Below are 115,343 nucleotides of genomic sequence, written 5' to 3' on the forward strand. Positions count from 1 at the left end.
ATGCGAAAAAGATTAAATAAATTGACGCAAGCCGATCACGTCAGTTAGATTTTACGAAGGTCTACAATCGAATGAGATTGTGATCGCCATCGATGTTATAGAGCGATCGGCATCATGTTAATACGCACATCTTTCATTTCTTTGGTCATGGTCGCGACAAGTTCGAAACCCATCAAATTAAAGACGAGTGCAGGCAGAAAGGCGACCCCAGTATCTAGACTTGGCATCATGGCTGAAAGGCTAAATTCATTCGCAACACCATGTTTAGCGGCGTAAATAAAACCACCAAAACCCAGTACAGAAATAACCACTATTTTCAGTATTGCGCCAATATTTGTAACCCAAACACCAACATCGACCGATACATTACAAATCCAAATCGTTAACCATGTTAGTACGATACAAATAACGACTTGCCAGAGTAAAGATAATCCAGGGAAAAATAATTCAGCAAACATCCCCGCAAACATAATATAAACAGCAGGCATCCATAACCCGACATTTATCCAGTAAAACCATGTCGTTCTTACCGCCCATTTATAACCAAAGGCTTTTTTAACCCAATCATAAATCCCCCCTTCACCGGGGTAGGTTGTACTTAATTCAGAAGTAATTAATCCATAAGGAATAACAAAAACAACCAGAGTTAAAATCCACCAGCCTATCGAACTCACCCCTATCGATGCTGAAGCCGTTAATGTATCAACCACAATAACGGCACATAAACTAAAGAGAGCTAGACTTGTAACCCCCATCTTTCCTGTCGATGCTTGCGTATCCATAATCCATCTCCATGATTATTCAAACGTATGATATTTATTTTCATCTAAGATTTTTCATTTGTTGGTTATTATCTAAACAGAGCTAGCAGCATTGTTTCGTTATTAGAATCACTTATCGACGAGTTCACCTTTAATGATGATAAAGGCGTGACCTGAAATTCAGATATAGCTATTCAACCTCTCTTATTCGATAAAATTGATTCTGATCAAGTGAATAAGATGCCATTAAGGGATACTTTTTATGCCAACCAGTATTGTTAGATAAATCATTAAACAGGGAGAGCGGCATGGGAAATAACAAACCAATCATTGTTGTTGCTGTAGGCGGCAATGCTTTATTGCAACGTGGCGAGCTAATGAGCTACGACAATCAATTCAATAATATTGCCGTCGCAACACAAGCATTAGCGAAATTGAGTGAAGAATATCAAGTCGTTATCGTGCATGGGAACGGCCCTCAGGTTGGATTATTAGCCCTACAAAATTTAGCTTACTCTGATGCTCCTCCCTACCCGTTGGATGTGCTTGGGGCTGAAACACAAGGCATGATCGGTTACATGATGGCGCAAGGGCTGAAACGATCTGCACCCAACGGAAACTTCAGCACGCTATTAACGCAAGTCATTGTCGATGAGAATGACCCTGCTTTTGCAGAACCCAATAAATTTATCGGCCCAGTGTATGACCAACAAACAGCGGAAGATAAAGCGCAACAATTTGGTTGGACAATAAAGCCAGATGGGCAGTACTGGCGCCGCGTTGTACCATCCCCCAAACCGCAACATATACTTGAACTTGATAGCATTCGTACCTTATTAGCGGCAGATCATACCGTTATATGCTGTGGTGGCGGTGGTTGCCCAGTGATTGAAACAGCCTATGGTTACGATGGTATCGAAGCCGTTATCGACAAAGATCTCTCCGCTGCCATGCTGGCAAAAGAGCTCGGTGCACAGCACTTTTTGATCTTAACTGATGGTGACAATGTGTGTGTTGATTGGGGTACACCAACTGAAAAGCCCCTTCACCATGTAACCGTTAAAGAACTGAACCAATACACCTTTGCAGCTGGTTCTATGGCACCAAAGGTTGACGCTTGCTGTGAATTTGCCTTAGAAACGTTAGGTACAGGCCATATCGGCTCATTACATAAAGCATACGAAATAATGATGGATCAATCTGGCACACACATTCGAGCTTAATAGCCGTTACCTAAAAGAAGCGCAAGCACAATATAAGAATAATAGTGGCTCAAACAATCTGGATATATACAAAAATATAAGAGGGCGAGATGAAAAAGGAATCAACAGATCAAAGGCTTAAACGGATTCATACAGCTATCACTCATCTCGTCGCTCATCGTGACGTCAATTCAATCTCTATTTATGATGTTGCCAAAGAAGCCGCTATTGCAGCGTCTACCGTTTATCATCATTACCCTAATATTGAAGCGTTAATATACGAATTGATGGAAGATATTTTCGTTGATTTCACTAACGTCTTACAAGACTCTATCATCACTGAAAAAATCCATCATTGGAGTGACATCAACCGAATGATTGAACAAGGGTTTGTCACTTACTACAGTAATAACCCACTTGTTCAGCGCATTTTACTTGGGCAACACATATACGCTTCTATCCGCCATGCTGATGCACAAAATGACCTATTACTGGCCGAACATGTCGAAGCAATTTATCGTCAATATTTCGTATTGCCAGAGCTGCCCAGCAATGTGAATATTTTTGCCATAGCTTTGCAAGTTGCCGATAAAGTTTACTCAATGAACTATCGAGAAAATGGCAGTATTCCACCAGAAATGGCGCGTGAAGCAATCACGTTAACAGAAGCCTACTTAGGGACTTACCTACCTAAGAATTTACCCAAAAAGCCAATAGAAGCAATTACACACTAATTAGTGATATTTTAGTTTCAATACCGCTTATTTTCATTACAAAACGTTTATAACTGGAAAAGTTATAAGCGTTTTTCGGCTGTTTATAATCTGGCTACTGATAAAACCAGACTCTCATATATTCAGGTGTTCATCTGAGATTATTCAAACATTAGAATCAAATATCGACTATTCGCCTCCGAATAAATAGCCATTTGTGATTAATACCGTAAACATTTTCCGTTTATTTTAAAATAAATCGATTAGTGATTCTAGTTTAAGAATTAATAATTGCACCAGTACATAATAAAAACATAACGAATAGATAGAACACCTTATTAAACATCGAACGCATTACACACTTCGCTTATAACTATTATTTAGAAGGGAAAAATCATGAAAACGCCATCTTCAAGCGCTACTAATCTGAATAAAGAAGGTTTACGTCATTTCTTAAAAACTCAAGATTATTCTAAAAAAGAGTTAAACGATATTCTTGAATTAATGGCAATGCTAAAACAAGCACGTCATGACAATGCATTACCCCAGCTATTCAAAGGTAAATCTGTTGCTATGATTTTCGAGCAACCGTCAACTCGCACACGTGTCTCTTTTGAAACCGCTGCAACAATGCTTGGTGGGCATGCTTTATTCTTATCACCAAAAGATATTCATCTCGGTGGTAAAGAATCACTTGAAGACACGGCGCGAGTATTGTCTCGTATGGTTGATGTCATTATGGCGCGTGTTGATGATCACAGCACTGTTGCAGGCTTAGCTGAACAAGCAACTGTTCCCGTTATCAATGGTTTATGTGACTGGTTACACCCGACTCAAATTATGGCTGATTTGTTTACCATGCTTGAGCACCTACCTGAAGGTAAAACCCTTAGCGATTTAACGGTTGCCTTTGTGGGTGATGCTACCAACGTAGCTTCTTCGCTGATGTTTGCATGCACTAAGTTTGGCATGACCTTCAAACATATCTGCCCTGAACGCTTTAAAGCACCACAAAAGTGGATCGATATTGCTTTAGACAACTGTGAAACATCTAATGGTAAGCTCGTTATTACCGATAATACTGACGAAGTTGCTGGCTGTGACATTATTGTTGCCGATAGCTTCTACTGGTTTGGTCAGGAAGATGAAAAAGACATTCGTCTTTCGACGTTTATCCCTGATTACGTTGTGACTGAAAGCATGATGGAAAAAGCAGGACCCGATGCAATGTTCATGCACTGCTTACCAGCCAATGACCAACGCGAATGTACTCGAGAAGTGATGGAGTCACCACGTTCTGTTATTTTTGATGAAGCAGAAAACCGTCTAACAGCCCAAATGGCACTATTAGTTTATTTCACTCACAATCATATTAAACAACCAAGCCAAGAAACACTTGCTGAACACAAAATGAAAATTGAAGATTTCTTAAAAATATTATAAATGTTACCTACAAAATGAGTAAAAAAAAGAGCATGTCATCATTCGATTTCATGCTCTTTTAGATAGCGTTATTTTAAACAGAACGATACTTTCGTATTTAGTCTCTTACTTTTAATTACCAATGCTCAACTTCAACAATTTCAGCACTGATAAAGTAAACCGAATTTTTAGGTACCGAAAAAGTGATAGGATTACCTTTTTGCTGGGTTTTAGGTCTAAAATACGTGTCAGGAAGGCGTTTTATTGATGACCAAATTTTAGCTTCTTCACTGCCTAGTTGATTCCCTTTTTCATCACTTAAGGTAACCTTTACAATCACTGTAACGACCGATTGCAAACTCTGATTTGTCATCATTGTCGGAATAACAAGCACACCATCATCATACTCGGCTGCTGTAAGTAAAACGTCAATGCCACTATTACTCAGTTGTTGAATGTTTTTACTTGCGCCCAGCTCTATACGCGCGCCTTTAGGTGCCTGAGTAAGAGGAATCGCACTAACCACAGGAATAGCAGCAGCACTCTTCGTAATACTAGAGGTAGCAGGTGCCATTGGTACTGCGCTTGTTGTTTCGATTGGCGTCGATTTCACATCTACAGGTAAAACAGTGGTCTTTATTGCTTGGTATTCCCATGTAAAGTCATCATGTAATACAACTTGTCGACCATCTTCTAAAACCACCACTTTATCTGCAGCCCAAGCACTATTTGTTGCTGTTAGGGCTATCAATAACCCACACAGCTGGCTCATTATTTTCATTTTATATCCCTTACCAAAACTGTATTTCTTATTCTTATAAGAATAGTAACAGGTTTACTGTCCAAATAATGTTGTATACCCAACCTGCCTCAGATATAGGATTCAGCGTGTTTAATCTGCTTGAGCGTTTGATGTTACTAGCAACTTAGTTAACAACGGGGGCCAAAGTACAATAACGTTACAGCGGTTTATTGCTTTTGTAATATATAATTTTCAGCTAAATCGCCAGTGATTCGCTTCCCTTCACGGTCTAAACGGAATAAGCGCCTTTCTCCAACAAAGTACTGAATACTACTTCCATTATCGTTTAGCAACGTGACTGTATTACCAGCGGCATTCCATTCAAGTTGACCACTGCGTTCGACGTCGCCACCTTCTTTTCCTTGGTAGGTTTCAGTAAGCATGTAAGAGCCGTCTTGCTTAAGCATTAGCTGTGTTTCTATACCCGAGCAATCTGCACACGGTAAAATTCCATTGTATGTACCATTCCAATCCAGTGCATTACGTGCGTTATGTGCATCTGCAATGACTTCTGCTTGATCTTGAATTGCAGCGACGATAGCAGATTCAGCCTGTTCAGGTTGCACTGCTTCTGTTGAAGCCTTTTGATCGCAGCCAACCAATAATAATCCCATAACTGTTACAACAAGTAGATTTCGTTTCATCAGTACACCTATATACAACTGCCTATCGATAACTTTCAATTATAGCGATACATCTGTCTGCTAACGGTCAGTAAAGTGTTAACTGTTAGTCAGAATAAATATGCGGTATTTAGTGAGTATAATTCCTTGATTAAAAAAATATTAATACTGGTTTAATTAAACTCGAATAGACGCTGTGAAGGGAAAAGAGAATAGTAATTGCAAAACAACACGGCGACTTAATCCTATGTGCATTCTCGTAGAAAATACATTAAGGCGCTTATAACTACATCACAGAGATACGATAAGGTAATACTATGTCTTTTAATCTTCGCAACCGTAACTTTCTAAAATTACTTGATTTCACAGGCAAAGAAATCGAACACCTCATAGCATTGGCGCAAGACTTAAAACATGCCAAGTATGCGGGCACTGAACAACAGAAGCTGAAGGGTAAAAATATCGCTCTCATCTTTGAAAAAACGTCCACTCGTACCCGTTGTGCGTTTGAAGTAGCAGCCCATGATCAAGGTGCACATGTCACTTACATTGGCGGCGGCTCGCAAATGGGTCATAAAGAAAGTACTAAAGATACTGCGCGTGTTTTAGGTCGTTTCTATGATGGCATTGAATATCGTGGTTTTGGGCAAGATGTCGTTGAGATTTTAGGAGAACATGCTGGCGTACCAGTTTGGAATGGTTTAACCGATGAATGGCACCCAACTCAAATCATCGCAGATTGGATGACAATGCTAGAACACGGTAACGGCAAACGCCTAAATCAAATGAAACTCGCCTACATGGGCGATGCAAAAAATAATATGGGTAACTCACTAATGGTTGGCGCGGCAAAAGTGGGAATGGAAATCCGTCTTGTTGGCCCTAAAGCCTACTGGCCAGATCCGGCTCTTGTTGCTGAATGCAATGAGTTGTGCGAAATTTCAGGCGGTAAAATTGTCATTACCGATGATGTGCAAGAAGGCGTTAGCGACGTAGACTTTATTTACGGTGATGTATGGGTTTCGATGGGCGAACCAGAAGAACTGTGGGAAACACGCATAAACGACCTAACACCCTACCAAGTGAATATGTCGGTTATCACAGCAACGCATAACACAGCGGTTAAATACATGCACTGCCTACCTGCATTTCATAATAACGAAACACGAGTGGGTAAAAAGATAGAAGAAAAATTCAATATGAAAGGTCTTGAAGTGACAGAAGACGTTTTTGAATCTTCTTACACTATTTGTTTCGATGAAGCAGAAAATAGAATGCACTCAATTAAAGCAATCATGGTTGCAACCTTAGGCGATTAATAGTCAGCAATTCGCACCTAACTAAGAAATCCTATCTACCAAAGCCGTATTTTTGCGGCTTTTTATCGATCTATGCTACCGATAACCATATGCATCATAGTGTAACCCTGTCTATTGATCAGCTTGTGATATTGAAACGAAGTTCAAAAAAAATCCCCAGTTTTTAATCTGGGGATTTCTGTATAAGAGACAGGCCAATTGGCGGCCTTTTTCGTATCGGGGCGTTACAGGATCACGCTCGTTCGTACCGGTTTAACGTTAGAGACATTCTATCTAGAAATAAAGCAGGACACTTTAAAGTGGGATAAACCGGATTTTTGAGGCTAAAGTCAAAAATAACAATTAAAAACGCGCAACCTGGTCTGACCAGTGCTACTATCTGTATTTACAGACGTGTAACTTTATATAGGCTCATTTAAATATTTGAATGAGCTTTTTTTTGTTTATGTGTCCGAATTTTGAGCTACTAGACAGACGACAGAGCTTCTCGGATCATCGGTTCGACAATTCTCCCAATCCCTAAGCTTTTTGAAGCTGCATCAATCATTAAATCGGAATCATTGACGACCATACTCAGGGGCGGAGCCACCCGTACCTTGCCTGACGGAACTTGACTCAGATCCTGAACACTCTGTACAAAGCATCCATTGCAGGAGAAACCTGTCCCATAAGGCATTTCCCCACTTCGGTGAGTTCAATTGTTCGGGTTGTCTGGGTGAAAAGAGGCAGGCCGAGATGGCTCGTGGTGACGACCTTTAACGCACTTCGTCAATCTCAGGATAAGTGATATTTGTAGCTTTTAGCTACTCTAATGACAGTTCGGTATGACACGAATTTTGATAATGATCATAACCCACCACCACTGTTTGCAACGAAACTGCAAATAGCCAATTTATTTATTATTCAATTTGTGTAGATACCTATGCGCTTAACCACGACCAAAAAACAGTCACTACCTTTAACTATTCCACAATGAAACATGCCACATAGCATATTTCACTTCAAACACACGCAATAACTTACTGTTCTATTACAATGGTTACATTACGTTACATTGAAGTATTGAAATCTAGGCATTTTGAATGTGATTAAATTTTCAAGCCCTAAGCTTGACTCTTATTAACTATTCACAATGAAGTATAAACATCCAATAACAGAACGATAAGTCACTAATGTTAATGGCGAAATTCGACCTATATCACAAAAACAAAGAGCAAAACCCATCGATACAATTGGTTCTGTGATGTCTGATAGGTATATTATATAGTGTGCTTATAGCTGAGTATTAGCTCTAAAGGTATATCATGCTAGTATATTCGATTGTGCGATATTTAATAAAAATCAATCAGAGCAAAAATCATACAAAAACTCAATTCATTACACCCAAGCAATCAATATGAATTATTCATGTGGGCGTTAAAATAAAGCAATTTAAAATCGTAATTAAAATATAAAATCAATTTCATTCAGCCTCATCTTTTAATATAGGAAATAAAACCAAAAAATCACAAATAATAAAGAGCGCAGAAATGACTTGATTTATTTATAGCTCGCCGGCAATTAATAAATTAATACCATAAAATGTCAGCATAAGTAATTATAAATAACTTCATTACTTATTAAATGCGAACTAAAAATGATTAAATTAAATTATATTTAAACTCTACTTTATCTGTCATGGATTTTTGTAATGTAAAATTTAACCTGTATTTATCATTTATACCCACTGTTAACCAATGCCTACCCCTCACTTCTGCAAATACAATAAATACGTTTAAATACAATAAGTTATATGCAAGATAAACGATAAGATAAAAATAAAAACACAGAGAAAAGCTGATTGGTATAGTGCATATTTATATAAGCACTTAGATTAAAAAATAAACCCGTTGTGTTTTATTTAAAAAAGAGTACTTTAATATCACGGTGTCTGGAGCAATTTTTTACGCTTTTAGACATCACTGTCAACTTGTTAATTGTTAATTTCTGTTCCATTTTGAACAGTCATACATCCTCTTTTAACCTGCCTAAATGGCAGGTTTTTTTTTGCCTAATGGAAATGAATGAAATACAAACTTTTTATATTCCTGATGTTTTTTTAATTATAAATTGTATGTAATCCTTTTTTTTGCAAACGTTTGCTTGGGCCTTGCGTCACGATTTTTAAAAGCAAATATGCGCTTTTTGCAAAATAACTTGTGCGTCATATGGCAAATGATTAAGGTTTTCGCTGTAAAAAATACATAATATTCTAATAAGGTTTTTATAATGAAAAAAGCAATTATTGCAGTAGCATTAACTTCAATCATCACTGGTGCAGCTCAGGCGGCGACAGTCTACGAAGGTGACAATGGCGACAACGTTAAAGTCTACGGCGGTGCGGAAGTCGGTGGTACGTTTGTTTCTGATACTGACAAAACACCTTTCGGTTCTGACACCACTTTTGTTGATGACTCTTTTGCGACGATTGGCCTTAAAGGTCAGACTGGTGATTTCTACGCAAAGTTCGAGCTTGATGGCGAGCGTCAAGACTGGACTAAAGAAAACAACATGCGCATCATTATCGATAAAGCATACGTTGGCTACAATATTGCCAAAGGCCACTCAGTTGAATTCGGCCGCACCGATACTGCATACGACCACGTTGATGCATTCGGTGATGTAACTAACGAGCTAGGTCTTGGTATCTCTGAAGCCGGTGACCAAGACAGCACTCTCAAGTACCGCGGTACATTCAATAATATCAAAGTGGGTATCTCTCACTCTCTAGAAGGTTGGGATGGTACTACTGATGAGTTCGGCCACCCTGAAAAATACAGCTACGAAACAGATTCACTATATGGCCAGGTAACTAATGGTTACATCGGCTACTACGGTGAAACGTTCACTGTGATTGCTGGCGCCGAAGATGGTGACGAAACATCTATCTACTCTCTGCACGGTGAAGTTGAGCTAGGCAAAATCACTGTTGCCGGTCTTGTATTCGATGAAACTAAGAACTTCGACAAAGGTGCTGACACAACTGAAAAGGGTGTAAACCTGGGTGGTAAGTACGCAATGACAGAGAAACTAAACCTGCTTGCTAATGTTAACTACTCTGACTCAGATGCATTTTCTGAGGAAGCATACTTTGGTGTTGTGGGTGCTGAGTACCGCTATGCGCGTAACGTAAAACTGGCTGCTGAAGTAGCATTCGGTGACGTTCTTAAAGGTAGCAGAGATGCAAGTGGTAAGAAGACAACAGAATCAGGAGCTCTAGGCTACCTAATGGCTTACTACTGGTTCTAATGTAATTCGACACACCAAGAGAGCTGATCTTTCGTCCCTTGATTAGCTCTCTTATCTTATCTTCCCCCCCTCTTCCTTCTAATAAGGCTTCTCATGAAAAAAATCGTTTTAACGGCTCTCGCACTTGCGGTTACTGCTGGATGCACAGCCCAAAACTCTTCTGTCCTAGAGCCATCTCATGAATGGGTTCAAGATCAAGAATACAACCTAACCATTCTTCATACCAATGATAACCACGGCAACTTCTGGCAGAACAAATACGGCGAACGCGGTATGGCTGCTCGCGCCACATTGATTAATCAAATTCGAGCAGAAGTAAAAGCAGAAGGCGGTTCAGTGCTTCTACTTTCTGGTGGTGATATCAACACCGGTGTTCCTGAGTCAGATCTTCAAGATGCAGAGCCAGATTTCATTGGTATGAACATGCTAGGTTATGATGCGATGGCCGTCGGCAACCATGAATTTGATAACCCGCTTGACGTGTTGGCAAAACAAGAAGGATGGGCTGAATTCCCATTCCTTGCCGCTAATATCTACAAAGACGGCAAGCGTATGTTTGATGCCTACAAAGTTTTTGATAAACAAGGCATTAAAATCGCTGTGATTGGTCTGACTACTGAAGACACTGCGAAAATCGGTAACCCGGAATATGTCGGCGCTATTGAATTCAAAGATCCTAAAGAAGAAGCGAAGAAAGTCATCGCTGAACTTAAGAGCAAGTACAATCCAGATGTGATCATTGCAGCAACCCATATGGGCCACTACCAAGATGCTCAGTACGGTTCAAATGCTCCGGGTGATGTAAAACTAGCCCGCTACTTGAACGAAGGCGATCTGGACATGATCGTCGGCGGCCACTCGCAAGAGCCTGTCTGTATGGAAGGAGCAAACGAGTACGCTTCATTCAAAGCGGGTGATACCTGTAAGCCAGATGTACAAAATGGTACCACGATTGTTCAAGCACACGAGTGGGGCAAGTATGTGGGTCGTGCAGACTACACATTTAAAAATGGTGAGTTCACACTAGAGTCTTATAATTTAATCCCTGTTAACTTGAAGAAAAAAATCAAAGTTGACGGTAAAAAAGTGCGTGTATTCATCCAAGATGAAATCTCTCAAGACAAAACCGTCTTCAATGCGCTGAAACCTTTCCAAGACAAAGGCCAAGAAGCACTAAGCGTGAAGATTGGCTCTTCTAACGGCGATCTTGTCGGTGAACGTAAAATCGTACGTAATAACCAGACAAACCTTGGCCGTTTAATCGCAACAGCTCATATGGAACGTGCTAAAGCCGACTTCGCTGTAATGAACTCTGGCGGTGTTCGTGCCTCTATCGCAGGTGGTGATATCACCTATAAAGATGTTCTGAGTGTCCAGCCGTTCGGAAATATTGTGACTTACGTCGATATGACGGGTACTGAAATTCAAGATTACCTGAATGTTGTCGGTACGAAAACGAAAGATTCTGGTGCCTACGCTCAGTTCGCCGGTATTACTATGACAGTAAACGGCAGCACAGTTTCGGATGTAAAAATTGGCGGTAACGCACTGAACGAGAAAGAAACTTACCGTTTCACAATTCCTTCATTCAATGCTGCTGGCGGTGACGGCTACCCGAACATCACACAGTACCCGACATTTGTAAACACCGGCTATGTTGACGCTGAAGTGCTTAAAGATTTCATCGAATCTAAAGGCGCAATCGACGTGACTGCATTCCAGCCAAATGGCGAAATTGAATACAAATAAATATGGATTTTTGCCCTGTTAGGGATAGCAGGGCTTCTTTAAGGATAGAAATAATGAAAAAATCAATTCTCGCACTATCCATCGGTGCTGCTGTTTCGTTTGGTGCACAGGCGGACATTTTAATTACAGAATACGCTGAACCTAATGGCGGCAATAATAAACTTATCGAAATCGGTAACACAGGCTCAATTGAAGTTTTTCTAGATGGTTACACCCTACGTAAAGATTCAAATGGCGCGAATACGTTCGATAATGAAGTAAGCCTAGATGGTTTAGTTATCCAACCTAACAGCGTGGTTATTGTTGCCCATTCATCTCATGCCGACTTACCGTTTACACCTGCCAAAACAAGCGCCAGCCTGAACTTCAATGGTAATGATGCGGTGGGTCTTTTTGACACAACTGATACCATGATTGATGTGGTTGGTACTGTTGATGATTCAAAATTTGGTGAAAATGTCGTTCTTCGTCGCTCAGTGTTAACCCCAAGTGCAGTTTATGACGCAACTCAGTGGACTAAACTACACGAAGGTACAGGTAAAGATTACAGCGATTTTGGTAGTATCGGCGAAGGTGGCGGCGAGCCTGTTGAACCAACACCTCCATCAAATATTGTTAGCTCGACTGTTCAAGATATTCAAGGTCCTGGTTGGTCATCAACAATTGATGGTATTGATGTGCCGGGCGAAGTTTATGAATCAACTAATTACCACGAAGTAACTGGTGTAGTCACCGCTATTCAAAAAACAGCACTAGGAAGTGATCTTAAAGTCGGCTTCTTCATGCAGGCACCTAGTGATGGCAACGCACTGACTTCCGACGGTATCTTTGTTGAAACAAACAAAATCACAGATATCACTGTTGGTTCTGAAGTCACTGTTGTCGCTAAAGTAAAAGAAGACTGGGGCTGGACAAAACTCGTCAATGCTTACTCAGTAACAAAAACAGATTCAGCAGACTCTGTGCTGACAGCGACACCTCTACGCGTACTTGAGTCAGACGAAGATTTTGATTTTACGCTAGAACGTCATGAAGGCATGTTAGTTAAATTCGACAAAGAATCTGATATGCGTATTAGTCGTACTTTTGGTTTCGACTTCGGTCCAAAACGCAACAACATGGTTGTATCCAACGGTCAGGTGAATCTGCATCCCAACCAAAACAATGCCCCAGCTGTTCACGATTATGATCTTCGTGAAGGAATCCTTCCGGATACTGATGCAGAACGCCAGACAGATTGCAACCAAGATAAACGTATTGTCGTTGAATCTTTCGAAGCAGTGACAAAAGGGACCCATATCCCTTGGTATCCGGAATTTGGCTCTGATAGTGCAGTGCCAATACCTGATGGTACAACAACCACAGAGGATTACGTCCGTATTGGCGATGTACTTGACGGTTTTGAAGGTGTCGTTAGTTATTCTTGGGATGAATATCGCTTCTATGTCACCAACACAGTAACAAAAGATAACTTCGCCCGTGAAGATTCTGAGCGTACACAAGCACCAGTACTAAAAGAAGGCGGCGACCTTCGTGTAGCAACCTTCAACGTTCTTAACTACTTCAACTCACCGTTTGGCGGTGATAGTAACCCAACAGATAGTAACCGTGGGGCGAAAACAGACGCCGAGTTCCAGCTGCAAGGTGATAAAATTGCCCGAGCAATCATTGCTGTTAACGCTGACATCGTCGGTCTGATGGAAATCGAAAACAACGGCTTCGGTGAAGACTCAGCTGTTGCGCACTTAGTTGCCAAGATCAATAACCTCATTGACGATGAAACTGAGCACTACTCATACGTTGTCGGTAACGAAGGTGATAAGTACGTCGGTTCTGATGCCATTGCTAACCAGGTTATCTTCAAAGCTAGTAAGGTTTCACTAGATACCTACCGTCTGATCAAAATGCCTGAACAGCATGCACCTGAAGTAGCATATATAGATACTAAGGATAAAAACCAAACTGAAAGTGGCAATAATTATCAACGTGATACTCTTACACCTACCTTCAAGATTAATGGTACGGAAGAAAAAATCACCGTCGCTGTTAACCACTTGAAATCTAAAGGTTCAACTTGCTGGGAAGATGTTCAAACAGGTAAGCAACTTGATAGTGACAAACAAGGCTCTTGTGAAAACTTCCGCGTATCAGCGGCTTTCCACCTAGGTCAGGAACTAAGCAAGATTGATGGTTACAAACTGATCCTTGGTGACTTAAACTCTTACGGTAATGAAGATCCGATAATGGTTCTAACTAACCGTGACAAAGCACCTAAAGATCATGTTATCAAGGCTGCGCGTAATACCTCCATTGGTGGGGAAGACGGAACACCGCTACACGGTGATGATGGTGCTGTAATTGCTGATACATACGGCTACGTCAACGCTGTTCGACAGCTTCACCCTGATTCATATAGCTACTCATACAATGATGAAGTCGGCACACTTGACTACATTCTTGTTACGCCTGAGCTAATGAATAAAGTGGTAGATGCAACCGACTGGAACATCAATGCTGGCGAATCGACCTTATTCCAATATGCAGATTACAATAACTGCCTGGATGGTGAATGTTCAACTCGCTTCTCTGACCTATACCGCGCTTCAGATCATGATCCAGCAGTTATCGATCTGAAACTAGGCAGCAGTGTTAATCCTGAGCCACCTATTGTTATTCCAACACCAACAGCGCCTAAAAATCCACCAGCTGATCTTCCTGAAGTGCCTGAAGCACCAGTAGCTGGCGAACCGATTCAGGTTATGTTCGACTTGACCAACATAGATGGCACTCCACTTCATGCTGGTGACAAGGCGGTATTGAACATCGCTAAGATCAACAGATCCAAAGCTGCTTTTGCAGGTGCTGACACCAACTCAGTGACTCTAACTCAAGAAATCATTAAGCAAGGTTGGGTCGAGCTTGAAGGTGACGTTTCTGATGCTGGTGAATTCCAGATGACGAAACAAATCATCGATGGTCGAACAGGCCAATTGGTATATACCTCTCCGGCAGAAACTATCAAAGTTGCTGAAAAGGGCGATGACAAGACTAAGCCAGTCGATCCAAACCCAGGTCACGGTCACGGTGGCTCTACTGGTCTATTCGGTCTATTGTCACTTCTAGGTCTTGGTTTCTTCCGTCGCAAGATGAGCAAGTAACTCAAACCTAATTAATCAAGGGAGGCTTTCAATGCCTCCTTTTTTTCTGAGATAAAACTATGAAAAAAACACTTCTAGTAGTACTAACCCTTTCAAGTTTCGTCGTTAATGCAACCCCAAGTAGAACACACGATCCTCATGTGGTCGCACCCTTTTCTGTCACTTGTAAAGCCAAGGACGTGGTGCCCCCAGTTAATCCGGGAGACATTAACAACCCAAACGGTTATTACGATTTGGCCCTGAACAAAACTGGTGACGAGCTAAAAAGCGCACTGAATACTATTATCTCAACTGGTATAACCAAGCTTCCCTACTCCTCTTCTTCATTTGATGTATGGGATGCCTTAGATATTACCGACGAAGATCCTGCCAACACGAATAACGTTATTCTTATCTACACTGGACGTTCGCAGGAGAAAGGTCAGAAAACAGGACAAGGCAATCTCGGACGTGATAACTGGAACCGTGAGCACTCCTACCCTAAGTCCAATGGCGGCTTCAATGATAAAGGTACTTACGGATATACCGATATTCACCACCTTCGTCCATCCGACGAAAGCGTGAACTCGACGCGTGGCAACCTTGAATACGACTATAGCGATAACCCTGTCACCGAAGCACCTGAAAACCGCTACGATTCCAATTCGTTTGAACCGCGCGACGCAGTCAAAGGCGATGTTGCTCGTATGATGTTCTACATGGCGACCCGATATGAAGGTAAAGACAGCAAAACACCTGATTTGGAATTAGTACCAACTGTTAGCAATAATGGTACTGCACTAGGCAATGTCTGTTCCTTACTTCAGTGGAACCAGATTGATCCAGTAGATGATTTTGAGTCAAATAGAAATACTAAAATCCAAAATATTCAAGGTAATAGGAACCCATTCGTTGACAACCCACAGTGGGCTGACGAAATTTTTGCCAAAGATTGTAAGTAAAAATAAAGGTCAACGTAAGTTGACCTTTATTCCATCATGCTACGTCCAACGTAACTGGATACAAGATATTAGAAACGATCAGTATCTCTTAACATCTCTTTATCTCGATCTTGTCTATCAGCATACTCATCATCAACAGTCGGCTGATAAGAAAGTTCTTCAGTGGAGCTGCACCCTAGTAATGTTAAGCCTAGCAGTATAATTATTGTTTTCATCTTGCCTCTTCCTTTTTACCAATGGCAACCTAAGACTAGTACATTAGTCTGAGTTATCCACTAAACACCCAATATGTCTGGAGTAAATTTTCCTTTGGTGCCTTTGTTGGTACATTGAATATGACCCCATTAGCATTCATTGATATGTGTAATACGCCTTATGCTGTCTTTTTCATAAGTCATGCCTTCTTCACCGCATTGAGAAAAATTGGTTCTATGATTAATAAGGCTGGTGATGAATACATTTGCTAAGGAGATGTCATGTTACATCAATTGGTACTATTGCTTATGGCTCCGGTATTGTTACCGCAAGGGATTTTTATTCGTAAATCAACGCCTAGATTAAAAGAAGCCGCAGGCCCACGTTATGGAATTGAAGGACAAGGAAAGCCTCTTCGTCTACTTCTCATTGGTGATTCTGCCGCTGCGGGGGTTGGCGTTGAGCATCAATCACAGGCGTTATCAGGGCAGCTTATTAGCACGCTATGTGATCAATTTAGAATAGATTGGCAGTTAATCGCTAAAACAGGTGTTACTACAAAAGAAGTATGGCGAAAGCTTTCAGATCACCCCAAGCAAGACTATGACATCGTTATTGTTTCTTTAGGGGTGAACGATGTGACGACGCAGTTGAGTTCAAGCGAATGGATGAAACTACAAAAACGCCTTGTTACTCAGTTACGTGATTGCTTTTCTTGCCAACAAATTATTCTCACCAAGATCCCCCCGATGCATAAATTCCCTGCGCTTCCCAACCCGCTTCGTTGGTATTTAGGCAGTAAAGCCAAAGCCTTTAATCGAAAGCTTGAACGCTGGGTTTCCACTCAAAGTGATTGCGAAACAATTACCATTGAGCACCAATTAGATCCCGATCAAATGGCGAGTGATGGATTTCATCCTGGTCCTGAGATATATCAACACTGGGGAAATGCCGTTGCTCAAGTCATCAGGGCGCGCTGGTTATAACGGAATATTCCCCGATATTACGGCGTAGACAGTCAGCCTAAAACATTAAACACAGACAAGCATTCCTCATACGCGAATGCCATTGCCCGCTTGAAGAAAAAGGGGCGATTACGAGCTGATGTCGATGGATTAAAAATACTAAAACGTGCCTAGTCAACGCTTCAGGGATTTGAGTAATCAGAAGAGTAGAGATAAAGCTTGATTAAACAAGACAAGGTTTTGCTCGAACACTTTATAAAATTAACATTAATCGTCTGATTTTAATGACTTTTTATGTGAGGAAATACGTTCATGTAAGTTCTCGCTAAATACCACCGCTTGCTTTTCACTGCATCAATTCTCAAGAAAAATATCAGTGATGTGCATGAATATCATTGATATATAATGAATTCCTTACTATATATAAAACAGGTTGACTATTGCGTTGGTTCAATAGAATTTATTTCCTAGAGCGGGTATCGTTTTAACCCCTGAGTATCGGGATCAAAAAGAGAATAATGCGAAATGTCTAAAAAAATTGTTGTCGTCACTGGTATTTTGTTGGCCTTAATCATCGTCGGTTTTGCCTGGTGGCAGTCCGCTCCGAAAATGGAAGAAGGGCCGAAGACAACCGGCCTGCCGATGAAGGTTGCCCGTTATTACTGGCCAGGGGAATTTTGGATAGAGATCGCCGATCAGAAGGGCTGGTTTGAAAAAGCTGGCCTCAACGTTGAGCTTGTCGATTCTAACCCCAACTATTGGGGATCCTTACTGGATACGGTTGATGGAAAAATAGACACAAATACATTCATCCTGTTTGACCTCATACAGTTTAACGCCGCAGGAGCCGATCTGGCCCTGGTCACCAACTGCGACTACTCTGCCGGCATCGATGCCATTGTAGCTAAGCCTGGTATAGCAACCATAGCGGATTTGAAAGGGAAAACCATCGGCGTTGATACCGGGACCTATCTGGAATACATACTGGATGTGGTACTAAGACAGCATGGGTTAAAGCCCGGTGATGTAACTAAAGTAAAGATCGCTGGCGAGAAAGCGGCAGAGGAATTCGGGAAAGGCAAGCTAGATGCTATTGTCACATGGGAGCCTGTTGTATCTGAGGCGATAGCACAGAGTAATGGCCGAAAGCTCTTTGATACCTCAGAAATCCCCGGCTTATCTCCTGCTGTTAATGTTTTCCATCGCAGTTTTATTGAAGAAAGGCCCGGAGATGTTCAGGCCTATGTCAACGTGTGGCACAAAACGACATTGTTTATCAAGGAAAATCCGGATGAGGCGTTTGGCCTCATCGCCGAGATCTACGATGTCACTCCTGATGAGGCACAGGCGTTCGCGAGCTTATCCCGAATACTGGATCTCCGGGAAAACCTTACCTCCTTCTCTTACGGCGCGGGGTTTGAGTCGCTGCACGGCGCAGCTCGGCAGGTAAATAACTTCCTGATAGATCAAAGCACAATAAACAAGCCGCTGGACAGCACGGAATTTATTGATGCTAGCTTCATCCGAGCCCTCAACCATTCCTTGCAGCAGGAAGCGCTGTGAAATTTGCATCCAAGATCACGCTATCCATTGTAATGATGTCGCTTATTGCCGTGCCGATACTGGTATTTGGCACTTTTTATTCCGCCAGAATGGTACTTCAGAAAAACATTACCAATAATTATCAGAATATTGCTCAGCATCAAATGCTGAGCATTGACCGTGCCCTCTATATCGCCTACCGGGATATCCAGATGATCGCCGAAGACGAAATGTTGCAAGAGTTTCTGGCTCCTCGGAAAGAGGCAAAAGGAATAATCCCAGACTCGATCTTTAAAAAGTGGGACGAACGTACCTTCTTAACAGGTCCATGGGATCTGCTAACATTGATTGACGGAGAAGGATTAATCCTCATGTCGACAGATAAAGGGAGTGTTGGGAAATTTATAGAGGAATATCCGGCAAGCAACACCGCCTATCACAATGCCATCAAAGGCAAAACGCACTATTCCGACTTGGTTCGACCTGGGAAAACCAGCCGGCCCACGGTCATATTTGCTGCGCCGATTAGACACAATAGGGGGAAGAACTCTATTGAGGGTGTGGTTATCGGTCATTTTGCCTGGCCTGTGATCATGCAGACGTTGGATGAAATAGCCCCGCCGGCTATTGCGCATCTTTTCAGCAGCGAGGGGATGACCTTATCCGGACCGAGAGCCTACGCTGACCAGATCTTGCAACCCAGTCACGTCAATCACGAACTGATAAAAAAGGTACTTGAAAATAATGTTGCAGGAAACGTTATTCTTGAGAAAGGGTCGCATGAAGAGCTAGGCACTGTGCTGGCCGTTTACTCCTTGCAGAACGGTCTTTTCGGTTATAAGGGAAGCGGCTGGGGGCTGTTGCTGGAGGTCCCGCTTGAAAAGGCGCTGGCGCCCGTTAACCTGCTGGCAAGAAATGTCGCCGCTCTCGCTGTGATTGTAATGATGGTTCTGATAATAGGTCTCTATTTCGTCGGCAGATTACTTGCCCGACCGGTGGAGATACTGACTGAAATGGTAGAGGAGGTTTCGCACGGCAATCTGGCTATAAAGGCCGAAATAACCACAAAAGATGAAGTCGGAGAGCTGGCCGATTCATTCAACAGGATGACCGAAGCACTACAGAAGACGACAGTGTCGAGAAATTATGTTGACAATATCCTGAATACGATGCCTGGATCACTCATTGTTATAAACCCTGATGCATTTATTGTGTCGGTGAATCAGGCCACCCTCGATCTGTTGGGCTATGAGGAAAAAGAGCTGATTGGTCAGCCGCTTGGTATCATTTTAGAAGAAGAATCCATTTTTCAGAAAAACAGCCTTGATGCCTTAATACAGCAAGTTTTTATTACCAACGTTGAGAAATCCTATATTGGCAATGGTGGCAACAGGATACCGGTGCTGTTCTCCGGTTCGGTGATGTACGATGGTGAAGGTAAGGTTCAGGACATTATTTGCGTTGCAACGGATATCAGAGAACGCAGGGAATATGAAGAAAAATTACACAGATATAACAGTGAGTTAGCATCAAGTAATCGGGCGTTAAAAATTGCTCAAGAGCAGTTGGTCCACTCGGCAAAAATGGCTTCAATCGGTCAAATCACCGCTGGCCTCGCGCATGAAATTAATCAGCCTCTTGGTGCTATTCAGCTGAACGCGGAACTAATTCATACCATTACTTGTGAGGATGAGTATATACAGAAGGAAGACTTGACTCCGATTTACAATAAAATACACCGCCAAATAAACAGGATAAAACAAATAGTTCAACACCTGAGAATATTTAGTCGAGATGACAAACTGTTAGAATTTGAAGAAACAGATGTTATCAGTTTAATTGATGACTCTCTGGTACTGTTTTCACAACGTTTCAGCTTGAATAAGATACAACTAATAAAAGAGTTCGGCTCCTATATACCTAGGATTGATTGCAACAAGATCCATATTGAGCAAGTACTGACCAACTTATTAACGAATGCTGAGCATGCACTGGTCGATTCTGTGCAAAAAGTAATCATATTGCGAGTTTATGCAATAGAGGACTGTCTTGTTATCGAAGTTGAAGATACAGGCTACGGTATTGCCGAAGAAAACCTGAATAAAATATTTGATCCTTTTTTTACGACAAAAGAAGTTGGAGAGGGAACCGGACTTGGCATGTCAATCAGTTATGGCATTGTCCAATCCCATAAGGGCAATTTGGCAGTAAAAAGTGAAGTTGGTAAAGGAACCTCCTTTACGCTTTCGCTGCCAATTAAACAGAATCAGATAATAAAAACAGACGAACCAGCAAGCTTACAAGGAGTGAACTGATGAAAGTGTTATTGATAGATGATGACCAAGATTTCAATGATGCAATATACCAGCACCTTATCAGAAAAGGTTTTGACGTCCACACCGCTTTCGACGGGATACAAGGCTTGCGAAAGTTTCAGTTAGTAAAACCGGATATCGTCATCACAGATATCATCATGCCAGATCAAGACGGTTTAGGGTTTCTAACCGCTATTCGAGACAGTGATAACAACTTACCGTGCAAAGTCATTGCTATTTCAGGTGGCGGTCGCGTTGCAGGAAAAACATATCTAGAAATTGCAAAATCATTTGGCGTTAATGCCACCTTAAGCAAGCCATTTTCATTTAAAGAATTATACGATGTCTTAATTCAACTGGATCTTGTCAGTGACTCAGCAAAAAAAGTATAAGGTGCAAAAAATCTGACCTAAGCTCAGAATCCCACTATTACCACATAAGCGCCAAGAGTAAAAATGAATGATAGTGGAAACATTTTTGCTCCTGAAATCATCCTTTGGTGCTTACGCTGGTATAGTTCTGCATCACTTAGCTATAACACATCTCCGAGATATGATAGCTGAGTGAGGGATTTCCGTTTACCGAAAAAGCGTGCATCATTTTCAGACCAAAATTAGCGCCTTTCAATCCCTACTCTACACGCCACATCAACGCACAATGAACTACCTTATAAGAGACATGTCTATCTGGGAATAAAGTAGGACAGTTTAAAGTGGGATAAACAGCATCATGTTAAAACAATACTTCACCTTTTTTGAAATAATTAAACATTGCCAGATCACATAGATACATATAATTAATAATTCAGTGCTGTATGTGAAATTACTATTTAAGTGTCACATTTTCACCGTGACTTGAAGTTATTCTGATATAAAAATATCACTTAAACTCGTAAACAACTAAAAATAAGTAAGTTTAAAATGTTTTTTTTAAAATGATGACTAATATAGATTAAGGAAAAGGACACGTTATAAAAAGAAGGAGGAATAAAAATGACTGACATAGTTATGGAAGCATTGAGAGCATTTCTAGTCGGGGGGGTGATTTTTTCTCTTCTTAAAGCACAGCACGTCAAAGGAATAAGCCAGATTAGCGGTTGGCGATACATAGTAGCTGGATTTTGCTTGATCTTCTTCGGTACATTAATCGACATCACCGATAATTTCGACGAACTAAACCGATTCGTGATAATAGGCGATACCGAGGTTCAGGCATTTTTAGAAAAGGTCGTTGGTTATCTTCTGGGGTTCCTTCTACTCGCTATAGGAATTCGGAAGTGGTTACCAAAAATAATCGAACATGCTGAACTGGTTCAAGATAAACATAATCTTAAAGTGCAAGAAGAACGAGTTAAAGTGTTACGGGCCACAATGAGAACAGTACAGGATATTGTTAACAACTTTTTGAACAATTTACAGCTGTTTCAATTGGAAGCTGAAGAAAAAAATGCTCTGGAGCCTGAGTCATTAGTGCTGTTGGATTCCATAATCCAAGATACAGCAACTAAACTGAAAAAGCTGGGAGATCTCAAATCAACGCCTGAGAAACAGATAGCAGGCGGCGTCTGCATCGACTACGAGGCAGGCTCGCCCCAAGACAGTGACTTTGTTACAAAACATTCCCAGGCTAAATAGGTTTGCATCAATATATGAGCCCGTGAATCATTGTAGTGGAAGAGTGAATTTAATCTTGAAGCTGCTGAAGCGATGAATGTGGGTAAATCCACTATGGATAAATGGGTTCGCCAGCTAAACTAAAAATCGTAAAAGTACAGGACAGTTTTGGATCTAGTAAGATTGCATTGCGCACAGATTCTGCACGTGAAAGTACCGGATAGGGACAAGAGCTAATTATTTAAGGGTAATATCGTGAGTTTGTTGGGGATTATTTTTAGGGGTATAGCGTAAGGGAAGATGGCTTAACTTGTTTTGAAAATAAATAGGATTGTGCCAGATACAACAAAGCCCCAACTTTCGTTAAGGCTTATCATTAAATGATGGTGCCCGAGCCGTCACTCCTTTCGGAAGAGGATTTTGAATCCTTGAGATGGCTCTGTTGCAATAAAAACAACAGGGATTCATCCCTGTCGTTTTTATTACTACCCGTACGCTAACTTATTTTAAAATATCGTAAGGTTTAGCCCAACCAAGACGCTGGCTGAGATCTGTTTTAATTTTCAGATAACGTGGCGATGACTTCATTGCTTTCACATCATCTAAGGTAAGTAGCTCTTTTTCACCTTGAGGATGTTGCGTACGAACATGAATGATATCCTGCGCACTTTGACGCAAGGAACTAACCGCAACTTTCTCGCCATTGCCATTGGTGAAGTGAGTGTAGATTCTTGGTACGAATCCCGGATCGACTGCTTTGCAGTTATTCATCGAAGGTACCCAACTACCTTTACCGTCTTCAGTAAAGTAACCAGTAACAGGACGGCCTTTGGCAATATCTTCAATCATGCAGAAGGTTGGACTCTCACCGGTAATATTATAGGTGTTATTGAAAGCATGGCTTACCCAATCACCACCGCTAGCCTGATCGGTGCCTTTTTCAGGATCCCAAACGGTTTCATCAACCCATACCCAGCTGTCAAAAGGCCCTGTCATAGAAGTATCAATTACAAAATTTTGCGGGTCAGAGACAAAATAGGCTTTAGTGCTATTTTCCAGGGTATATTGGCTTACATAATCACGGTTAACCCAATACACAGGACGATCAGTGTTTACGTTTCGGCCTCGATAGTTACCATCCATCACACCAAATGTATTGAATACCGTTTTCGCGACATGGTTGGCTGAATTATCTGCCGCGGTATCCTCTGCATTATCAGTAATGAAATAAGGGGCATCGCTGTACAGCAAGCTCTCACCGCCGGTAATGATCCCCGAACGTGGGCCTGAATATTGATAGTTAGCAACATCATAAGTCGGTTGAGTGGAAGAATCCTTCAATACCGTTTGACTTTTGATCACGCGAACTGAGTTACCAATCCACCGGCCTTCAAATTTCAATACATAATCCAGAGTTAAGGTCTCTGTATTCGCCGCCTCATTGATATCGTAACTTTGAATGTCAAAGTGAGACTGGGTTGGATCGAAATCCCAGCGGCGGAAGAAGGTTACCTTCTTATCCTTTTGGCTTATCGCCATCGGTTTAGTGTCGTAGTTACTGCTGCAACCTTCATCCCTTTTCGCAATATAAGCCAGTTTCACACCTGACGCATCTGTTCGACAAACGTATTGGTCACGCAAGCCTTCGGGATTCACCTTTTGCACGATGCGCTTGAACTGATCCCCATTCACACCGCTGTTCTTAGCTTGGAAGTACCCTAATGCATCATTATATGCCACAAACTGAGCCTGAGGCTGGGCTGGTTTTGTAAGTGCATAGTCGAGCATGAAATATTCAGCTTTGTTCTGCTGAATTTTATTTACGGTATAACCGACCAGCTCTTTTGCCTGGTAATAGCCCTGAAGGTGCGGCGCTGCTGAAACCTGGTTTGCAACAAACAATGACGCGGCACAAAGTAGTATTTTTTTCATTGTGGCCCCCTACTTCTGAAAGTTTTCTGGTGTACTGAATGCAATGCCATCATTCGATGCATACTTCACGTTCTGCAGCTCTTGCAGATCTGCCGCATCAACGCTGAGTTGCGTTTTAGAGGAGACGCGCTGGCTATAATTGTTTTGAGGTGAGCTCGATGAGGAATCTCCCCCGCCGCAGCCAACCATTAACATAGATAAAAACACCACTGGAACTAATTTTTTCATAGTAATTATATTGATTAATTCATTAACGACTAAAAGAATACCGTATTATTACACTTTGTTACAATTTAAAAAATAGCTTTCACATTGTTTCATAACATCCCTATTTGATATTGTTATAGATCTATTGCAGTCATATAACCGTGACAGAGTTCAATCGCAAAATTATATGAATCTCCCAACCGTTTCAAAAGAGGCATCAAATGATAGAAAAAGGCTACTACTTAAACAAAAAACAAAAATTAATTAAACAGTTTAAAAAAACATCGCAGCGCTATAACGATATTTTGTCAGAACAATATGGCGCACAGTTTGCGCAGCAAATAATAGACGATTCACGTACCTACTTTGACGAGTTGATACCTAACATACCTTTTTATGACGCGGCATCGTATCAAGGGATCATTTTATTAAATGCCCAAGTGATTGCCATAATCAGAGCAATGGAAAAAAATGGTAAAACAGTTGAAGACACCGTCAGAGTGCAAGTTGAATTATTCAAGGAAGACTATGGCAAAATACCAAGTTGCGTAGGAAGAGTGTTCACTAGCAAAGTAGGCGGATTTTTTCTAAACAGGCTCGCACAACAAGTAACAAAAGAAGGCTGGTACACCGACTATATCAAGGGTGAAACAAATGATGATTTTGATGTGTCTATCGTGACAAAAAACTGCGGCGTAATTAGATACTTAGAATCTGAAAATATGCAGTATTATGCAAAGTACTGCAATTTCAGTGACTTTATTATGTTTCGTGAAATGAACATCGGGCTAACACAGCCTATGGAACCTAAAAATGGCAATTGCGTATTTTGTATGAAGTACAAAGGAAAAAGTAAAATACCAAACTCGCTAGAGATCATCTATACCAAAGAAATTAAAGAATATCTCACACACTAATTACATTTAAATAGGGGGGGAGTTTCGCAGATGTATGAGCTCTCTATAACTCCTTTTACAGCAAGGCTTTCAGGCTACCATAAATTATGAAATTTAATTTTACTTAGACAAATAACCGCTCCCTAAGCCACACTACAAACCGCATATCTGCACCCAAAGGATAGGTCTGGGACACGAGCTAATTATTTAAGGGGGATATCGTGAGTTTATCGGGGAGGTTTTTGAATCTTCTTACACTATTTGTTTCGATGAGGCAGAAAATAGAATGCACTCAATTAAAGCAATCATGGTTGCGATTAATTGCGGCTTTTGAATGTACTTATCTAAATTTCAGACACAAAAAAGGCCGCCAAAGCGACCTTCTATCATTTCTTTATAATAAAGAATTAGATAGCTACAACGTTTGCAGCTTGAAGACCTTTTTGGCCTTGCTCTACTTCAAAAGAAACTTTTTGACCTTCAGCAAGCGTTTTAAAGCCTTCTGAAGCGATTGCACGGAAATGTACAAATACGTCAGCGCCGCCGTTGTCTTGAGTGATGAAACCGAAACCTTTCTCTTCGTTAAACCACTTCACGATACCAGTTGTGTTAGACATGTTTGTCCCTTATTTAATATTCAAATGTCGCATATGCGACGTGATAATTTGCTGAATTATACACTATTACGCTAAATAAAAGGAAACATATAGGCACATAACGATAACGTTTTTGTAACTGTAAGTTTAACTTGTACTTGATGCTGCATGTAATAACTCTCTGAATTGCTGAGCGACATACTAACAGGTATGTCGCTTTTGTACAGCTAAATTCCCGTTTTTTTTACTCAAAAAACTGTTCTAAACAAAATAACCAGTGGCTTAACTGTTCACCTTAGTCGAAAAAAGGCACTTTTATACAGCGCCTTACACAATTAAATTATTGTCATTACAGAATTTCTTTTACTCGCCCAACATCACCACTTTCTAAACGAACCTTAATACCATGAGGGTGCGTTGCAGATTTAGTCAGTAGATCTTTCACAATGCCTTTCGTTAGATTGCCTGTACGTTGATCTTCTTTTAAAACGATTTGTACTTCTAATCCGGCATAAATATCTGAGCGGCTTGTACCATTCATTGTTAATCACTACTTAGTTAAAAACATTATTATAGCGATTGTAATACATTTTTAAAAAGACAGCTGCGAAGAATATTCGCAAGGAATTACTGAGTAGTAGATAACGATTAATTGATCACTGTAAAACGGTCAAAAAAGGAGACAGTTTCCATTAGTACTTGGTTGCGTAGTTCATCTTTCTCCATCAATAGTTCATGCCTAGCTTGCTCTATCACTTTGATCTGGCACTGCTCACTCACGCAATTGAAACGACGCTGCGCTTTATTATCGACTATTGTGTCGTTACCCGCCTGTAATAACAAAACAGGGGTCTTCAATTTTTCCGCATCACGAATACAATCATTTGCCGCGGTTAAAGCTTGCCACAACCAGCGAGCACTAGGACCTCCAATGCGCAGCTCAGGGTGAACCTGATATAAATGCTTCGCCCATACGTAACGTAGCAAACTTTGGCATTGGTCATTATTTTCGAAAGAGGCTTCATAATATGCCTTCTGTCCAAATAAATAAGAAGGTTGTTGTTGATATTTAGCTGCAACTTTAGTCAACATCTTCGCCATAAATGGCGCGATACAGTGTAGAACAGCAGGCATGCGAATGCCAAACATAGGGGCATTTAACACTGCTGCATCGAATACATAAGGGTGTTGTTCTAGGTATAGCGTTGTTATTGCACCACCCATTGAATGCGCCAGAATGAATGCATGTTTGTAATGACTTGGCTTTACGATGCCATCTACAAATTGATGTAGGTCTTCAACATAGTCATTAAAACTATCAACATGCCCGACTTCAGGATCTGTGGTTATACGCCCTGAAGCACCTTGCCCACGGTGATCAAACGCAAACACATCAAAACCACGACGACTAAATTCATAGAATACTTCTTGGTATTTCCAGAAACTTTCATTGCGACCATTAACAATAACAACACACTGTGTATTCTTCTGATGGGTAATACTGATCCAACGGATCGGTATATTATTAACCCCCATAAATGTATCTTGCTGCCGTTGTTGCCACATTTGATGAATTTCATGTGTCATTAGCGTGGTAAAGCTCGATTCCTTCGTGACAAGTTCCGTTATGCATACTTGGATCATTTTGATTTCCTATGCGCAGATCTTTTCTTTATTGTTTTCAGGTTTATGGTTCACACCAAAATTTCGTCCTACCGTCGCCATAAAATAACGACCAGAACGGTGTCCTAATTGATAATCATGATCTAACGAATCGCTTGTACTTCCGATTAATTTGGAATGCAGTTCTTTTGTCGGATGAATCTCGTAGATGGTGACGTCTTCCGGTGGATTATTCAAAAACGCTTGGGTCTGTCGGTAGTTTTCTTCATGCTCTAGCAGCAAAGCTATAACTTGAGCCGCCTTGGTTTTACCCAGTGCTTTTTTTATAATCGACATCCAACAATGATCAAAATGTGCAGTAATGGGGACGGTACGAATCACCACAATATGGCGGAATCCACGTTCATAAGCTTCTTGAGCAGGAATAGGCGCACCTACACCACCATCAACCCAATATTGCTGCTTATTCAATATCGGTTGACGACGTAATATAGGAATCGCACACGATGCTTTTAAAGCAACATGCCAATCGTCATTGTCTAGATCAAAAAATGCCGCGTGATGATTATCCGCATGGCTTGCACTGGCAAGTACTGTGCACGAACGCATATTCTCGTGGCCTTGCTGCCAATCTAACGGTAAACGAGTTTGAGTTTGCTCTAATAGCCAATCTAGGTTTAAACCTTCTTTGCCAGCCAAGAAGCGATAAATATCAAAGAAATCGTGGTCTGTCGTTGCCTCGGTAATAACACGATACGCATGCTTAGCTTGGCCACAGATAAATGATGCCAAATTTAATGAACCAGCAGACGTGCCAACCATTAATGAGAACGGATTAAAATCAGCCTCTAAGAAGGCATCGAGTACTCCCGCAGTAAAAATGCCTCGTTGTCCCCCTCCTTCTGTAACCAATGCAACTTTCGTTACATCAGGGCAGAGAAAAGACAATGATTCATAATTTTTAATCGCGCACGAAATATGCTTTCCTGGCATTGAACTATCCCCTAAAGACTCATTAATGGTTAATGTGCCGTAAGGGTAATCTTATTGACCATGTTTGAATATTTGAAAGTTCCTATCACTTCGTTAAGTAAAACTTAACAATATAATGTGGTGTGATACAGCGCAAATAGGTTTCTAGCTTAATATTGAAATAAAAAAAGCAGCTACCAAGGTAACTGCTTTTCTATGTGCATATTGCACTTCGCTCAATTACAGCATAATCGCAAAGTAGCCATATGGACTACTGAGCTTATTTTTCTACTGCAATCACAGAAATCTCAACAAGCAACACATCACGCGCCATGCTTGCTTCAACACAAGCACGAGCAGGTGCATGACCTTCAGGTACCCAGCTATCCCATACTGCATTCATTTCAGCAAAGTCTTTCATATCTTTTATGTATAACGTCGCTGAAAGCATATGTTCTTTATCACTACCAGCTTGTTCAAGCAGTGCTTCAACTTTCTCTAACATTGTTTCTGTTTGTTCTTTAATACCTTGAGTTGCGTCTTTACACACCTGACCACATAGGTAAATTGTTCCGTTATGCTTAACAATACGGCTCATACGTGCGCCAGTTTCCAGACGTTCAATCATTATTAACTACCTTTTATTAAACAGACCCTAGTGATATACCAATCTAGAATGGTATTAAATGCTCGAATACAAAGCATTCAAGGAATATTGTAACGGGAAAAGTCTCTATTTTCGACCATATAAGAATGATTTAAAATGACAAGAAACGCTCACTTGATCTCACCCAAGATTTTATAAGAGAATGACTGACACAATAATCATAAAATCATAAAATCATCAGTAGTAATAAAAAATGAAAAATATCAAAGCACTTAGTTATATTGCTATTTGTACTTCCATTGCTTTCTCTAGCACAACGTTTGCCTCAGATAATGCGTCTGCGAGCATAACAACAGATACTAATGCAGGAAAAATTAAAGCGTATACTTGTCAATTTTGTCATGGTAGCAATGGAATTGCAGCTAACCCTACCTATCCAAATATTAATGGTCAAAATGAACTGTATCTCTACCAATCAATGAAGGCTTATCAAAACGGTGAGCGTACGAATACGATGGGGAAGATGATGAAACAACAGTTATCAAGCTTACAAAATCAAGATCTCGCAGATATTGCAGCCTATTATTCAACGATGGATTAGCCCACTTGAAATGGGTTAATAATTCACTTATAACGTATTAAAAACAAACATGATTGACAAAGCTTCTATTTATAATTTGTATATTTAAGAGCCGTCATATTATTAATATAATATATTGAACAGCGCTGAAAATGACTCTTTTAATTTAACTTTTTAGACAAAATACGTGATTGTGTTTCAAAACCAAGTGTATCGTAAAATTGTTGTGCACCGTCATTAAAAGCCATCACTTCAAGCCTCATTTCATCTACACATTCACCAATGGCCCATAATTCAACAGCTTCCAACAACTTCTTACCAATACCCTGACCTTGATATTCATCCGAAACAACGATTGTTCGTACTCGACATAGCTTTTTCTTTTGAAGAAACGTTACTGTTGTATTTTCAGTAATACTCGCAAGTACAAACCCTGTTATTTCATCATTTCTTTCAGCAATAATAAATACCGTGTTATCAGCACTAAAATTACTTCGCCAGTAACTTCTATCTCGGTGAAGCCCTTCAGGTTCAGCAAAAACATGGGGCGCGCCATTATAATGCTGGGTATTTATCTGTTGTGCGAGAAAGCAAATGCACTCTAAATCCTTTTCTACCGCTATTCGTAAATTCATAATGAGTTTTTATGCGTCCCTAGTACATTCACACCTTAAACATCTTGCCACCAGAGTAACGTAATAACATTGCTAGACATGGCATCTATAAAACTAGTCTTTAATTTTTTCTGATTATTATTATGTGACTGATTAATTCTTCGTTCATACACAGATTATAATGCTGGATACAAGCATATCACTTAATGGGTGGAAACGTTATTCGCTCCCCTTCTGCGGTCAGAATAGAAATATCACAAGGCTTGCCTTCTGCATCTAAACGGAGCTCACCTATCGCACTGCGATTAATTAACCGATGACCACCAGCAACATCAGGATCACGTTTACTGATTTTTAAACGCTTACGTTTAGTAAACCAGTTCAATGGCGAATGCGGACTATATAAAGCACGATCCATTGCATCACAGAAACGGAGTAATTGATTAGGAAATTCATTCTTAATCCCGCTACAGGTTATTTGGTAGATATTGGGGCTGCTGCGACGAAAGCGCATTTTTATATCGTAAGCAAACGAGTAATGCACATCACCTGATAAGATCACGAAATTGGTTGGCGTCTTAGTATGCGTGAAGATACTCAATAATGTATTGGCCGAGCCCGGATGCGTCATCCAGTTCTCAGCGTCAATCACTAATGGCTGACCAATCCACGTCATTGCTCGCTGCAATGTTTCGATAAACTTCACACCAAAGATGGGCGCTGCCGATACGATGATCACAGCTGGTTGATGCAATAACTCATGCTGCATTTCAATTAACGCTTCCCAGTCCATCAAACCTGATGGCTTATTCATTTTAGATTCTGAGCGCCAACGACGAGTACGCGTATCTAGAACAACCATTTTAGGTGTCGTTTCGATGGTGTAATGCCATCGTTCAAATCGATATAAATGATCGATAAAAACATCTTGATGGTTAGCCGTGGGTGTAGCGAAATATTGCCTCGCGAGCATTAAAAATGATTCATCAAAATTCTGAGGGGCATTACCCCAACCCTGACATAACCAATAGCTTAATAAACCATTACCGATGATTCTTCGCGAAAAGGCATTGTCGTTAGCGGCTTTCTCCCACCCTACGGTTAAATTCCAATCATCAGTTACATCATGATCATCAAAAATCATATAGGTAGGAAGATGCGCCATTAAGCGTTGAACTTGCGGTAAACCTGCAACAAAATCATCAATATTCTGTTTTTCATCTTGCCAAAGCTGTTGCCATTTAGGCGTGAGTATCTGCTCACCACTGCGGAAGTCATTTTTTTGTAATCGCGAGGAATCGACTAATGCCCACAACTGCGGTGACCAGACTAAAATATACATCGCGAAAAACTCACTAAAAGTAATTAGATGGTTTTCGCTTTCACTTGAACTAAAAACGGGTGAACCACGATGGGGAACCCAGCTGGTTGATAGTCCTTTCTTTCGCAAGAATGTACGAAATAGTGAGGCTTCATCATGGTAGTGCGGCAAGATTTTATCACGGCCATAAAAGTTACAGTCGTGCTGATACAAACTCACACTATCTGCGACGGGGCTTTGTACAAACGTCTCATCAGGTAAACCAAGTAAGCCAATCACTTGTTGAATCACATCCAACATGGGGCCAGCAACATGATCGGCATAAATCTGATCACCACTCATCATTAATAATGACGGGCGCTCAAGCGGCTTTTGTCCAGCTACTTTGTTATCGGCTGCCACTAAACTGTCTTTGCTAGGGTAATGCGGATTTCGGCATGAGCCATGCAACACGTAATCTGCTCGGGGGTTAATCGTGAACGATAGACGCTGTTCTTCGTTATATAAAAGGCTGGGTACTAAATGCGTGATATCGCCATCTTGAGTATCCAATTGATATTCCAATACCGTATCGATTGGAAAATCACCCTTAAACTGGGCTAATACTACCCAAGCAGATTTGCCGATTTGGATCTGTGCTTGCTCATCTATCGTCGCATGGTAAAACGCTCGCTCTTCACCTTCATGGAATAATGAAAATGTAGCAGCAAGAGGTTTAGATGTGACTAACCAAACGGTAATTTCGGTTGGTGTTACTTTTCGTAAAATAGGGCCAGCAAGCAATAATGGTAAGGCTGCTGCATAACCAGTAGAAGAAGATATAACAGTAGACGAACTATGAGACATAAACAGAATACAACCCTAACTAGAGACTTCACTAGAAACCATCAATAATCATACTCTGTTTTCAAGTGAAAGTGAGTCACCGTAATGTAAAGTTATGAATAGACTTGAGAGGTTAGGAGACTTCCGAAAACATTATCTCCATCTGTGAGTACATCCAATTCATGACTGGACCATTGCCTTTATCACGACGTTTCACTACGCCCATTTCAACCACTAATGAATCGGGAATATGTTTAGTTGATAATTCAACAAGATCATTGGTATACCACTCTGCACTTGCTACATGTTCAGGCACTAATGCCCAACCAACACCACGAATCACCAGCGCTGTAATATAGTAATAACTGTCTATGTGCCAATATTGAGAAGAAATAGCTTTTGCCAGTGTGTCTCCCATACGATCACGGATCACTAATTGGCGATATTGGTTAAGATCAGCAAGTGTCGGCACTGCAATCTTTGAGAGTGGATGGTTAGCAGAAATTATTAATGACTGACGAAACTGCCCTGTCGGGACAAACTCAAGGCTGTCTGGTAATTCTTTGAGATAGAACAAGATACCAAGATCCGCTTTTTTTTCATCAACCCATTGAGCTATATCATCTTGAGAGCCATTGATAATGGTTAACTTTAATAATGGAAAACGTTGGGCGATTTCTGCAAAGAAACATTCAAATGCAACAATGGGTACAGCCTCATCCATTGCCACTGTTAACGACAATTCTTCGCCAGAACTCACAGTCAGTGCACGAGACTGTAAACGCTGACATTGGGCTAACACCGCTTGGGCTTCGATGAACATATCTTCACCTTGCTGCGTCAAAACAGGCAACCGTGCCGTTCTATCAAAAAGTTCGAACCCTAAATCAGCTTCTAAATTAGCAATCGCGGTACTTACTCTCGATTGTGCCTTTCCCAGTTTTCGTGCTGCAGCAGAAAATGAGCCTTGCTTAACGGCAGTAACAAACGCTTCAAGTTGATCCAATGTCCAATTCATTTCTCACCCCAAAAGTATCCGAAATTCGGATGGATACTAACTTCCGTCAATCTGTATAACAAGCATAATGTGTTTCATCATATTCAGTGAAAGACAATTCTATGCAAGACAATACAATTACTATCGATTCTAATGAATCCATTGCTCGTACCTTTTGGCGCTATGCTATTCCTTCTATCGCAGCGATGGTTGTTAATGGTTTATATCAGGTTATCGATGGTATTTTTGTTGGTCATTACGTGGGCTATGAAGGTCTTGCGGGTATTAATATCGCGTGGCCGATTATTGGTATTATTGCTGGTTTAGGCATCATGATCGGCATGGGTGCCGGTAGCTTACTGTCAATTTATCGTGGTGAAGGCAACAATGCTAAAGCACAACAAACACTGTCTAGCAGCCTTTGGTTAATTGCGCTATTTGGTGCGGTATCCATGCTATTTATTCATTACTTTGGTTCGACATTACTCACAGCGCAAGGTGCTATTGGTAATACCCTTAACTTTAGCCTCGATTATATCAATGTATTCACTTGGGGTGCGGGGTTCACTATAGCTGCTGGCGCGTTGCCGATGCTTATCCGTAATGATGACAGCCCTAACTTTGCTACCGGATTAATGATTCTGGGCGCAGTGATGAACATCATTCTGGATTATCTATTTATTGGGCAATTTGATCTCGGTTTGAAAGGGGCTGCCATCGCGACAGTTATTTCACAGCTCACCGTCTTTATTATTGGTGTGGGGTACTTTTTCTCGGCTCGTTCTCAGATCAAAATAAATAAACTAACCTTCAATTTTGCGATTGCTTCGAAAGCGGTAACACTTGGAGCATCGAGTTTATGTATGTTCTTGTACTTTAGCTTCATTGTCGCATTACACAATAAGCTTTTCATGGTGTATGGCACTTCTGTACATGTCGGCGCTTTTGCCATTATTGGTTATTTAGGCACCATGTATTATCTAATTGCGGAAGGTATTGCTGGTGGTATGCAGCCACCAGTAAGCTACTATTTTGGTTCTAAACAAATAGATAAGATTAAAGCAACAGTCATGCTGGCATTAAAAATCATTCTGATTTCTGGTGTTGTTTCAGTCGCACTATTAAATATGTACCCAGAAACGGTAATCAGCTTGTTCAGTAAAAATGACCCATTGCTGCTTGCAGAAACACAAAATGGTTTACGTTTACACTTGTTTGCTTTGTATCTTGATGGCTTTATTTTCTTAGCTTCAGTATATTTTATGGCCGTAAATCAAGGCGGAAAAGCGCTCGCCATTTCAATCGGCAATATGCTGATCCAACTGCCATTTTTGTATTTTTTACCACAATGGTTAGGCGTAGATGGTATTTGGCTTTCTGTTCCGATTTCAAATATTGTGCTTACTCTAATTGTTGCACCTCTTTTATGGCGAGATATTCAACGTAGCAGTCAAAAGCATTCAGAATTAATCACTAATATGGCTAGCTAACACCAACCTTTCACCAAGGCTATCTTAGTTTCAACGTGTATTACCGCTCGCTCATCAATAAATTGAGCGAGCGGATGTCGAGTAGCGGCAAGTGAAGTACCTCAATATCGAAAGAAGAGCAGCTATTGTTAACAAAGTTTGCTGCTCTTGCTTAAACCTATCTGGGATTAATTACATAGATGTCGTTTGGCTGATAATGTCCTCAACTGGTTCTATGTTTAGCTGAAAGTCCTTAATGCCTAGTTGTTCTAGCTCTTCTTTTGTTGCAATAGGAGCTGAGCCTACACTTCTTCGTACTCGTCCAGCGCGTTCATCATTGCCATAGAATGGTTCATCAGCTAAGTACGTTACATCAGCAACGTATGAAGAGTCGGCATGGAAATCACCTGAAACTTTAGTCTTAATCGGGCGAAGAGCATCACTTACAGCCCATTTCAGAGCGTCTTTACCATGCTTGTCAACAAGCCACGACCAATCCCAAAAATCCGTACCCAGTGGCGTATGTGGGTGCTGATATTGGTAAAGTAAGTTTGTGGCGGGTGTAGAACCTCGGCCAACAGTATAGGTGATTGATTTAGTTGGTCGATTTTCATCATGACTTAACAATGCATTTCCGCCCCACCGCATAAATGATGTCAGAGTTACGTCATAGCTAACTTGTGCATTAAATTTATAAGGGTAATCAACGGTCGCCTTTTCAATTTTTAGGAAAACAGGAATTTGCGTGTGTGGAGGAACGTTAACAACAGCTACATCAGAAATTGTTTTTTGCGAACTTTTACCGTCAGTAGTCGCAAATGATTGTTCTGCACCTAGCTCAAGCGATAATTCTGTTTCACCGATAAGAGGGAATTTAAATTTACTTTTCGAGGTTACTTTTTCAGAATATTTATAAGTATCCGTCTTCGACCAGTTAGTGGATTCAGAGTAACTATATGTTAGTCGTCGCTGTTGCATTGTACTAGAAGCATTCTTGGCGTAACCAACGATATAGCCATAGGATTCTTTATCTGATTCAACTTTTTTACCAACCCAAAGAGTTGAAGGTTCGACTTCATAGTTAAAATTAGTGAATTCCATCTTTAATCGTTCATCGCAACGGTAGCCGTTACAATTACCATTATTGTATCCTGTAACAAGGAAGTCATGATCGCTTTGTCGCGTAACTACCATGTCTTCACCTGCGTATTTACTACGGGTGCCTCCAGCCCAAGCGAATCCCAGCGCGTTAGCCAGTCGAGCCCATGGCTGATAGAATTCAACTTGGTTTATTAAATCCCATTCAACAGTAAGAACATCATTTTCAGGAATGTTAATCGGAGACATATCATAAATTTGAGGTATTTCTATTTTAGTCGGAACACAGAAAGTCGTATGCCATAATCCATCTTGTTTAATTTCGTATCCATAACCAGAACCCATAATTACATATCCATCAGCAAGATTAGTAATTTGCCATTCACCCATTTTATTTGTTAGAGCTGTTCCTAAAAAACGAGCTTCACTGCGAGTAATTGGTCGATATTCTGAATTACAGGTTTGACCTTGTATATCTAAATCGTAAATAGTTATTTGAGCACTCGCAATATTGGGGTATGCAAACGCTCCCATGATGCTTAGAGCTAACATGCTAAGTTTTTTCATTTATATAATTCCCTAAACTTCGAGTTTAATTACCGTTGATAATTAGGAGTTTTGGCCGAGACCAGCAATAGGTCATAATTTTTGATTTTAATTATTATTAATTCTCCTTAAGGTTATTAGACATACGTACATCTTTAGCTGCTTTCCGTTAATACAACTGGCCAGATCACTGTCTGCCTATCTGGGCAACACGCTCAGCCCCAGAGTGGCCAGAATAGCCAATACTATTATTGAACTCGTTACTCACACCTTTATCTTTCATACCACTACTTTAAGCGAGTTATTAGTGTTTTTAAGGCATTTAGTTTGTGTATTGTAAATAAATAATTATATTTGCAATTATCATTGCCGTATTCACTGAGCCCAATGTACAGCATTTTTTTGCTTTCACGCAGTGATCTGGCTCACCTTATATGTATGGAATATTGTACATTCCGATGGGAATTTAATTTCTGTGATTTTATTTCAGAGAATAAATACTCATTAGCCTGCATATAAAGTGGCGGTAATCAAAAATACTCGAATCGGCTCTGTTGCAAAAAATCAGACTAGGCTCAGAATTCCACCTTTCCCATCTAATCTAGCGACTCAATGATCAACCCCGAATTCAAATGGAAACACTTTGCCTCTGAAATCATTCTTTGGTGTCTGCGTTGGTATGGTTCGACCATTTATCGTTGGTTTATTGAATATGCCTCGGCATTACGCAAGAAGTTACGTCGTCATCAATTCATCCAGACAGACTCTTCGTGGTAGCTCGATGAGACTATGTCCAAGTAAAGGGGAAATGGCACTGCATTTATTTGAGCAATTTTGTACAAAAAAAGGGTTCCCGAGTAGGTTATGATGAAAGGAATAGCAAATTAACGCTGTGTTTCCTTTTTTAATTTACTGGGTGGTGGTGATGTCTGAGTCAAAAAATACAAGCCGACAAACTCGCACCAAAAAATCGCCAGCAATCAAAGAACAAGCCACCTACCGCTTCGCAGATGAACTCGGCGGCTTAGAAGTATTGGATGCGCAGTACCATCATCAAAATTTTTCCCGTCATAGCCATGAAGGCTATACCGTTGGAGTGATTGAAAAAGGTGCGCAAAAATTCTATCGAACAGGTGGGAACCATGTCGCTCCCCAAGGCAGTATTATATTGATTAACGCCGATGATGTTCACAGCGGTCACTCAGCAGCAGAAGGCGGTTGGTCATACAAGGCGATGTATCCCTTGCCTGAACAATTTGAGCAAATCCGAAAAGAGTTAAACGCTCCATGCACAAGTGCACCCTATTTTTCTGATCCTGTGATTTACGACCTCGAACTCGCTAATCAATTACGTTTAGTTTTCGATACCTTAGAAAAATCGTCTAACCGTTTATTGCGTGAAACCTTATTGTATAGCGTACTCACAAAGTTAATGTGTAAGCACGGTAAAGGTCGGACAACGCTGAACGATCCACCGAAAAGCCAGCGTCAACTTGCGCTTGTTAAAGAGTTTTTAGATGACTTCCCCAGTGCTGATATTACCTTGCAAGAATTGGCGCAATTAGCCTCAATAAGCCCTTTTCACTTAGTACGCTCGTTTCAAAAAGCCTTTGGTTTGCCGCCGCATGCTTATCAAATTCAGTCTCGGTTACGATTGGCTAAAAAGCTCATTAGCCAAGGACATAAAATTTCTGATGCCGCACAAGAAGCAGGCTTTCATGATCAAAGCCACCTACACCGCCACTTCAAAAAAGCGATTGGTATTACCCCTGGGCAATTCGCTAAACATCTAAAGATAAAGAGTCAGTAGCAACCGAAACAGCACAATCCCCACTTGCGTAACTAAATATCAATTAATTACTAAAGCATTGATTAATTAAACTTGTATTGAGTACCCCAACTGCTTTTTATCATCAACAAGACGATTCCCCTCAAAAATCAGCGTTCTATTTTTACATTGTGCAATGTATGAACACATTAACCTGAAGAATAAACGATAAAAATATCATTTAGATTAACAATATGAGACGTTAACACAACGTTAACAACTTATATTGTGATAACTTCGTTTCTCTGCTCTTATAGCAAATAGGTTGTCATGGGAAAAGCTATGTTCAAATGGAAAGGAATTGAACTTCGACTTGTATTGGCACTCGCAATGCTGTCGATGACAACGTTGTTTCTTTCTGGTATATCATCTTTTACTTTCAACAATTTAAATCAACGTTTAGTCGCCTTAAAAGAAAGTGATATTCCCGCCTTAGAGCAAGCTGCACGATTGAACGATATGGTTCGAATTATCATTACGACCTCTTCTGAGCTCAGCGAGGCAGAATCCAATATCGAACGTGATCAAGCCATGGAGAAAATCGAACACGCTATCCTAACCATGGATAACATCATGATCCAGTTTCCTGAGTATCATTCTTATTACAAAGATCTTATTGCACAGGTCAGCAATAGCCTCAGCTTATTGTTTCAGAGTGAAATAGAATCTCAGCATCTGAATCAAGAACTACGCAACCTGCTCGAAGGGTTTTATCCATTATTAAAACAAGCCAGTACTTCTCTCGATCAATTATCAGAAAGCAGCAAAAATAAAATCCAATATGCGCAACTCAAATCTTTGCTGTACTACCAATTGGGGCTAGTGGAAAAACTCTATAACGATTCCAGCTTTAATGAATTGGATTACACCAGCTATCGCCTAGAACAAATCGGAGAGGAATGGTGGAAACTTTGGGCAACCGGTAATGTTAAACAAAATCACCCAATTCTTGATCAACAGCTCACCGTTATCTACAACCTCGCGTCAAATAACAGCAGTTTATATGCACTTAAAAACAAAGCGATCGACCATCGCTATCAAGAGCAATACTTCCTACAAAATAGCCGTAAACACCTCAACCAACTGATCGTACAGATAGAAAGTAACACCGCAAAAATGAACCGTAATATCGACACGTCGATCAGCCAAGCACAGCTATCTTTAATGGATAACCAACGTCTGTCTTTGCTCCTTTCAATATTCAGTGTGGTCGCAGCAGCGGCGATTTCATGGTTCTACGTGCGTAAAAATATCCTGCAGCGCTTACTTCACCTAAAAGACAATATGTTCGCTATTTCAACGGGTCATTTAGATACTGAAGTCGCCATTAGAGGGCATGATGAAGTAACTCAAATGGCAAAATACCTCACCGTATTCCAAACAACCGCCAAAGTGGTTAAGCAAACCAATAGAAAACTAGAAGCCGAAGTTGAAGAACGAACACTAGCAGAAGAAAAGCTAAGAATTACCCAAGATGAATTAATCCAAGCAGGTAAATTAGCGGCTTTAGGGCAACTGAGTGTAGGTATTACCCATGAAATCAATCAACCACTTACAGCAGTAAATAGCCATGTACGCAGTGCACAGCGATGGCTAGAAAAACAGAGAGTCGACAAGGCGCTGATTAATTTAAAGAAAATAGAAGTGTTATTAGATAAAACAGCGGCCATCACTCGTCACTTAAAAGCATTTTCACGTAAAAGCGATGGCAAGATGGAAGACGTCGATCTCGCTAACGTGATCCAAGATGCTATCGAATTATTTGAAAGTCGCCGCAATAACATCGTTATTCATTATTCCAACCCAACGTCTTATTGGGTTCGCGCTAACAGCATTCGATTAGAACAAGTGCTGGTCAATCTCATTAGTAATGCTATCGATGCTGTCGAACACAATCCAGCCCCACAAATAATCATCACAGTCGGTGAATCATTATCCATGGTTCAAATTATCGTAAAAGACAATGGTGCAGGGATCCCAGCCGAAGATATCCTACATATATTCGATCCATTTTATACCCGAAAAGTATCAGGCAAAGGCTTAGGGTTAGGCTTATCCATTGCCTATAACATCATTAAAGACTTTGGAGGATCGATTCGAGCGGAATCTATCCAACACCAAGGCACAAAATTTATTGTCTCTCTACAGCAAGGCACACAATTATGATTTTAGACAAGCACATTATACTCATCGATGATGAACTCGACGTTGTGGAAGCCGTTAGTGAAATGTTGGAACTAGAAGGCTTTCAAGTCAGTACCTTTACCGACCCAAATCAAGGCTTGAAGTCACTCAACCCAAGTAGTCGTTCAGTTGTATTGTGTGATGTCAGGATGCCCGCGATTGATGGATTAACACTTCTTAGTGCTATTCAACACAGAGCGCCCAATGTACCCGTTTTATTAATGAGTGGGCATGGTGACATACCTATGGCAATCGAAGCGATGAAACTAGGCGCTTTCGATTTTCTTGAAAAACCGCTCAATGCTGATGAAATAATTGATAAATTGAATCTCGCATTAACCCAATGTCAACAAATCCAAACTGCTCAATCCTCAAGTGATACAGCGCCTGAAATTCCCATAGAAGCAGCCATCATTGGCCAATCAAAATCCATTGAGAATATTCGCAAACAAGTTTTAGCGCTTGCTCATACTGGTGTAGATACCATCATCAATGGTGAAACAGGCACAGGAAAAGAAGTTATTGCTCGTGCGTTGCACACCTTCAGCCGCCGCAAAGACAAACCCTTTGTCGCCATCAACTGCGGGGGAATGACAGAGAGCATCATTGAAAGTGAATTGTTTGGTCATGAAGCAGGATCGTTTACCAGTGCGAATAAAAAACGTATTGGAAAACTAGAACAAGCCAATGGTGGCACTCTATTTCTTGATGAAATTGAAAGCATGCCTATTGCAGTGCAAATTAAACTTTTGCGCGTCATTCAAGAACGTGTGATTGAACGAGTAGGCGGTAATGTTCTGATCCCAATCGATATTGTTGTTATTGCTGCCAGTAAAGCCGATCTCGTCAAACTCAGTGAATCGGGGGCATTTCGATCCGACCTCTTCTATCGCCTCAATATTGCGAGCTTACACCTCCCTTCATTGCAGGAACGTAAAGAAGACATCCAACTGTTATTCCGACATTTTGTTATTCAAGCGAGTCAAAAATATAAAACACGCCCTTCCACTATTTATGCCGAACAAATACAACAACTGTGTCGTCACGCTTGGCCAGGAAATGTCCGTGAATTACGTAATGTCGCAGACCGTTTTGTACTGGGCATTGTCGGAGATGGCTTCGACTTGCAAACGCCTATCACTGAGTCTTGTAGCGACGATTTTGCTTTTGAAAAACAGATGGAGCAATACGAAAGAAATGTACTAACTGAAGCCCTTATCGAGACATTGGGTAACATCAATGAGGTGTCGGCTAAACTCAATTTACCCCGTAAAACCCTTTACCGAAAAATGAAAAAACATCAGCTTGATAAAGACAATTTTAAAACACAATAAGACCACATCGTTCTAGCATTAACACAAATACAAACACAGAGACACAAATGACCCACAAACCATAATATAGAACATCGACTTATAATAAGACCATGTTATTTAACAGTTTTAATACTTGGCACAATGCGTGCAATTATCCATGCGGTGACGAAATGTCACCCGTTACTGGTTTTATTTACACAACCAGAAAAATGGATAATTTTCGATAATTGCTTATTGCAAGGAGATAAAAATGAAGCAAATACTGAAGGGTTCTATCGCTCTAATACTAGGATTAAGCTCAATCACCGTTTGGGCTCAACAATCTGCTAATTTAGGCCCTCGTCCCTTATATTTGGTCAACAACATGGATGATGGCCCACTCAAAACGAAGTTATTACAATGCAGTGAAGACCCATTTTATCGAAGCAACTTTTCTATTGGTCATCGTGGTGCTGCAATGCAATTTCCAGAGCACACTAAAGAATCTTACCTCGCCGCCATTGAAATGGGCGCGGGGGTAGTTGAATGTGATGTTACCTTCACGAAGGACAAACAGCTCGTTTGTCGCCACTCACAAAACGACCTACACACCACCACCGATGTACTAGTCCATCCAGAGCTCGCGAAAAAATGTACCACTCCGTTTACGCCAGCAAATGCAACAACGGGTGAAGAAGCAAAAGCAGAATGTCGTACCTCCGATTTCACTCTGGCGGAATTTAAAACCTTAAAAGGAAAAATGGATGGCGCAAACCCCAAAGCGACAACTGTCGAAGAATATATGCAAGGCACACCCGCTTGGCGCACCGACTTGTACGTTCAAAACGGAACGCTCATGACCCATGCAGAAAGTGCCGCATTATTCAAAGCACACGGCGTAAAAGTGACACCAGAATTGAAGTCTGCTGCCGCTGACATGCCGTTTAATGGTTTCACTCAAGAGATGTATGCTCAAAAATTGATTGATGAACTCAAAGCCGCTGGCATATCAGCGTCTGACAGCTACGTGCAATCTTTCAATTTGGATGACGTCAAATATTGGATTGAGAAAAACCCAAGTTTTGGCAAACAAGCCGTCTATCTGGATGATCGCGTCTATGAACAAACAGATTTTGTCGCATCAAAAGAAAACATGAAAGCGCTCGCAGAAGCAGGGGTCAACATCATTGCACCACCACTTTTTGCTTTGGTGGAATTAAATGATAAGAAGGAAATAGTTGCCTCTAATTACGCCAAGCTTGCGAAACAAGCTGATTTAGACATTATCGCATGGACACTAGAACGTTCAGGTCCGCTTGCTCAAGGTGGCGGTTGGTATTATCAAAGTGTTAATGAAAGTATTAACAATGATGGCGACATGATGAAAATGCTCGATGTGCTTGCACAAGACATTAAAGTGTTAGGTGTATTTAGTGATTGGCCAGCAACCGTTACCTACTATGCAAACTGCATGAATATCAAATAACGCTCAATCTTTGCTCTTAGCCTTAACTAATAAATGTGGTACCTAATTAAAAAGAGCTTTCGAGCTCTTTTATTTTACGCCTTTTATGGCAAGACAAAAATGACCCAATTACCTATTTAGTCGGTGGACACAAATGACCCAAGTTTCAATTTCCATTAACCAACACCAAATAAACTATTGAATTAAAACAAAAATAAAACTGGCACAAACCCTGCTATAGATAAAGTGATTCTAACAATACGTAAATAAAAGGTTTGAATATGAAAATCAGTGTTAAAGGACTGTTAATCGCTAGCTCACTACTGATCCCATCAATCACTATGGCAAGTGAGTGCTCTAGTCGTGGTGTACTAGACGATAGATACTGTGATGAAGATAAAGATTTAGTGGCTGATTCACCTAAAGATCCCGAAGAATGGAGCGATCCAAGTACACTTGTATTTACCTACACACCCGTTGAAGATCCCGCACTCTACAAAGATGCTTTTGCCGACTTCCAAGCACACATCAGTAAAATCACAGGCAAACGCGTTATCTACTACACGGTACACTCAAACTCTGCGCAAGTAGAAGCCATGCGTTCAGGTCGTCTTCACGTGGCGGGTTTCTCTACAGGCCCTACAGGTTATGCAGTAAACCTAGCGGGTTATGTACCCATAGCAGTCAAAGGGGATGAAAATGGCTTTCAAGGCTACAACCTAATCACCATCGTGCGTAAAGACAGCGGCATTAATTCAATGTCTGATCTCAAAGGTAAAAAAGTCGCTCACACATCCGCATCTTCAAATTCAGGCAACCTTGCACCACGCGCACTTTTCCCAGCCAAAGGCTTAGTACCCGACGAAGATTACAAAGTGCTGTACTCAGGTAAGCATGATCAATCTATTCTCGGTGTATTCAACGGAGACTACGACGCTGCACCTGTCGCATCTGACGTATATGATCGTATGGTCGACGCTGGTCGAGTTGATGGCTCTGAACTTAAGATTATCTACCGTAGTCCACGCTTTCCAACATCCGCTTTTGGCTACGCACATAACTTAAAACCAGAGCTGGTTGAAAAAATCCAAGAAGCTTTCTATAGCTACCGTTTCACTCCAGAAATGAGCGCAACCTTTAAAGGTGCTGATCGCTTCGCACCGATCACTTACAAAGAAGAATGGGGTGTCATTCGAGATATCGCCCATGCAACTGGCACGGCATACACAAAATCTGGTCTTAAGCAGCTTGCTGAAAAAGATGCCGCCAAACGTGCGAAGAAAAAAGCCGCTCTGCTAGCAAAACAAGCCAGCAACCAATAGTGATTGGTTAATACCCAGCCATTACCTAAATCTAACCTCTCTACAATTCTATGCCCTCACGGGTAGGGCATAGAACATTCAAATATTCGTACAGGGATAAGTAGCATGACCGTAGCCAGCTGTAACGGAATAAAAATCAATAACCTTTATCATCAATATGTAGCAGGTAAGCCAATCCTTAAAGGGATTAATATTGATATCGACCAACCCGGTATTATCGCAATTATCGGCCCTTCAGGAACAGGTAAAAGTACCCTACTTCGCTGTATCAACCGCCTTAATGATCCAACTGAGGGTGAAATACTTTTTGATGGTGAAGATCTCACTAAATTAAAGGGACAAGAGCTTCGCAAACAGCGGAGACATATTGGTATGGTTTTCCAAGAATACAACCTTGTTGAACGCCTAACTGTTATTGAAAATGTGTTGAGTGGGCGTCTGGGCTACATCAGTGCTTGGAATGCTTGGCGACGAAATTACTCCTCTGAAGATCTCAATAAAGCCTTTGAACTCTTAAGTTTTGTTGGGCTATCCGACTTCGCCAATCAACGTGCCGATAGCTTGTCAGGCGGTCAAAGGCAACGGGTGGGCATTGCGCGCGCCGTCATGCAAGACCCTTATATTTTACTTGCAGATGAGCCGACATCGTCACTTGACCCTAAAACGGCAGTTGAAATTATGGAGTTAATGGAAACTTTCGCTCAACAGAAAAACATTCCTGTAATGGTCAATATTCATGATGTGAACTTAGCCAAACGCTTTGCTAAACGCATCATCGGTATGTGTGACGGGAAAGTGCACTACGACGGCAGCCCTGAAGGCATTACAGAAGAAGATTTAAAAGTGATCTATGGAGGCGAATCATGGCTGGACTAACCTCAACACCCAACCAAGAAAACCCGTTTAAAACATCTTGGGTAAACAGGCTCATTTTTGCAGTCATTATCGGTTATTTATTTTATAGCATGTCAACGTTAGGGTTAACGTTGGATCGATTAATTATCGGGTTTGGGGAAAGTGAGCGTTTACTTTCTCGCATGTTCCCACCTGATTTTTCACGCTCAAGTTTACTGCTAAGTGGTTTAGCTGAAAGTCTACAAATCGCTATAATTTCAAGTTTCTTTGGAATCGTAATTTCACTTTTCCTTGGGCTAATGGCAGCGCGTAATATGATGCCTGCAATTGTATCGATCCCAATTCGTGGCTTTATCGCATTATGTCGTTCTTTCCACCCCGTTATCATCGCGATTCTTTTTGTAAAAGCGGTAGGGTTTGGCGCATTAGCAGGCATATTAACCTTAGTATTTGCCTCTATTGGCTTTATTGCCAAGCTGTTTGCAGAAGCGATTGAAGAGATTTCATTTAAACCCGTTGAAGCGATTCGAGCAACAGGTGCCAGTTTCATGTCAGTAATTTTATATGCTGTTATGCCGCAAGTGTTTACTCGTTTCATTGGCTTTGCAAGTTACCAACTCGACTCCAATTTACGTAATTCCACCATGGTTGGCATTGTAGGCGCTGGCGGTTTAGGTGGCACACTATTCTCTGCTTTCCAGCGATTTGATTATGATTTTGTCGCGGCCATTTTAATCACCATCATTGCACTGATTTTAGTCGGTGAGTTTCTTTCCAATATTGTTAGGAGAGTTTTCTAATGACAACGGCACACATCGATAAAGAATGGCAACGCTTCACACCCAGCGAACGCATTGCCCGATTTGCTATTTACCTATGCTTAGTTTCTGCGATTGTTTGGTCTTGGCAAACCGTGGAAGTGATCCCTGAATTCCTTTACGACGCCCCCGTTCAATTTGCCGATATGTTTCAGCGTATGGTGCCATTAGATTTCGCGTTTTACCCTGAAGCTATTCACGCAGCCATGGTTGAAACGTTGCATATCGCCACGCTCGGCACCTTATTTACGCTAATTTTTGCGATTCCGTTAGCATTACTGAATGCTCCGAATATCACGCCAAGTAAAACGCTAAACTGGGTTGCTCAATTCTTTTTGGTATCATCTCGCTCGGTCAATTCTCTGGTTTGGGCTTTGCTTTTTATCGCCCTATTTGGCCCTGGCATGTTAGCCGGCATTATGGCTATCGCCATTCGAAGTATTGGCTTTGTCGGAAAACTATTGGCAGAAGCCATTACCGAAGTCAATATGGGCCCCATTGAAGCATTAAAAGCAACAGGTGCTTCATCGGCAAGTATTTTATTAAAAGGCTATTGGCCTCAGATAATGCCAGCCTTCTATTCAATTGTGCTATTCCGTTGGGATATAAACGTACGTGAGTCTGCGGTATTAGGGCTTGTGGGTGCAGGTGGTGTCGGGGTTATCTTGAATGATGCTCAGAACTTATTTGAATGGCAGAAAGTAGCGATGGTATTAGTCAGCATTTTTACGGTCGTTATTATTGCTGAAGCAGTGGTGATTCAGATTCGAAATAAACTTATTTAAGAATACTTCACCTCTTCTTTATCCCTTCAAAAAAGAAACGGCTTTCTAGCCGTTTTTTTTCAATTTCACGCAATGAAAGCGCAATAATGTACAAGTTAATTCAATTTGATAAACATAAAGTGAAGCGTATAGAAATACGTAATGAAGAAAATAAGAGGGAATATGGACACGTCTCATAAACAGACAGACACAACAGATTGTGAGCTAACGGCTCAAGAAAAGCGGACATTATTCCGACAAGGTGCCATCGCCGTTACTCCTTTGTGCATTGCAGTGATCCCGTGGGGATTATTGGCGGGATCATTTGCTATCGATATTGGTCTTGACCCTTTTGCCAGCCAAGCATTATCAGCCATTGTTTTTGCAGGTTCAGCCCAACTCGTCGCCACCGGTTTACTCAAAGTTGGGGCGGGGTTAGGGACGATTTTACTCACAACACTTTTCATTACTTCTCGTCATTTATTATATAGCGTGACAATGCGCGACAAGATAAGTCCTTTACCTCTGCGTTGGCGGTTAGGCCTCGGCTTTCTGTTAACCGATGAATTGTTTGCATTATGTGGACATCAATCAAAAAAATCATTCAATCGTTGGTATGCCCTTGGCACTGGTCTGTGGTTTTACATTTGCTGGAATATTGCCACCTTCGCAGGCATTGTTGCCGGAAAGTTCATACCCAACCTTGATACGATCGGGTTAGATTTCGCTGTCGCTGCCACGTTTATTGCCATCGTTATCCCTACAATCAAGAAATTATCGGTATTAATCACCGTATTCGTCGCGATGATTCTTTCGGTCGTACTGCAATATTTTGACGTTGATGGTGGGTTAATGATCGCCAGCATAATCGCCATGTTCTGTGGTTATTCAATCGATACGTTCAAAAGGAATGACGCATGATTTGGTTAACGATTGCCGCGATGGCGCTACTTGTATTCGCTAGCCGTTATGTATTCTTAGAACCAAAATTACCTTTACGACTGACGGCGCAAACTCAAAAATTATTAAGCTATTCCAGCCCTGCAGTATTAACGGCTATTTGGGCCCCAATTGTATTTTTACCCGACGGCGAATTGATGCTTTCGTACAAGAACCCTTATTTAATCGCAGCCTTGTTCGCCATATTACTGGCATGGCGCACCAAAAATGTATTGCTCACCGCGGTACTTAGCATGGCGTTATTTTTTATCATTTCATAACAATAAAGCTGACAGTTTAAGGTGTTATTTTTTTCAACTGACTGATGTCCGTATATTTAAAAGTGCACCTACCGTATAGTGACGTTGATTCTATCTCATCATTCTAGGTACCAGAGCCATGTTTAAACACACACACAGCACTTATGACACCATTGTTGTAGGTAGTGGTCCTGGTGGTGCAACCGTCGCCAACGAGTTAGCACTAAAAGGACAACGTGTTCTTATTCTTGAGTGGGGAGACAATGAACCACTCAACGGCTCTTTCATCCAAATGGCTAAGATGGCGGCTATTCCAGGCAAAGGGGCTTTTGTTAACTCAGATCTATCTTTACTCATTAGGGGTATTACTGCAGGTGGTAGTTCAGCAATAAATTATGCCACCGCCATGAAACCACCCGTCGAAATGTTTCAGCGTTATGGCATCGATTTAACGGCAGAAATAGCCGACGTTGAAAGCACCCTTCCCCTCTCAATATTACCTGATGAACTTATCGGCCCTATGGCACAGAGAATTGCTTCTGCCGCTCAACAGCTTGATCTCGATTGGAACAAACTCGATAAATTCATTGATATAAACAAATGCCGTTCTGCTTGCCACCTGTGTTCATACGGTTGCCCACATGATGCAAAATGGAATGCGCGCATGTATCTTGATACTGCGGTACAACAAGGTAGTACGCTGCTAACACATGCAAAAGTACTGAAGGTTATTACCAAAGAACATCGAGCAATAGGTGTCCAATTCAAACACCACGGAAAAATTGAATCTGCCTTTGCTAACAACATCATTTTAGCGGCGGGAGGAATAGGTTCCGCCCAGATATTACAAGCAAGCGGAGTGCACAATGCAGGGCAGCATTTCTTTATGGATCCCGTTATTGCGGTGATGGGAAAAGTACCAGAATCCTACCCCGATGGAGAGATCCCAATGGCGGCGGGGTTACACCTTCCTCAAGAAGGTTTGATGCTTTCTGACTTAAGTTTACCTAAACCTTTTTTCCACTTATTTACCGCACAAGTCGGTAAGTTTCAGCACTTATTATCCCCTAATAATACTCTATCAATTATGGTGAAAGCCAAAGATGAATTAAGCGGTAATATCGGGACTAAATGGGTTAATAAAACATTAAGCAGTGATGACAAAAAAAGGCTGAATACGGGTGCTGAGATTGCAGAAAATATCTTACGCCAAGCAGGTGCCACCAGCCTATATCGCACTCATCATTTTGCTGCGCATCAAGGTGGCAGCGCTAAAATTGGTGAAGTCGTCGATGCAAACTTGCAGTCTGAGATTCAAGGATTATATGTCTGTGATGCCTCTGTCATTCCAGAAGCTTGGGGACTACCGCCAACGTATACATTAATCTGTTTAGCGAAACGTCTAGCGAAACATGTAGACGGGCTTGTAGACGGGCTTGTTGCAAATAATTAGATAACACCGTTCTACCCTGTGATGCTGTAATAATTACTGGAACATCGAGCACGAAGAAGAAAGAAGCCTATGGCTTCTTCATGGCGAATGGACATCCCAGTTCAGTTGTCGCTCAAACGTGGTACTGTTGAAACTAACATTCCCTGAATGAATACCACAAAAAAATACATTACCCATTGTTATGCATCAGATTCACCTTTACACATTTCTGCTTATACTTTACTTTCACTTGGCACTTATATTTTATTAAATCTTATCCTTCTCTACATTAATAGTAAGAGCGATGAGTTCTGTCTTTTAATTATTTATTGATGATTTAGTAGATAGATAAATTAGTTTTTCATTATTTGATGTGATCGCCATAAATAAGGACTTTATCAATAAGTTCTTATTAGAAATAATAAGACCATCAACACACCCTTATTAATGGTGATAGTTTTACCAATACATTCCTATTAAGAATAATAATAATTTTTTGCAATAATATGGAGATATTATGAAGTTAAATCAGGCTAGGCTTCTATTAACCCTCGCGATCCTTTCCCCTTCGGTTTTGGCTGCTACTCATACGCTAGAGCATACCGATGCATCGGTATTTGATAAGCAAGTTATTCAATTCGCCCCACCAGTGGATACTCGCTCGGGCAAAAAAGATGGAGAAACGAGCAACTACATTTCAATGCTTGAGAAACAAGGCCACAGCGCTTTGTTTGAAGCGAAGTTAACCGAGTTAACTTTGGCTAAAGTCAAAATGGCCGATGGCAATATCTATAATCGCATCATGCTGCCAGATGGTGCAGCACCTAGCGAACCGGGAAAACCAAATTTAACCGGTTATCGTCAACTGGTTCGTATTCCAGATGGCGCAGAGCTGGAGTTAGTGGTTGAAAATGTCGAGTGGTCAAAAACCTATACCGATATGGTGGTTGATCCTGTGCAGCTACCATTTCCCGACGTAGTTGAAGAAGATGGCAACCGTCCCGATCAACATATGCCATTTGTAAAAGATGATGCAGCCTATAATGCTTTAACAGATAGTGAGGTGCCACTGATTTCTGTCGTTGAAACGGTGCGCGTTCGTGGCAAGAGTTACGCCGTGATTTCATATCGTCCTATAGATTTTAATTCAACAGAAGGAACGGTACGTTTCGCACAGAAAGTACGTTTTAAAGTTAATTATATTTTGTCTGATGCATCAGAGCCAAAGCGTGAAGATAAACTTGAATTTGATGCGAAAAAAAAAGCGGTAATTGACTTACGTGATGAACAAGTTGAACCAAAGCAAAAAATGGACAACGTACCATCGCAAGGAAATAAGGCTGATCTGACACCTGCTCAAAAAGCTGATTACTTGATCATTACTGCAGACCGATTTCAACAAACGGTAGAACCACTTGCGGCGTGGAAGCGTAAGAAGGGTTATCAAGTGCACGTCGCGACAGTAACAGAGGTCGGTAACACTCAGGCACAAATAAAGGCTTATATTAAAGATGCCTATAGCAACGGTACTATGACCTCATATGTACTTTTGGTAGGTGATCATGAAGATATCCCAGGTTATGAAATTGTCGGTCACCCTTACCACGGTAAAGATCACCGCTGGCATACCGATTACGAATACACACTTGTTGACGGTGATGATAAATACTCCGATGTAGTGATAGGACGTTTGCCGGGGGATACTGAAGCTCAAATTACCACTATGGTTAACCGCAGCTTAAATTACGAACAAAATCCGACGGATTCAGATCGTTACAAACATGTCCTTCTTGCCGGACAGTATCAAGATCGCGACGCCAATCGGGTTGCCGATCGCATGTTTATGGAAGATTTGCACCGCGCTGCCGATTTCTTAGGTCCTGACTACGACTTTTTCTCTGGTCTAGGTGACAGGTTCAATAAAGGTTATAGCGTCCATACTGCGTTGCAATGGGATGCTGACTTAACCAAAGAACTTAAATATGGTGGCTGGAACTACGGCAGTGCCCGTGTGAATCCTCCAAGTTCAGTACCACAAGTGTGGAAAGATCAAGGTAATGGCGATCGAGTTCAGATTGCTGATGCGATTAACCAAGGTGTAGGCTTTGTCATGCACCGTGACCATGGTTATGGCAATGGTTCAGGTTGGGCTGATCCGCATTACACCGCAACAGAAGTGAATGCGTTAACCAATGGCAATATGGCCCCGTTTGTATTTAGCTTGAACTGCGCTACAGGTTGGTTTGACGGAAAAGATTCATTTGCTGAGTCTTGGATGCGCAATGCCAATGGTGGTGCCGTTGGGTTTACAGGCGCAGTAAGAGTAAGCTACTCCGGTTATAACGATCTGATGCATGCCGCTATTTTAGACAGCCTTTGGGATGACTATGACGGCGCGTGGTCTAGCGCTGTTTATCCTGTCTCTTGGCGTCCTGCAATGGCGTTGAACCGCGCCAAAGATCGTTTGTTTGGCCATTATGGCGCTGAAGATAGCCACGCGATTTTAACCGCGCGTTTCTTTAGCTGGTTTGGTGATCCGGAGCTTGAGCTAAGAACTGAAAGACCAAACCAATTAACCGTGACTTATCCATCACAGTTAGCCAAAGGCTCACAAGCCAAGTTTGATGTTGTTGTTAGTGAGGGGGAGCGACGCTTAGCGAAAGCTCGGGTTGCGTTGGTTTCTGCATCTGGTGAAGCTCATGTTGTAACGACCGATCAAAATGGTGTGGCGCAATTTGATGTACCTGTTGAAGGAAATATGAGCCTAACGGTTACCGAGCACAATGCCAAAGCGTATCAAGGTCAAATACAAGTTGAGGGCGATGCGCCACAGGCACGAGTAATCGAAAATATCACCGCGCAAGCTCATCAATGGGTAGCGTTGGATGGTACTAAGTCTGTTGTGCCGAAAGGAAACCAAGTAACTTATTTGTGGCAACAAGTTGCGGGGCCAAAAGTCCGTATCGATTATGCTGATAGTCGTTATGCTTATGCGATCACGCCTAATTACAGTTCTGTACTGAAATTTAAGCTGACCATTACCGACCAAACTGGGGCTTCTGACTCAGCAATCCAGACGATAACAGTAAAAGGTGTAGAAGACAGCAACAAAGCGCCTATTGCCGTTGTTAAAGATGCGATAAGTGGAACCAGTCAATGGACCGCGTTAGATGGTACTCAATCATCCGATCCTGACGGTAAAATAGTCAGCTACCATTGGAGTCAGGTTAGTGGGCCAAAAACTGAGATTGCCTATCCAGATAGCAAATATGCATACACCTTTACACCAAGTGCAGAAAACACACTGGCGTTTAAGCTAACAGTAACCGATAACGAGGGTAAAACGTCTTCATCGATTGCTAAAGTTATGGTGAAAAGTTAGTCGATTAAACTCTAGAAATTGAGGGCATAAATTAAAGGTGCTTTATTAATTAAAGCGCCTTTCCTATATAGATAAGAGCCTCAAACTCTTATGCGAGAAATCCGCCGTCATGAACCACCTCTTCAGCGTTGAGGTTATTTATACGTAAAAACTTCCCCTACCGCTGGCTAGTACAACCTTATGTAATTAGTTGTAACAGCCCCTCTTAAACTAGCTAAGGTTCGGTGGTAACCAAGTTCACACGACTAGGTGAACAATATAAATATAAACCATTATTAAATTTGAGTAGACTTATGGTGAAAATTAGACGATTTATTGATATAAAACGCCTTGAAAATAGGCGACAAATAAATGGCACACCGTCATATTTATAACGTTATTCACAATCCTAGTCGGCAACTAAATCTAATAACACTGTTCATACCAGTTTATCTATAAATCTTATTAATTTGATTAAAAAATAATTAATACCTTTAAATCATACAATTAGAAACAAAAACTTTTACATGCACAGGCTTGAATGCCTATTTTAAAATACATAAGCGTATGTTTTGTCATACTAATTATTGATATTAACACTAAAAATAAGTAACCTTCCCGCCGTCAAAGTTAAAAGGATATTAATCGACAGATAAACATCACAATTTAAAAACCTCAAAGGCATTGTATATATTTAAACTCCGATGGCATTTGTTCATAAATTTCTTGCGGTCTAAATTATTGACTATATCGGTATCGATATCATCACTGGGTATTTTACCTGTTGATAATTACCTTTGATCTCTTAGACGAAAAGGCTATGTTCATTATTAACGAGCTTTTATTCTAAAAGTTTTTATTTTGATGATGAAGTGGATTTATTTGTTCAACAAGATGGTAACGTAATGTCCCGCTCTCTGATGGAAAACAAAAACTGGATGGCAATTATATATTATGAGGCAGTGAGTAGTATCGTAAAAATAACGACTAAATATTCCCATAATTACTGATGCAAAAAGGTGTTTTTTTGATGAAAGACGAATACAGTGAACCAATAAAATCAAATATTCATGACAATAAAATCACCATTAAAAAAGGCTGTAAATTCATAGGGTTTGACGAATTCAATCAATACTGTGACAGTGCCGCTGATATACCATCCAATGCATTTGATACTACTACATCATGTGCACTAGATAATCTAACCAACAACAAAGCCTTACGTAAACATAATACTTGAATAAAATAGAAATAATTCAATTTTGTAATAAGTAACAATGTACTAATTTTCATATGCAACAAGGCTGAACACTTCCCCTGTTAATCAGAGCTGGGGATTAATATAGTGTTAGCACTAGCGCATTAATACCACTCTTATCCATCATTACCTTTTCAAATATTATCGCTGTATTTATCAACCACTCGATAACATTTCCACTGGCCTTTGATGGTCAAATAAAATGAATAAAAATTATTTTTTCATCAACAAACACATTAGATCATAGGTAATACATTCATGTTCCTAAAACACTTAACAATTGGTAAAAAAATTGCGGGTGCATTCTCAATCATTGCGATGATGATTCTTCTTTTTTCCTTTTTCTTACATAATGAGCTAACAAATATCAACAGTAATCTCCTAAATTATACTGATGATACCCTGCCCGCATCTGAAAAAGTTGACAGTATACATGATCAAATTGCGAACTTACGACGTAGCCAATTTTTAGTATTCATCATGGAAGGATCCAAAGAAACCATAGCCCAAAAGATCAATCAAAATAAAGAAATTCGTAAAAACATTGAAGCAGAACTCCGTGCTTATGGGCAAACCGTTTGGCCCGGAGAAGAGGAAGAATCGTACAAACGTCTTATGAGTGGTTGGCAGCGTTACATTAATTATATAGATAACTTCAACAGCGCTATGTTACTCAACAATAAGAAAGTGGCTCGCTCAATTCTTCTGACCGACTCTTATCCTTCATTTAAAATCATCGAAACTGAAGTTAGCATCTTAACTGACATCCTAAAACAAGCAATGAATAGCAACCGCGCACAAATTCTTGATTCGATTAGTCGCTTGTCTCAAATGTCAACTTACAGCAACCTAGCCATTTTTATTTTCATGATTGGTATTACCTTATTACTTTCTAAATTAATTTGTGGGCCACTATCTCTAATTGTAAAACAAGCTAATGCGATTGCAAAAGGCGACTTATCAACCCAGTTAGATCGTGAAGCAATTGGGAATGATGAACTTGGGTCGTTAGCAGATGCCTCATCACAAATGCAAAATAACTTGCGTCAATTGATCGATGAAATTATTTCGGCAGTAACACAACTAAGCAGTGCAGTAGAAGAAATGACTCACATTTCAGATACATCCACAAAAGGAATGCACGGCCAACAGCATCAAATTGCTCAAATCGCAGCAGCTATGACAGAAATGAAAGCGTCAGTTGCCGATGTTGCCTACAACACTGAGCACTCCGCAAGTCAGGCTAGTGAAGCTAATCAACAAGCGAAAGATGGAGCGAAAGACAACAAAGCGATGGTAGATTCTATTAAAGAAATCGCCGGAGTTATTGATGATGCAGGCAATACGGTATCAGCGTTAGAAGAGCAGTCTCACCAAATTAACATTATCGTTGATGTGATCCGTGGCATTGCCGATCAAACCAACCTTCTTGCATTAAACGCAGCCATTGAAGCAGCACGAGCTGGTGAATCTGGCCGAGGCTTTGCTGTCGTGGCTGATGAAGTTCGTACTCTTGCAGGACGCACTCAGGACTCAACTGGAGAAATAACTGCGGTTATTGAAAAACTACAAGTACTTGCCAAACACGCTAAAGTAGCAACAGTGAAATCCTGTGAATGTATTGAAACCTATTCAGAACAAGGCCACCGTTCTCTTCAGTTAATGAATTCGATTGAGCATTCCGTATCCAACATCTCTGATATGGGCACACAGATCGCAAGTGCTTGTAGCCAACAAGATTCTGTGGCGGAAGATTTAAGTCGCCATATAGAAACAATCCATGTTGCCTCTCAAGAAGTCGCCGAAGGATCAAAACAAACGGCGTTAGCGTGCAATGAACTTAGTCAATTATCTTCCTCATTACATGAAGCAATGAATCGTTTCAAACTCAATTAATCTCATTAATTTATCGTTATGGAGACACCATGAATTTTAAAATAACGCTGTTATCGCTGGCGATTACTTTTCCATCATTTTCTATTTACAGCGCACCACTAGTCATTGATCAAAATCTACCAAGTGAGCAATCAATTCAACAATCAAACTCTTGGTTAGAAGTAAGCTTGGGTCAGTTTAAATCCAATATAGAACAGTTCAAATCACACATTAAAGCTGATACTAAAATTTGTGCTGTAATGAAGGCCGATGCTTATGGGAATGGCATATTTGGCTTAATGCCAACCATTCTTGAACAACAGATTCCTTGCGTGGCGATTGCGAGTAACGCTGAAGCTCGAGCAGTACGAGAAAGCGGCTTTAAAGGGCAGTTAATCCGTGTTCGCTCTGCGAGTTTAGGAGAGATCAAGCAGAGTTTAGATCTTAATATCGAAGAGTTGATTGGTAGCCACCAACAAGCAAAATTCATCGCTGAGTTGGGAGTAGAGCGCAATCAACAAATCAACGTCCATTTAGCATTGAATGACGGTGGAATGGGTCGAAATGGTATTGACATGTCCACTGAGCAAGGAAAAACAGAAGCTCTTGATATTGCAACGCAAGCTAACTTAAACATTGTCGGCATAATGACGCACTTTCCAAACTACAATGCTGATGAAGTACGAGCAAAATTAAAAGACTTTCAAACAAATTCATCTTGGCTCATCAAACAAGCTGATTTAAAACGTGACGAATTAACTCTTCACGTGGCTAATTCTTATGTTTCGATAAATGTACCTGAAGCGCAACTAGATATGGTGCGCCCTGGCGGTGTATTGTATGGCGATCTGCCTACTAATCCAGAATACCCATCGATTGTTTCTTTCAAAACTCGAATCGCTTCTATACACCAGCTCCCTGCCAGCCAGACCGTGGGCTATGACAGTACGTATATAACCAAGCGAGATAGCGTACTTGCAAACCTTCCCGTTGGCTACTCAGATGGTTACCCTCGTAGAATGGGAAATCAGGCCGACGTCATTATCAATGGACAACGTGCGAAAGTCGTCGGTGTCACATCAATGAATACCTCCATTGTTGATATCACAGACATAAAAGGTGTGAAACAAGGTCAAGAAGTTACACTATTTGGCAAACAAAAAAACGCACAGATTAGTGTGGCTGAAATGGAAGATTACTCAAAATTAATTTTCCCTGAATTATATACCATATGGGGGCATGCAAACCCTCGTTATTACTTAAAATAGCCTGAACTCGAGATGAAATTTTAGGGAACTAAAAGCAGATTCTGTAATGAGTCCTTTCGACTAAGAAGGACTCATTACATAAAGAACCCGCGATGAACAAGTTAGTGGCTTTATTTTATCATGCCGATAATTTTTGCCACTTTTTCATACCTGAATGGCAAAAGCTGTCACTAAAAAGCAGCGAGAGCCTTTTCTCAGAAAGCCATTGGCTAACATGGCCAGTCAAAAAAAGAGATTATTAACGGCAGCCATTCCAACGCGCTAGCACTGCATCATATTAACGTTGGGCTTTGGCGTTGCAAGGTCTATACGCGCTTGCGTGGAGCGGTGGTCGATGATTAAAAATGGGCACCACCAATTGTGACTATATTTAATTGTTTTTTTTGGCCAAAATTTACCTTTTGGTTTTAAGCTATCTTCAGCCCATTGCTCTGAAAAAATACGCTCTCCATTCCAAAGGCCCTTATTTAAATATAACTGGCCCAATTTAGCAAAATCACGAGATCTTAAATATAATCCAGACGAACCTAAATAATCTCCTGTTACCTCATGAGCAAACCAATCATAATTTGATATTTCAAGCGGATTGAATAATGCCGTTTCCGCATATTGCGCTATAGTACTTTTTCATTACCGAGCCAAACACGTACGTTACGTGATAAAAATAACCTTTAGATCGGTCACATAAAAACAAATAAAACGAGCAATATTTTCACAACAAAAAACAAGGAATACATTGGTATGGCTCATTCACCGACCCCTTCCGTAGACAATTTCGATCGTAAGATTTTGGATATTGTTCAAGTATCGAACCGCACAACGTCAGATCAGATTGCAGAACAGATAGGGTTATCGCCAGCTGCAGTTCAACGTCGTTTAAAACGTATGCGTGCGCAGGGCATCATTCAAGCTGACGTATCAGTCATCAACCCCAAAGCGATTGGGTATGCGATGACTTTTGTGGTTCAAGTAACGTTAGAACGCGAACGTGTAGATTTGATGCACAACTTTAAAAAAGAGATGAATGCCAACCGATCCGTTCAACAATGCTATTACGTAACAGGCAGTTCAGATTTCATTTTGATTGTGACGGCAGTCGATATGGAGGGATACGATAATTTCACCCGTGAAGCTTTCTTTGATAATGCCAACATCAAAAGCTTTCAGACCAATGTAGTGATGGATCCAGTCAAAGTGGGTCTGACCATCCCAATTGATGACCAGCAAGATTGATAAAAAACGGCGCGAAGATCAGCTTCACACCGTTTTTTACTATTAAGTAACGACTAATAAACCATTCGCCAATTACTATTAAGCATTAACTATTCAGAAATAAGCTGTTTATACAAGTCAGGATCGGTCGCCCCTTCAGTACCAATCACTAACACGCGACTTGATGTGTCCAATTGCATCGCTTGTGCAAATTCAGGATGTTGGCGGGCTAATACAGCCGCCGCAAAACCCGGCACTGCAGATTCACCCGCTTCAATTGCAGTATCGGCTTGATAGCCTTTCGCAAGTAAGCGCATTGCTAGTGGAATCGCATCTTCACTGAGTGTCATGAAGTCATCAGCGCCATTTTCCAGAATAGTCCACGCCAAGCTCGACACTTCACCGCACGCCAAACCAGCCATTAAGGTATCAAGGTCGCCACCAACAACAACAGGTTTGCCCGCCTGTGCACTTTGCTGAAGACAGTTTGCTTGTTCTGGTTCTACGATAATGAAACGTGGGCGTTGCTTACCCCATAAATCCCAAAAGTAACCACATACTGCTGAGGCTAAACCGCCCACGCCACCTTGTACAAAAACATGTGTTGGGATTTCATCATTCAGTTGTTCCACAATTTCAGCCAGCATCACGGTATAACCCAATGCCACATCTTTTGGGATCTCCATGTAACCTTCGTACGAAGTATCTGACACAATCACGCGATCATGCGCTTTAGCTTCAGAGTCAGCCAAACGCACCGATTCATCATAATTGCCGCTGATACGAACCACCTCAGCACCAAAAGCTTCCATCGCTTGCTTACGCCCTTCCGATACATCGCGGTGAATGTAAATCACACAGCCACAACCAAACATCTGTGCACCCCAAGCAACTGAACGACCATGGTTGCCATCCGTCGCGCAGCTCACCACAATTTCAGCAGCTTCAGATTGCCACTTACCAGCCAATAAATCCGTAATTGTGGGGGTTTTACCATATCGAATCGCCAGCACCGCTTGTAACTGACGTGCCACGGCATAAGCGCCACCCAATGCTTTGAAGCTTTTTAACCCAAAGCGCTGTGATTCATCTTTGTACCACAGCTTTCCAAACCCTGCTGATACCGCAATATCATTCAGCGAATGCAATGGCGTGACAGCGTAACCCGGCCACTGCGTAATATCACGAATGGCTTGCTCTGCACTTTCTACACTTAAAATAGCGTGCTGTTCGACAGAATACTCAGTGTCTGAATGCGCGTTGGGGTTAGCAAAATGGGTCAATGTGCCTGTCAGTAGTGGCATAGATGATCGTCCTTTTATAAGATACACATAATATTTTCGAGTTTATTTTCGTGCATAGTTTTTGAGATTTGTTTTCGAGATTAAAAGTCTATCAAGAGCGATTGCAGAGGTTATGTCTTGTTGAAGCAGAAATTGACGTTTTCACGCGTAATATCGGTGATGAATGCGGAAAATCATCACCTCAAGGTTAAGTTATTAGTTTTATTAACGGCTATCTGACATGCCATTCTTCCGAGCATCAACCTTATAAAGGCTTATCTGAGCCCTGTAATACCGTGTTTATAAATAACACTTCATCCAGCATCGATACGCCAATCACCCTTTTAGGTTTATTGTCGGTCGAAATCGGCAGCTCGACAACCCTGAACGTTTATCTGTTTGGGATGAATTTTACGCGCTTGCTGCCTAAATTATATTTGAAAATAAGTATACTTGTACTTATGCATAATGTTGCGATTTGCTCGTTATGCCTTCAATACTTATATTTTTGATTGATACTGAGCATGATCGATACCAATAGATGGTAAAATATAATTTACAATCAACTCTAATGGATAATCTTCATCCTGATCAATATATGCTCCTGATGTAATAACAAACGTTAACTCTAAATCTGGAATAATGAACATTTCCTGTCCGCCTGCTCCTCTCATTCCAGCGATTGTTAACTGTTCTCCATCTTTAGTAATAAATGGGAACCACCAATTATGACCATATTCAATGGTCTTTTCAGGCCAAAATTTACCTTTTGGTTTTAAGCTCTCTTCAGCCCATTGCTCTGAAAAAATACGCTCTCCATTCCAAAGGCCCTTATTTAAGTATAACTGGCCCAATTTAGCAAAATCACGAGATCTTAAATATAATCCAGATGAACCTAAATAATCGCCAGTTACCTCATGAGTAAACCAATCATAATTTGATATTTCAAGCGGATTGAATAATGCTGTTTCCGCATATTGTCTAAGATCCATCCCCGTAACTTTTTCGATAACGCCGCCTAGTAGTACGCTCATAGCACCTTGGTAAACAAATTTTTCACCCGGCTGATAAGCAATACCTTTCCCAAAAATATAGGAATATGGGTCATCAGATAGCCACATGTTCATAGCATCACTATTCCTTTCCTCCCATTCTTTCCAATCAAGGCCACTATTAAAGTCCAAGGCATGTTTTAATTTAATACTCTTTTTCTTATCTAAATCTAGAATGTTTTCATTTGCATAATAATCAAATAGTGGTGTATCGATATCTGATATTTCTTTCTTATATAGTAAATTACCGATCAGAGTTGATGTTATCGTCTTTGTTACAGATCTCATTTGGTGATAAGTATCAGGTGCTGATGGATAGGGATCTGGCATGGGAGTGCCATCTATTGAGCTTCTAACAGGGTAATATTGTTCAAAAACTAACTGGTCATTACGAGTGATAAGTAACGATTGTATTCTTTTTGATTTACGTAAAGTTACATGATTATGTAAATCAATCAGTGTGTTTTGATCAAAACCTTCTTGTTCAGGCAAGCTTACTTTCCAGTCATTTTGACTGGCTTTTTGAGTCCAATTAAAAGAACTCATATCTACTTTAGATGGATAAAATACAATCCAACATATTAAAATCACGGGTACTAATATGACAGATATTCTTAATCCCAATTTTATGTAATCATTTTCCTTGATCATTACTACTCCAGCTTATTGCACAAAAAAACAAAAAACACTTGGATGACTCAATAGTCACGCCGTTTTTAACGATGCGCACAATTGATCAAGCAACAAGGCTCTTTGTCGGAAGTCCACAAAGAAGTTATTAATGAGTAGCACAACGCCATTTCCAGTTTCCGGATCAATCATAACGCGTGACAAAATGCCTGGCCCACCACCATCATGCCCCCAGAATGTGCCGTGTCGGGTCGTTCTAAATTGGAACCACCCCAGCCCAAGCACGCTGCCCGTTCGTGGATCACTGCGCTGAACCTGCCACATACTTTCGATGGTTTCTCTTTTAAGTAATGGCGTCTCGGTATTGTACTGCGGCAAAAATGACTGCATAAAGGTGGTTAATGCCGTTGTGGAAGAGCCTAATAATCCAGCTGCATTAAAAGGAGAAAAATAACTGCAATCATCAAAGGCGAAATACGTTTTATTTCCATCAAATGGTATCGCGGTCTGACTTAAGTAACCTCGCTCTTTCATACTTTGGGTAAATACAGCCATGACTGGAGCACGAGGGCTATTTTTCGCTTCATACGGTGTAATTATTTTTTGTTGATCCAAATCGTTCTTCTGCCAACCAATATCTTTTATTCCTAATGGAGAAAAAATATATTTATGCGTGTATTCCTCGAAAGAGAGGTTTGTCACTTGTTCAATCAGATAGGCTGCTAATAAAGCATTCAGGTTTGAATAACCGGCGATCACACCAATGGGATCCGGTGTCACATTCGCAAAGTCTCCCGGCCGATATAGGTCAAAAGCCAGATCTGGATTGTAATTAATGCCGTTAGGGGCGAGGTAAGATGTAATCCAGCCTTTCAGATCAACGGAATAATCTTTACAGAAAAAATCTGCCATGCTGTCTGGTGCTGATGTCATTCTTCGCGAAGACAAAGATGAAGCGTGGGTTAACAATTGATAGGGAGTGATTGGGGTGTCAGGAAAATGTGGATTACGTAAGTCAAACCCTAAATAGTCACTAACATCCCCATCCAGTTTGATCTGACCTTTTTCCACCAGTTGCATCACGGCAGTCCAAGTGATTAACTTGGAGACTGAGCCTATGGTTGGCCATATACTTTCAAGAGTTGCAGGCTTTTTATTCTCCAAATTCTGATAACCAACACTTTTCCCCCAGGCCAACTCACCATTTTTGATTAGCGCTGCACTGATACTGGCCGCCGGTAGAGCAGTTAATGCATTTTCTAGCAAGTCATCAAGTGCCTCCTCTGGTGTCTGCTGCTCGGTAAGAAGCCAGGCTCCAGTTCCACCAGCCAATCCTGTTAGCCCGACACCTTTTAATAGCGTTCTTCTCGAAATACTATTCATTTGTCACTCATCCCTAAATATAACGCAATCTTCATTTTCCTCTTTTAACGGGATTGCGAACACGAAAGTATTTACCCAGGCTGCATCAATGCGGTGATACACACTAAATTCATGAAAAAGAGTAGCTCTTGCTTAACTAAAAGATCGTCTTGGCCCAGTTCTGTTATTCCTGTAATACCTATTATTTCCCAAACAAAAAATTATTCTTATTACAATATTCCAGTTTATATCTCAGTACGGAGGAAACCACTTGCTTTAAATATGTGGGATGAAACTAATCACAATGAGTTCGGCCAAGCTTAAAAAGCCACTAAACTTTAACCACTACAAAACAATTAATACAACAAGTTACGATATTGCGCTATTTTTTGATAACATGCTCAGCATTATACAAGGAAGTGATAAACGTATTGGAAGCTAACCGTAGAAGTTTTCGTGAAAATAGTAGTAGGGTAAGTGCGCTTATCATATTGTCGATCGTGCTAAACGGCTTTCTATCGTCCATTGTAGTGCTTAACCCAACCGCATTTTCTGGTAATAGTAATTGGTTAACGGCACCGCTGACTGAAAAGATCTTAATCTGTACAGCAGAAGGTTTGCGATGGATAGACCCAAGTACGTTACTGCAAAAGAATGCTCAACAATCAGCATTCTCCAGTGACAAATCATCGCTTAATCACAATCAATACCAACACTACCAATTTCACTGCCCACTCTTAAAGCACCACCAGCCCGCAGAATTATTGGCGTATTTAGGTATATTCATCCTATTCGCCATGTTGGTTGTAGCTACGCTTAAGAGGCTCTCGCTTTGCCCCTTTTTCTGCTATGAAAAAATGTACCTTACTTATGCTCCTAAACAGTCTCCGCCTTATTGCGATAAAAAATAAACTAAAAAAATCAGCTAACAATTAGAAGAAAATATCCACCCATTCACAATGCAACTTTAAAACAAGCATAACGAGGTGGAACATGGAGAAAGTCATGAAAAAAAATACATTCATCACCCTGCTATTTAGTAGCGCACTATTTCTATCAAGCTTTGCAAGTGCGCACGATTACAAAGTGGGAGACTTGCAAATTGACCACCCTTGGTCAAAAGCTGTACCACCCAATTCATCGGTTGCTGCAGCCTTTTTCAATGTAACGAATCATGGCAGCGAAAATGATGGATTGATCAGTGCTGAATCCCCAATTGCAGACAAAGTAGAATTACATGCTCATATTCATGAAGACGGCATGATGAAGATGCGTGAAGTTAAAAATATTGAGATCCCAGCAAATGATGGTACTGCACTAAAACCGGGTGCCAACCACATCATGTTTTTTAACCTTACTAAGGTGCCAAAATTAGGCGATCGATTTCCACTGACACTGCATTTTAAAAACGCGGGGGAAATTACTATTGAGGTTGCAGTTGAAAAAGCAACATATCAGATGGAAATGAAACCTGAAAAGACAAAAGAGCAGCACCATTAACGACTAAATAGCCACAGTTCACTAACATCAAGCCGTTTCTTTTGTTCTCGCAAAGAAGCGGCTTTTTGATAGATAAGATAATTACTCGAAACAAGCCCCTCCACTTCCTTGCATGAAATCTATTTGTACCACAAAATGAAGTGATTGAAATTTATGCATTCAGCACCCACTACGCTGAATATTCATCGCGTTCAGGTAAGATGAGTCATATCACAAGGATGTTAACGTGTTAGAAAAAGTTATTGGCATACTCTTTCCAGTTTTTGCAATTGTACTTGTGGGTTATGCCATAGCGAAGTTACTTAAACCCGATTTCAAACCTATTAACCGGATTAATATGGATGTGTTTTGTCCTGCATTGATCTTTTCATCTTTAGTGATGATGAAACCCGATACCACCCAGTTATGGCTATTGGTCGCGGCTGCATGTGCAGTATTATTGCCGGGGTTATTAATGATCCCACTTACCCGCATGAATAAATTATCTTTCAAGGCGTGGGCACCACCACAAATGTTTCGAAACAGCGGGAACCTTGCCATTCCATTGTTTGGCTATACCTTTGGTGAATCGGCAATGGGGGCTGCGGTATTACTTTTTGTAGTTGCAACCACCCTACACATCACTCTAGGCATGGCGTTGCTGACGAATAAAGAATCTCTCTCGCTCAAACAACTTTTTAAAACACCACTCTTGCTGGCGACGCTGGCAGCATTAGCTTTTAATTTATTGAATATTCCGGTATGGCAACCCTTATATGAAGCCACGCATTTACTCGGTCAAGCATCTATACCAGTCATGCTGTTGTCGTTGGGCGCACAAATGGTTAACTTACATAAATCAGGTATACGGGTAGGCTTAATGACCACCCTATTTAGCTTAGCCACTGGTGCCATTAGTTTTGCTGTTATTTATTTCTTTTTACCCTTACCACATCAACAACTGCAAATGATGGTGTTATTCACCATGCTACCACCTGCGGTAATGAACTTCTTGTTTGCTGAACGCTTTAATATCGAACCTGAAAATGTTGCATCCATGGTGTTATTCGGCAATTTTTTTGCCATCATCACATTGCCTTTATTACTGTGGATCGCACTGGCAATCTAGCCCGATAGTGACACCGCGAATAATGGAATGCCCTATTTAGCATTGAGGAAATGATTACAGTGCATTTCGAATGCGTCCTTTTCTTGGTTTACTCTCAAATATCTGCGACAATCCTCACGAAATAAAAATTATTAACTTATAACTACACGGCGCACCCATGAAACTATTAATTCGCAACCTTGATCGCATCACAACTGAAGCTGAACTTCAGGCAATGTTTGAGACTCACGGTAAAGTGCAATCTTGCTCATTGGTCATGGATAAAGAGACTGGCGATTCAAAAGGCTTTGCATTTGTTGAAATGCCTAAAATTGGCGAAGCAAAAGCTGCAATGCAAGCTCTTAACGGCCTAAAAGTTGCTGGTAATAAAATTCGCGTTAAAAAAACTGACGTGGCTCCAGGTGCAAGCAACAGCACAGAAGACAGCGCAAGCGACGATACTAACGAATAATCAGTTCGATTCATGTTCTGATATTTGATAAAAGGGGGTATATATTGCCCTCATTTTTTATGTCTACTTTTCACCAAATTTATATCTCAATAACAGCAACATCATCCACCTTCCCTTATCAGACCCTGTACTCTGTTTTCTACCTTCCATGTAAAAACCACAGCCAAAGTGCGAACCATGAGTCTTGATGATTGAGAGCCTGCATTTCCACCACTATCGAACAATAATGGTAAAAAGAAAACAAGTGCAATATAGGAGGTGATAATATCTTCAAAATAAGCAATGCCAGCACCCGAAAATAGGTTTCCAAACACAAGCAACACAAACCAAAATACGCGTTTCTTGTAGAGCATACTGATCGATGCATCTTTAATACTGACACTCAGTGTATCGATGGAAGCGCCTTTATGAATATCTTCTGTTACTTCAGCTTCTGATAGTACTCTCTCTGAACAAGTGAGCTTTCAACTTAGAAGACAAATTAAGATCTAATCACCAGGACCGCTTCTATATCGCTAAAATCATAGTTTAGACGTGTTTACGGCCCTAAAAATCGAGGAGGGAAGCTATACAAAACAAAGTTAGCTAGGTAGTATTCTGTCAGTAAATATTGAATAGTGTTATCACGATGGAACAAAGTAAAAGCGTTAAGAATGCAGACATATTGTTGCAGCAATATGCAGCTGTTGCCGATGGTATTACGCTACTGTTTTCAGATTATGTTGAAGTCATTATTCACGATCTGGACAGTCAGAGTGTGGTCTATATTGCCAATAATATCTCTAAGCGAAAAATAGGTGACCCGTCCTCATTAGAAGACGTTAATTTCGATCAAGCGGAAACGGTAATTGGTCCCTATGAAAAACTAAATTGGGATGGTAAAAAGATATGCTCAACGAGTGTGGTGCTGAGGAATGCAAAAAATACCCCAATCGGCATGTTATGTATCAATATGAATACGGCGCCAGTCGAAGCCGCGCAAGAAGCATTAGCCCTATTGTTGCCGATCAAAAACCTTATTCCACAACCTGAAAAATTATTTCATGATGACTGGCAAGATAAAGTAAATAGCTTTATTCATGCTTGGCTCGCAAGTAAACATCAAACCATCTCTTCATTGTCACAACAAGAGAAGCGGTTATTAGTTGAAGCACTGTTTGATGAAGGGGCTTTCAAAGGGAAAAGTTCGGCGGATTATGTTGCGAATGTATTAAGTATGGGACGCGCGACAGTCTTCAATTATTTACGTGAGATCAAAAAAGCACGTCAAAAATAGCAATCATGCCCTCAACAAACTAAGGGCATGAATTTAAATATCTTAGTGTGATATTTCAGCGAGAAACTCAGAAACCTTCTTCAAACCTTCTTTTAGTACTTGTGGGTTATTGGCATAACCTATCCGTACATACCCTTCCATTTCTAATACACTTCCGGGCGTAAACATCACTCCTTTTGATTCAAGTAACTTCACGCAAAAGTCGCGCGAGGACATGTCTAAATCATATTTTAGTAACGCTATCGTTCCCGATGTTGGCTTTACATAGCTAATAAGTGGTTCATTTTTGACCCAAGCATCCAATACAGCTCGGTTGGTTTGACAAATATCGCGACTTCTTTGCAAGATGGCGTCACGACACTCTAACGCAATACAAGCAAAGTGATCATTCAACATGCCAACGCTTATCGTATTGTAATCACGGTGGATGCAGACTTTTTCAATCAGCTCTTCAGGGGCTGCAATCCAACCAAGTCTTAATCCAGCCAAGGAAAACGACTTCGACATGCTTGCCGTGCTGATCCCCTTCTCGTATAGATCGGCTATCGAAGCCGTAAAACCATTACCTTCAGTATCGGTGCCTCGATACACCTCATCACACAAGATATATGCGTCACAAGCTCGAGCAATGTCTACAATTCGCTTTAATAAACTTTCATCCATCAATGCCCCTGTTGGGTTATTAGGATTATTGATAGTAATTAGGCGAGTATTTTGCGTCGTGAGTTTTTGTAGCTGTTCTAAATCGGGTAAAAATTGATTTTCTTCTTTCAGTTTTAGCACCTGTACGTCTGCGCCATAGCTTTCTGGGATCGAATAATGCTGCTGATAGGTAGGAAGCACAGATACGACACGATCACCCGGTTCAATTAAGGTTTCATGAATCAGTGCATTCGCTCCAATCGCACCATGGGTGATCAATATATTGCTGCGCTTCTGGTTATGATAAAGCGCGGTCACATTATCACGCAGTCGATCAGAGCCTTCAATCGCACCATATGTCAGCTTCATGGGTAACAGTTCATCGATGATACAATCTCTCTTACCCGACATATCGAGTAGCTGCTCGACCGTCAACGACTCCACACACGTTTCTGCTAAATTATAGATACAGCTATTTTCGTATTCGTTCATCCAAATCTCGACACCAAACTCTTTGATTTTCATAGCATATCCTTCATTAATCATGGTCTAAAAGTAACTGGTATTTTAGGTTATTCACCTTTAAGAGCTTGTTGCCAAATGCCATAAGCGATCGCAACATCTTCCAACCCCAATCCAATTGAACGGAAGAAAACAGGTCTTTTATAATCAGGCATATCACACTTTCCGGAAACAAGATCTGCAAGGTCTCCGACTATGTTATTGGTATCCCAATCGTGTAACTTAACCGCTAAACACATTTCTCCCGCACTGCTCGGTGTCGTTTCTTTATAATCACAATAAACGTCGATATCGTTAAGCATTTCTGGTGGAATTTCATGGGCGTTCACAGCGTTGGTACTGATAGAAGTGATCAGTGCCGATGCCTTTACATGCGCTTTAGCAATCACTGGGGTCGCTGAAGAGGTGCAGAGCATGATGACATCCGCTTGGTTTGTCGCATCCATAACGGAAGTTGATATTTCGATTCTTGAGTCCATGGCACGAACAGTCGATTGGCGTTCTAGATCGTCACTTAGTTCTGGCGCGAAAACATAAATGGTTTTCCAATTACGCAGACCTAACACATGACGAAGATGAGCTAATGCAACATTGCCAGCCCCGACCATAGCCAATTGTTGGCTTTGTTGAGGTGCAAGGCAATCAATCGCGAGGGCTGTTGTTCCTGCCGTTCTTTCTACCGTCAGTTGTCCAGAATCACACCACAGTAGTGGTTGCCCAGTCTTCATCGACATCAAATTCGTCCATGCAGTAATAACCGGCGTGGTTTCCGTCACTATATACGGTGAAAGTTTAGCACCAAATACGCCTTCATCGGCTAGCGCACCCAGGTAAGTAATGTAGTCCCCTTTATCATCAGGAAAAGGGGTGAGTGTTTGATTTGGCTGAACCGCCTTTTGATTTGCGATCGCTGTAAACAACTCTTTCATGAGCGATTGAACATCTAGTTTAGGTAATAATTCACTCACCGCTTTGTCATCTAAAATGAAAGGAGCGTGGCTATGATTGAAGTGGTCCATAAGCATCTTTTTCACACATCTGATTGATTAACACAACAACAATAATACTACTTAGTATAATTTATACTGTGAAGTATATTATGTTTTTCAATTTAATCCCCTCTAATAACTTATCGAAGAAATACGTGTTTTGTTGCAACCCATCACTGCCTGGTCGCTTGCACAATAATGCCGCTCTGCAGTGGATCACCCTATTAATTGATATTGTTGTTAATTATTCTTGCTTGATAACAATGACTTGAAATGGCGGCATAAAAAAAGGCTTCTAGATTTAGAAGCCTTTATAAGCGGATTGTTTAAGCTAAATTGTCTCTATTACTGTGTTTGAAAAGCCTATTGCAATTTAAACTTACTGACCAGAGTGTTCAGTTGGGTGTTGGCAGCTGCCAAGCTTTGAGTACTGTCTACCGTAGCTTGTCCGTTTTGGGTCAACTCCTGAACCATCTCGCGGATGTTATTCATATTACGGCTTACTTCTTCGGTTACCGAACTCTGCTCCTCAGAAGCGGTTGCAATTTGGGTGCTGAGATCATTGATTTCGACAATGGATCCGGTTACCGCATCCAGGCTGTTTGATACCCGCTCAGCATTTTCAGCTGTACGTTCGCAGCTTGTTTTCGTCACTTCCATTGCAGCTACCGCACTAGAGGCATCCTGACGCAATGTCGTTAAGATCTCATTGATTTCTGCGGTGCTAGACTGGGTACGCGCAGCAAGCGATCGTACTTCATCGGCAACCACCGCGAAGCCTCGTCCTTGCTCTCCGGCGCGTGCTGCTTCGATGGCGGCATTGAGCGCCAGCAAGTTAGTCTGATCGGCAATTTCACCAATCACACCTAGCACACTGACAATCTGCTGAGTATTCTCGTTCATGGTATTAATGCTCGATGATGCCGTACCCACTTCATCCACCAGAACAATCATACTGCCAGACGCCTCAAGCACATCGTCTTTTGCCAACAGCGCATCATCATTGGCTTTTTGGGTGTTAGCGGCTGTCTCGGTAGCATTCTGTGCGACGGTTTCAGCCGTTGCGCTCATTTCAGTAATAGCCGCGACGACTTGATCCGTCTCTGACGCGTGCTGGATTAACGCCTGATTATTTTGCTCTGACTGCACATCAAGCTGCTTGATACCATCAGTAATATGAGCAGAGGCTTGCGATATTTCCAGGATCATGGACTGCAGATAAATAATGAAGTTGTTTACCGAATTGCCAATATCACCCAACTCATCATGTGACGTAATATCAATCCGCGAGGTTAAATCGGCTTCGCCGGTCGATAAAGTGTCAATGCGCTCTTTGAGCATTACTAAGCCTTTAACAATCTTATTGATCGACCAGGCCGCGACCAGCAGAGCAATCACCAGCAGTGCAGCGGCAATTGCAATGCTCATATTCACTTTGTCTTCAAAAATTTCTGCCGTAGCGTTAGTCAGCTCATCTTGAATATTAGTGACATCGCTTTCATAAGTGCCGGTGGCAATGGTCCAGCCCCACTCCGGGAAAATATTTCGAGCATAGACAAATTTGTTTTCTGTCTGTTTGGTGGCCGGGTTTTCGAAAGCGATTTTAACAAAAGCTTCGGATTGGCCTTTGATGCTGTTGGCAATTTTTAATGTTGTTGCCGGAATGACAGTACCGATAACTTCTGCCTTTGGGTGAGCCAGGATCTTGCCGTTCTTATCTTGTACCCAAAAGTAGCCATTTTGGCCGTATTTAGATGAACTGATGGTCTTAAGGGCCGCCTCAAGTTCATCTTGCCTTAGGGTACTGATGTACTCACCCGTTGCAATAACCAGATTCAACGGTTCGAAGTAAACCGATGCCGTCAGCTTTTCTTCGTCTTTTTTAGTTCTCGGGTTTAAAAAATGATAACTGGTAAACCCAATTCCATTGGCTTTAGCTGCACTGACAATATTTCTCGCATAATATTTGCCATTGGTGTCTTTTTTATCATAAGCACTGGTGCCGATAATACTTTCGTTGGCGCCGTTAGCCTTGTTAATAACCGTTGCGGCATCATACGCAAAGATATAACGGCCACCGCCCCACCGATATTGGTTAATAAAAGCGTTAATACTGGTTTCTGCATCGACAGCGGAAGCACTGTTGTTATAAATACTTTCAATTGTGTCTCTAAACGTCGCGATATCAGTCGCCAACTCTGCCTTGATATTTTCTTGCTTCGAATTCTCATAATAATAAGAAATTGAGCGGGTAACGGTATCGACCTGCCCCTTTAAGTTATCATTCAACAACTTAGCTACCTTCACACTGACATTGCTACTTTCTGCCTCAAGAACCGAATTTTCCGTATTAATAAGACTTGTGATAAAAAAACCACTCATGGTAAGCAATGGAACGCATAGCAATGCGGCCAGCTTGGCTTTTATTGTTATATTCATGGGGCTGAACCTTTTGTTCTACACACAACATTTGAAAAAATATTATTTTTAGATTTAAATTACGTCGCTAAAGAGAATATATTCATGACGGTTGTCGAACTACATTTTTATTATTCAACATATTATCAACAACCTTTTAAACACTCGTGCTATAAGAAGCAACCAAGCACATCCACTTCCGGCAATCTATCCACAAAGACGAACTTCTCCCGCGCAGCTGCTTTTCGAACTTTCGATTGCTTTAAGTTCAATGAGGACTTCTTCTGCCCAGTTAATCCACGCCTGGCGGTTATGCATGCCGCGGCGCAGGGTCAGGCGGTCAAGACGAAACTGGCGATCCATCTCTTTGTAATTCGCGAAGTGGATTTTTTCCAGTTCATCATAGTTGTTCATTAGCGAATGAGACTCTTGAATGAGTGCCTCAAGCTGTTCTTGCAATGGTTCTGAATTATGAACGCCACAAACCAGTAGTTTGGCCAAGAACTCATCGCGGATCTTTGGATTGCGAGCAGGTTCCTGGAACCATTCAAACAGAGCCTGTCGTCCGAGCTCGGTAATGGAGTAGACCTTACGATCCGGTTTGCCATTTTGCGGTTCAAGTCGGGAGGTCGCCAAGTTGTTGTCGGCCATTTTATTCAATTCGCGATACACCTGTTGGTGGCTCGCTTTCCAGAAATAACCGATGCTGCGCGAGAATTCTTTGGTGATATCGTAACCAGTTGCGTCGCGATTGCTCAGCACAGTTAGAATTACATTTGGTAGTGACATATCTTCTATCCTTCTAAAAATACAACAGAAGTACTTCTTGTCTCAGAAGTTCCTTTCAGCTTATGCAACAACTTACATGCAATCAGTTGATATTCAAATCATGCATTTTTTTTGAGAACAAGTATTAAAGAAATGCGTAAAAATATGAACAGATTGCCTTTCCCCGCTATTGCGCGTCGGCTTTGCTGCCTAAATATCAGTAACTTAGTTATGAATCAGTTCGTTTTGTCGAGGCGTAAGAGATGTTTGATTATGAGAGGTGTCTTAATCATACGGAAAAATCAGGACAAGTTAACGGTAAGTGCAGTATGCAAAAAAGAGGCAATAAAACAAGGGCATGCCATTAAGCAGCAGAATACTTTGGCATTCACCCTTGTTTTTTCGTTAATATTCTTCTTTAAGCCGGTCGATAGAAATAACATAGATAGCAAGTAAATTCGCTGACAATGTCTTTAACTCCAACTCATCTGCCCCTTGCTTACAAGCTATTTCCAGTTCCTCACAGGCTTTACTCAGGGCAATTAGGCCAATGGCTCCGGCGGAGCTTTTAAGGCTGTGAACTGGCAGCTCAAGGGCTTTTGCAGATCTCTGAATGTTAATTTCGTTGCTCAGAGTGGCCGAACGTTCGTAAAACATAGCCACCATATCCTGCACTAGTCCATCTCCGAGGATCTGCCGATCGTTCTCCAGCACCGAGTGGTCAAAAAGAGTGACGGCAGGTTCCTTACCCACGTCATCGACCGTATCAAACTTGCTGGGTTGGCCGTTATAGACATTAGCGATAACAGTCTGCATCTGCTTAAACTGTACTGGTTTACCTAAGAAACCATCGAGGCCGGCCTCAAGATATGATTCAATTTCTTGCCGGAAAACATGGGCAGAGAAGGCGATAGTTGGTATATGGCGATTCGCTTTCTCTCTCAATTTACCTGTCAGCGTAACACCGTCAGTATCCGGTAGATTAATATCCATTAAGATGATGTCGACATCATGATCCTCTATCGCACGTTGTGCCATTTCTCCTGTCATGGCTACAACAACCTTGTGACCAAGCTTGTCCAGGAATCCTTTAGCGACCAGGACATTCGTTTCATTATCTTCTACCAGCAAAATATTCAATGGCGGGACAGTAAGGGAAACAGGCTCGTCTGTGCAAATTGGAGCGCACTCCTCGGCAGCACTCAACGGCAGAGTAAGAATAAACCGGCTACCGATATCCGGCTCACTGCACACCGTTAACTCCCCGCCAAGCATCTCAGCGAACCGCTTGCTGATAGGCAAACCTAATCCGGTACCACGTTCTGATCGAGTCGCCTGTTCAAATGGCTCAAAGATAGCAGCCTGCTTTTCTTCAGGAATACCTTTGCCAGTATCTACCACCTCAAACATGAGCAAAAATCGTTCTTCCGCCAGTTGCTCCTTAATCAACACACGGATTATAACGCTTCCCTGTTTCGTAAATTTAATGGCGTTACCCACTAAATTGGTGAGAATTTGGATGATCTTGTTGGCGTCACCATGCAAAAAAATTGGGACATCGCTTGCAACTGCATAGGTTAGTGTGATGTTCTTTTCTTTGGCTCTGGCTTTAAGCATATTGACAACATTGCCCACAATCGAATCGGTGCGGAAATTGGTTTCATTAATATCGAAACACCCGGCTTCGATTTTAGAATAATCCAGGACATTATTGAGTACCCCCATCAGAATTTCGCCTGATGAAATGATGGTTTTAGTGTAGTGTTTTTGTGCGTTGTCTAAGGCTGTATCATCAAGGAGGTGTAGCGTCCCCATTATCCCGTTCATCGGGGTGCGGATCTCATGGCTCATGTGGGCAAGGAAAGACGATTTGGCTTTGTTAGCCTGTTCCGCTTGTTCTCGCGCTTTTGCATGCTTGCCGACTTCACTGTTTAGTGCGTTATTGGCCTCGGTAAGCTGCGTAGTACGTTCATCTACCAGTTTTTGCAGTTCATTCTGGTGCTCTCGCAGGGCTACCGCATTTTTTTTAAATACCGATATTGCATCCGCGAGATGACCTATCTCGTCACTCTCCCCCTGCGGAATATCGACAGAAAGATCACCGGCCGCCAGTTTTCTTATTACCGCTGTCATACTGCCAGGAGCCTCAGGCACATCATTTTTTAACAACAGTGCTTGGTCATTGGCTTTGTGGGTGTTTGCGGTCGTCTCGGAGGCGTGCTTGATACCGTCAGTGATATGAGCAGAGGCTTGCGAAATTTCCAGAGTCATGGATTGCAGATAAATAATGAAGTTGTTTACCGACTTGCCAATATCGCCCAACTCATCATGTGACGTGATATCAATCCGTGAGGTTAAGTCGGCTTCGCCGGTCGATAAAATATCAATGCGCTCTTTGAGGATCACTAAGCCTCTAACAATCTTATTGATCGACCAGGTTGCGACCAGCAGAGCAATAATCAGCAGTACAGCGGCAGTAGCAATGTTCATGTACACTTTGTCATTAAAAATTTCTGCCGTAGCGCGAGTCAGCCCATCTTGAATGCTAGTGATGTCGCTCTCATAAGTGCCGGTAGCAATCGTCCAGCCCCATTCAGGAAAAATATTCCTGGCATAGGCAATTTTGTTCTCTGTTTGTTTGGTGGTCGGATTTTCGTAAGCAATTTTAACAAAGGCTTCGGATTGGCCTTTTATTCTGTCGGCAATTCTTGATGTTGTTGACGGAATGACAGTACCGATAATGTCGGCCTTGGGATGAGCCAGGATCTTACCGTTCTTGTCCTGTACCCAAAAGTAGCCATTTTGGCCGTATTTAGATGAACTGATGGTATGAAGAGCTGCCTCTAGTTCATCTCGCTTTAATGTACTGATGTATTCACCCGTTGCAACAATCAGGTTTAACGGTTCGAAGTAAAACGATGCCGTCAGTTTTTCTTCGACTTTTTGGGTTACCGGGTTTAAGAAGTGATAACTGGTAAAGCCAATCGCATTGGCTTTGGTTGCACTGACAATATTTTGTGCGTAATAGTTGCCATTGGTGTCTTTTTTGTCATAAGCGCTGGTGCCGATAATGCTGGTGTTGGCTCCGTTAGCCTTGTTCACTATTGAGGCGGCATCATAGGCAAAGATATACCGGCCATTGTCCCAGCGGTATTCATTGATAAAAGCGTGAATGCTGGTTTCGGCATCGGCCGCAGAGTCACTGTTGTTATAAATATTGTCTATGGCATCTCTAAACGTAGTGATATCAGTCGCTAATTCTGCCTTGATATTTTCTAGCTTCGAATTCTCATAATAATAGGAAAGGGAGCGGGCAACGGTATCGACCTGGCCCTTTAAATTATCATTCAATAACTTAGCAACCTTAACACTCACATTGCTTTGTTCCGCCTCAAGAACAGATTTTTCCGTATTCATAAGGCTTGTGATAAAAAAACCACTCATTGTTAGCAATGAAGCGCACATAATGAATGAAAGCTTGGCTCTTATTGTTAAACTCATGTAGCTAAACCTTCGGTTGTACTCATGTCATTTGAAATACGTTGTTCTTATGAGGCTTATCAGAAACCCATTATGAGTTAACTGAATGCTCGGCGTTCTATCTTGTTTTTTACCTGAAATTCTTCTTTCAGTCTGTCGATAGAAGGAGCATAGATTGCAAGTAAATCCGCTGACAATGTATTTAATTCCAGTTCATCAGCACCCTGCTTACAAGCTATTTCCAGTTCCTCACAGGCTTTACTCAGGGCGATTAGGCCAATTGCTCCAGCGGAGCTTTTAAGGCTGTGGACTGGCAACTCAAGGGCTTTTGCTGAGCTCTCTGTTTTTATTTCTTTGATCAGGGTGGCCGAGCGTTTGTAAAACAGATCCACCATCTCGTGTACCAGCCCATCTCCGAGGATCTGTCTGTCCTCCTCCAAAACCGAGTGGTCAAAAAGAGTGACGGCAAGTTCCTTACCCACGTCCCCGACCGTATCGAACTTGCTGGATTGGCCGTTATAGATATTAGCGATGACAGTCTGCATCTGCTTAAACTGTACCGGTTTACCTAAGAAACCATCGAGGCCGGCCTCAAGATACGATTCAATTTCTTGCCGGAAAACATGAGCAGAGAAGGCGATAGTGGGTATATAGCGATTTGCTTTCTCTCTCAATCTACCCGTCAGCGTAACACCGTCAGTATCCGGTAGATTAATATCCATTAAGATGATATCGACATCATGATCCTCTATCGCGCGTTGTGCCATTTCTCCTGACATGGCTACAACAACCTTGTGACCAAGCTTGTCCAGGAATCCTTTAGCGATCAGGACATTCGTTTCATTATCTTCTACCAGCAAAATATTCAATGGCGGGACAGTAAGGGAAACAGGCTCGTCTGTGGAAATTGGATCGCACTCCTCGGCTGCACTCAACGGCAGTGTGAGAATAAACCGGCTACCGATATCCGGTTCACTGTACACCGTTAACTCCCCGCCAAGCATCTCAGCGAATCGCTTGCTGATAGGCAAACCTAATCCGGTACCGCGTTCTGATTGAGTTGCCTGTTCAAAAGGTTCAAAGATAACCGTCTGTTTTTCCTCATGAATACCTTCACCAGTATCTAGCACCTCAAACATGAGCAAAAATCGTTCTTCCGCCAGTTGCTCCTTGATCAACACACGGATTATAACGCTTCCCATATTGGTAAATTTAATGGCGTTACCCACTAAATTGGTGAGAATTTGGATGATCTTGTTGGCGTCACCATGCAAGCAAATTGGGACATCGCTTGCGACTGCATAGGTTAGTTTGATGTTCTTTTCTTTGGCTCTGGCTTTAAGCATATTGACAACATTACCCACCATCGTGTTGGTGTGGAAGTTGGTTTCATTAATATCGAAATATCCGGCTTCGATTTTAGAATAATCCAGAACATTATTGAGTACCCCCATCAGAATTTCACCTGATGAAAGGATGGTTTTAGTGTAGTGTTTTTGTGCGTTGTCTAAGGCTGTATCATCAAGGAGGTGTAGCGTCCCCATTATTCCGTTCATCGGGGTGCGGATTTCATGGCTCATATGGGCAAGGAAAGTCGATTTAGCTTTGTTGGCCTGTTCCGCTTGTTCTCGTGCTTTTGCATGCTTGGCAACTTCACTATTTAGTGCATTATTGGCCTCTGTAAGCTGTGTAGTACGTTCATCTACCAGTTTTTGCAGTTCATTCTGGTGCTCTCGCAGGGCTACCGCATTTTTTTTAAATACCGATATTGCATCCGCGAGGTGGCCTATCTCGTCACTCTCCCCCTGCGGAATATCGACGGAGAGATCACCCGCCGCCAGTTTTCTTATTACGGCTGTCATACTGCCAGGTGCCTCAAGCACATCATCTTTTACCAATAGTTGGTCATTGGCTTTTTGGGGATTTACGACCGTCTCAGAGGCGTGCTTGATACCGTCAGTAATATCTGCAGAGGCTTGCGAAATTTCCAGGGTCATGGATTGCAGATAAATAATGAAGTTGTTTACCGACTTGCCAATATCGCCCAACTCATCATGTGAAGTGATATCAATCCGTGAGGTTAAGTCTGCTTCACCTGTCGATAAGGTATCAATGCGTTCTTTGAGGATCACTAAGCCTCTAACAATCTTATTAATCGACCATGTTGCGACCAGCAGAGCAATAATCAGCAGTACAGCGGCAGTAGTAATGTTCATGTACACTTTATCATTAAAAATTTCTGCCGTAGCGCGAGTCAGCCCATCTTGAATGCTAGTGATGTCGCTATCATACGTCCCCGTTGCTATGGTCCATCCCCATTCAGGGAAAATATTCCTGGCATAGACAAATTTGTTTTCTGCTAGTTTGGTGGTCGGATTTTTGTGAAATGTTTTAACAAAAGCTTCGGGTCGACCTTTTATACTGTTCGCGACTTTTTGGGTCGTTGAAGAAATGATAGTGCCAACAATAGACGAATTGGGATGAGCTAGGATCATGCCATTCTCGTCCTGTACCCAAAAATAGCCATTTTGGCCGTATTTAGATGAACTGATGGTATCAAGAGCCGCCTCAAGTTCATCTTGCTGTAATGTACTGATGTACTCGCCCGTCGCTATAACCAAGTCTAAAGGTTTGAAGTAAACCGATGCCGTTAGTTTTTCTTCGACTTTTTGGGTTACCGGGTTTGAGAAGTGATAACGGCTAAACCCAATAGCATTGGCTTTGGCCGTGCGGATAATATCTCTTGTATAATAGTTACCTTTGCTATCTTTAGCATTGTTTTGCTTGCTTCCAATATCACTGGCCTTTCTCCCATTAGCCTTGACAACACCCGACGAGGCATCATAGGCGAAGATATATCGGCCACCATCCCAGCGGTATTCATTGATAAAAGCATAAATGCTGTTTTCTGCATCAACAACAGAATCACTGTTGTTATAAATACTGTCAATGGTGTCTCTAAACGTAGTGATATCAGTCGCTAATTCTGCCTTGATATTTTCCAGCTTCGAATTCTCATAATAATAGGAAAGGGAGCGGGTAACGGTATCAACCTGACCCTTTAAGTTATCATTCAATAACTTAGCAACCTTAACACTCACATTGCTTTGTTCCGCCTCAAGAACAGATTTTTCCGTATTCATAAGGCTTGTGATAAAAAAACCACTCACTGTCAGCAATGAGGCACACATGATGAATGAAAGCTTGGCTCTTATTGTTATATTCACGGGTCTAAGCGACCTCTGGCGCAAAGAGGTAACCTTCACCGTGTACGGTGATAAAAATCTTGGGGTTTTTGATGCTTTCTTCCATCTTGTTTCTCAGCCGGCGGATCAAAACGTCAATAGTACGATCGCTCGGTGTATCAACCCGATGAGAGATCAGGTTTAGCAGCCGGTCTCGACCTAACACCCTGCAAGGGTGTGTGATAAAAGCTACCAGCAACTCATATTCCGCCTTGGTTAGCTTTACCATATCGTTACCCTTTGACAGCTGACGCTGAGCAACATCAAATTCAAAGTCCAGGAACCGGAATGTACTATCATCCTTTTCCAATTGCGACCAGGCAGCCTCTGCCTGTTCTAAAGCGTCACGGGTAAGCTGAATGCGCCATAGCAAGTTTTTTGCACGTACCAGCAGCTCTCGCGGTTCTACAGGCTTGGTTACATAATCATCGGCCCCCATTTCAAGGCCTAAAATCCGGTCGATAGGGTCTGTTCGACCAGTGACCATAATGATAGCGATGTCTGATGTGTTTCTCACATCACGGGTGAGCTGTATTCCGTCTTCTCCTGGTAAGTTAATATCCAGCAGGATCAAATCAATTTTCTCGCGGTTAAGGATCTCTTTCATCCCAACACCGTTATCAGCCTCGAAAACAGTGTGACCAGCCTGGGCGAAGTGCCCCTTAATCTTCATCCTAATAATAGGGTCGTCTTCTACAATCAAAATTTTGTAAGTCATCGGTTCTCAGTATGCTGCCATGCTTTGTCGCTGGATTATCTTCCCAGAATGAATTGCCTTTCGCGTGCCGTACGGCGTATGTTTATTATTATGCTGACACATAATATACCTTTGGCGAATTATTCCTATTCCTACACGCTGAATTGAGAGATTGTGACAGTTTTAGGGCGATTTCCGGTGGACTCCGAACCTTCTGTTTATTGCATATCAAATGAAAGGAGCGTGGCTATGATTAAAGTGGTCCATAAGCATCTTTTTCACACATCTGTTTAATCCCCTCTAATAATTTATCGAAGAAATACGTGTTTTTTTGCAAACCAGAGTAATGAGGGTGATCAGGCTCAATACCAACGAAGGCACTAAAAAATGAGCTCAGGGATAAAGGCGAAGCGGTAAAAAACGGGTATAGCAAATGGCGCATTACTTGGCGTGGCTAGTGGTGCCGTTCTTGGCCTAATTGACGGCGGTATTGTCGAAGGTGTAGCTGTTGGGGCTGGTTATGACGTTTATGACCTACGTAGCTAATCGTTATCAATTAATGCGACATGGTTTAGCTACGCGAATAAAACTTCTGAGCTCTCTCGCAAAGTAGTTTTACCGCAAAATGATGCTGCTGTATAAACCTGCCATTGATTATTTTTATTCTATATTATCAATAGCTTCTACTAAATGAGACGAGAATCATAAAAAGAATATTCTTTTGATTAAACATCAATACTCAAGGCGTATTATGTGCAACCTGTACATATACCAATCAGGAGTATTGTTGTTATGAATATTTATGGAATTTTATCTGGCAAATCAAAAAAGACTATATTAGCTGCTCTATTTTTAGCTGTTTTCTCGTTATCCTCTTCAACAGCAGCGGCCTCCCCGTCAGGAAAGGACATGTCAATTTGGTTTGATGTCGGCGGACCAGTAGGAGGACCATACGCAACAGTTGTTCAAAATGGAGCGACACAGGCAGCGGATGATTTAGGGGTCGATCTACGTGTAATGTACTCAGATTGGCAACCGCAAAAGATGATTGAAAATTTCAAGCTAGCACTGGCTGCCAAACCGACGGGTATTGTTGTAATGGGGCACCCTGGTGACAGTGCCTACGATAATTTGGTTAATGAAGCATTTAGCAAAGGCATTCAAGTTACGTCAGTTGATACAGCCCTTCCAACCACGATGGCAAATGAACAGAGTAAAGGGTTTGGTTATGTCGGAGTGAGTAACGCTGCACGCGGTATTCACTTGGCCAAAGAAGCATTACGTCGCGGTCAGTTCAAGGCAGGTGACCAAGCGATGGTCTGGGGGATCAAAGATATTGCCGAGCGTAGTGATTCTACACGTGGGCTGATCAGCACTCTTGAAGAAGCAGGTTTAGCCGTCGATTTTCTTCAAATCTCACCAGAAACAGATAAAGACCCTTCTCTGGGAACCAATGTAATCACGGCCTACCTAGCACGCAATCCAAATGTGAAGCTGATTATGGTAGATCATGGAGCGCTTACCTCACAAATGGGTAACTTCTTGCGTAATGCAGGTATTCGCCCACAAGAACTGTATGTGGCAGGGTTTAGCCTTTCGCCAGCAACTGCAGATGCGATTAAAACAGATTACGTCCAGCTCGTTGCCGATAGTCAGCCATATCTGATGGGGTACCTGTCTGTAGTACAGGTTGTATTGAGCAAGCGTTATGGGTTTTCTGGCCTAGATATCAATACTGGCGCTGGATTTGTCAGCCAGAATAATATCGATTTTATTGCGCCCTTGGCTGCAAAAGGCATTCGTTAATGACGGCTCGAGTGCTTGAGTTGACTGGGCTGAACAAATGGTTTGGCCAGGTCCACGCGTTAAAAGATATTCAATTCTCACTTCATCGTGGTGAGGTATGTGCTTTGCTCGGTGATAACGGAGCCGGAAAATCAACCCTCATCAAGTTGATTGCCGGTGCCGAGCAAATTGAAAGTGGTCAGTTAATGATTGGTGGTGAGAAGGTGCCGACTCATCGCTATACGGTACAACATGCCCGTCAGTTAGGCATTGAAACTGTCTATCAATCTGGTTCTCTCGGCGAACAGCAGAGCGTTTGGCGTAATCTATTTCTTGGCCGGCATCTTCGTAACCGGCTAGGATTCATTGATCACAAAGAAGAGCGTCGTCAGGCCGCTCTGCTCCTCAAGAAATTAGATTTTCGTGGCGTCGGAGCCAATATCGATGCCCCTGTGAGTTTGCTATCAGGCGGTGAGCGTCAAGGATTGGCCATCGGTCGTGCCATGTTATTTGATGCTCGGGTGGTGATATTAGATGAGCCGACCACGGCGTTGTCGTTGGGCGAGGTCGAAAAAGTGTTGTGCTTTATTGAAACATTGAAATCGCAAGGCAGGGCATGCCTATTAATCACCCATAACATGAATGACGCCTATCGTGTAGCCGACCGATTTGTAGTGATGGATCGTGGCAGTATGGTAGCAGAATATCGAAAATCAGAGATGACTCTGTCTTCATTACAGTTGGCACTATTAGATGCTGTAGGACAGGGAGCATGATGAATTCATTTATTACTCGTCACCGTGTACCGTCATTGACTGCATTAATCCTTGTCGCCTTATGGGCACTCTTTACGGTGTGTAGCCCAGAAACCTTCCTACATGGCCGAATTTACACCGCATTCATGTCGACGATTCCGTTCACGGCTATGCTGGCTTTTGCTTTGACGTTGCTAATTATCGCGCGTGAAATCGACATGAGTTTCCCCGCGGTTGTCGCGCTGGGAGGCTTCGTTTTCTCTGCCATCTTTCAGGCGACAAACTCCCCTCTGTTGGCCCTAGGATGTGCGATTGCTGCAGGTTTAGCTTGTGGCATCTTGAACGGAATACTGGTGGTCTATTTTCGTATCCCTTCGATCATTGCAACCATCGGCACCCAGTTTTTTCTGGGTGGCCTAACAACCGTTTTGGCTGACGGTCTCGCCCTGAGTATTCCGCAAATTCGTGACAGTTGGATTCACACTCTGATGGTTGGCCGTATTGCCGAAGTGATTCCTGCCCAGATGTTATGGGCCTTGCTGGTGATTTTCCTGCTCTGGCTGATCCTTTCGCACCATGTTTTTGGTGATAACGTCAATTTTATTGGTGATAACCCGACAGCAGCACAAGTGATGGGAGTACCGGTTGAACGGACTCGCTTGTTGTTATTTATGCTGATGGGCGCGATGTCGGCTTTAGTCGGAGTCTTTGTCAGCCTTGAGATGAGTAGCTGGTGGCCTAATCAGGGGCAGGGTTACATGCTATTGGTTTTTGCCTCGGTATTCATTGGCGGCACCTCTGTTCTCGGCGGGCGCGGCACCTTGATGGGCACACTGTTTGGTGCCTGCATTATCGGTATTTTAGAAGCCGGAATCATCAGTGCCGGGTTGGCGGGTTTTTGGACTCGCCTAATCTACGGCGTCACCATTCTTGTTTCGTTAATGGTCCATAGCATGCTGTTAAAACAGCACATAGGATCATGGCGACGGTTACTTTTTAATAAGGTATAAATATGACTCAAATAACCATTATCGGTGCGGGTAGTGTAATGTTCACCCGTCAGATTACTTCAGCATTACTCTCTTATCCGGCATTGAACGATATTGACTTGGTGTTGATGGATATCGATCCTGAGGTACTTAAAAGAAGCCATCAACTTATTAGTAAAATGGCTGAGCAGGCTAATACTCGTGCTCGGATCAGTATGACCACAGATAGGCGTCAGGCGTTGACCGGTGCTGACTTTGTGATTAATGCCATTCAGGTTGGAGGCTTAGAGCCGTGGCGACTGGATATGCAGATTCCGACCAAGTACGGTGTGATACAAGAAGTTGGCGATACCATGGGGCCGGGTGGCATTTTCCGCGCTCTACGCCATATTCCCCCAATGTTGGCCATATTGCGAGACATGGAAGAGGTATGCCCCGAGGCATTGTTTATCAATTATGCCAACCCACTCGCGCCATTAACTTGGGCAGCAAAGGATTCCAGCCCGATTAAATCTATCGGTTTGTGTTATGGCGTGCGCTATACCGCAGCTCAGCTTGTCGGGTATTTAGGCGAAGGCGACTGGGTAGAGCACCCTTCAACCCCCGAACGCTGGCAACGACTGATGTATCACGATGTACCTTCGCACATTGACTATGAATTCGCGGGCATTAATCACATGACGTGGATAACCAAAATGATGGCGAATGGCAAGGATATGCAGCCTAAAATCAGTGAATTGGTTAATAACCCGAAGGTCTACGCTGCTGATGGTGTGCGCTGTGAAGTACTGAAATTTTTTGGTTTATGGTGTACCGAAAACCACTGGCACTGTAGCGATTACCTACCCTATTTCCGTAAAAATGAAGAGATGATTAATCATTTCCTCCCTCAGCGCTGGGATTTATTGGCGTTGGAAGAAAAAGTCCATTCTGCTGGTGAAGCTGAAATTGACGCCCAGTTGGCAGGGATACAAAAGTTTACTATTGAGCCAAATATGCTGAATGCACCTAAGCTGATTAACGCGATGGTCAGCGGTGAACGGACACGAATCAATGGTAATGTGCCGAATCGCCAGTCTGCAGGTTTGTTGATCGATAACCTACCTGAAAACTGTGTTGTTGAGGTACCGATTTGGGTTGATAGCCAAGGGATTCATCCGCAGAAAATGGGCCGTTTACCTATGCAATGCGCTAGTTTGATCAAAACCAATACCGCGGTACAAGAGTTAATTGTTGAAGCGGCGCTGACTTGTGATCTTGATGCTGCACGGTATGCTCTGGCTCTGGATCCGGTAACGGCGACAGTGTGCACCCTTGAGCAAATTGATGCGATGTTTACTGAAATGTTTACTGCACAGCGTCAATGGTTGCCACAGTTTGCCAATGTACCTTCAATTACACAGTAGCTAAACGTGCAATAAAGATAGTGACGGCGGTCATATCCCACAATCCGGTTTGCGAAATAACCTTCAATCATGTGGCATTTAATACCATTCTAGATAAGTAAATGATCAGATAGTTGCTCAGGATGATCAGGTACTTATCTAGTTTGATATAAGTTTTATCAGTCTTTCACATACAACGTTGCTTTCGACTCTTTAATTAACTGTGCCGCATAAGACGGTGTTACTTCACGCAGCTGACCTTTAACAGAGTGAAAGTACCCTTCCCAGTAGTGATCTCGATAGATACCATTTTTTTGGAATTCAACAACAACTTTCATAATGTACTCACTTGTTATGATCTAGTTGTTTAAACATAACAGGTTATAAAAATCATAAATGCAACATTAGATTTACAATGTTCTGTATTTTTCGTTGAACTTTATAACCTATTTATTTTATTACTTTTCTCATCGCATAAACAAAAAAAACGGTAATAACGGGTTTGTAGAAATTACATTAAACCCATAAAAACAAAGCCAGCCCATACATTTGTCACACAAAACGATCTATCATAATAACGAATAAAATTAGGATTTACTCGAGTGCCGTACTGGCATGTTATTGATGATGGAGTAACAATAATGCGTCAGTTAATCAAAAATGCGACGGTAATTGATGGTCGTGGTAGTAATGCTTTTAAAAGTGATATATTAATTAATAATCAAGTCATTACTGACATTTCCCCTTTTATCACAACAGCGGTTGATCACGTCATCGATGCTGATGGTGCTTTTGTGACGCCGGGATTTATTGACGTTCATAGCCACACCGATCTAGCAACGTTTTTACCACAAGGGTTTAAGCCAAAAATAATGCAAGGCATCACCACCGAACTTGTCGGCCTCTGTGGTCTTGGTGTTTCACCGTTGCCAAAGGAACTGCAAGCTGAACACAGAAAGCGTCTAATAATAGGTAATCCACCGATCGATTGGGGCTGGGACGATTTTCCCAGTTATACATCAGCCCTTGAGCAGCAGGGATTAGAAGTTAACGTATCCGCCTTCTTACCGCATGGCTTATTGCGTTATCAAATCTGTGGTAACAGCAGCATACCGATGAATAAAAATCAGCGACTAAAACTGGCTCAATTGACAGATGAAGCCCTAGGGGCTGGAGCCAGAGGGGTCAGTCTGGGATTGATCTATCACCCTGCTCTATTTAGTGATCGCGATGAACTGTTAACCGTCGCTCAGGTTGCGGCTAAATATCAGAAACCAATTGTTGTACACATGCGCAGTGAAAGTGATCAGATCCTTGAAGCGCTACAAGAGATGATCGTATTATCTGAACAAGCTGGCTGCCAGTTACATATTTCCCACCTGAAGCTAATTGGCCAGCGTAATGCGGGAAAATTATCATCGTTACTATCATTGCTCGAACGTTATCAGATCTCCTTCGACCAATATCCTTACCATTACGGAAGTACAACGCTATTTTCTATATTGCCTCCGGCCCTGATCCGCGCCTACGCACCGGATGAATTGATGAAAAAGTTACATACCTCCACTGTCAGACGACAAGTCCATGACTGGCTTTCTGAACGTGTTTTACCTCAGGCAAGCGAACCTTGGGATAACCTACCCGCGTTAGTTGGTTGGGAAAATATTCTTATTTGCGAAGTTGAAAGCCAAGAAGCTCAGAAATGGGTAGGGATCTCTATTGCTGAATGTGCACAACAAACTGATCAGCATCCCGTCGATTTTGCGTTAGATCTTCTCATCAGTGAGCAGGGTAATGTCCGGATGATTGATTATTTTATGGATGAGGCACTTGTTGAGCAGATCTTTCAGCATCCACAGGGGATGGTTGGCTCAGACACCCTACTCGGAGGCAGGCTTCACCCGAGAGTCAGCGGCTCGTTCCCACGGATCATTAACCAATTTGTCACTCAACGTAAATTACTGTCGCTTGAGCAGGCGATTCGTAAAATGACGGCGTTAAGCGCAGAGACATTTTCACTTCACAAGCGGGGAAAATTAGCACCAGGCTATTATGCCGATATTGCTATGTTTGGCGCTGATTTCTGTGATCATGCAACGATAGAGCAACCAGAAAGGTATGCAACCGGTCTGCACAATTTATGGGTAAACGGTCAGCAAAAAATCAGCCAAGGAAAATATTTAAACACACGTTCAGGTCAATTTTTATTGGCAAAAAACGGTAATAACGGTGTTTAAATAAAACACGTTACTACCGCTTTATTTTCACTATCGCGTTTTTTAGTTCACTTTACAGCTATGCTGTCGCCATTTTTTGTTGACGTGCTTTGACTTTCTTTTGGGCTAACGCGACGCCACTTAATACCATCACCCCACCAATATAATGGTAAGACTCTAACTGCTCATTCAATACTACGCTTGCAATAAGTGCTGTAATGACTGGCATCAAGTTCATGAACATTGCAGTACGATCAGCACCTAAACGCTGAATACCTAACAACCAGCACCAAGGGGCAATTAATGAACCCAGCATTGCTGCATACATCACTAATGGAAATGCTTCTGCAGTAATCGCCATGCGTTCACTATTTAAGAACATTGGAAACAGCATGATGACAGCAAGAACACCTTGTACATACACTGATTGCCAATTTGTGAGAGGCATTTGCCAGCGTTTCAGTAAAACACAATAAAGTGCATAAACAAACGCGGCGATCAGCAATAAACCATCACCTTGGGTGATTCCTTGCGCCGCTAATTGATTGAGATTACCGTGGCTTAGCATCAACACCAGCCCACCCAATGACAATATTGCCCCAACAATGGCAAGCGGCGATAAACGTTGGCTGAGTAATGGCACACTTAAAAACATACTGATCAACGGCACTAACGATATGATTAATGCCATATTTGTCGCTGTTGTTGTCGCGGCGGCAAAATAGCCCAAAGACTGGTTTAACACCATGCCTAATAAAGACAAAAACGCTAATTTTGGTAAGTACGGTTTAATCGTTTTGCGATGCTGCCAAATAGATTTTGCTAAAAATGGGGTCAGCACCAGCATGGCAAAAAACCATCTATAGAATGCGATCGCTCCTGGATCAATCACGCTAAAAGAAAGTTTGTTTACTATGGCATTCCCTGCCCAGATAGAAACGGTTAATAAGGGAAGTAGGTAGAACATTGATTGCCTTTTTGTATAAGTTCGTTTTTTATCGGGATAACATCTTTTTCTTAAGTGTATTCTGACACGTCACTAAAGATATAAATATCTGCAATCAGACATATAGACTCTATTGTCAGACATTTACTATTTCAGCGGGATAAAATGATTTCACCCATTGAACTATCATGAACAAAAACAAAATAAGACTTTGATTTTAAATATAAAAAATAAATCATGCATTTAATAATTGAATCTTTCCTAATAAGAAACAGTGTAAAAACTGTGAGGCATGACCATAACGTATGGTTGATTTTTAAACACACAAAATGTAGCGTGGTCAGACCAGAGTGCTATTTGGAAAAGGACTTTTCAATGCGTAAAAATCTTAAAACTTATCGTCGAATAACCAAGCTACCATTCGGACAACATCTATTTACTTTCATTGTTTGCCGTATGGCGCCTTATTTTTCTTCCATAAAACCCTTAGTCACCGAGCTAAAACCTGGCTATTCAAGCGTAAGTATTAAGAAACGTCGAAGAGTGCAAAATCATATTAAAACAGTGCATGCTATTGCTATGTGTAATATGGCAGAGCTCGCGGCAGGAATGATGACCGATGTTTCTGTACCTGTTAAGAGTCGCTGGTTGCCAACTGGCATGTCTGTTCAATATCTTAAAAAAGCAAAAACAGATTTAGTTGCTGTGGCTGACGGGGGAAATATTGATTGGAATACTGACGGGGATAAATTAGTACCTGTAAGTGTGACTGATACTGAAGGTAATATCGTGTTTTTAGCAGAAATTACGATGAACGTACGCTTTACATAACTACCTGATCATCTTCTGCCTTTAAGGGGGTTTAATCTTACTTTTCTATGTGTGCCAAATCCGGTTCACCACAATGGCTCAGAATTTCAGCTCTGGCTTGATCCCTCAGAGCGAGGGCTGCATTCCAGTCAGTCCCTTGTGGAGTCAGCGGTTTGCCAATCGTCACGCTGATATCTCCCCGTCTGGGAAATAGAGATGTACCACGCAGTTTTGAGCGTGTACCACAAAGGGTGATTGGCACGACAGGCAGAGCAGCATCGACCGCAGCTATAAACGCCCCCATATGAAACTCGTGAAGTCCGGGCATTCGATATAAGGTTCCTTCGGGAAAAAAGAACAGGGAGCGGTTGTCCCTGGCATTGGCCGCTATCCGCCGGGCATCGGTCACACTTTTTTGCATATCAAAACGCTCAACAAATTCGGTATCCAGCCGGGACAGAAAAATGCGGGCGAAAGGATTTTTCAATAGCTCCGCCTTGGCAACAAAATTACATTCTGTCGGGGCTGCCAGCGCCATTATCAGCCCATCAAGGTAGCTGGAATGGTTAGCAACCAAGATACAGGGGGTATTATCAGGCAGGTTTTCCTTCCCCTTCATCGTTACCCTGGTTCCGGTAAACAAGATCAGTAAGCGAACGCCAAGCCTGGCAACCGACCAGCACCAGCGTTTATTGGGAACGACCGCAACCAGGCACCAGACACATGGCGCAAGGACGGCCATAACCAGCCACATGTAAGCTGCATAACTAAAATCTGAAACTATTCGCCAGTAGCGCCTCAGCTGAGGATTTATTCCTGCCATCATCAAACGAAGCGTCTGCCACCACACGGCACGTTGCCGGGCATCGAGTTTATTTTGCTCGTAAAGATCTTTGCATGCTGCGCGACGAATTTTGCCGCTGGAGGTTTTAGGTACGGTATGAGGCGGTGCGATCACCACTTCATCTGGGGGACTACCCAGCAGATCCAGAGAAAGGTTGTTTACTTCCTGCTGTAGTCGCTGTTGCTGCACTTTGTCTGTTTCACGTGTTTCCGCCAGTACAATCAACCGCTCAGTGCCGGAATGGCTGTCATGACTGGCAAATGCCGCGACACAGCCTTTTCGGATCCCCGGGATATTGCACACCGCTTCTTCCAGTTCGTGGGGATGAATGTTTCGACCAGCACGAATAATAATATCTTTGCTCCGTCCGGTAATAAACAGCTCGCCACCAACCATAAAGGCTCGGTCTCCGGTATCAAGCCATTCACCATGAAACAACTGTTGCGTCTTTTCCGGATCCCGATAATACCCCTGGGTAGCGGAAGGCCCTTTAAACTCCAGCCCTCCTTCCTCCCGCTCCGGTAACTCTCTGCCAAATTCGTCAACAATACGGATCTGGTGTCCCGGCAGCGGCTGACCTAAGCCCACTATCTGCATGACATCCGTCTCATCTGCTGCTGCCGTAATCGCCCGGCCAAAACGCTCCATTGGCTCACGTCTGATACGCTCAATCAGGGGAAGACGCACACTGGTCGGGAAGGTCAGGCCAACAGAGCATTCTGCCAATCCATAAACTGGTGACATGGTTTCGGGGCGAAAGCCATATTTAGCGAATCGCTCAGTAAAGCGACGTATCGTGCTCGAGCTGACAGGCTCAGCGCCATTCCATGACAGCCGCCAGGTGCTGAGATCTAATCCCTCAAGCTCGGCATCGTCGATTTTGTTGATACATAACTCATACGCAAAATTGGGTGCCGGTGACAAAGTACCGCGATGATGATGTATCGCCCACAGCCAGCGCTGAGGTTTGGACAAAAACAACAAGGGCGACATGATCACTAAGGGGATAGCGTGATACAGGCTGCCGAACCAGGTACCGATCAACCCCATGTCGTGGTATACCGGCAGCCAGCTGACAAAAACATCGGTCGAATCGGCGCACACGACTCTGCCCATAATCCGCACGTTAGCAAGCAGGTTGGCATGCGTCAAAGCTACTCCTTTGGGGTTTCCGGTACTGCCAGATGTATACTGTAAAAAAGCAATATCCGAACTCTGAGCATCACGCATAGAGAGCGGTCCGGAGGCGGCTTGCCTTAGCTCAGGAACAGTGACCACGGCTTGAATAGAAGGCACCTGAAGCCGAAGCAATTGCGAGAGCGGCTTGGCTTCCGGGACAGTGATCAGAATACGCACCTGAGAGTTTTGCAGAATACGGGCATGGCGCTTTAAGTGATCTTCTATCTGTGAAGGCCGTGCCGGGGGGTAGATAGGAACTGGAATGGCTCTGGCAAACAGTATCCCGAAAAAACTGTAAAAATAGTCATTGCTGGTCGGCAGCATAATGGCAATGCACTGACCGGGTTCAACATCTTGCTTCACCAGCCCGGATGCAATCCGCAATGCTTCATCCCGCAATGCCCGGTAGCTGATCTCTGTTACCTGATCGGCATTCTGATAAACATAAAGGTGCGGACGGTCAGGATGCTCTTTCACATGCCAGTCAAGGACTTGCTGCAGGGTATCCATCTGTTCAGGCGCGGATTCGACGGCCCCGAGCTTAATCTGCCTGATAATTTGTTCAGACACTAAAGCTGTGTCCTGACTCTCTGCGTGAAGCAGTTCCCGTAACAAATCCCGTGGTGTTTCTATCACTGCCAGCGTTTGATCGGGCAGGTTTACCTTAAACTGCTGTTCTATACGTTGGATCAACTCGGCACGGGCAAGGCTGTCAAACCCCAGATCACGGTCAAAATCACAATCGAGCTGAATCGGCTCAGGGGACTCCTGCCCTTGCCGCAGTTCTTTAACTAGTTCTTTAATGACATTCAGTACTGATTGCGCTGTTTGCTCTGGCTCACGACCTAGCGGACTTTCGGAATCGACCGGCATAGCACGTATCCTTACAGCTGTGGCTGACTGTTATTACAAGTATGTTCAAAGTGTAGCTAAATTCAGCAACTTGTGACTGCGTTCAGGCACTCGTCAATGTTGTCTAAAATGAGGAGGTCTGTGGCTTTATTGAACTCAAGATTCAGCATCATCTCGATGCCAGCCAGCAGCTCGCTGGGCTTCATCAAACCAACCCTGCTGTACCATGAAGCGAAGCTTGTCCGGATGAACTCATCCAATAAGGTTTTCAACAGAGGTGATTTTTAGTTCTAGATAGGCAAATACATCCTGCAGACTATATACGCTATGATGCTTCCAGGCCGGCTCATTATGAGAAATACGGTTTAAGGGGTAAATTTGGTATGGGTTATTACCAACACAACCCATACCAAAGCATGATCACTTATGCTTTTCTTGAGTATCACTATCGCAAAAAAGCGTTCTTGTTAAACGAGCTAGGTTATACGCATCAACATAACCTGAATGCTGTCGACCTTCCCACTCAAGACCTGCGATTTCCATAGCAGCACGTTGACCGCAACGCTTCTTTTTCACGTGACGCTGTAACCGAAAAATCATCGCTAAATTTATGTACTCAGTAAAAGGGACTTTTAAACCTTTCGCTGCACACTCAGCATGTAAAATACGATCGTCGTGTCCCCATGCCCCATAAATTTTATGTTTACCACCAAATTTAGACTCGATAGAGCGTAAGATTTCAGCTAAAGGCTTACCATTTTTATGAATAACCTGCGGTTTAATACCAGTTAACTCGGTACAAAACTCAGAGATTTCATCATGCTCAGGTTTTACATAATGTTGAGTTCGTCGCACGATCTCACCAGTATCTAAATCCAATTCCGCTAACCCAATTTCAATGATTTCACCGGTTTTTGGATCCCGGCCATCATTCCAACAACACATTTCGAGGTCAAAACAGACAATACGATTAAAATTCATTACTTTTCCGAGCACAACGCTAAAACTGGGCAGGAAGGATACCATTTAGAGCGCTGTTCGCCAAAGCGAGTGAATAGAAAAAACAGTCAGCCCAAAGAATGACTAGGGTGAGTAATAGCGACTCTCAATGCTTCCCGCTTTGTTTTATGAAAAGGATCGTTTGCATAGCGCCGATGATAGATCATATATAACTTCACTGGTTTTATCGCAAAAGGATATTTATGAATTCGAAGGTTTAGTTTAGGAGCCAATTTTTCTGCAATTGAGCGAGGAGAAGAAGCAATATAATCGCTTTCAGAAGATAAGATTAACATACTAGATAATGAGCCAGTTTCAATTTTCACTTTACGCGGTTCAACGGGTTTTTCAGATAGGTTATTAATAGTATTTGTGTTGTTTCGAGTGATTTTTACTGCTATGTGCTCTTCTGCAAAATATTCTTCTAGCGTAATTTGAGATTGAATTCTAGGGTGATCTAACCTTGTTAAACATGTAGGTTCTTCTTGATGAAACTCTTCCACAATAAGTGAATGTTGCTTGCTAGACATTACATCGATAACTAAATCGACTTTTTGAGTGAAGAGATCATCAAAGATAGCTTTTTCTTCCAATGGTGTTTCACTTAGCTTTATATTTTCCACATGACAAACTAGATGCAATACCACTTCGCTGCAATAGACATTAAGGTACTCTTGCTGTTGACCAATCGTTTCTAATACCGTTATCGGGGATTCAATTTTGTTTGCCAACGCGACAGCAGCACCAGTCGGAGAGATACCTCGTCCCTCTCTAACAAATAGAGGTTTACCTATTACACTTTCTAATCTTTTTAGCGCAGCACTCACTGCTGGCTGTGATACATCTAACTCTTCTGCTGCGATAGTAATTGAAATGTGCTTATAGACAGCCAAAAATGTTGTTAGTAAATTTAGATCCATGTTCACCTACATCTCTGCGTGGTTAATACCAATTAGCGAGGCTATGTTGATGTCATTTTTCAAACCTTTTTCGATATTAATTGCCATTGCCTCAATCAGATTTTATTTAATTACAGTTGGCATTAAATTTTTTGTGACTTTGACTAGTTTAGTCCTTATTTGATTCAACGATTAGATTTGTTCCACTAGCCTATATTCTAGTAATAAATACTCAAATTCCTTACCGACAAGCCCGCGATATCTAAAATAAACTCTAATTTATAAAGTAAAATAATTTCTTGAGTGTTCAATCTCATTATTTTCAATAGAGCTGATTTAGGTTTTTAATTTCTAGTATTAATTGGAAGCAGTTTTGCACCGATACATGCAAAATATTGCTAAATATTCTTTTTTAGGCATTATTTGTATGGTTATGCAGACATCACATACTATAGGTATTCCTTAAGGGCATACATATTGGCTAAATCAAACAGGCTACTTGCTTGTCTATCTGGCTGAAATCATTGTTCATATCTTTAATTTAAATATTTGGGGTAGATTAATGTTCCAATTCATCGGCTAGGTGAATTGAATCTTTGATTTTGACCAAGATTCTTCTATTAACACTCTCGTTTCTATTGTTAATAGAATTTTGAATGAAGCTTTGTATCTCAAAATAACTGAAATGCATTTAAGCATTCCATTAAACGATATAGCTAGGAAAACAATTATGATAAGAAAAACCAATATTATAACGCTTGCTATACTAGCGTTAATGACAACTACAACGGCTAGTGCAGTAGAAATCAATGAGCCCGCAGGCTCTGCCATTAATATGCTAAGTAGCCTGCAAGATGTCAGCGCAGTAAATTACATTAACGCTGAATACTTGCTCGAGAATGATGCTATTCCACCTTCATTAACCGAGATAAAGACGCAAGTTTTGAATGAGGAAAAACGCTATTTTATAGACTTTAGTAATATTGATAATGAAGAAGATAAAAATAGTGTAAAAGATAAAATACGTCAAAGTATCGGGGTCTTTTTATCTGGTGATATGATCATCATTAGCCCATATAAAGGCGAGTTGATGTTTTCTCAGCTTGACGGAGTAGATGATCCAAATATCACTCTGTTAGAAGCTAAGCCCAAGCGATCATCACGAACAAAACGCAGTGCACCTTTACTTTCAAATCAAGATAACACTATTCCAAATGTGGCTTTTTACCTCAATGCCAGACGTCAAATCTCTGATCAAGAGTGCAACCTGACATGGAATACATTTGATGGTCCGGAACAAAGTTATCGTAGTTGTAAAAATGCCAATATTTCTCTGATTTATAAAGTAAACCTTCAACGTTCGCTGCGATTCGGGACTCAAGGTTCTGCAACACCAGATGCCAAAATTGTTCGAATTGGTATCGATGATTCAACTCAAGGGACAGGTATTCAGCTAAACGATAAGCTTGCACCTCGATATTTAGTAACTCGCGGTATTCCATGGCCAGAAGGTGGGAATGAAGCGGAATTTGTTACGACAGCTATAGCAAGAAATTATGAGTTTAATTTCGACGCCTCTAATAATAAAGCAAATATATTAAGAACAGTACCGACCTCAAACCTCAATGCAAATTACAGCCAAAAAGAAGTATCAACATTTAATTTTGGTATTAGCGGTGGTGTTGAGGTTAACAAAGATGGCCCTAAAGCTAAGTTAGATGCCAATGCGAGTTGGAGTGAATCTAAATGGTTGTCATTCGATACACGCGATTATCGGGTTGAACGAAGTTCTAAAGGTGCAAAACATGTTGCATTTAAATGGGCAAGGCAACAATACCCAACTGCTGAGTCTATCAGAAACGTGAAAACTCACGGTATTTCAGCTCGTTTGAGGATACCAGCAGACCTAAGTCGTATTAATCCAATTGGTTACGCAAGTTTTACACCTAAAATGGAGGTGATCTACAAAGCATCACCAACGGAAACAGGGACAACAACCTTATCCGTAGATTCTGCTGTTGATATTACTGGCTTTAGATATCGTTCAAGTGTGACTGGTTTCTTTGGTGTCCGCACTTATTACTCTAAAGACAGTGATAACCAAGTTAAACGTATCAGCAAGAAAGTGAGCTTTGTGGTTGATTGGGATCACCCTGTATTTACTGGTGGTCGTCCGGTCAACTTACAGCTGGCAAGCTTTAATAACAAATGTATAGCGGGTGATTACCAACAAAACCTAGTAACCAAAACGTGTGATGAAGACAATTTCCAGCAAGCTTTCATTTATAACAAATTAGGACAGTTTGTTAGCGCACAAAATACTAAGCTATGTTTAGACGGTGAAAACCTGAATCAACTTCAAGCTTGTGGTTTAAATCTATCTCAACGTTGGCAATGGAAAGAAGGAACGAATCAACTTAACAACTTGTTTACTAAGGAATACTTAGGACACAATAAAGTAACTGGTGAGCTGGAACTTGTTGCAGACCAGAGCAGTAGTATCAGTATCGATCTGTATTCTTCTTACGTTAATGTATTTAAACAATCATCAGTACAAAAGAACTAATTACTTATACCTATCTGGATAAGTAATGGGTTGAACATAGGCAGTAACTAACAACCTGTTAGTTTTACTGTTCATCAAGGCATAGACAGGTATCTTCCTGTCTATGCCTCCTTACAAACCACTCAAAGCCCGTTTAAAAAAGTGGTGACTGAATAAGTTGAAGAATACTTATCAGCCATTAACTTAGATTTAATCGTTGCTTAAGGTTACTAGCAAATCATATTTCTGTTTTACAAATAATGATAAATCATCACTGTTAGATGCTAAGGCATCTACTTGCATCTGACCCGTTCTAATCATTAAACGTTCGTAAGGTTGGTGAATATCAGTCATAGACACGACTAATGTGCACAATAAAACGATTGCTAAATACTTCATTTGAGTACCTCTGTATTAGGGAAGAACTGGGCCCAAATACCAAAATGCACACCGTTATGAGTCGCTACTTGTTCGCCCATTGTGTTTACAAGTTTTATCACATCACCATCGGTAGAAATCTGCAGAACATCATCATTTAGTTCAAAGACAAAGCCGTCATTCGCACGAGCAAAATCAGGGTCGATAGCAATTTGTTGTGTACCATTATCGTATCCTAGAATCTCTGATTTAGGGTTAAGACGTGAATCAGCAAGGTTCAACGTGTCGAACATGAAATCTGGGTTATCAATGTCACGCTGCTCCTGTAACGGTTTCTCGAATAGACCTAACAAAATGCTATCAATCAAACGTTCCATACCATAGATGTATACCTTCGCATCAGGGTACATCGTTTTCGCTTTTTCCCAATCCATTTGAGTATTGGGATGAACCGTGGTCGTGTGATCGGTAAACTCTGACTGCATGGTAATCTGCTGGATAGCCGTACCATTATTTACATCTTTAAAAATAAGATTGTTATGCGCTTGGCCTAATACCTGCAAATCAGAAGTACCAAGCCCATAGTCAGTTTCAACGACCATTGGGAGATTAGAAAGACCACAGTAAGTAATCGCATAACCTGTTCCTTCCGATTCCCAACCTGCTACATGAGGCACTTGAAGGTGGTAACGAGGAAAGATTCGAATTTCACCATTAATCTCCGTTACATATACTCGTGAATCTTCCTCAGGAATAAACATGTTCGCATCCTCCACAGAGTAATATTTAGCGTTTAATTGCTCTGTCGGGAATGCGGTAGGCATAGCGTAAGACTGTGCCCAAAAAGTCACACCGATACCAATAGACGCTAAACACATCCATAGTGAATTCCAGAACTTTCCACGAATGTTCGCAATCCAAAGAATAATTAATGCAACAATTTGTCCAGCCCAAAATAAAGGCATATAGCGGAAGTAGCCCAATAACCAGTCTCTTGGCACACCTATAACTTGGCCGGGTTCTGTCATTAGTACAACACATGAAATAGCAAATACCGCGAGTGTTAATGCATACAAATTAAATATAGTTTTCATATCAATATCCTAAGAGTGCCTACTTGTAACCCGTCCGCGTTAAACAAGCCCTGAAGAGTGAGTAGCTCACTACGATTTTTCAGTACGGTAAGTGGAAGCGTCTTTGTTGTTTGTATTAAAACACTGGGTGGCAGCGGAATACATAAGGCTATCGATGGTTGATATATAAACCGTAGTTATGTTTTCACAACACTAAAACTCGTTAGATAATGTAATTTAACCTTCACTTCAGCAGCCAACCCAAGTGAAAATTTCCCATCATCTATTCATTTCCCCTTTAAGTTGCTATGAATGCTTAAGAGGATTATGTTAGTTGAAATCTATATACCTCTTTATTAATAAGGCTATGTTTGATGTCTAAAATTTATCGACCATTGTTTGATGATGATAATCCACCTGGCGATATTTTTTTTGGTCATGAAGTTTTTCTGCCTAATACGACAACGCAAAAGCACAAACACTCTTGGGGACAACTGCAATTAATCAATGGTGGAATATTAGAGCTACACGCTGAAGGTAAACATTTTTTATTACCTTCAGAATACGCCGTTTGGGTACCAGCTGGTATTGAGCATGAAAGCCATATGCGTCGCAGTATGAACTATTGCTCGATGAATATAATACAGCCTCTTGCGATTCGATTACCTAGTTACACCTGCCTATTAGAAGTAGACCCAATCGTCAGTGCGATAATTAATAGCCTGCGTGAGCGCCGTGTCTCTGTACCTAAAACCCCCGAAGACCATCGTTTAGTTCGAGTGTTATTAGATCAGGTAATCAATGCTAAAGAACATCAACAATTTCTACCAACCAGTGACGACAAATTACTCAAACCCATTTTGATCGAACTTGAAAAGAATCCAACCAATAATAAAACACTCGCACAATGGGCTGAAACCATTCATACAACAGAACGCACCTTGGCAAGGCACTGCCAAGATAAACTCGGGATGAGTTTTACAGAATGGCGACAACGCCGTAAATATGTTTATTCCTTACATTTACTGCGTAAAGGGTTATCTATAAAAGAAATAGCCTTAACACTCGGATACCACCAAGCGTCACCCTTTATTACTCTATTTAAAAAACACGCCAACTGTACACCTGAACAATATCGCCAACGATTAGGTATTAATCAAGCATGATCCCCTAGTTACATTGATTCGCAGATAACCGTTGTCCGATACTCTATTCTTGCTGAACGAATAGGGCATTAACGGAAGCATGATCAAGCGTAAAATTGAAGGTATATTGGCAGAGCGTGACAGTGTAATCAGAGCTTTTTTCATTATGTTAACCTTATATTAAAGCACCAGAACTTAATTGATGAATTGCCTACTTTGCGTACAAATAAGCAGTGTTAAATTTATGCAATAAACGTTAACCATGAAATGTGACAAAATGTTTCACCGATATGTCTTCAGCTGAAATGTAAGTTTTCAAAAATGTAACGGATAGAATTCGAGTAATAAGGTAAAAAATAAATAATTCAACATTTAGGATATAAATCAGCACATTGGTTTATTAAAGTGATTTTTCGACATAACTAAATTACGTTTTATTATTGATAGTAATGACAATCTTTGTTTTTGTGATGTGAACTTGCTTGAAGTCGCTCTGTCTTATTCTCGGTACTTCATCTTGCTTGTGAGTAATTTGAAGCAACGTTGACTCTCTATAAATAGAATTTATTTCTTTTGGTGATGACATGAAAAAAACGATTCCTCTAGCGCTGTTTTTACTTTCATTTGCGGGGCTATCACAAGCAGCCACCGTTGATTACCTGCAGTCACGTAACGGTGTTGCCTATCAAATAAATCAAGAGAAGCCTTTCTCTGGTACGTATGTACAAAAATACGACAATGGTCAAAAAGCCATTAACGTGACCTTCAAAGAGGGAAAAGAAAACGGTGTGGCCACTGAATGGTACGCCAGTGGTGAAAAGCGTGGTGAAGCACATTATCTTGATGGAAAAACAAATGGTTTGATGACTAAGTGGTATGAAAATGGCCAGAAATCGTTTGAGACAACCTACAAAAATGATATGAAAAACGGCGTAACAACAGAATGGTACCGCAATGGTCAAAAGTCTGAAGAAGCGATGTTTAAAAAAGACAAAGAAAATGGCGTATCCACTGAATGGTATGTGAACGGCCAAAAACGTGAAGTGGCAAACTTCACCAACGGTAAGAATAGTGACGGTGTCATGACAGGCTGGTACGAAAACGGTAAGAAGGCCCTTGAAGTAACATTCAAAGATAGTAAAGAAGTATCACGTCAGTATTGGACTGTTGATGCACCCTAAACATGGCTTTGTTGAAGCACTCTGATAATGCTCAATAATTCCATTTCCATAACGCTCAGTTGTCATAGCCAACCTCTTTGTCAGGTTGGCTATTTAACACATACCTTACAAACGCAGTGATGCCAAACGCCATAATTTCAAGAAAGGCACCTACGCAGTAATGAAGCAAAGTTCATGTTCGAGAGAGTTCATCATATCTTCAACCTTGAGGTTATTTACGCTCACCTTCTTTAAGATAACGAATAGGCTTAGCGGGCGATCCGACACACACACTGTTTGCAGGTAGATTTTTTACCACCACACTGCCAGCACCCACAACAACATTATCGCCAATAGTCACACCCGGGCATACAGTAACGTTGGCACCAAACCATACATCATTGCCAATCGTAATCGCTTGAGCAAACTCATCACCTCTCGCTCTTTCTACAGGATCAAGCGGATGACCTGCAGTTGAAATAACCACGCCAGGGGCTAGCAGACAGTTATCACCGATAGTCACAGGTGCAGCATCAAGAATGGTACAGCCATGATTGATATAAAAACCGCTACCTACTTTAATGTTGTAGCCATAATCACAGTTAAAGGGTGATTCAATCCATGCGTCGCTGTTATAGCCAAGTAGCTCATTAATCAAACCCTGTCGGACATCTTTCTGAGTCGGACAGGTTTGATTGAGCTTAAAACATAACCCTTTGGCGTTATGGCGTTCGGCGGTTAGCTCTTCATCCCACGCTTGATATATTAAGCCAGATAACATCTTTTCTTTTTCAGTCTTTACCATTTCATTAAGCCGTATTTTATCGTGGATATTATGCGAAATTGTATGGAGTAACTCATAAGAAGTCATTCACGTGATAGAAGGTAAAATCAATTTTTCAGCCATGATCACACTTGGTACAAGTGATGAATCACCCGTAAAAATAGTCTTCAGTATTGATATACCAACCGCGAATTTCAGACTCATTTAATTAACACCTGTACCCCCACGCAACGCTGTAATTACTAGTAATAATTACGTTTTAATTTGCGAATAAAACATGACTAATTCCGCAATGGTTTTCGCGTGGAGTTTTTTCATCAAGCTAGAACGGTGCACTTCAACCGTACGTACAGCAATACATAATTCATCGGATATTTGTTGGTTTTTATAACCTTTGACTAATAAACGTAGAAGATCTTGCTCGCGAGTCGTTAATGTTTCAAACGCTTTGTGTAATAACAGTTGGCTTTGATTGTGTAAGGATTGTTTTTCAGCATGATGAATCGCAACCACTAGTTTTTCACCATCAACAGGTTTTTGAAAAAAATCAATCGCACCATGTTTAAGCGCTTCAACTGCCATGGGCACATCACCATGCCCAGTCAAAAAAATAACCGCGAGGGGGCTGTGTTTATCTTTTAATAGCCGATGAACTTGCTGTCCCATCATGATTGGCATTCGAATGTCTAACACCACACAACCGGCTTGTTCAATATTCGCTTGATCAAGAAACGTTACACCATCAGCATAACTTTCAACTTTAAAATCATACCCTTCGAGCATGAAGGCTAATGAATCACGTACCGATTCATCATCATCAACAACAAAGACTGGTAATGGGTTCACGTGTGGCTTCCTTCTTTAATTTTCGGTATTAGCGATATAAGGCAACCGCACTTCAATACGGCAGCCATGGGGATTATTAGCGGTCATCATTAATGTACCGTGGTGATCTTCAACCACATCACGACAAATAGCTAAGCCCAAACCTAATCCCTCTTCTTTTGTGGTAAAAAAAGCACTCTGCAACAACGCTGCATCCTCTTCCAATCCAATACCATTATCCGTTACCACCAGCTTCATCTGTTTTTCTACTGGTAGGTATTCTGTATCAATTACTATTTGATATTTTTCTTGAGTATGCAGCTCCCGGTCGCACAGCTTCTGATGATCCAGCACACAAGCATCCATCGAATTTTTAACTAGATTCAACAGTAATTGTTGAAAACCAATCGGATCAAGATAGACAGGCACAACTTGTCCGCTTTCTGTCACCGATAACGTAATTTGATGCTTAATTAAGTCATGATCTAGCAACATGACGGCATCGGTGATCAATGCCTGCACATTGCTGTATTGCTTGTTGATCGGCCGTTTTTTTATCAAGGATCGTAACCGCTGAACAATATCATCCGCCCTAATAACTTGTTGTTGGATTTTTTCTAATACCACTTTAAGATCTTCCGCTGATGATCCTTTGTTTATTCGCACTAAACCACCTTGGCTATAGTTACGAATAGCAGATAACGGCTGGTTGATTTCATGGGCAATACTGCCGCCTAACTCGCCGACAATTGCCACCCTTTGGGCATGTTCTAGCATGGCATTTTTTTCTTTTAATCGATTTTGAGTCGCAATTAATAGCCGTTGATTGCGGCTAAAACGGTACTCCAGTAAAAAGTGATACAAATTGAGCACAACAACAAAGAGTAAAAACGTCCAACCCCATTGCTGGTTACTCTTCAGCCAAGTTAATGCTTCTTGCCACCATGGCTTTTGTAACGGGTGAAGATCAAGATCTTGATACAACTTATCAATTTTTAATTGACTGATCGGTGCCGACCAACCTAATGAATGTGCGGCGGTTGCCGCCGGATCCCGTTCTGGAAGATCCAACAGTGCGCGCGCAATTTGCTTGGCTAAGGTTTCAGATGCTTTACCTGTTTTGGCAAAAGACCAATTAGGATATAACACAGTTGATACATGGCAGCCAAAGCCCACTGGCGCTTGGTTATCTAAAACTCGGTACTGACTAAAATCGATTAACCCTTCCTTCCCCATTGTTTCTAGTTGGCAAACAGGTAGTACCGCCGCTTCTACGTGTTTATCACGTAATTTGTACAAAATGGCATCTAGTGGAAAACCAATAAAATCGACAGTCGAGAAAAAGCGATTAGGATCTAAGCTCAGTTGCTGCATATTTCGGCGTAAGGTTAAATAGCCGCCAAATGCACTATCAGATACCGCAGCCACTGGCTGGTTATCTAAATCAGTAAGCGTGAAATATGGGGAGTCGTTACGCACTACCAAAGCAGAACCTATTGCCAATGTCGTGCCACCTTGTTGCTGACTTCTTAACGTTGCCAACCAAGAAAGGGGATATTGACGCCCTAATCGAACAGACTGCCCAGGGTTGGTGATCACAAAATCGACCGTCTGAGTTTTTACCGCATTTGTCATTTGTTCAAGCGTATAGGGGTGTAATACAAATTCAGTACGGGGAATTTTACGTTCTAACCAATCCATGGTTGGCTGCCAACGGTTTAAAGCTTCTAAATTACCTCTTGTGGCTAAAATACCGACATCAACTATTTGATTAATGGCACTATTGGCAGGCTGGGGATCTTTCGCGAAAATAGTGTGAGGAAAAGCGATAGCAGCAAGAGTCACCACAGAATAACCGATCACGTTAAGCCAATATCCACCAGCAACGCATAATCTTTGCTTCTTTTGGGGCTTCTTTTTTTGTGAGTCTCTTTTAAGGCTAGGCACTATCCAACACTTCATTTCGTTCATTTACCCACTTGATCATGATTGCCGATACGGGCTCTTTCTTGATTCATTATGACACTAACCTCACCAAGGATGATGCGAAGCGTGAGGAATAACACTGTTTTATCTTGTCTTAGATCAATCCTAAATAGGGTATGTGGAAAACCACAATAGGCGAAGAACCGTCGATTTCCGACAATCACCTTGTCTCTCTACTAATGAGCAAGGTATGCAGTATGGATCCGAGTAAAAGACGATTGTTATCAGGCATTGGCGCAATAACCGCGGGTGCCGCATTAATTCCTGTCGTACAAGCAAGCAACACCTCAACAGGTCACATTGTGGTGGGCAATAAATTTAAAAACAACGATCAACCTGACCGCAAAGGCATGAAAGGAAAACGCTATGCCATGGTGGTCGATTTGCGTAAGTGTGTCGGCTGCCAAGCTTGTACAGTCGGCTGTAGTATTGAAAACCAAGCGCCTATTGGCCAATTCCGCACCACCGTAAAGCAATATGAAGTTACCCTTGATGATGGTAGTACAGGCACGAAACAGGTGAAGTCTTTTATGCTGCCTCGTCTGTGTAACCATTGTGATAACCCACCCTGCGTAAAAGTCTGCCCAGTACAGGCCACTTACCAACGTGAAGACGGCATTGTCATGGTTGATAACAAGCGCTGTGTTGCCTGTGCCTATTGTGTACAGGCTTGTCCTTACGATGCTCGCTTCATCAATGAAGAAACCCTTACAGCCGATAAATGTACGTTTTGCGCCCACCGGTTAGAGCAAGGTTTACTGCCCGCCTGTGTTGAAACGTGTGTAGGTGGTGCGCGGATCATTGGGGATTTAAATAGCCCAAGCAGCGAAATAAACCGATTACTCGTTGAACATAAAGACGAAATAAAAGTATTGAAACCAGAAGAGAACACCAAGCCGCATGTGTTCTATATCGGCTTGAACACTGAATTCAGCTCGCACATTGACGGTAAAGCGGCGATTTACGATCCTCAAGGAGAGAAATAATGAACATAACTGAAATTCTTGTTCCTCCGCAGGACATCGCTTGGCTACCGTGGGCAGTACAATACTTTTTCTATATTGGATCAGCTTACGCCGCAGCCATTTTATTTTGCATCGCATGTGTATTTAAACACCACACGAGCCATGTATTACGTGCAGCCCTTGCGCTTGTGTTAGCCATTTCAGCAGTTGTCGGTCCGCTAGCATTAACCGCTGATCTTCACCAACCGGGACGTGCTTGGCACTTCTTTACGCATTTAACATCATGGTCGTGGATGTCGAATGGATCGTTATTCTTGCCGATTTTTTCTATTTTAGCAGTGTTAGCCGCATGGCTGTATTTGCGTCCTGATATTCAACAACTCGAAAACAGCCCTTACCGCATCGTTAAACTCGCCAGTAAGTTAACCCTTGGCAATTGGACGGTATCATCCAACGTTTTTATTTCATTAACCGTATTAACGGCTCTGTCTGGTTTAACCATTGCGCTATATACCGGTGCTGAAATTGCGATACTTCAAAGCCGTCCGTTATGGCATCAACTGGCTTCACCACTGCTATGGTTTGTCACCGCTTTTCTGGGGGCGATTAGCTTAACCGGAATTATGTTGCTGCTCACAACCGAGCCGAGCCTCACAGCAAAACCAGCACTTACTAACGGTGATAATATTCTGCTTAAAAGAACCACCTTATTAAGCGCTATTTTGGCATTAATCTTATTGCCTCTATGGGTAGTGAACAGTAATAGCTTAGCGTTACTCAACGATCCGCAATGGGTTACTCGTTTAACCGTTCTCACTTTTTTGTTTGTATGCTGTATTGCCGTTCACTTTACCGCTCTTTCCACCAGCAAAGTGGGATTGGTCATCACCAGCGCCATCACGTTAATCAGCTGCTGGTATCTCCGCTGGGTCACTATTATGGATGTACAAACCATCCCTCGTTACGATGCTGGCACTTATCCTTATGAGTTGCCAATGGGACCAGCAGGGCTATTGGGCATTATCGCCATGGCCGGTTTGTGGATTGCACTCGCAGCAGTATTAAGCGAAGTCGTGCATCAAGCTAAAACTTCCCGAACTCTTTCATCTTCATCTGTTGCGCCGTCTGCGCACCACGTACTGTAGAGGGCAACATTATGGATAAGAAACGTCGTCAATTTATCAAATCAGGATTGGCTGTCGGTGGTGTCTCTGCATTTGCAGCGGGGTATTCTTCGACTGCTCAACACATGGTAGAAGGCTTGGTAACAGGTACATCAGGTGTACCTACCAAAGATGCTCACTTTGGTAATTCGCTGGAGCCTGAATACAAAGTTAATGAGAACGGGAATTTAATTTCAAACCCTAATCAGCGTGTTGCCCCTTCGATGTGTTTTGGTTGTTGGACGCTATGCGGCGTGAGAGTACGTGTCGATAATAAAACGGATGAGATTTTACGTATCTCAGGTAATCCTTATCATCCGCTATCAAATGATCAACAAATCCCATTTAACACCCCAGTAAAACAGGCATATCTATCGCTAACAGGTGAAGCTGGTTTAGCCGGGCGTTCAACTGCCTGCGCGCGTGGCAATGGCATGTTGGAAATACGTAACAGCCCATATCGAATTACCCAGCCGTTAAAGCGAGTTGGCAAGCGTGGCGAAGGAAAGTGGATCCCCATTAGCTATGAACAATTACTCACAGAAGTGACTGAAGGGGGCAATCTCTTTAATGAAGGCCATGTTGATGGATTAAAAGCCATTCGCGACTTAACCACCCCTGTCGACCCGAATAACCCTGAATACGGCCCTAAAGCCAATCAATTATTAGTGACCAATGCCGGTAATGAAGGGCGTGATGATATTCTAAAGCGCTTTGCCTTTAACAGCTTTGGTACACGTAATTTTGGTCATCACGGATCGTACTGTGGTTATGCCTTCCGCGCTGGCTCTGGCGCGCTGATGAATGATTTAGATAAGTTCTCACACGTAAAACCCGATCTGGATAATACTGAATTTGCGTTATTTATTGGAATGTCTCCAGCACAAGCGGGCAACCCTTTTAAACGCCAAGCAAGGCAACTCGCTAATGCCCGTACCAATGGCAGTTTTGAATATGTGGTCGTTTCACCTGCTCTACCTGCCTCATCAAGTTTAGCGGCAGGGTTAAACAATAACTGGTTACCGATCAAACCTGGTACCGATTCCGCTCTTGTGATGGGAATGATTCAGTGGATCATTGCCAACGAACGTTACAACCGCACTTTCTTGTCACAGCCTAGCGCCCAAGCCATGCGTGTAGCTGGTACGGCGCACTGGTGTAACGCGACTCACTTGGTGATCAGTGATGAAAGCCATCCGCGATTTGGTTCTTTTTTACGCGCTTCCGACATGGGTATGCCTTATGGCGGTGAAGTGCGTTCAGAAGCAGATGCTTATCTTGTAATGGATGCAAAAACCAATACCCTAAGTATCAATACCCAAGCAGAACCTGCTCAGTTATTTGTTGATACAGAAATGGAAACCACACAAGGCACAGTAAGGGTAAAATCATCCTTTCAGCATTTAAAAGAACAAGCCTTTAAATACGACATCGCATACTACAGCGAACAATGTGGGATCTCAGAAACTCAGATAATAAGCCTTGCTCAGCGCTTTACGTCCCACGGCACTAAAGCTGTGGTCGATACCCACGGCGGCAACATGCACAGCAATGGTTTCTACAACGCCTATACCATTCTGATGCTGAACGCGATGATTGGTAATATCAACCTAAAAGGCGGTGTAATGGCCAAGGCTGGTGGCTACCCAACATCCGGTAACGGGCCACGTTATGATTTCACCACCTTCCCAGGTAAAGTCGGGCCTAAAGGCGTGTTTTTATCACGTAGCAAATTCCCTTACGAAAAAACCAGCGAATACAAACGAAAAGTCACGGCAGGCACATCGCCTTACCCCACTCGTGCACCTTGGTATCCGATCTCAGCCCCGTTATTAACCGAACATTTATCAGCCGCGATCGATGGTTATCCTTACCGTTTAAAAGCGTGGATCAATCATATGGCCAACCCTTTATATGGTGTGCCAGGCTTACAAGATCTGATTGGTGAAAAACTCAAAGATCCTAAAGAACTGCCATTAATTATATCAGTCGATGCATTCATTAATGAAACAACCGCCCTTTCTGATTATATCGTGCCAGATACCGTCACTTATGAAAGCTGGGGCATGACTAGCCCATGGCATGGTGTACCGACCAAAGCTGTGACAGCGCGCTGGCCAATCGTGAAGCCTCTTACGGAGAAAACTGCCGATGGACGCACCATTAACTTAGAAAACTTTTTCATCGATATTGCCAAGCGTTTATCGTTAGGAGGCTTTGGCGACAACGCGATTAAAGATGCACAAGGCAATTGGCACGCCATTAATAATGCTGATGATTTTTACCTACGATCGGCTGCTAATTTAGCGTATGTCGCAAAAGGCGTACCCGCCGCCAGTGTAGAAGATATATACCTATCAGGGTTAGAACGCCTACTGCCCGACATGCAGCGGGTTTTGACGGAAGAAGAATTAGGTAAAGTCGCCTTTATTCTATCTCGTGGTGGACGCTTTGAAGATGCCTCTGAAAGCTATAAAGGTGAATTCATGAAGTATCAATGGCAAAAACCGTTAGCGATTTGGAATGAAAAATTGGGTACTTCACGGAATACACTATCGGGTCAGTTTTATTCTGGTTGCCCAACGTGGTACCCACAAAAACTGGCTGATGGCACGCCGCTTCGTGAACGATATACCGAACAAGAATGGCCATTTACTCTAACGAACTTCAAATCCAATATTCACAGTGCAGTATCCAATTTATCACCGCGCTTAAATTCAATTAAGGGGGTAAACCCAGTGTATATACACCCACAAGATGCGCTGAAGTGGGAGTTAAGCACAGGGGATCAATTCACGATTACCACCCCGAGTAATTCGACAGTCGCTATCGCGATAATCGTAGAAGGGGTACAACAAGGCACTCTCGGCATCGAGCATGGCTTTGGTCACAAAGAGCTAGGAGCAAGATCGCACACCATTGGTGATAAGGTTCAGCCAATCAATCGATATAACGCTGACGGCGTAAATATTAACGATATAGGCTTAACCGATCCGACGCGAGAAGGGAAAGGAGTATTACTTGATTGGGTAGTCGGTGCGGCAGCAAGGCAGGCCCTGCCAGCCAAAATAGCGAAGGTCTAAAAAAAAGCGAGCCATATACATGGCTCGCAAAAACTCATAATTTACATTTCAACAGAAATGAACATTAAATATCTACCATCCATGACAGACCATTCAACATCCCGCAGCTCTTATTGAAAGGGACAAAGGTTATATCACTAACCAGTTTGCCCTTTCTCTAACATAAAATGTCAGCCTAATGTCAAAATATTCATGTTGTTAATCAATCGCTTTCATTATTTGAAGGAGCCCCCCAAAGAGAAATAGACCGAACTCTCTTTTCCATCCGCTAGACCATAGCCTAAGTAAACAGGCCCTATCGGAGAATCAATCCCGATATAGAGACTGCCTGCAGTAATCGCACTATTCCAACTAATGTCTGACTTATCATTCCACACACCACCTTGCTCTAATGATCCGCCAAGATAAATCGGGGTAGAGAAGATGCCAAAGTCATTATCGATCCAACGGTAACGATAAATAAGCGCACCAAAAGCACGGTAACGGCCATTTAATTCGTAGCGATGATACCCTGATAGATTGAACAACCCGCCAAGATCTTGTACGTATATCGGCAGTAATTCATTCGAATCTGAGCCACCCGTTTTCACTAGCGCTGATACTGTATGCCTATCGTACGAGAAAGGTTTCATCAGATTAATATCGTAATAAAATGTCTTATCATCTGTGTCGTTACTACCGACTTGACTGCTGGTTTGACTATGTCCGAATCGAGCATCAACCAGTAAACCTGCTGATGGGAAGTAATAACTATCAAGCGTATCGTGAGTCGCAGCAATATAAGGGCCATACGCACTGTATTTTTCTTTTGTACCATCATTGTCGATTAATGTGACATCACCACGCTGCCCTTGATAACCCACTTTAATAGCACTCCATGGGCGTATATTCCAGCCAATCTCGGCAAACGTATTCACATCTTCATATTTAGTCTCGAAATTAAACAGCCCAGGTTCCAGCGTGGCAAATGAGTCGTTCCCTGCGGTAAATTTACGTATTTCGTTATTCCACCCCAGACCAAAAGCGGTGAAGTACTCTTGTTTGTCGTCAATAGGAAAATAAAACTCAGTATTTATTTTTTTCCAGCTTCCTATTTCCCATTCCAGTTTCCACTCACCACCACGATCGGTTAAATCGGTATAAATATACTGTGCACCAAACGAAAAATCAGAACGATTGGTAAAATCATCTTCAAATGAAAATTTAAAATTAAGGTAACCAGGCCCCCACGATTTTTCTGTCACATCGAGATTCAAAATATTTTCATCATCTTTTTGATCAATAAAATACGTGATTCGCGAAAAGTTATCTTGCGCATGCAAACGCTCTACCGCTTTCTCAAGTTCTTCGGTCGAAATAACCCGTTCAACAGGAAGATCCAATAATGCCAACAATGCCTGATCCGACAACAAAGTATGATTATCCAACACAATGTTATCGATATAATAAGCAGGTCGACTTGATAAACGGCTACGACGATCTTGTTTCGCTTTGATATAAGCCATGTAATCTTCTTCAGACAACTGATATGCCAGCAATTGCGGTAAAGAAGCTCGCGCAATATTTTTACCCGCTACGTAGGCCAATTCCATCTTATCAAAATCAGGTGCGGTCATGAACGCCACATCTGGCTGTAAATACACATCACCTTCTTGCATTAAACTGATTTGATGATCTGTATTTGAATTTGTCATGAAAGTGGTTAGCTGAGAAATAATATTTAACGCACTATTGAGATCACTTTCAGGTAATAGAGGGTCGCGTAAATCAACGGCAATAATAACATCGGCACCAAGGCTTTTAGCCACGTCCACGGGCATGTTGTTCACCACCCCGCCATCAACTAATTGTTTGTTTTGCCAAATAACAGGCTTTAACGCACCAGGTACGGTCATGGACGCTTGCATGGTCGTCGCAAGATGCCCAGAATCAAGTACAACAGATTGAACTTTAGCAATATCCGTCGCAACACTACGATAAGGAATAGCCAAGTCATCAAAGCTTTTTAACGTCGGTAGGTTGTGAGTTAATGAACGGAGCAACACTGCCATACCCTGCCCTTGAAATGCTCCCGGCTTGGATTTAAACTCGCCCTCAAGGGAAATACCGAGATCAGTATGCAGTTGGTAATCATCATTTTGTTGTTTACGACGCAGTACTAAATCATTGCGCCCTACTCGCTCTTTATATCCCCCCTCCCAATCTGCTGCAAAAGTACGATTTTTAACTTCTGTTGCATCTAACCCCATGGCATACATGCCGCCAACATACGCGCCCATGCTAGTACCAGTCACAATATCGACTGGAATCCGATTAGCCTCAAGCACTTCGATCACCCCAATATGTGCAGCACCTTTCGCGCCACCACCACTGAGCACTAACCCTATTTTTTTCCTATCATGCTTGGATTCAACATCAGTGGTCACTTGGGCAAATGCCATTTGATTAAACACCACAAGGCAAAAAACACTTCCTAGCATTCGATATTGCTTAAACAAAATACGTCCTTATACATCGGTAAAAGTGCAATACCATTCTAGATAAGTAAATGGTCAAATAATTTTAACTAGCAAGGATGATCAGAGACTTGTCTAGATTGGTATCACTATTCCACTACTAATTTACGGGGATTCAGCTAAAAGTAAACGCTAAAAAATACGTGTTTAGCGATTGTATGATTAAAAGATAAAGGCTAATCAATAAAAATGGGAGGCATCTTAGCGATGCCTCCCATTGGTATATTTACACGTTTTTTTTTGCTGAATGACTTTAAAGCGAATTGCTCAAATTATTTACAGTGTAAATAGGCTTAATGACAAATAACTTATTATGAATAAACGCCACGAGCAACATCATCTAATGCTGCCAATACTTGTTCATTGACATGTCCTTCATGCACTAGCTTACAAACCTTACGGCGTACTGCAAGGCCGGAAATGAGACGCTCAATGGATAAGTGTCGTTCACCTTCTTGATTATTGTATAACTCAACCGTCTTACTCAGTGTTTCATAGCTAACAACTTCAGTACCCACATATAACCACTCAAGCTTCTGTAAGAATGCCTGACACTCTTCTGTGACAGTTGTCGCTGAGTGACCAGTCATTGCAGATAACGCCGTTATACTGCGTTGTAGCGCCTCTGATGACGTATATTTGGATAAAACTATTGTTAATTCATCGGCATTAATTTCAACTAAGTGTTTTCTTAGTTTCACTCGACGCCCTAAACGGCCTTTCGGTCTGCCTTCTTTTCGTTGAATAGGTTCAAATTCACCATCAATGATCTCGGATAACTGATCAAGCTGCTTTTTAGGCATGATCTCGTTACGAAGTGGGTTTGGCATCGTTGGTGCCATGTTCCGCTTCCCTTCATTGGTGGTTTTAGCACGAGAATAACGGATCACTTCAGCAGCATCACACTTAATATCGATCTGATAATCACAATAACGTTTAGTAATATCTTCTGGTTTGATGGTTAAGTGATAACCAAACAAATTGACCGCAAAGACATCAGCCGTCACTGTACCTTCAGCGAGTTTGCGTAGTTCACGAATTAAATCAGACGAGAAACGGCGCCATTCAATATTACGTGCCAGCTTCTGATTTAACTCACTAAGCATCATTGAATCATTGGCACGGCGTGACATACGACTACGGAAGAATGTGTACAGCTGAAAGACTAAAGTATGCTGGCGTAAGATTTCAGGTGGAAACAAGAAGAAATAATCACGCGTTAACAACTCATCGAAAAATGACGGTTCCCACACCAAAATATAAAGATTTGGCTTAATACGGATCTCGCCATCATCGCCTTCTTGTGGTGCTTCTTCTGATGCTGTGATTGTTCGTGCAATAAAACGGAAACGATCACTTTTAAAGCCTTCTGGCATGTTGTCACTTAACCAACGGCCAGTGAGTTCATGCAGTTGAAAGTCTGTAAATTCAATACGATCAATACTTTCACGAATCGAATCACGGGCTGGACCACTGTCTTTTTTACCACGAAGGGCAAGAATATCGGTAATATAGACTGGCGTTTTATTGCCCAAGGTGCGAGATTGGATCTCATAATCAGATAAGTGATGATCATGATATTGAACCGTTAGCGTAAATAACGCGAATAACGTCATCAGATCATCAACGGTCATGATCGACTTTGAAGATCGTGTTTCAATGATTGCTTTGGTACCACTGATCGCAACCATCGACTTTTGATAGCTTTTTTTAGTACGCGGTGGGGCTAACGCTTGATCAATGATCCCAGCCCAGCTGGTGGGTGAAACAACGATTTGATCCGCCTCATCAGGCATTGATGGTGGAGTGCCTAACCCATATTCACTTAACAAACGTCGATTAACATGATTTTGCGCTAATGCTTTTGAGCGCTTTTGTTTATCTTTTTCTTTACTTTGTTCTGATAACAAACTGCCAGTGCCAAGCTGAGATATCAGTAAAGCTGGATTAATGAAATGATGAAGCATGGTTTTACCAGCAAGGCCTTGTTCAAATCGAACAGGTTCTTGATTAAATAAACCAACATTTACAGCAGCTCTGAGCCTTTGTTGAATGGCAGCACGTGTTAGTTGACCTTCTGTTGCTTCTACAAGTTCAGTTGTTGAAACCAATCCGTCTTTCGTCGATAGGCCTCGTAATGAGATCAAGTTTAATAATTCAATGATGCTTTTGGTCACACCTTTGAAATGTTGATACTGCGGTAACCAATCAACCAAAGCCGACGGAATTGAAAATAAATGTCCATCTTTGTGAGATCGAGGATCGAGGATCAGAATTTTCTCAATTACTTTTTTATTGTTATTTGGAGCCGGTTTCATTTGTCATTAGCCGTAGAAGCATCATCTTTCCGAAAGAATAATCTAAAAAGATCCAGAAAGAAAGTTCTTTTTATTTAAAGATTTAAATACTGATCTTTATGTTTAAAGTGATCTATATGATTAACTGATCTAATGATCAGGCTGGAGAAATACGTGTAACCCTTTGATTGTAAGGAGTTAAAAAAAGAGTCATTTCGGAAGTATGATCATGAATCGTACGGAACAGTGATCAACAAAGCATTGAAAGCATGATCATTAAAGTGCTGGAAGTATGATCATTATAAGCATGAAACCATGATCACTAACGATTCGTAACGATGATCAAGATATGTTTACAGTTTATCCCCAAAGTTACCCACAGGCTTTAGGCTAATTTAAACTTTATTGATGAAAACCCCCGTTTTTTGGCGCAGAAAGATGATCATGGAAACGCTTTTCAACCTACTTTTATCACTCGTAGTGCCTTTTCAATGGTTTTAGCGCTCTATTATGCTTAAATTGAAATGACACCTACCGTAAGATGTTACTGATTTTATATGTGTCCGCTTATGGATTAATGATCAAGTGCTATTGTTTGTGTTTGAATTTCGATTTATTGATATTTTAACGCAATTATCTTGCTTTGTTAGCGCCTGTATTGATTATAAACCCTAGTTGTAACCTACGTTCACCGTAAATTATCACCTGATATACATGCTTCCGGCTGGATCCCAAGTTTGATAGCTATTGTTTATCGCCCTTGATCATACTTCCGATCTTATTCGTATCATAGTTATTGAATTTACATTGTATATTTCATCTTCTCGCTCTTGATCATTGTTTCGATATAGTGCGGTTTAAACCAGAACGATGATCAAGTAATTGCCAATTCAATCGTATGTCTTCTTAAAAGGTCTGCACACTGACTTCGTCCCCTACCCTCTTTATTTCGTCGATTTAGAACCAAGTTTAACTAAGTTGTATGTTTTTATCTGATTTCATGTTGAAAATGAGCCTGAAATAATTGAAATTACACTAGCCGTAGTTTAGGCGCTATTTATCACGCTTCCGCTAGCAAGTTTTATATTCTCTCTTTCTTCTTCAAGAATGATTTACAATGTAAAGAGGTGACACCGTAACAGTTTTAATGTTTGATGTTTGATGTGTGATTATCAGTAAACATCAAACAATTATTTATTATAAAATTTAGCTTTATTGCATTAACGGAGTTTTTTACTTGAGATTAACATCACATCTATATGTTCAGCTTTTTATTGTTCTTGTTTTACTTTGCTGTACAATGGGTTGCAGTCA

Annotated in this window: 86 protein-coding genes and 5 pseudogenes; 53 read left to right on the forward strand and 38 right to left on the reverse strand. The window is 41.7% G+C overall.

The annotated features are described in order from the left end of the window. Positions 1 to 95 precede the first annotated feature (95 nt). Positions 96 to 782: an APC family permease gene (locus tag C9J12_RS09820; protein WP_407675676.1), complete on the reverse strand. Its 687-nt coding sequence runs from the start codon at positions 780 to 782 to the stop codon at positions 96 to 98. A gap of 287 nt (positions 783 to 1,069) precedes the next feature. Here C9J12_RS09820 and arcC point away from each other — a divergent pair, with 287 nt between their 5' ends. The 3 genes from arcC to ptcA all read left to right on the forward strand — a co-directional run bounded on the left by arcC (position 1,070) and on the right by ptcA (position 4,119). Further along, a complete protein-coding gene (arcC, locus tag C9J12_RS09825; protein WP_107242548.1) occupies positions 1,070 to 1,984 on the forward strand; it encodes a carbamate kinase in 915 nt (304 codons plus the stop codon). 89 nt (positions 1,985 to 2,073) lie between these two features. Beyond that, entirely contained in the window at positions 2,074 to 2,697 is a 624-nt protein-coding gene (locus C9J12_RS09830; protein ID WP_107242549.1) for a TetR/AcrR family transcriptional regulator, read from the forward strand. Between the two features lie 375 nt (positions 2,698 to 3,072). Further along, entirely contained in the window at positions 3,073 to 4,119 is a 1,047-nt protein-coding gene (ptcA, locus tag C9J12_RS09835; RefSeq protein WP_107242550.1) for a putrescine carbamoyltransferase, read from the forward strand. Between the two features lie 115 nt (positions 4,120 to 4,234). Here the strand turns inward: ptcA and C9J12_RS09840 are convergent, their stop codons facing one another. Both C9J12_RS09840 and C9J12_RS09845 read right to left on the reverse strand, forming a co-directional pair. After that, positions 4,235 to 4,879 (reverse strand): DUF3157 family protein, encoded by a 645-nt coding sequence (locus C9J12_RS09840; RefSeq protein ID WP_107242551.1) that lies wholly within the window; start codon positions 4,877 to 4,879, stop codon positions 4,235 to 4,237. Positions 4,880 to 5,067: 188 nt separating this feature from the next. Next, entirely contained in the window at positions 5,068 to 5,544 is a 477-nt protein-coding gene (locus C9J12_RS09845; RefSeq protein WP_107242552.1) for a copper resistance protein NlpE, read from the reverse strand. A 296-nt stretch (positions 5,545 to 5,840) separates the two neighbouring features. On the opposite strand from C9J12_RS09845, the gene argF reads away from it, so the two are divergent. The 5 genes from argF to C9J12_RS09875 all read left to right on the forward strand — a co-directional run bounded on the left by argF (position 5,841) and on the right by C9J12_RS09875 (position 15,978). Continuing rightward, positions 5,841 to 6,842, forward strand: coding sequence for an ornithine carbamoyltransferase (gene argF / locus C9J12_RS09850; protein WP_107242553.1), 1,002 nt, complete (start codon positions 5,841 to 5,843; stop codon positions 6,840 to 6,842). 2,268 nt (positions 6,843 to 9,110) lie between these two features. Then, a complete protein-coding gene (locus tag C9J12_RS09860) occupies positions 9,111 to 10,130 on the forward strand; it encodes a porin (protein ID WP_107242554.1) in 1,020 nt (339 codons plus the stop codon). Between the two features lie 93 nt (positions 10,131 to 10,223). Continuing rightward, positions 10,224 to 11,879 (forward strand): bifunctional UDP-sugar hydrolase/5'-nucleotidase UshA, encoded by a 1,656-nt coding sequence (gene ushA, locus C9J12_RS09865; RefSeq protein WP_107242555.1) that lies wholly within the window; start codon positions 10,224 to 10,226, stop codon positions 11,877 to 11,879. A gap of 53 nt (positions 11,880 to 11,932) precedes the next feature. Then, positions 11,933 to 15,037, forward strand: coding sequence for an ExeM/NucH family extracellular endonuclease (locus C9J12_RS09870; RefSeq protein ID WP_107242556.1), 3,105 nt, complete (start codon positions 11,933 to 11,935; stop codon positions 15,035 to 15,037). 59 nt (positions 15,038 to 15,096) lie between these two features. Beyond that, positions 15,097 to 15,978: an endonuclease I family protein gene (locus C9J12_RS09875; RefSeq protein WP_107242557.1), complete on the forward strand. Its 882-nt coding sequence runs from the start codon at positions 15,097 to 15,099 to the stop codon at positions 15,976 to 15,978. A 68-nt stretch (positions 15,979 to 16,046) separates the two neighbouring features. Here C9J12_RS09875 and C9J12_RS30655 read toward each other — a convergent pair whose 3' ends face one another. Further along, a complete protein-coding gene (locus tag C9J12_RS30655; RefSeq protein WP_170111751.1) occupies positions 16,047 to 16,193 on the reverse strand; it encodes a hypothetical protein in 147 nt (48 codons plus the stop codon). 261 nt (positions 16,194 to 16,454) lie between these two features. On the opposite strand from C9J12_RS30655, the gene C9J12_RS09880 reads away from it, so the two are divergent. The 7 genes and pseudogenes from C9J12_RS09880 to C9J12_RS09905 all read left to right on the forward strand — a co-directional run bounded on the left by C9J12_RS09880 (position 16,455) and on the right by C9J12_RS09905 (position 22,629). Then, entirely contained in the window at positions 16,455 to 17,159 is a 705-nt protein-coding gene (locus tag C9J12_RS09880) for an SGNH/GDSL hydrolase family protein (protein WP_107242558.1), read from the forward strand. 12 nt (positions 17,160 to 17,171) lie between these two features. Then, positions 17,172 to 17,285 (forward strand): annotated as a pseudogene (locus C9J12_RS31605) (DDE-type integrase/transposase/recombinase); the annotation flags it as partial. 378 nt (positions 17,286 to 17,663) lie between these two features. Next, complete coding sequence (locus C9J12_RS09885; RefSeq protein ID WP_107242559.1) at positions 17,664 to 18,701, forward strand: ABC transporter substrate-binding protein; 1,038 nt, start codon at positions 17,664 to 17,666, stop codon at positions 18,699 to 18,701. After that, on the forward strand, positions 18,698 to 20,995 hold the full coding sequence (locus tag C9J12_RS09890; protein ID WP_107242560.1) for a PAS domain-containing sensor histidine kinase: 2,298 nt from the start codon (positions 18,698 to 18,700) through the stop codon (positions 20,993 to 20,995). Before C9J12_RS09885 ends, C9J12_RS09890 begins: the two co-directional genes overlap by 4 nt. Continuing rightward, positions 20,995 to 21,387 (forward strand): response regulator, encoded by a 393-nt coding sequence (locus C9J12_RS09895; RefSeq protein WP_107242561.1) that lies wholly within the window; start codon positions 20,995 to 20,997, stop codon positions 21,385 to 21,387. The genes C9J12_RS09890 and C9J12_RS09895 overlap by 1 nt, the downstream gene beginning before the upstream one ends. 74 nt (positions 21,388 to 21,461) lie before the next feature. Continuing rightward, positions 21,462 to 21,559, forward strand: a pseudogene (locus C9J12_RS09900) (IS6 family transposase); the annotation flags it as partial. A 428-nt stretch (positions 21,560 to 21,987) separates the two neighbouring features. Further along, the gene (locus C9J12_RS09905; protein ID WP_107242562.1) at positions 21,988 to 22,629 is read left to right on the forward strand and encodes a hypothetical protein; all 642 of its coding nucleotides are present in this window, start codon (positions 21,988 to 21,990) and stop codon (positions 22,627 to 22,629) included. 480 nt (positions 22,630 to 23,109) lie between these two features. On the opposite strand, the gene C9J12_RS09910 is transcribed toward C9J12_RS09905, so the two are convergent. Both C9J12_RS09910 and C9J12_RS09915 read right to left on the reverse strand, forming a co-directional pair. Then, on the reverse strand, positions 23,110 to 24,540 hold the full coding sequence (locus C9J12_RS09910) for a porin (RefSeq protein WP_107242563.1): 1,431 nt from the start codon (positions 24,538 to 24,540) through the stop codon (positions 23,110 to 23,112). Between the two features lie 9 nt (positions 24,541 to 24,549). Next, the gene (locus C9J12_RS09915) at positions 24,550 to 24,768 is read right to left on the reverse strand and encodes a hypothetical protein (protein ID WP_107242564.1); all 219 of its coding nucleotides are present in this window, start codon (positions 24,766 to 24,768) and stop codon (positions 24,550 to 24,552) included. 200 nt (positions 24,769 to 24,968) lie between these two features. Here C9J12_RS09915 and C9J12_RS09920 point away from each other — a divergent pair, with 200 nt between their 5' ends. Beyond that, positions 24,969 to 25,664, forward strand: coding sequence for a hypothetical protein (locus C9J12_RS09920; protein WP_107242565.1), 696 nt, complete (start codon positions 24,969 to 24,971; stop codon positions 25,662 to 25,664). A 202-nt stretch (positions 25,665 to 25,866) separates the two neighbouring features. Then, positions 25,867 to 25,977, forward strand: a pseudogene (locus C9J12_RS09925) (hypothetical protein); the annotation flags it as partial. A 73-nt stretch (positions 25,978 to 26,050) separates the two neighbouring features. Here the strand turns inward: C9J12_RS09925 and cspE are convergent. From cspE to C9J12_RS09950, 5 genes are all read right to left on the reverse strand, one after another. Further along, on the reverse strand, positions 26,051 to 26,260 hold the full coding sequence (gene cspE, locus C9J12_RS09930; RefSeq protein WP_011218617.1) for a transcription antiterminator/RNA stability regulator CspE: 210 nt from the start codon (positions 26,258 to 26,260) through the stop codon (positions 26,051 to 26,053). A gap of 328 nt (positions 26,261 to 26,588) precedes the next feature. Beyond that, a complete protein-coding gene (locus C9J12_RS09935; protein WP_107242566.1) occupies positions 26,589 to 26,780 on the reverse strand; it encodes a YwbE family protein in 192 nt (63 codons plus the stop codon). Positions 26,781 to 26,887: 107 nt separating this feature from the next. Next, positions 26,888 to 27,883: an alpha/beta fold hydrolase gene (locus tag C9J12_RS09940; RefSeq protein ID WP_107242567.1), complete on the reverse strand. Its 996-nt coding sequence runs from the start codon at positions 27,881 to 27,883 to the stop codon at positions 26,888 to 26,890. A 9-nt stretch (positions 27,884 to 27,892) separates the two neighbouring features. Next, positions 27,893 to 28,855, reverse strand: coding sequence for a patatin-like phospholipase family protein (locus C9J12_RS09945; protein ID WP_107242568.1), 963 nt, complete (start codon positions 28,853 to 28,855; stop codon positions 27,893 to 27,895). A 259-nt stretch (positions 28,856 to 29,114) separates the two neighbouring features. Further along, a complete protein-coding gene (locus C9J12_RS09950; protein ID WP_107242569.1) occupies positions 29,115 to 29,462 on the reverse strand; it encodes a RidA family protein in 348 nt (115 codons plus the stop codon). Positions 29,463 to 29,694: 232 nt separating this feature from the next. Here C9J12_RS09950 and C9J12_RS09955 point away from each other — a divergent pair, with 232 nt between their 5' ends. After that, a complete protein-coding gene (locus C9J12_RS09955) occupies positions 29,695 to 30,042 on the forward strand; it encodes a c-type cytochrome (protein ID WP_107242570.1) in 348 nt (115 codons plus the stop codon). Between the two features lie 140 nt (positions 30,043 to 30,182). On the opposite strand, the gene C9J12_RS09960 is transcribed toward C9J12_RS09955, so the two are convergent. From C9J12_RS09960 to C9J12_RS09970, 3 genes are all read right to left on the reverse strand, one after another. Further along, complete coding sequence (locus C9J12_RS09960; RefSeq protein ID WP_107242571.1) at positions 30,183 to 30,656, reverse strand: GNAT family N-acetyltransferase; 474 nt, start codon at positions 30,654 to 30,656, stop codon at positions 30,183 to 30,185. 178 nt (positions 30,657 to 30,834) lie between these two features. Then, positions 30,835 to 32,802 (reverse strand): alkaline phosphatase D family protein, encoded by a 1,968-nt coding sequence (locus tag C9J12_RS09965; RefSeq protein WP_107242572.1) that lies wholly within the window; start codon positions 32,800 to 32,802, stop codon positions 30,835 to 30,837. Between the two features lie 112 nt (positions 32,803 to 32,914). Further along, positions 32,915 to 33,799 carry a LysR family transcriptional regulator gene (locus C9J12_RS09970; protein ID WP_107242573.1) on the reverse strand — a complete coding sequence of 295 codons (885 nt, stop codon included), beginning with the start codon at positions 33,797 to 33,799 and terminating at the stop codon, positions 32,915 to 32,917. A 101-nt stretch (positions 33,800 to 33,900) separates the two neighbouring features. Between C9J12_RS09970 and C9J12_RS09975 the strand changes: the two genes are divergently transcribed. Further along, positions 33,901 to 35,268 carry an MATE family efflux transporter gene (locus C9J12_RS09975; RefSeq protein ID WP_107242574.1) on the forward strand — a complete coding sequence of 456 codons (1,368 nt, stop codon included), beginning with the start codon at positions 33,901 to 33,903 and terminating at the stop codon, positions 35,266 to 35,268. Positions 35,269 to 35,439: 171 nt separating this feature from the next. On the opposite strand, the gene C9J12_RS09980 is transcribed toward C9J12_RS09975, so the two are convergent. After that, the gene (locus C9J12_RS09980; protein ID WP_011221927.1) at positions 35,440 to 36,912 is read right to left on the reverse strand and encodes an aerolysin family beta-barrel pore-forming toxin; all 1,473 of its coding nucleotides are present in this window, start codon (positions 36,910 to 36,912) and stop codon (positions 35,440 to 35,442) included. Between the two features lie 591 nt (positions 36,913 to 37,503). On the opposite strand from C9J12_RS09980, the pseudogene C9J12_RS09985 reads away from it, so the two are divergent. The 17 genes and pseudogenes from C9J12_RS09985 to C9J12_RS10070 form a co-directional block, all read left to right on the forward strand. Further along, a pseudogene (locus C9J12_RS09985) lies at positions 37,504 to 37,793 on the forward strand (IS6 family transposase); the annotation flags it as partial. A 23-nt stretch (positions 37,794 to 37,816) separates the two neighbouring features. After that, positions 37,817 to 38,701: an AraC family transcriptional regulator gene (locus C9J12_RS09990; RefSeq protein ID WP_107242710.1), complete on the forward strand. Its 885-nt coding sequence runs from the start codon at positions 37,817 to 37,819 to the stop codon at positions 38,699 to 38,701. Positions 38,702 to 39,001: 300 nt separating this feature from the next. Beyond that, entirely contained in the window at positions 39,002 to 40,885 is a 1,884-nt protein-coding gene (locus C9J12_RS09995; RefSeq protein ID WP_227876318.1) for a sensor histidine kinase, read from the forward strand. Beyond that, entirely contained in the window at positions 40,882 to 42,237 is a 1,356-nt protein-coding gene (locus C9J12_RS10000) for a sigma-54-dependent transcriptional regulator (RefSeq protein WP_107242576.1), read from the forward strand. The genes C9J12_RS09995 and C9J12_RS10000 overlap by 4 nt, the downstream gene beginning before the upstream one ends. Before the next feature lie 232 nt (positions 42,238 to 42,469). Then, the gene (locus tag C9J12_RS10005; RefSeq protein WP_107242577.1) at positions 42,470 to 43,684 is read left to right on the forward strand and encodes a glycerophosphodiester phosphodiesterase family protein; all 1,215 of its coding nucleotides are present in this window, start codon (positions 42,470 to 42,472) and stop codon (positions 43,682 to 43,684) included. A gap of 260 nt (positions 43,685 to 43,944) precedes the next feature. After that, complete coding sequence (phnD, locus tag C9J12_RS10010; RefSeq protein WP_107242578.1) at positions 43,945 to 44,985, forward strand: phosphate/phosphite/phosphonate ABC transporter substrate-binding protein; 1,041 nt, start codon at positions 43,945 to 43,947, stop codon at positions 44,983 to 44,985. 105 nt (positions 44,986 to 45,090) lie between these two features. Then, positions 45,091 to 45,861 (forward strand): phosphonate ABC transporter ATP-binding protein, encoded by a 771-nt coding sequence (gene phnC / locus C9J12_RS10015; protein WP_107242579.1) that lies wholly within the window; start codon positions 45,091 to 45,093, stop codon positions 45,859 to 45,861. Next, positions 45,849 to 46,640: a phosphonate ABC transporter, permease protein PhnE gene (gene phnE, locus C9J12_RS10020; RefSeq protein WP_107242580.1), complete on the forward strand. Its 792-nt coding sequence runs from the start codon at positions 45,849 to 45,851 to the stop codon at positions 46,638 to 46,640. Before phnC ends, phnE (C9J12_RS10020) begins: the two co-directional genes overlap by 13 nt. Next, positions 46,640 to 47,443, forward strand: a complete 804-nt coding sequence (gene phnE / locus C9J12_RS10025; protein ID WP_107242581.1) for a phosphonate ABC transporter, permease protein PhnE — start codon at positions 46,640 to 46,642, stop codon at positions 47,441 to 47,443. The genes phnE (C9J12_RS10020) and phnE (C9J12_RS10025) overlap by 1 nt, the downstream gene beginning before the upstream one ends. Positions 47,444 to 47,605: 162 nt before the next feature. Continuing rightward, entirely contained in the window at positions 47,606 to 48,343 is a 738-nt protein-coding gene (locus tag C9J12_RS10030) for an AzlC family ABC transporter permease (protein ID WP_107242582.1), read from the forward strand. Then, positions 48,340 to 48,642 (forward strand): AzlD domain-containing protein, encoded by a 303-nt coding sequence (locus C9J12_RS10035; protein ID WP_107242583.1) that lies wholly within the window; start codon positions 48,340 to 48,342, stop codon positions 48,640 to 48,642. The genes C9J12_RS10030 and C9J12_RS10035 overlap by 4 nt, the downstream gene beginning before the upstream one ends. A gap of 118 nt (positions 48,643 to 48,760) precedes the next feature. Next, positions 48,761 to 50,074: a GMC family oxidoreductase N-terminal domain-containing protein gene (locus C9J12_RS10040; protein WP_107242584.1), complete on the forward strand. Its 1,314-nt coding sequence runs from the start codon at positions 48,761 to 48,763 to the stop codon at positions 50,072 to 50,074. Positions 50,075 to 50,570: 496 nt separating this feature from the next. Beyond that, positions 50,571 to 53,435, forward strand: coding sequence for a C25 family cysteine peptidase (locus C9J12_RS10045; RefSeq protein ID WP_170111752.1), 2,865 nt, complete (start codon positions 50,571 to 50,573; stop codon positions 53,433 to 53,435). Positions 53,436 to 54,444: 1,009 nt separating this feature from the next. After that, positions 54,445 to 54,654: a hypothetical protein gene (locus tag C9J12_RS10050; RefSeq protein ID WP_107242585.1), complete on the forward strand. Its 210-nt coding sequence runs from the start codon at positions 54,445 to 54,447 to the stop codon at positions 54,652 to 54,654. A gap of 276 nt (positions 54,655 to 54,930) precedes the next feature. Next, positions 54,931 to 56,568 carry a methyl-accepting chemotaxis protein gene (locus C9J12_RS10055; RefSeq protein ID WP_107242586.1) on the forward strand — a complete coding sequence of 546 codons (1,638 nt, stop codon included), beginning with the start codon at positions 54,931 to 54,933 and terminating at the stop codon, positions 56,566 to 56,568. 29 nt (positions 56,569 to 56,597) lie between these two features. After that, positions 56,598 to 57,815, forward strand: coding sequence for an alanine racemase (gene alr, locus C9J12_RS10060; protein WP_107242587.1), 1,218 nt, complete (start codon positions 56,598 to 56,600; stop codon positions 57,813 to 57,815). A 741-nt stretch (positions 57,816 to 58,556) separates the two neighbouring features. Beyond that, positions 58,557 to 59,048 carry an Lrp/AsnC family transcriptional regulator gene (locus tag C9J12_RS10070; RefSeq protein ID WP_107242589.1) on the forward strand — a complete coding sequence of 164 codons (492 nt, stop codon included), beginning with the start codon at positions 58,557 to 58,559 and terminating at the stop codon, positions 59,046 to 59,048. 89 nt (positions 59,049 to 59,137) lie between these two features. Here C9J12_RS10070 and C9J12_RS10075 read toward each other — a convergent pair whose 3' ends face one another. The 3 genes from C9J12_RS10075 to C9J12_RS10090 form a co-directional block, all read right to left on the reverse strand. Continuing rightward, complete coding sequence (locus C9J12_RS10075; RefSeq protein WP_107242590.1) at positions 59,138 to 60,331, reverse strand: diaminopropionate ammonia-lyase; 1,194 nt, start codon at positions 60,329 to 60,331, stop codon at positions 59,138 to 59,140. A gap of 479 nt (positions 60,332 to 60,810) precedes the next feature. Next, a complete protein-coding gene (locus tag C9J12_RS10085) occupies positions 60,811 to 62,013 on the reverse strand; it encodes a serine hydrolase domain-containing protein (protein WP_107242591.1) in 1,203 nt (400 codons plus the stop codon). Positions 62,014 to 62,067: 54 nt separating this feature from the next. Further along, positions 62,068 to 63,375 (reverse strand): serine hydrolase domain-containing protein, encoded by a 1,308-nt coding sequence (locus C9J12_RS10090; protein WP_107242592.1) that lies wholly within the window; start codon positions 63,373 to 63,375, stop codon positions 62,068 to 62,070. 410 nt (positions 63,376 to 63,785) lie between these two features. On the opposite strand from C9J12_RS10090, the gene C9J12_RS10095 reads away from it, so the two are divergent. From C9J12_RS10095 to C9J12_RS10110, 4 genes are all read left to right on the forward strand, one after another. Beyond that, positions 63,786 to 64,265 carry a hypothetical protein gene (locus C9J12_RS10095; RefSeq protein WP_227876319.1) on the forward strand — a complete coding sequence of 160 codons (480 nt, stop codon included), beginning with the start codon at positions 63,786 to 63,788 and terminating at the stop codon, positions 64,263 to 64,265. 94 nt (positions 64,266 to 64,359) lie between these two features. Beyond that, entirely contained in the window at positions 64,360 to 64,854 is a 495-nt protein-coding gene (locus C9J12_RS10100) for a copper chaperone PCu(A)C (protein ID WP_107242593.1), read from the forward strand. A 226-nt stretch (positions 64,855 to 65,080) separates the two neighbouring features. Further along, positions 65,081 to 65,962: an AEC family transporter gene (locus C9J12_RS10105; RefSeq protein WP_107242594.1), complete on the forward strand. Its 882-nt coding sequence runs from the start codon at positions 65,081 to 65,083 to the stop codon at positions 65,960 to 65,962. 157 nt (positions 65,963 to 66,119) lie between these two features. Then, the gene (locus tag C9J12_RS10110; RefSeq protein WP_107242595.1) at positions 66,120 to 66,413 is read left to right on the forward strand and encodes an RNA recognition motif domain-containing protein; all 294 of its coding nucleotides are present in this window, start codon (positions 66,120 to 66,122) and stop codon (positions 66,411 to 66,413) included. 161 nt (positions 66,414 to 66,574) lie between these two features. On the opposite strand, the pseudogene C9J12_RS10115 reads toward C9J12_RS10110, so the two are convergent. Next, a pseudogene (locus tag C9J12_RS10115) lies at positions 66,575 to 66,826 on the reverse strand (magnesium transporter); the annotation flags it as partial. A 215-nt stretch (positions 66,827 to 67,041) separates the two neighbouring features. On the opposite strand from C9J12_RS10115, the gene C9J12_RS10120 reads away from it, so the two are divergent. Beyond that, positions 67,042 to 67,689, forward strand: coding sequence for a helix-turn-helix transcriptional regulator (locus C9J12_RS10120; RefSeq protein WP_107242596.1), 648 nt, complete (start codon positions 67,042 to 67,044; stop codon positions 67,687 to 67,689). A gap of 42 nt (positions 67,690 to 67,731) precedes the next feature. Here C9J12_RS10120 and C9J12_RS10125 read toward each other — a convergent pair whose 3' ends face one another. The 7 genes from C9J12_RS10125 to torR all read right to left on the reverse strand — a co-directional run bounded on the left by C9J12_RS10125 (position 67,732) and on the right by torR (position 80,471). After that, the gene (locus C9J12_RS10125; RefSeq protein ID WP_107242597.1) at positions 67,732 to 68,856 is read right to left on the reverse strand and encodes an aminotransferase; all 1,125 of its coding nucleotides are present in this window, start codon (positions 68,854 to 68,856) and stop codon (positions 67,732 to 67,734) included. A 47-nt stretch (positions 68,857 to 68,903) separates the two neighbouring features. Beyond that, the gene (locus C9J12_RS10130; protein ID WP_193944657.1) at positions 68,904 to 69,872 is read right to left on the reverse strand and encodes an ornithine cyclodeaminase family protein; all 969 of its coding nucleotides are present in this window, start codon (positions 69,870 to 69,872) and stop codon (positions 68,904 to 68,906) included. Between the two features lie 333 nt (positions 69,873 to 70,205). Further along, a complete protein-coding gene (locus C9J12_RS10135; protein ID WP_107242599.1) occupies positions 70,206 to 72,281 on the reverse strand; it encodes a methyl-accepting chemotaxis protein in 2,076 nt (691 codons plus the stop codon). Positions 72,282 to 72,467: 186 nt separating this feature from the next. Beyond that, positions 72,468 to 73,049 (reverse strand): PadR family transcriptional regulator, encoded by a 582-nt coding sequence (locus C9J12_RS10140; RefSeq protein ID WP_107242600.1) that lies wholly within the window; start codon positions 73,047 to 73,049, stop codon positions 72,468 to 72,470. Between the two features lie 384 nt (positions 73,050 to 73,433). Next, complete coding sequence (locus tag C9J12_RS10145) at positions 73,434 to 76,529, reverse strand: cache domain-containing protein (protein ID WP_107242601.1); 3,096 nt, start codon at positions 76,527 to 76,529, stop codon at positions 73,434 to 73,436. Between the two features lie 77 nt (positions 76,530 to 76,606). Continuing rightward, positions 76,607 to 79,735, reverse strand: a complete 3,129-nt coding sequence (locus tag C9J12_RS10150) for a cache domain-containing protein (protein WP_107242602.1) — start codon at positions 79,733 to 79,735, stop codon at positions 76,607 to 76,609. A gap of 4 nt (positions 79,736 to 79,739) precedes the next feature. After that, positions 79,740 to 80,471 carry a two-component system response regulator TorR gene (gene torR, locus C9J12_RS10155; protein WP_107242603.1) on the reverse strand — a complete coding sequence of 244 codons (732 nt, stop codon included), beginning with the start codon at positions 80,469 to 80,471 and terminating at the stop codon, positions 79,740 to 79,742. Between the two features lie 888 nt (positions 80,472 to 81,359). Between torR and C9J12_RS10170 the strand changes: the two genes are divergently transcribed. From C9J12_RS10170 to melA, 4 genes are read left to right on the forward strand one after another with little or no spacing between them, the layout of a single operon-like run. Next, positions 81,360 to 82,256, forward strand: coding sequence for a sugar ABC transporter substrate-binding protein (locus tag C9J12_RS10170; protein WP_227876321.1), 897 nt, complete (start codon positions 81,360 to 81,362; stop codon positions 82,254 to 82,256). Continuing rightward, positions 82,256 to 83,011, forward strand: coding sequence for an ATP-binding cassette domain-containing protein (locus tag C9J12_RS10175; protein ID WP_011220126.1), 756 nt, complete (start codon positions 82,256 to 82,258; stop codon positions 83,009 to 83,011). The genes C9J12_RS10170 and C9J12_RS10175 overlap by 1 nt, the downstream gene beginning before the upstream one ends. After that, positions 83,008 to 84,000, forward strand: a complete 993-nt coding sequence (locus tag C9J12_RS10180) for an ABC transporter permease (protein WP_227876322.1) — start codon at positions 83,008 to 83,010, stop codon at positions 83,998 to 84,000. The genes C9J12_RS10175 and C9J12_RS10180 overlap by 4 nt, the downstream gene beginning before the upstream one ends. Before the next feature lie 2 nt (positions 84,001 to 84,002). Then, on the forward strand, positions 84,003 to 85,385 hold the full coding sequence (gene melA, locus C9J12_RS10185; protein WP_107242607.1) for an alpha-glucosidase/alpha-galactosidase: 1,383 nt from the start codon (positions 84,003 to 84,005) through the stop codon (positions 85,383 to 85,385). A gap of 158 nt (positions 85,386 to 85,543) precedes the next feature. Here the strand turns inward: melA and C9J12_RS30660 are convergent, their stop codons facing one another. Beyond that, entirely contained in the window at positions 85,544 to 85,702 is a 159-nt protein-coding gene (locus tag C9J12_RS30660; protein WP_170111753.1) for a hypothetical protein, read from the reverse strand. Between the two features lie 303 nt (positions 85,703 to 86,005). On the opposite strand from C9J12_RS30660, the gene C9J12_RS10190 reads away from it, so the two are divergent. Continuing rightward, complete coding sequence (locus C9J12_RS10190; RefSeq protein ID WP_107242608.1) at positions 86,006 to 87,601, forward strand: N-acyl-D-amino-acid deacylase family protein; 1,596 nt, start codon at positions 86,006 to 86,008, stop codon at positions 87,599 to 87,601. A gap of 58 nt (positions 87,602 to 87,659) precedes the next feature. Here C9J12_RS10190 and C9J12_RS10195 read toward each other — a convergent pair whose 3' ends face one another. Beyond that, positions 87,660 to 88,547, reverse strand: coding sequence for a DMT family transporter (locus C9J12_RS10195; RefSeq protein ID WP_107242609.1), 888 nt, complete (start codon positions 88,545 to 88,547; stop codon positions 87,660 to 87,662). 354 nt (positions 88,548 to 88,901) lie between these two features. On the opposite strand from C9J12_RS10195, the gene C9J12_RS10200 reads away from it, so the two are divergent. Further along, complete coding sequence (locus C9J12_RS10200; protein ID WP_107242610.1) at positions 88,902 to 89,357, forward strand: hotdog fold domain-containing protein; 456 nt, start codon at positions 88,902 to 88,904, stop codon at positions 89,355 to 89,357. 37 nt (positions 89,358 to 89,394) lie between these two features. Here the strand turns inward: C9J12_RS10200 and C9J12_RS10205 are convergent, their stop codons facing one another. The 3 genes from C9J12_RS10205 to C9J12_RS10215 form a co-directional block, all read right to left on the reverse strand. Continuing rightward, positions 89,395 to 92,232, reverse strand: a complete 2,838-nt coding sequence (locus C9J12_RS10205; RefSeq protein ID WP_107242611.1) for an AMP-binding protein — start codon at positions 92,230 to 92,232, stop codon at positions 89,395 to 89,397. A 399-nt stretch (positions 92,233 to 92,631) separates the two neighbouring features. Then, positions 92,632 to 93,192 carry a 3'-5' exonuclease gene (locus tag C9J12_RS10210; RefSeq protein WP_107242612.1) on the reverse strand — a complete coding sequence of 187 codons (561 nt, stop codon included), beginning with the start codon at positions 93,190 to 93,192 and terminating at the stop codon, positions 92,632 to 92,634. 86 nt (positions 93,193 to 93,278) lie between these two features. Next, positions 93,279 to 94,130 (reverse strand): LysR family transcriptional regulator, encoded by an 852-nt coding sequence (locus C9J12_RS10215; RefSeq protein ID WP_107242613.1) that lies wholly within the window; start codon positions 94,128 to 94,130, stop codon positions 93,279 to 93,281. Positions 94,131 to 94,839: 709 nt separating this feature from the next. Between C9J12_RS10215 and C9J12_RS10220 the strand changes: the two genes are divergently transcribed. Further along, positions 94,840 to 96,675 carry a leukocidin family pore-forming toxin gene (locus tag C9J12_RS10220; protein WP_107242614.1) on the forward strand — a complete coding sequence of 612 codons (1,836 nt, stop codon included), beginning with the start codon at positions 94,840 to 94,842 and terminating at the stop codon, positions 96,673 to 96,675. 189 nt (positions 96,676 to 96,864) lie between these two features. Here C9J12_RS10220 and C9J12_RS10225 read toward each other — a convergent pair whose 3' ends face one another. Continuing rightward, on the reverse strand, positions 96,865 to 97,053 hold the full coding sequence (locus C9J12_RS10225; protein WP_107242615.1) for a hypothetical protein: 189 nt from the start codon (positions 97,051 to 97,053) through the stop codon (positions 96,865 to 96,867). Next, positions 97,050 to 98,126, reverse strand: coding sequence for a DUF3179 domain-containing (seleno)protein (locus C9J12_RS10230; protein ID WP_107242616.1), 1,077 nt, complete (start codon positions 98,124 to 98,126; stop codon positions 97,050 to 97,052). Before C9J12_RS10230 ends, C9J12_RS10225 begins: the two co-directional genes overlap by 4 nt. A gap of 353 nt (positions 98,127 to 98,479) precedes the next feature. Here C9J12_RS10230 and C9J12_RS10235 point away from each other — a divergent pair, with 353 nt between their 5' ends. Both C9J12_RS10235 and C9J12_RS10240 read left to right on the forward strand, forming a co-directional pair. Then, complete coding sequence (locus C9J12_RS10235; RefSeq protein WP_107242617.1) at positions 98,480 to 99,271, forward strand: AraC family transcriptional regulator; 792 nt, start codon at positions 98,480 to 98,482, stop codon at positions 99,269 to 99,271. A 563-nt stretch (positions 99,272 to 99,834) separates the two neighbouring features. Then, positions 99,835 to 100,431 carry a toxin-antitoxin system YwqK family antitoxin gene (locus C9J12_RS10240; RefSeq protein WP_107242618.1) on the forward strand — a complete coding sequence of 199 codons (597 nt, stop codon included), beginning with the start codon at positions 99,835 to 99,837 and terminating at the stop codon, positions 100,429 to 100,431. Between the two features lie 211 nt (positions 100,432 to 100,642). On the opposite strand, the gene C9J12_RS10245 is transcribed toward C9J12_RS10240, so the two are convergent. From C9J12_RS10245 to C9J12_RS10255, 3 genes are all read right to left on the reverse strand, one after another. Next, complete coding sequence (locus tag C9J12_RS10245) at positions 100,643 to 101,215, reverse strand: sugar O-acetyltransferase (protein ID WP_107242619.1); 573 nt, start codon at positions 101,213 to 101,215, stop codon at positions 100,643 to 100,645. A gap of 231 nt (positions 101,216 to 101,446) precedes the next feature. After that, the gene (locus C9J12_RS10250) at positions 101,447 to 102,040 is read right to left on the reverse strand and encodes a response regulator transcription factor (RefSeq protein ID WP_107242620.1); all 594 of its coding nucleotides are present in this window, start codon (positions 102,038 to 102,040) and stop codon (positions 101,447 to 101,449) included. Between the two features lie 15 nt (positions 102,041 to 102,055). Next, positions 102,056 to 103,990, reverse strand: a complete 1,935-nt coding sequence (locus tag C9J12_RS10255; protein ID WP_107242621.1) for a sensor histidine kinase — start codon at positions 103,988 to 103,990, stop codon at positions 102,056 to 102,058. Positions 103,991 to 104,202: 212 nt separating this feature from the next. Between C9J12_RS10255 and dsrO the strand changes: the two genes are divergently transcribed. From dsrO to C9J12_RS10275, 3 genes are read left to right on the forward strand one after another with little or no spacing between them, the layout of a single operon-like run. Continuing rightward, entirely contained in the window at positions 104,203 to 104,991 is a 789-nt protein-coding gene (gene dsrO, locus C9J12_RS10265; protein ID WP_107242623.1) for a sulfate reduction electron transfer complex DsrMKJOP subunit DsrO, read from the forward strand. After that, the gene (gene nrfD / locus C9J12_RS10270) at positions 104,991 to 106,115 is read left to right on the forward strand and encodes an NrfD/PsrC family molybdoenzyme membrane anchor subunit (protein ID WP_107242624.1); all 1,125 of its coding nucleotides are present in this window, start codon (positions 104,991 to 104,993) and stop codon (positions 106,113 to 106,115) included. The genes dsrO and nrfD overlap by 1 nt, the downstream gene beginning before the upstream one ends. 11 nt (positions 106,116 to 106,126) lie before the next feature. Next, entirely contained in the window at positions 106,127 to 109,216 is a 3,090-nt protein-coding gene (locus C9J12_RS10275; protein ID WP_107242625.1) for a tetrathionate reductase subunit A, read from the forward strand. A gap of 215 nt (positions 109,217 to 109,431) precedes the next feature. Here the strand turns inward: C9J12_RS10275 and C9J12_RS10280 are convergent, their stop codons facing one another. Both C9J12_RS10280 and C9J12_RS10285 read right to left on the reverse strand, forming a co-directional pair. Further along, the gene (locus C9J12_RS10280) at positions 109,432 to 111,696 is read right to left on the reverse strand and encodes a patatin-like phospholipase family protein (RefSeq protein WP_107242626.1); all 2,265 of its coding nucleotides are present in this window, start codon (positions 111,694 to 111,696) and stop codon (positions 109,432 to 109,434) included. A gap of 347 nt (positions 111,697 to 112,043) precedes the next feature. Beyond that, positions 112,044 to 114,050, reverse strand: coding sequence for a replication initiator protein RctB domain-containing protein (locus C9J12_RS10285; RefSeq protein ID WP_107242627.1), 2,007 nt, complete (start codon positions 114,048 to 114,050; stop codon positions 112,044 to 112,046). Between the last annotated feature and the right edge of the window lie 1,293 nt (positions 114,051 to 115,343).

Origin of the sequence: Photobacterium frigidiphilum (assembly GCF_003025615.1) — a bacterium.
In the GTDB taxonomy this organism is placed as follows: Bacteria; Pseudomonadota; Gammaproteobacteria; order Enterobacterales; family Vibrionaceae; genus Photobacterium; species Photobacterium frigidiphilum.

What these genes read in the sequence shown, in the direction of transcription:
- phnD (WP_107242578.1), top strand. Translation starts at nt 43,945, where the DNA reads ATGAAAATCAGTGTTAAAGGACTGTTAATCGCTAGCTCACTACTGATC.
- C9J12_RS10235 (WP_107242617.1), top strand. Translation starts at nt 98,480, where the DNA reads ATGTCTAAAATTTATCGACCATTGTTTGATGATGATAATCCACCTGGC.
- C9J12_RS09910 (WP_107242563.1), bottom strand. Translation starts at nt 24,540, where the DNA reads ATGAAAAAAATACTACTTTGTGCCGCGTCATTGTTTGTTGCAAACCAG.
- phnE (WP_107242581.1), top strand. Translation starts at nt 46,640, where the DNA reads ATGACAACGGCACACATCGATAAAGAATGGCAACGCTTCACACCCAGC.
- C9J12_RS10125 (WP_107242597.1), bottom strand. Translation starts at nt 68,856, where the DNA reads ATGAAAATCAAAGAGTTTGGTGTCGAGATTTGGATGAACGAATACGAA.
- C9J12_RS09980 (WP_011221927.1), bottom strand. Translation starts at nt 36,912, where the DNA reads ATGAAAAAACTTAGCATGTTAGCTCTAAGCATCATGGGAGCGTTTGCA.
- C9J12_RS09990 (WP_107242710.1), top strand. Translation starts at nt 37,817, where the DNA reads ATGTCTGAGTCAAAAAATACAAGCCGACAAACTCGCACCAAAAAATCG.
- arcC (WP_107242548.1), top strand. Translation starts at nt 1,070, where the DNA reads ATGGGAAATAACAAACCAATCATTGTTGTTGCTGTAGGCGGCAATGCT.
- C9J12_RS09955 (WP_107242570.1), top strand. Translation starts at nt 29,695, where the DNA reads ATGAAAAATATCAAAGCACTTAGTTATATTGCTATTTGTACTTCCATT.
- C9J12_RS10215 (WP_107242613.1), bottom strand. Translation starts at nt 94,130, where the DNA reads ATGGATCTAAATTTACTAACAACATTTTTGGCTGTCTATAAGCACATT.
- C9J12_RS09830 (WP_107242549.1), top strand. Translation starts at nt 2,074, where the DNA reads ATGAAAAAGGAATCAACAGATCAAAGGCTTAAACGGATTCATACAGCT.
- C9J12_RS10220 (WP_107242614.1), top strand. Translation starts at nt 94,840, where the DNA reads ATGATAAGAAAAACCAATATTATAACGCTTGCTATACTAGCGTTAATG.
- torR (WP_107242603.1), bottom strand. Translation starts at nt 80,471, where the DNA reads ATGACTTACAAAATTTTGATTGTAGAAGACGACCCTATTATTAGGATG.
- C9J12_RS09975 (WP_107242574.1), top strand. Translation starts at nt 33,901, where the DNA reads ATGCAAGACAATACAATTACTATCGATTCTAATGAATCCATTGCTCGT.
- melA (WP_107242607.1), top strand. Translation starts at nt 84,003, where the DNA reads ATGACTCAAATAACCATTATCGGTGCGGGTAGTGTAATGTTCACCCGT.
- C9J12_RS10055 (WP_107242586.1), top strand. Translation starts at nt 54,931, where the DNA reads ATGTTCCTAAAACACTTAACAATTGGTAAAAAAATTGCGGGTGCATTC.
- cspE (WP_011218617.1), bottom strand. Translation starts at nt 26,260, where the DNA reads ATGTCTAACACAACTGGTATCGTGAAGTGGTTTAACGAAGAGAAAGGT.
- C9J12_RS10200 (WP_107242610.1), top strand. Translation starts at nt 88,902, where the DNA reads ATGCGTAAAAATCTTAAAACTTATCGTCGAATAACCAAGCTACCATTC.
- dsrO (WP_107242623.1), top strand. Translation starts at nt 104,203, where the DNA reads ATGGATCCGAGTAAAAGACGATTGTTATCAGGCATTGGCGCAATAACC.
- C9J12_RS09885 (WP_107242559.1), top strand. Translation starts at nt 17,664, where the DNA reads ATGTCTAAAAAAATTGTTGTCGTCACTGGTATTTTGTTGGCCTTAATC.
- phnC (WP_107242579.1), top strand. Translation starts at nt 45,091, where the DNA reads ATGACCGTAGCCAGCTGTAACGGAATAAAAATCAATAACCTTTATCAT.
- C9J12_RS10120 (WP_107242596.1), top strand. Translation starts at nt 67,042, where the DNA reads ATGGAACAAAGTAAAAGCGTTAAGAATGCAGACATATTGTTGCAGCAA.
- C9J12_RS10130 (WP_193944657.1), bottom strand. Translation starts at nt 69,872, where the DNA reads ATGGACCACTTCAATCATAGCCACGCTCCTTTCATTTTAGATGACAAA.
- C9J12_RS09895 (WP_107242561.1), top strand. Translation starts at nt 20,995, where the DNA reads ATGAAAGTGTTATTGATAGATGATGACCAAGATTTCAATGATGCAATA.
- C9J12_RS10110 (WP_107242595.1), top strand. Translation starts at nt 66,120, where the DNA reads ATGAAACTATTAATTCGCAACCTTGATCGCATCACAACTGAAGCTGAA.
- C9J12_RS10045 (WP_170111752.1), top strand. Translation starts at nt 50,571, where the DNA reads ATGAAGTTAAATCAGGCTAGGCTTCTATTAACCCTCGCGATCCTTTCC.
- C9J12_RS09960 (WP_107242571.1), bottom strand. Translation starts at nt 30,656, where the DNA reads ATGAATTTACGAATAGCGGTAGAAAAGGATTTAGAGTGCATTTGCTTT.
- C9J12_RS10190 (WP_107242608.1), top strand. Translation starts at nt 86,006, where the DNA reads ATGCGTCAGTTAATCAAAAATGCGACGGTAATTGATGGTCGTGGTAGT.
- C9J12_RS10050 (WP_107242585.1), top strand. Translation starts at nt 54,445, where the DNA reads ATGAAAGACGAATACAGTGAACCAATAAAATCAAATATTCATGACAAT.
- C9J12_RS30660 (WP_170111753.1), bottom strand. Translation starts at nt 85,702, where the DNA reads ATGAAAGTTGTTGTTGAATTCCAAAAAAATGGTATCTATCGAGATCAC.
- C9J12_RS10285 (WP_107242627.1), bottom strand. Translation starts at nt 114,050, where the DNA reads ATGAAACCGGCTCCAAATAACAATAAAAAAGTAATTGAGAAAATTCTG.
- C9J12_RS09945 (WP_107242568.1), bottom strand. Translation starts at nt 28,855, where the DNA reads ATGCCAGGAAAGCATATTTCGTGCGCGATTAAAAATTATGAATCATTG.
- C9J12_RS09905 (WP_107242562.1), top strand. Translation starts at nt 21,988, where the DNA reads ATGACTGACATAGTTATGGAAGCATTGAGAGCATTTCTAGTCGGGGGG.
- C9J12_RS10240 (WP_107242618.1), top strand. Translation starts at nt 99,835, where the DNA reads ATGAAAAAAACGATTCCTCTAGCGCTGTTTTTACTTTCATTTGCGGGG.
- ushA (WP_107242555.1), top strand. Translation starts at nt 10,224, where the DNA reads ATGAAAAAAATCGTTTTAACGGCTCTCGCACTTGCGGTTACTGCTGGA.
- C9J12_RS10000 (WP_107242576.1), top strand. Translation starts at nt 40,882, where the DNA reads ATGATTTTAGACAAGCACATTATACTCATCGATGATGAACTCGACGTT.
- C9J12_RS10255 (WP_107242621.1), bottom strand. Translation starts at nt 103,990, where the DNA reads ATGAACGAAATGAAGTGTTGGATAGTGCCTAGCCTTAAAAGAGACTCA.
- C9J12_RS10170 (WP_227876321.1), top strand. Translation starts at nt 81,360, where the DNA reads ATGTCAATTTGGTTTGATGTCGGCGGACCAGTAGGAGGACCATACGCA.
- C9J12_RS10040 (WP_107242584.1), top strand. Translation starts at nt 48,761, where the DNA reads ATGTTTAAACACACACACAGCACTTATGACACCATTGTTGTAGGTAGT.
- C9J12_RS10075 (WP_107242590.1), bottom strand. Translation starts at nt 60,331, where the DNA reads ATGCCACTACTGACAGGCACATTGACCCATTTTGCTAACCCCAACGCG.
- C9J12_RS09970 (WP_107242573.1), bottom strand. Translation starts at nt 33,799, where the DNA reads ATGAATTGGACATTGGATCAACTTGAAGCGTTTGTTACTGCCGTTAAG.
- C9J12_RS30655 (WP_170111751.1), bottom strand. Translation starts at nt 16,193, where the DNA reads ATGAAAACAATAATTATACTGCTAGGCTTAACATTACTAGGGTGCAGC.
- C9J12_RS10005 (WP_107242577.1), top strand. Translation starts at nt 42,470, where the DNA reads ATGAAGCAAATACTGAAGGGTTCTATCGCTCTAATACTAGGATTAAGC.
- C9J12_RS09820 (WP_407675676.1), bottom strand. Translation starts at nt 782, where the DNA reads ATGGATACGCAAGCATCGACAGGAAAGATGGGGGTTACAAGTCTAGCT.
- C9J12_RS09935 (WP_107242566.1), bottom strand. Translation starts at nt 26,780, where the DNA reads ATGAATGGTACAAGCCGCTCAGATATTTATGCCGGATTAGAAGTACAA.
- C9J12_RS10245 (WP_107242619.1), bottom strand. Translation starts at nt 101,215, where the DNA reads ATGGTAAAGACTGAAAAAGAAAAGATGTTATCTGGCTTAATATATCAA.
- C9J12_RS10195 (WP_107242609.1), bottom strand. Translation starts at nt 88,547, where the DNA reads ATGTTCTACCTACTTCCCTTATTAACCGTTTCTATCTGGGCAGGGAAT.
- C9J12_RS09870 (WP_107242556.1), top strand. Translation starts at nt 11,933, where the DNA reads ATGAAAAAATCAATTCTCGCACTATCCATCGGTGCTGCTGTTTCGTTT.
- C9J12_RS10145 (WP_107242601.1), bottom strand. Translation starts at nt 76,529, where the DNA reads ATGAGTTTAACAATAAGAGCCAAGCTTTCATTCATTATGTGCGCTTCA.
- C9J12_RS10180 (WP_227876322.1), top strand. Translation starts at nt 83,008, where the DNA reads ATGATGAATTCATTTATTACTCGTCACCGTGTACCGTCATTGACTGCA.
- C9J12_RS10100 (WP_107242593.1), top strand. Translation starts at nt 64,360, where the DNA reads ATGAAAAAAAATACATTCATCACCCTGCTATTTAGTAGCGCACTATTT.
- C9J12_RS09950 (WP_107242569.1), bottom strand. Translation starts at nt 29,462, where the DNA reads ATGATTGAACGTCTGGAAACTGGCGCACGTATGAGCCGTATTGTTAAG.
- C9J12_RS09840 (WP_107242551.1), bottom strand. Translation starts at nt 4,879, where the DNA reads ATGAAAATAATGAGCCAGCTGTGTGGGTTATTGATAGCCCTAACAGCA.
- nrfD (WP_107242624.1), top strand. Translation starts at nt 104,991, where the DNA reads ATGAACATAACTGAAATTCTTGTTCCTCCGCAGGACATCGCTTGGCTA.
- phnE (WP_107242580.1), top strand. Translation starts at nt 45,849, where the DNA reads ATGGCTGGACTAACCTCAACACCCAACCAAGAAAACCCGTTTAAAACA.
- C9J12_RS10035 (WP_107242583.1), top strand. Translation starts at nt 48,340, where the DNA reads ATGATTTGGTTAACGATTGCCGCGATGGCGCTACTTGTATTCGCTAGC.
- C9J12_RS10085 (WP_107242591.1), bottom strand. Translation starts at nt 62,013, where the DNA reads ATGATCAAGGAAAATGATTACATAAAATTGGGATTAAGAATATCTGTC.
- C9J12_RS09880 (WP_107242558.1), top strand. Translation starts at nt 16,455, where the DNA reads ATGTTACATCAATTGGTACTATTGCTTATGGCTCCGGTATTGTTACCG.
- C9J12_RS09995 (WP_227876318.1), top strand. Translation starts at nt 39,002, where the DNA reads ATGTTCAAATGGAAAGGAATTGAACTTCGACTTGTATTGGCACTCGCA.
- C9J12_RS09940 (WP_107242567.1), bottom strand. Translation starts at nt 27,883, where the DNA reads ATGATCCAAGTATGCATAACGGAACTTGTCACGAAGGAATCGAGCTTT.
- C9J12_RS10090 (WP_107242592.1), bottom strand. Translation starts at nt 63,375, where the DNA reads ATGAATAGTATTTCGAGAAGAACGCTATTAAAAGGTGTCGGGCTAACA.
- argF (WP_107242553.1), top strand. Translation starts at nt 5,841, where the DNA reads ATGTCTTTTAATCTTCGCAACCGTAACTTTCTAAAATTACTTGATTTC.
- C9J12_RS09920 (WP_107242565.1), top strand. Translation starts at nt 24,969, where the DNA reads ATGATAGAAAAAGGCTACTACTTAAACAAAAAACAAAAATTAATTAAA.
- C9J12_RS10275 (WP_107242625.1), top strand. Translation starts at nt 106,127, where the DNA reads ATGGATAAGAAACGTCGTCAATTTATCAAATCAGGATTGGCTGTCGGT.
- C9J12_RS10205 (WP_107242611.1), bottom strand. Translation starts at nt 92,232, where the DNA reads ATGCCGGTCGATTCCGAAAGTCCGCTAGGTCGTGAGCCAGAGCAAACA.
- C9J12_RS10140 (WP_107242600.1), bottom strand. Translation starts at nt 73,049, where the DNA reads ATGTCACTACCAAATGTAATTCTAACTGTGCTGAGCAATCGCGACGCA.
- C9J12_RS09965 (WP_107242572.1), bottom strand. Translation starts at nt 32,802, where the DNA reads ATGTCTCATAGTTCGTCTACTGTTATATCTTCTTCTACTGGTTATGCA.
- C9J12_RS10225 (WP_107242615.1), bottom strand. Translation starts at nt 97,053, where the DNA reads ATGAAGTATTTAGCAATCGTTTTATTGTGCACATTAGTCGTGTCTATG.
- C9J12_RS10210 (WP_107242612.1), bottom strand. Translation starts at nt 93,192, where the DNA reads ATGAATTTTAATCGTATTGTCTGTTTTGACCTCGAAATGTGTTGTTGG.
- C9J12_RS10280 (WP_107242626.1), bottom strand. Translation starts at nt 111,696, where the DNA reads ATGCTAGGAAGTGTTTTTTGCCTTGTGGTGTTTAATCAAATGGCATTT.
- C9J12_RS10175 (WP_011220126.1), top strand. Translation starts at nt 82,256, where the DNA reads ATGACGGCTCGAGTGCTTGAGTTGACTGGGCTGAACAAATGGTTTGGC.
- C9J12_RS09845 (WP_107242552.1), bottom strand. Translation starts at nt 5,544, where the DNA reads ATGAAACGAAATCTACTTGTTGTAACAGTTATGGGATTATTATTGGTT.
- C9J12_RS09860 (WP_107242554.1), top strand. Translation starts at nt 9,111, where the DNA reads ATGAAAAAAGCAATTATTGCAGTAGCATTAACTTCAATCATCACTGGT.
- C9J12_RS10070 (WP_107242589.1), top strand. Translation starts at nt 58,557, where the DNA reads ATGGCTCATTCACCGACCCCTTCCGTAGACAATTTCGATCGTAAGATT.
- C9J12_RS09875 (WP_107242557.1), top strand. Translation starts at nt 15,097, where the DNA reads ATGAAAAAAACACTTCTAGTAGTACTAACCCTTTCAAGTTTCGTCGTT.
- C9J12_RS10030 (WP_107242582.1), top strand. Translation starts at nt 47,606, where the DNA reads ATGGACACGTCTCATAAACAGACAGACACAACAGATTGTGAGCTAACG.
- C9J12_RS10135 (WP_107242599.1), bottom strand. Translation starts at nt 72,281, where the DNA reads ATGAATATAACAATAAAAGCCAAGCTGGCCGCATTGCTATGCGTTCCA.
- ptcA (WP_107242550.1), top strand. Translation starts at nt 3,073, where the DNA reads ATGAAAACGCCATCTTCAAGCGCTACTAATCTGAATAAAGAAGGTTTA.
- alr (WP_107242587.1), top strand. Translation starts at nt 56,598, where the DNA reads ATGAATTTTAAAATAACGCTGTTATCGCTGGCGATTACTTTTCCATCA.
- C9J12_RS09915 (WP_107242564.1), bottom strand. Translation starts at nt 24,768, where the DNA reads ATGAAAAAATTAGTTCCAGTGGTGTTTTTATCTATGTTAATGGTTGGC.
- C9J12_RS10230 (WP_107242616.1), bottom strand. Translation starts at nt 98,126, where the DNA reads ATGAAAACTATATTTAATTTGTATGCATTAACACTCGCGGTATTTGCT.